The organism is Priestia sp. 10L35, assembly GCF_056395685.1.
The window spans coordinates 1-115,343 of sequence record NZ_JBFTKA010000008.1 but is presented as its reverse complement, the minus strand read 5'-3'; the positions used below and the strand labels follow the sequence as shown (position 1 = coordinate 115,343).

At 38.2% G+C, this 115,343-nt stretch carries 112 protein-coding genes, 1 rRNA gene, 2 pseudogenes and 3 riboswitches (1 of these 118 running past the window's edge); of the genes and pseudogenes, 79 read left to right on the top strand and 36 right to left on the bottom strand.

From position 1 onward, the window contains the following. On the top strand, positions 1-118 hold the final stretch of the coding sequence (locus AC1DEF_RS23890) for a MerR family transcriptional regulator (RefSeq protein WP_097824738.1). It extends 704 nt beyond the left edge of the window; 118 of the gene's 822 nt are visible here — the last part of the coding sequence; the start codon falls outside the window, past its left edge; the stop codon is at positions 116-118. Between the two features lie 67 nt (positions 119-185). Beyond that, positions 186-1,406 carry a multidrug effflux MFS transporter gene (locus AC1DEF_RS23885; protein ID WP_097824739.1) on the top strand — a complete coding sequence of 407 codons (1,221 nt, stop codon included), beginning with the start codon at positions 186-188 and terminating at the stop codon, positions 1,404-1,406. 40 nt (positions 1,407-1,446) lie between these two features. On the opposite strand, the gene AC1DEF_RS23880 is transcribed toward AC1DEF_RS23885, so the two are convergent. Beyond that, entirely contained in the window at positions 1,447-2,241 is a 795-nt protein-coding gene (locus tag AC1DEF_RS23880) for a hypothetical protein (RefSeq protein ID WP_477727568.1), read from the bottom strand. 214 nt (positions 2,242-2,455) lie between these two features. Between AC1DEF_RS23880 and AC1DEF_RS23875 the strand changes: the two genes are divergently transcribed. From AC1DEF_RS23875 to AC1DEF_RS23845, 7 genes are all read left to right on the top strand, one after another. Further along, positions 2,456-2,977 carry a M15 family metallopeptidase gene (locus AC1DEF_RS23875; RefSeq protein ID WP_097824741.1) on the top strand — a complete coding sequence of 174 codons (522 nt, stop codon included), beginning with the start codon at positions 2,456-2,458 and terminating at the stop codon, positions 2,975-2,977. A gap of 477 nt (positions 2,978-3,454) precedes the next feature. Beyond that, positions 3,455-4,183: an amino acid ABC transporter ATP-binding protein gene (locus AC1DEF_RS23870; RefSeq protein WP_043975780.1), complete on the top strand. Its 729-nt coding sequence runs from the start codon at positions 3,455-3,457 to the stop codon at positions 4,181-4,183. Between the two features lie 21 nt (positions 4,184-4,204). Then, a complete protein-coding gene (locus AC1DEF_RS23865) occupies positions 4,205-5,020 on the top strand; it encodes a transporter substrate-binding domain-containing protein (RefSeq protein ID WP_013055073.1) in 816 nt (271 codons plus the stop codon). A gap of 74 nt (positions 5,021-5,094) precedes the next feature. After that, positions 5,095-5,733 (top strand): amino acid ABC transporter permease, encoded by a 639-nt coding sequence (locus AC1DEF_RS23860; RefSeq protein ID WP_016762799.1) that lies wholly within the window; start codon positions 5,095-5,097, stop codon positions 5,731-5,733. 14 nt (positions 5,734-5,747) lie between these two features. Further along, positions 5,748-6,398: an amino acid ABC transporter permease gene (locus AC1DEF_RS23855; RefSeq protein WP_013081471.1), complete on the top strand. Its 651-nt coding sequence runs from the start codon at positions 5,748-5,750 to the stop codon at positions 6,396-6,398. Between the two features lie 223 nt (positions 6,399-6,621). Beyond that, positions 6,622-7,977, top strand: coding sequence for an amino acid permease (locus AC1DEF_RS23850; protein WP_013055076.1), 1,356 nt, complete (start codon positions 6,622-6,624; stop codon positions 7,975-7,977). 128 nt (positions 7,978-8,105) lie between these two features. After that, positions 8,106-9,383, top strand: coding sequence for a DUF445 domain-containing protein (locus AC1DEF_RS23845; RefSeq protein WP_097824742.1), 1,278 nt, complete (start codon positions 8,106-8,108; stop codon positions 9,381-9,383). 38 nt (positions 9,384-9,421) lie between these two features. Here AC1DEF_RS23845 and AC1DEF_RS23840 read toward each other — a convergent pair whose 3' ends face one another. The 6 genes from AC1DEF_RS23840 to AC1DEF_RS23815 form a co-directional block, all read right to left on the bottom strand. Next, a complete protein-coding gene (locus tag AC1DEF_RS23840) occupies positions 9,422-9,961 on the bottom strand; it encodes a PepSY domain-containing protein (protein ID WP_097824743.1) in 540 nt (179 codons plus the stop codon). A 133-nt stretch (positions 9,962-10,094) separates the two neighbouring features. Then, positions 10,095-10,670 carry a PepSY domain-containing protein gene (locus AC1DEF_RS23835; RefSeq protein WP_097824744.1) on the bottom strand — a complete coding sequence of 192 codons (576 nt, stop codon included), beginning with the start codon at positions 10,668-10,670 and terminating at the stop codon, positions 10,095-10,097. Between the two features lie 72 nt (positions 10,671-10,742). Next, positions 10,743-12,089, bottom strand: coding sequence for a HAMP domain-containing sensor histidine kinase (locus tag AC1DEF_RS23830; RefSeq protein ID WP_097824745.1), 1,347 nt, complete (start codon positions 12,087-12,089; stop codon positions 10,743-10,745). Positions 12,090-12,092: 3 nt separating this feature from the next. Next, complete coding sequence (locus tag AC1DEF_RS23825; protein WP_271995252.1) at positions 12,093-12,824, bottom strand: response regulator transcription factor; 732 nt, start codon at positions 12,822-12,824, stop codon at positions 12,093-12,095. A gap of 42 nt (positions 12,825-12,866) precedes the next feature. After that, the gene (locus AC1DEF_RS23820) at positions 12,867-14,528 is read right to left on the bottom strand and encodes a sensor histidine kinase (RefSeq protein ID WP_477727567.1); all 1,662 of its coding nucleotides are present in this window, start codon (positions 14,526-14,528) and stop codon (positions 12,867-12,869) included. A gap of 89 nt (positions 14,529-14,617) precedes the next feature. Next, positions 14,618-15,343 carry a response regulator transcription factor gene (locus tag AC1DEF_RS23815; RefSeq protein WP_097824747.1) on the bottom strand — a complete coding sequence of 242 codons (726 nt, stop codon included), beginning with the start codon at positions 15,341-15,343 and terminating at the stop codon, positions 14,618-14,620. Between the two features lie 170 nt (positions 15,344-15,513). Here AC1DEF_RS23815 and AC1DEF_RS23810 point away from each other — a divergent pair, with 170 nt between their 5' ends. From AC1DEF_RS23810 to AC1DEF_RS23780, 7 genes are all read left to right on the top strand, one after another. Next, positions 15,514-16,728, top strand: coding sequence for a DUF418 domain-containing protein (locus AC1DEF_RS23810; protein ID WP_097824748.1), 1,215 nt, complete (start codon positions 15,514-15,516; stop codon positions 16,726-16,728). Between the two features lie 35 nt (positions 16,729-16,763). Then, the gene (locus AC1DEF_RS23805) at positions 16,764-17,447 is read left to right on the top strand and encodes an ABC transporter permease (RefSeq protein WP_097824749.1); all 684 of its coding nucleotides are present in this window, start codon (positions 16,764-16,766) and stop codon (positions 17,445-17,447) included. Position 17,448: 1 nt separating this feature from the next. Next, entirely contained in the window at positions 17,449-18,381 is a 933-nt protein-coding gene (locus AC1DEF_RS23800; RefSeq protein ID WP_043975756.1) for an ABC transporter ATP-binding protein, read from the top strand. A gap of 146 nt (positions 18,382-18,527) precedes the next feature. Continuing rightward, positions 18,528-19,121 carry an undecaprenyl-diphosphatase gene (locus AC1DEF_RS23795; protein WP_043975754.1) on the top strand — a complete coding sequence of 198 codons (594 nt, stop codon included), beginning with the start codon at positions 18,528-18,530 and terminating at the stop codon, positions 19,119-19,121. A 152-nt stretch (positions 19,122-19,273) separates the two neighbouring features. Next, entirely contained in the window at positions 19,274-19,693 is a 420-nt protein-coding gene (locus AC1DEF_RS23790) for an organic hydroperoxide resistance protein (RefSeq protein ID WP_013055083.1), read from the top strand. Positions 19,694-19,798: 105 nt separating this feature from the next. Then, positions 19,799-19,981: riboswitch (cobalamin riboswitch) on the top strand. Positions 19,982-20,114: 133 nt separating this feature from the next. Further along, positions 20,115-20,912, top strand: a complete 798-nt coding sequence (locus AC1DEF_RS23785; protein ID WP_013055084.1) for a HoxN/HupN/NixA family nickel/cobalt transporter — start codon at positions 20,115-20,117, stop codon at positions 20,910-20,912. Between the two features lie 229 nt (positions 20,913-21,141). Continuing rightward, positions 21,142-22,305 carry a M20 family metallopeptidase gene (locus AC1DEF_RS23780; protein ID WP_043975748.1) on the top strand — a complete coding sequence of 388 codons (1,164 nt, stop codon included), beginning with the start codon at positions 21,142-21,144 and terminating at the stop codon, positions 22,303-22,305. Between the two features lie 69 nt (positions 22,306-22,374). On the opposite strand, the gene AC1DEF_RS23775 is transcribed toward AC1DEF_RS23780, so the two are convergent. After that, positions 22,375-22,797, bottom strand: a complete 423-nt coding sequence (locus AC1DEF_RS23775) for a DoxX family protein (RefSeq protein WP_016762814.1) — start codon at positions 22,795-22,797, stop codon at positions 22,375-22,377. A gap of 305 nt (positions 22,798-23,102) precedes the next feature. On the opposite strand from AC1DEF_RS23775, the gene AC1DEF_RS23770 reads away from it, so the two are divergent. Beyond that, positions 23,103-23,627, top strand: a complete 525-nt coding sequence (locus AC1DEF_RS23770; protein WP_013055087.1) for a type 1 glutamine amidotransferase domain-containing protein — start codon at positions 23,103-23,105, stop codon at positions 23,625-23,627. Here AC1DEF_RS23770 and AC1DEF_RS23765 read toward each other — a convergent pair. Then, on the bottom strand, positions 23,554-23,913 hold the full coding sequence (locus AC1DEF_RS23765) for a hypothetical protein (protein ID WP_255255783.1): 360 nt from the start codon (positions 23,911-23,913) through the stop codon (positions 23,554-23,556). The two genes, AC1DEF_RS23770 and AC1DEF_RS23765, sit on opposite strands and share 74 nt — an antisense overlap. 346 nt (positions 23,914-24,259) lie before the next feature. On the opposite strand from AC1DEF_RS23765, the gene AC1DEF_RS23760 reads away from it, so the two are divergent. Continuing rightward, positions 24,260-24,748 carry a DinB family protein gene (locus tag AC1DEF_RS23760; protein WP_013081487.1) on the top strand — a complete coding sequence of 163 codons (489 nt, stop codon included), beginning with the start codon at positions 24,260-24,262 and terminating at the stop codon, positions 24,746-24,748. Positions 24,749-24,774: 26 nt separating this feature from the next. Here the strand turns inward: AC1DEF_RS23760 and AC1DEF_RS23755 are convergent, their stop codons facing one another. After that, a complete protein-coding gene (locus AC1DEF_RS23755) occupies positions 24,775-25,527 on the bottom strand; it encodes a lipase family protein (protein ID WP_013081488.1) in 753 nt (250 codons plus the stop codon). 253 nt (positions 25,528-25,780) lie between these two features. Between AC1DEF_RS23755 and AC1DEF_RS23750 the strand changes: the two genes are divergently transcribed. Continuing rightward, positions 25,781-27,235, top strand: coding sequence for an alanine/glycine:cation symporter family protein (locus AC1DEF_RS23750; protein WP_097824750.1), 1,455 nt, complete (start codon positions 25,781-25,783; stop codon positions 27,233-27,235). A 32-nt stretch (positions 27,236-27,267) separates the two neighbouring features. Here AC1DEF_RS23750 and AC1DEF_RS23745 read toward each other — a convergent pair whose 3' ends face one another. Continuing rightward, positions 27,268-28,323, bottom strand: a complete 1,056-nt coding sequence (locus AC1DEF_RS23745) for an aromatic acid exporter family protein (RefSeq protein ID WP_097824751.1) — start codon at positions 28,321-28,323, stop codon at positions 27,268-27,270. Between the two features lie 143 nt (positions 28,324-28,466). Between AC1DEF_RS23745 and AC1DEF_RS23740 the strand changes: the two genes are divergently transcribed. Continuing rightward, the gene (locus AC1DEF_RS23740; protein ID WP_097824752.1) at positions 28,467-29,633 is read left to right on the top strand and encodes a M20 family metallopeptidase; all 1,167 of its coding nucleotides are present in this window, start codon (positions 28,467-28,469) and stop codon (positions 29,631-29,633) included. 54 nt (positions 29,634-29,687) lie between these two features. Here AC1DEF_RS23740 and AC1DEF_RS23735 read toward each other — a convergent pair whose 3' ends face one another. Beyond that, positions 29,688-30,143, bottom strand: coding sequence for a ferritin-like domain-containing protein (locus AC1DEF_RS23735; protein WP_016762818.1), 456 nt, complete (start codon positions 30,141-30,143; stop codon positions 29,688-29,690). Between the two features lie 151 nt (positions 30,144-30,294). On the opposite strand from AC1DEF_RS23735, the gene corA reads away from it, so the two are divergent. From corA to AC1DEF_RS23720, 3 genes and pseudogenes are all read left to right on the top strand, one after another. Continuing rightward, the gene (gene corA, locus AC1DEF_RS23730; protein ID WP_013055095.1) at positions 30,295-31,260 is read left to right on the top strand and encodes a magnesium/cobalt transporter CorA; all 966 of its coding nucleotides are present in this window, start codon (positions 30,295-30,297) and stop codon (positions 31,258-31,260) included. Positions 31,261-31,414: 154 nt separating this feature from the next. Beyond that, positions 31,415-33,001: a DcuS/MalK family sensor histidine kinase gene (gene dcuS, locus AC1DEF_RS23725; RefSeq protein ID WP_097824786.1), complete on the top strand. Its 1,587-nt coding sequence runs from the start codon at positions 31,415-31,417 to the stop codon at positions 32,999-33,001. Then, positions 32,961-33,326 (top strand): annotated as a pseudogene (locus AC1DEF_RS23720) (response regulator); the annotation flags it as partial. The gene dcuS and the pseudogene AC1DEF_RS23720, both read left to right, overlap by 41 nt. 241 nt (positions 33,327-33,567) lie before the next feature. On the opposite strand, the gene AC1DEF_RS23715 reads toward AC1DEF_RS23720, so the two are convergent. After that, positions 33,568-33,663, bottom strand: coding sequence for a hypothetical protein (locus AC1DEF_RS23715; RefSeq protein ID WP_377560525.1), 96 nt, complete (start codon positions 33,661-33,663; stop codon positions 33,568-33,570). A 196-nt stretch (positions 33,664-33,859) separates the two neighbouring features. Here AC1DEF_RS23715 and AC1DEF_RS23710 point away from each other — a divergent pair, with 196 nt between their 5' ends. The 13 genes from AC1DEF_RS23710 (at position 33,860) to essA (ending at position 50,466) form a co-directional block, all read left to right on the top strand. Then, on the top strand, positions 33,860-34,519 hold the full coding sequence (locus AC1DEF_RS23710; RefSeq protein ID WP_097824753.1) for a cobalamin B12-binding domain-containing protein: 660 nt from the start codon (positions 33,860-33,862) through the stop codon (positions 34,517-34,519). Further along, positions 34,506-35,258 (top strand): STAS domain-containing protein, encoded by a 753-nt coding sequence (locus tag AC1DEF_RS23705; RefSeq protein WP_097824754.1) that lies wholly within the window; start codon positions 34,506-34,508, stop codon positions 35,256-35,258. Before AC1DEF_RS23710 ends, AC1DEF_RS23705 begins: the two co-directional genes overlap by 14 nt. An 80-nt stretch (positions 35,259-35,338) precedes the next feature. Further along, positions 35,339-36,646, top strand: a complete 1,308-nt coding sequence (locus AC1DEF_RS23700) for an ATP-binding protein (RefSeq protein WP_230184708.1) — start codon at positions 35,339-35,341, stop codon at positions 36,644-36,646. Positions 36,647-37,011: 365 nt separating this feature from the next. After that, positions 37,012-38,217, top strand: a complete 1,206-nt coding sequence (locus AC1DEF_RS23695) for a DEAD/DEAH box helicase (protein ID WP_057245273.1) — start codon at positions 37,012-37,014, stop codon at positions 38,215-38,217. A 252-nt stretch (positions 38,218-38,469) separates the two neighbouring features. Beyond that, positions 38,470-38,787 (top strand): hypothetical protein, encoded by a 318-nt coding sequence (locus AC1DEF_RS23690; RefSeq protein ID WP_013055102.1) that lies wholly within the window; start codon positions 38,470-38,472, stop codon positions 38,785-38,787. A 109-nt stretch (positions 38,788-38,896) separates the two neighbouring features. Continuing rightward, a complete protein-coding gene (locus AC1DEF_RS23685) occupies positions 38,897-39,496 on the top strand; it encodes a WXG100 family type VII secretion target (protein WP_097824755.1) in 600 nt (199 codons plus the stop codon). 61 nt (positions 39,497-39,557) lie between these two features. Continuing rightward, entirely contained in the window at positions 39,558-39,950 is a 393-nt protein-coding gene (locus AC1DEF_RS23680; protein ID WP_097824756.1) for an SseB family protein, read from the top strand. Positions 39,951-40,324: 374 nt separating this feature from the next. Beyond that, positions 40,325-40,618: a WXG100 family type VII secretion target gene (locus AC1DEF_RS23675; RefSeq protein WP_013055105.1), complete on the top strand. Its 294-nt coding sequence runs from the start codon at positions 40,325-40,327 to the stop codon at positions 40,616-40,618. Positions 40,619-40,711: 93 nt separating this feature from the next. Next, positions 40,712-40,951: an ESX secretion system protein YukD gene (gene yukD, locus AC1DEF_RS23670; protein ID WP_013055106.1), complete on the top strand. Its 240-nt coding sequence runs from the start codon at positions 40,712-40,714 to the stop codon at positions 40,949-40,951. A 14-nt stretch (positions 40,952-40,965) separates the two neighbouring features. After that, positions 40,966-42,270 (top strand): type VII secretion protein EssB, encoded by a 1,305-nt coding sequence (gene essB, locus AC1DEF_RS23665; protein ID WP_097824757.1) that lies wholly within the window; start codon positions 40,966-40,968, stop codon positions 42,268-42,270. A 12-nt stretch (positions 42,271-42,282) separates the two neighbouring features. Continuing rightward, positions 42,283-46,761: a type VII secretion protein EssC gene (essC, locus tag AC1DEF_RS23660; RefSeq protein ID WP_097824758.1), complete on the top strand. Its 4,479-nt coding sequence runs from the start codon at positions 42,283-42,285 to the stop codon at positions 46,759-46,761. After that, entirely contained in the window at positions 46,758-49,991 is a 3,234-nt protein-coding gene (gene esaA / locus AC1DEF_RS23655; protein WP_477727566.1) for a type VII secretion protein EsaA, read from the top strand. Before essC ends, esaA begins: the two co-directional genes overlap by 4 nt. Further along, complete coding sequence (gene essA, locus AC1DEF_RS23650) at positions 49,969-50,466, top strand: type VII secretion protein EssA (protein WP_097824760.1); 498 nt, start codon at positions 49,969-49,971, stop codon at positions 50,464-50,466. Before esaA ends, essA begins: the two co-directional genes overlap by 23 nt. 50 nt (positions 50,467-50,516) lie before the next feature. Here essA and AC1DEF_RS23645 read toward each other — a convergent pair whose 3' ends face one another. Continuing rightward, the gene (locus tag AC1DEF_RS23645) at positions 50,517-50,993 is read right to left on the bottom strand and encodes a hypothetical protein (RefSeq protein WP_097824761.1); all 477 of its coding nucleotides are present in this window, start codon (positions 50,991-50,993) and stop codon (positions 50,517-50,519) included. A 287-nt stretch (positions 50,994-51,280) separates the two neighbouring features. On the opposite strand from AC1DEF_RS23645, the gene AC1DEF_RS23640 reads away from it, so the two are divergent. Together AC1DEF_RS23640 and AC1DEF_RS23635 are read left to right on the top strand one after the other, a co-directional pair. Further along, on the top strand, positions 51,281-52,435 hold the full coding sequence (locus AC1DEF_RS23640; protein ID WP_097824762.1) for an endonuclease: 1,155 nt from the start codon (positions 51,281-51,283) through the stop codon (positions 52,433-52,435). A gap of 105 nt (positions 52,436-52,540) precedes the next feature. Continuing rightward, on the top strand, positions 52,541-54,178 hold the full coding sequence (locus AC1DEF_RS23635; RefSeq protein ID WP_097824763.1) for a family 14 glycosylhydrolase: 1,638 nt from the start codon (positions 52,541-52,543) through the stop codon (positions 54,176-54,178). A gap of 49 nt (positions 54,179-54,227) precedes the next feature. Here the strand turns inward: AC1DEF_RS23635 and msrA are convergent, their stop codons facing one another. After that, entirely contained in the window at positions 54,228-54,743 is a 516-nt protein-coding gene (msrA, locus tag AC1DEF_RS23630) for a peptide-methionine (S)-S-oxide reductase MsrA (RefSeq protein ID WP_097824764.1), read from the bottom strand. A 368-nt stretch (positions 54,744-55,111) separates the two neighbouring features. Here msrA and AC1DEF_RS23625 point away from each other — a divergent pair, with 368 nt between their 5' ends. After that, on the top strand, positions 55,112-56,449 hold the full coding sequence (locus AC1DEF_RS23625; protein ID WP_097824765.1) for an ATP-binding protein: 1,338 nt from the start codon (positions 55,112-55,114) through the stop codon (positions 56,447-56,449). 163 nt (positions 56,450-56,612) lie between these two features. After that, the gene (locus AC1DEF_RS23620) at positions 56,613-57,509 is read left to right on the top strand and encodes an amidase (protein WP_097824766.1); all 897 of its coding nucleotides are present in this window, start codon (positions 56,613-56,615) and stop codon (positions 57,507-57,509) included. Positions 57,510-57,702: 193 nt separating this feature from the next. Here the strand turns inward: AC1DEF_RS23620 and AC1DEF_RS23615 are convergent, their stop codons facing one another. Next, positions 57,703-59,259 (bottom strand): ABC-F family ATP-binding cassette domain-containing protein, encoded by a 1,557-nt coding sequence (locus AC1DEF_RS23615; RefSeq protein ID WP_013055117.1) that lies wholly within the window; start codon positions 59,257-59,259, stop codon positions 57,703-57,705. Between the two features lie 261 nt (positions 59,260-59,520). On the opposite strand from AC1DEF_RS23615, the gene AC1DEF_RS23610 reads away from it, so the two are divergent. Continuing rightward, positions 59,521-60,453 (top strand): D-2-hydroxyacid dehydrogenase, encoded by a 933-nt coding sequence (locus AC1DEF_RS23610; RefSeq protein WP_097824767.1) that lies wholly within the window; start codon positions 59,521-59,523, stop codon positions 60,451-60,453. Between the two features lie 99 nt (positions 60,454-60,552). Then, complete coding sequence (locus tag AC1DEF_RS23605) at positions 60,553-61,638, top strand: nitric oxide synthase oxygenase (RefSeq protein ID WP_043975699.1); 1,086 nt, start codon at positions 60,553-60,555, stop codon at positions 61,636-61,638. A gap of 48 nt (positions 61,639-61,686) precedes the next feature. Here the strand turns inward: AC1DEF_RS23605 and AC1DEF_RS23600 are convergent, their stop codons facing one another. Next, positions 61,687-61,818 (bottom strand): YflJ family protein, encoded by a 132-nt coding sequence (locus AC1DEF_RS23600; RefSeq protein WP_016762840.1) that lies wholly within the window; start codon positions 61,816-61,818, stop codon positions 61,687-61,689. Positions 61,819-61,991: 173 nt separating this feature from the next. Beyond that, entirely contained in the window at positions 61,992-62,441 is a 450-nt protein-coding gene (locus tag AC1DEF_RS23595; protein ID WP_028410145.1) for an Rrf2 family transcriptional regulator, read from the bottom strand. Positions 62,442-62,657: 216 nt separating this feature from the next. Here AC1DEF_RS23595 and hmpA point away from each other — a divergent pair, with 216 nt between their 5' ends. From hmpA to AC1DEF_RS23575, 4 genes are all read left to right on the top strand, one after another. Continuing rightward, entirely contained in the window at positions 62,658-63,839 is a 1,182-nt protein-coding gene (hmpA, locus tag AC1DEF_RS23590) for an NO-inducible flavohemoprotein (protein WP_097824768.1), read from the top strand. A gap of 72 nt (positions 63,840-63,911) precedes the next feature. Continuing rightward, on the top strand, positions 63,912-65,201 hold the full coding sequence (locus tag AC1DEF_RS23585; RefSeq protein ID WP_097824769.1) for a lysine N(6)-hydroxylase/L-ornithine N(5)-oxygenase family protein: 1,290 nt from the start codon (positions 63,912-63,914) through the stop codon (positions 65,199-65,201). 143 nt (positions 65,202-65,344) lie between these two features. Further along, positions 65,345-65,857, top strand: coding sequence for a type 1 glutamine amidotransferase domain-containing protein (locus AC1DEF_RS23580; protein ID WP_013081517.1), 513 nt, complete (start codon positions 65,345-65,347; stop codon positions 65,855-65,857). Positions 65,858-66,216: 359 nt separating this feature from the next. Beyond that, positions 66,217-66,963: a CAP domain-containing protein gene (locus AC1DEF_RS23575; RefSeq protein ID WP_013055125.1), complete on the top strand. Its 747-nt coding sequence runs from the start codon at positions 66,217-66,219 to the stop codon at positions 66,961-66,963. 238 nt (positions 66,964-67,201) lie between these two features. On the opposite strand, the gene ade is transcribed toward AC1DEF_RS23575, so the two are convergent. Both ade and AC1DEF_RS23565 read right to left on the bottom strand, forming a co-directional pair. Then, complete coding sequence (gene ade, locus AC1DEF_RS23570; protein ID WP_043975688.1) at positions 67,202-68,938, bottom strand: adenine deaminase; 1,737 nt, start codon at positions 68,936-68,938, stop codon at positions 67,202-67,204. Positions 68,939-69,021: 83 nt separating this feature from the next. Then, a riboswitch (purine riboswitch) is annotated at positions 69,022-69,123 on the bottom strand. Positions 69,124-69,305: 182 nt separating this feature from the next. Next, a complete protein-coding gene (locus tag AC1DEF_RS23565; RefSeq protein WP_013055127.1) occupies positions 69,306-69,533 on the bottom strand; it encodes a DUF1128 domain-containing protein in 228 nt (75 codons plus the stop codon). A 176-nt stretch (positions 69,534-69,709) separates the two neighbouring features. Between AC1DEF_RS23565 and AC1DEF_RS23560 the strand changes: the two genes are divergently transcribed. Genes AC1DEF_RS23560 through AC1DEF_RS23550 form a run of 3 tightly spaced genes read left to right on the top strand, consistent with a single transcriptional unit; the run spans position 69,710 to position 71,415 of the window. After that, a complete protein-coding gene (locus tag AC1DEF_RS23560; protein WP_043975685.1) occupies positions 69,710-70,183 on the top strand; it encodes a low molecular weight protein-tyrosine-phosphatase in 474 nt (157 codons plus the stop codon). A gap of 39 nt (positions 70,184-70,222) precedes the next feature. After that, entirely contained in the window at positions 70,223-70,561 is a 339-nt protein-coding gene (locus tag AC1DEF_RS23555) for a hypothetical protein (RefSeq protein WP_013055129.1), read from the top strand. 14 nt (positions 70,562-70,575) lie between these two features. Then, positions 70,576-71,415, top strand: a complete 840-nt coding sequence (locus AC1DEF_RS23550) for a YihY/virulence factor BrkB family protein (RefSeq protein WP_013081521.1) — start codon at positions 70,576-70,578, stop codon at positions 71,413-71,415. A gap of 229 nt (positions 71,416-71,644) precedes the next feature. Here AC1DEF_RS23550 and AC1DEF_RS23545 read toward each other — a convergent pair whose 3' ends face one another. Together AC1DEF_RS23545 and AC1DEF_RS23540 are read right to left on the bottom strand one after the other, a co-directional pair. Continuing rightward, a complete protein-coding gene (locus AC1DEF_RS23545) occupies positions 71,645-73,564 on the bottom strand; it encodes a heavy metal translocating P-type ATPase (protein ID WP_016762850.1) in 1,920 nt (639 codons plus the stop codon). Between the two features lie 224 nt (positions 73,565-73,788). Continuing rightward, positions 73,789-73,938, bottom strand: coding sequence for a BH0509 family protein (locus tag AC1DEF_RS23540; protein ID WP_013055132.1), 150 nt, complete (start codon positions 73,936-73,938; stop codon positions 73,789-73,791). 208 nt (positions 73,939-74,146) lie between these two features. Between AC1DEF_RS23540 and AC1DEF_RS23535 the strand changes: the two genes are divergently transcribed. Continuing rightward, on the top strand, positions 74,147-74,464 hold the full coding sequence (locus AC1DEF_RS23535) for an ArsR/SmtB family transcription factor (RefSeq protein ID WP_097824770.1): 318 nt from the start codon (positions 74,147-74,149) through the stop codon (positions 74,462-74,464). Between the two features lie 15 nt (positions 74,465-74,479). Beyond that, positions 74,480-75,403 carry a cation diffusion facilitator family transporter gene (locus tag AC1DEF_RS23530; protein WP_477727565.1) on the top strand — a complete coding sequence of 308 codons (924 nt, stop codon included), beginning with the start codon at positions 74,480-74,482 and terminating at the stop codon, positions 75,401-75,403. A gap of 15 nt (positions 75,404-75,418) precedes the next feature. Here AC1DEF_RS23530 and AC1DEF_RS23525 read toward each other — a convergent pair whose 3' ends face one another. After that, positions 75,419-76,603 (bottom strand): MFS transporter, encoded by a 1,185-nt coding sequence (locus tag AC1DEF_RS23525; protein ID WP_477727564.1) that lies wholly within the window; start codon positions 76,601-76,603, stop codon positions 75,419-75,421. A 375-nt stretch (positions 76,604-76,978) separates the two neighbouring features. On the opposite strand from AC1DEF_RS23525, the gene AC1DEF_RS23520 reads away from it, so the two are divergent. After that, a complete protein-coding gene (locus tag AC1DEF_RS23520) occupies positions 76,979-77,467 on the top strand; it encodes a phenolic acid decarboxylase (protein WP_043975666.1) in 489 nt (162 codons plus the stop codon). Between the two features lie 188 nt (positions 77,468-77,655). Continuing rightward, positions 77,656-78,039 (top strand): OsmC family protein, encoded by a 384-nt coding sequence (locus AC1DEF_RS23515; protein WP_097824772.1) that lies wholly within the window; start codon positions 77,656-77,658, stop codon positions 78,037-78,039. Positions 78,040-78,185: 146 nt separating this feature from the next. Here the strand turns inward: AC1DEF_RS23515 and AC1DEF_RS23510 are convergent, their stop codons facing one another. Continuing rightward, complete coding sequence (locus AC1DEF_RS23510) at positions 78,186-78,608, bottom strand: pyridoxamine 5'-phosphate oxidase family protein (RefSeq protein WP_097824773.1); 423 nt, start codon at positions 78,606-78,608, stop codon at positions 78,186-78,188. 200 nt (positions 78,609-78,808) lie between these two features. On the opposite strand from AC1DEF_RS23510, the gene cax reads away from it, so the two are divergent. Further along, positions 78,809-79,864, top strand: coding sequence for a calcium/proton exchanger (cax, locus tag AC1DEF_RS23505; RefSeq protein ID WP_097824774.1), 1,056 nt, complete (start codon positions 78,809-78,811; stop codon positions 79,862-79,864). A 178-nt stretch (positions 79,865-80,042) separates the two neighbouring features. Beyond that, a complete protein-coding gene (locus AC1DEF_RS23500) occupies positions 80,043-80,843 on the top strand; it encodes a YfkD famly protein (protein WP_013081530.1) in 801 nt (266 codons plus the stop codon). Positions 80,844-80,879: 36 nt separating this feature from the next. Here the strand turns inward: AC1DEF_RS23500 and yfkAB are convergent, their stop codons facing one another. Further along, a complete protein-coding gene (gene yfkAB / locus AC1DEF_RS23495; RefSeq protein WP_097824775.1) occupies positions 80,880-81,998 on the bottom strand; it encodes a radical SAM/CxCxxxxC motif protein YfkAB in 1,119 nt (372 codons plus the stop codon). Positions 81,999-82,201: 203 nt separating this feature from the next. On the opposite strand from yfkAB, the gene AC1DEF_RS23490 reads away from it, so the two are divergent. From AC1DEF_RS23490 to AC1DEF_RS23460, 7 genes and pseudogenes are all read left to right on the top strand, one after another. After that, the gene (locus tag AC1DEF_RS23490; protein ID WP_013081532.1) at positions 82,202-82,387 is read left to right on the top strand and encodes an SE1561 family protein; all 186 of its coding nucleotides are present in this window, start codon (positions 82,202-82,204) and stop codon (positions 82,385-82,387) included. 163 nt (positions 82,388-82,550) lie between these two features. Next, complete coding sequence (locus AC1DEF_RS23485) at positions 82,551-84,092, top strand: fumarate hydratase (protein ID WP_097824776.1); 1,542 nt, start codon at positions 82,551-82,553, stop codon at positions 84,090-84,092. Between the two features lie 94 nt (positions 84,093-84,186). Beyond that, positions 84,187-84,996, top strand: a complete 810-nt coding sequence (pdaA, locus tag AC1DEF_RS23480; protein WP_097824777.1) for a delta-lactam-biosynthetic de-N-acetylase — start codon at positions 84,187-84,189, stop codon at positions 84,994-84,996. Between the two features lie 162 nt (positions 84,997-85,158). Then, a complete protein-coding gene (gene rlmD, locus AC1DEF_RS23475; RefSeq protein ID WP_318331422.1) occupies positions 85,159-86,544 on the top strand; it encodes a 23S rRNA (uracil(1939)-C(5))-methyltransferase RlmD in 1,386 nt (461 codons plus the stop codon). Between the two features lie 339 nt (positions 86,545-86,883). Further along, a pseudogene (locus AC1DEF_RS23470) lies at positions 86,884-88,234 on the top strand (FAD-binding oxidoreductase). A gap of 199 nt (positions 88,235-88,433) precedes the next feature. Next, a riboswitch (glycine riboswitch) is annotated at positions 88,434-88,514 on the top strand. Between the two features lie 158 nt (positions 88,515-88,672). Further along, positions 88,673-90,025, top strand: a complete 1,353-nt coding sequence (locus AC1DEF_RS23465) for an amino acid permease (protein WP_162215194.1) — start codon at positions 88,673-88,675, stop codon at positions 90,023-90,025. A gap of 332 nt (positions 90,026-90,357) precedes the next feature. Further along, positions 90,358-92,499, top strand: a complete 2,142-nt coding sequence (locus AC1DEF_RS23460) for a PAS domain-containing sensor histidine kinase (protein ID WP_043977864.1) — start codon at positions 90,358-90,360, stop codon at positions 92,497-92,499. Between the two features lie 425 nt (positions 92,500-92,924). Here the strand turns inward: AC1DEF_RS23460 and AC1DEF_RS23455 are convergent, their stop codons facing one another. The 4 genes from AC1DEF_RS23455 to AC1DEF_RS23440 all read right to left on the bottom strand — a co-directional run bounded on the left by AC1DEF_RS23455 (position 92,925) and on the right by AC1DEF_RS23440 (position 96,051). Next, positions 92,925-93,041, bottom strand: coding sequence for a YfhE family protein (locus AC1DEF_RS23455; protein ID WP_013055148.1), 117 nt, complete (start codon positions 93,039-93,041; stop codon positions 92,925-92,927). 102 nt (positions 93,042-93,143) lie between these two features. Further along, positions 93,144-93,704 (bottom strand): GNAT family N-acetyltransferase, encoded by a 561-nt coding sequence (locus AC1DEF_RS23450; protein ID WP_013055149.1) that lies wholly within the window; start codon positions 93,702-93,704, stop codon positions 93,144-93,146. 255 nt (positions 93,705-93,959) lie between these two features. Beyond that, positions 93,960-95,087, bottom strand: a complete 1,128-nt coding sequence (locus AC1DEF_RS23445) for an amidohydrolase (protein WP_318331424.1) — start codon at positions 95,085-95,087, stop codon at positions 93,960-93,962. Between the two features lie 61 nt (positions 95,088-95,148). Next, entirely contained in the window at positions 95,149-96,051 is a 903-nt protein-coding gene (locus AC1DEF_RS23440; RefSeq protein ID WP_050688500.1) for a TIGR01777 family oxidoreductase, read from the bottom strand. A 97-nt stretch (positions 96,052-96,148) separates the two neighbouring features. Here AC1DEF_RS23440 and recX point away from each other — a divergent pair, with 97 nt between their 5' ends. After that, positions 96,149-96,958 carry a recombination regulator RecX gene (gene recX, locus AC1DEF_RS23435; protein ID WP_028410123.1) on the top strand — a complete coding sequence of 270 codons (810 nt, stop codon included), beginning with the start codon at positions 96,149-96,151 and terminating at the stop codon, positions 96,956-96,958. 279 nt (positions 96,959-97,237) lie between these two features. Here recX and AC1DEF_RS23430 read toward each other — a convergent pair whose 3' ends face one another. Continuing rightward, a complete protein-coding gene (locus AC1DEF_RS23430) occupies positions 97,238-97,891 on the bottom strand; it encodes an SDR family NAD(P)-dependent oxidoreductase (protein WP_043977869.1) in 654 nt (217 codons plus the stop codon). A gap of 82 nt (positions 97,892-97,973) precedes the next feature. On the opposite strand from AC1DEF_RS23430, the gene AC1DEF_RS23425 reads away from it, so the two are divergent. After that, positions 97,974-98,288: a YfhH family protein gene (locus AC1DEF_RS23425; protein WP_013055154.1), complete on the top strand. Its 315-nt coding sequence runs from the start codon at positions 97,974-97,976 to the stop codon at positions 98,286-98,288. A 78-nt stretch (positions 98,289-98,366) separates the two neighbouring features. On the opposite strand, the gene AC1DEF_RS23420 is transcribed toward AC1DEF_RS23425, so the two are convergent. Further along, on the bottom strand, positions 98,367-98,522 hold the full coding sequence (locus AC1DEF_RS23420; RefSeq protein ID WP_016762865.1) for a small, acid-soluble spore protein K: 156 nt from the start codon (positions 98,520-98,522) through the stop codon (positions 98,367-98,369). A 135-nt stretch (positions 98,523-98,657) separates the two neighbouring features. Here AC1DEF_RS23420 and AC1DEF_RS23415 point away from each other — a divergent pair, with 135 nt between their 5' ends. Next, the gene (locus AC1DEF_RS23415; RefSeq protein WP_013055156.1) at positions 98,658-98,927 is read left to right on the top strand and encodes a YfhJ family protein; all 270 of its coding nucleotides are present in this window, start codon (positions 98,658-98,660) and stop codon (positions 98,925-98,927) included. Positions 98,928-98,990: 63 nt separating this feature from the next. Here the strand turns inward: AC1DEF_RS23415 and AC1DEF_RS23410 are convergent, their stop codons facing one another. After that, positions 98,991-99,971, bottom strand: coding sequence for a metal-dependent hydrolase (locus AC1DEF_RS23410; RefSeq protein ID WP_074682687.1), 981 nt, complete (start codon positions 99,969-99,971; stop codon positions 98,991-98,993). Positions 99,972-100,210: 239 nt separating this feature from the next. Between AC1DEF_RS23410 and mutY the strand changes: the two genes are divergently transcribed. Beyond that, positions 100,211-101,305 carry an A/G-specific adenine glycosylase gene (mutY, locus tag AC1DEF_RS23405; protein ID WP_097824781.1) on the top strand — a complete coding sequence of 365 codons (1,095 nt, stop codon included), beginning with the start codon at positions 100,211-100,213 and terminating at the stop codon, positions 101,303-101,305. 34 nt (positions 101,306-101,339) lie between these two features. Here the strand turns inward: mutY and AC1DEF_RS23400 are convergent, their stop codons facing one another. Then, positions 101,340-101,564: a hypothetical protein gene (locus AC1DEF_RS23400; protein WP_014461827.1), complete on the bottom strand. Its 225-nt coding sequence runs from the start codon at positions 101,562-101,564 to the stop codon at positions 101,340-101,342. A 116-nt stretch (positions 101,565-101,680) separates the two neighbouring features. On the opposite strand from AC1DEF_RS23400, the gene fabL reads away from it, so the two are divergent. From fabL to AC1DEF_RS23375, 5 genes are all read left to right on the top strand, one after another. Then, positions 101,681-102,430, top strand: a complete 750-nt coding sequence (gene fabL, locus AC1DEF_RS23395; protein WP_013055160.1) for an enoyl-[acyl-carrier-protein] reductase FabL — start codon at positions 101,681-101,683, stop codon at positions 102,428-102,430. 97 nt (positions 102,431-102,527) lie between these two features. Further along, positions 102,528-102,821 (top strand): gamma-type small acid-soluble spore protein, encoded by a 294-nt coding sequence (locus AC1DEF_RS23390; protein WP_013081547.1) that lies wholly within the window; start codon positions 102,528-102,530, stop codon positions 102,819-102,821. A gap of 189 nt (positions 102,822-103,010) precedes the next feature. Continuing rightward, entirely contained in the window at positions 103,011-103,271 is a 261-nt protein-coding gene (locus AC1DEF_RS23385; protein ID WP_097824782.1) for a YgaB family protein, read from the top strand. Positions 103,272-103,466: 195 nt separating this feature from the next. After that, the gene (gene ntdP, locus AC1DEF_RS23380) at positions 103,467-104,003 is read left to right on the top strand and encodes a nucleoside tri-diphosphate phosphatase (protein WP_013055163.1); all 537 of its coding nucleotides are present in this window, start codon (positions 103,467-103,469) and stop codon (positions 104,001-104,003) included. Positions 104,004-104,172: 169 nt separating this feature from the next. Further along, on the top strand, positions 104,173-105,924 hold the full coding sequence (locus AC1DEF_RS23375; RefSeq protein WP_097824783.1) for an ABC transporter ATP-binding protein: 1,752 nt from the start codon (positions 104,173-104,175) through the stop codon (positions 105,922-105,924). Between the two features lie 35 nt (positions 105,925-105,959). Here the strand turns inward: AC1DEF_RS23375 and AC1DEF_RS23370 are convergent, their stop codons facing one another. Then, on the bottom strand, positions 105,960-107,048 hold the full coding sequence (locus AC1DEF_RS23370) for an FUSC family protein (protein WP_013081550.1): 1,089 nt from the start codon (positions 107,046-107,048) through the stop codon (positions 105,960-105,962). Positions 107,049-107,597: 549 nt separating this feature from the next. Then, the gene (locus AC1DEF_RS23365) at positions 107,598-108,896 is read right to left on the bottom strand and encodes a glutamate-1-semialdehyde 2,1-aminomutase (protein ID WP_097824785.1); all 1,299 of its coding nucleotides are present in this window, start codon (positions 108,894-108,896) and stop codon (positions 107,598-107,600) included. A gap of 202 nt (positions 108,897-109,098) precedes the next feature. Here AC1DEF_RS23365 and AC1DEF_RS23360 point away from each other — a divergent pair, with 202 nt between their 5' ends. From AC1DEF_RS23360 to perR, 6 genes are all read left to right on the top strand, one after another. Continuing rightward, entirely contained in the window at positions 109,099-110,112 is a 1,014-nt protein-coding gene (locus AC1DEF_RS23360; RefSeq protein ID WP_043977883.1) for an ABC transporter ATP-binding protein, read from the top strand. Continuing rightward, the gene (locus tag AC1DEF_RS23355; RefSeq protein ID WP_043977886.1) at positions 110,105-110,896 is read left to right on the top strand and encodes an ABC transporter permease; all 792 of its coding nucleotides are present in this window, start codon (positions 110,105-110,107) and stop codon (positions 110,894-110,896) included. The genes AC1DEF_RS23360 and AC1DEF_RS23355 overlap by 8 nt, the downstream gene beginning before the upstream one ends. 9 nt (positions 110,897-110,905) lie before the next feature. Continuing rightward, positions 110,906-111,691: an ABC transporter permease gene (locus AC1DEF_RS23350; protein WP_097824787.1), complete on the top strand. Its 786-nt coding sequence runs from the start codon at positions 110,906-110,908 to the stop codon at positions 111,689-111,691. A gap of 89 nt (positions 111,692-111,780) precedes the next feature. Then, positions 111,781-112,176 (top strand): ion channel, encoded by a 396-nt coding sequence (locus AC1DEF_RS23345; protein ID WP_223260285.1) that lies wholly within the window; start codon positions 111,781-111,783, stop codon positions 112,174-112,176. Between the two features lie 69 nt (positions 112,177-112,245). After that, complete coding sequence (gene bcp, locus AC1DEF_RS23340; RefSeq protein WP_043977888.1) at positions 112,246-112,716, top strand: thioredoxin-dependent thiol peroxidase; 471 nt, start codon at positions 112,246-112,248, stop codon at positions 112,714-112,716. Between the two features lie 254 nt (positions 112,717-112,970). Further along, complete coding sequence (perR, locus tag AC1DEF_RS23335; protein WP_013055172.1) at positions 112,971-113,405, top strand: peroxide-responsive transcriptional repressor PerR; 435 nt, start codon at positions 112,971-112,973, stop codon at positions 113,403-113,405. 22 nt (positions 113,406-113,427) lie between these two features. Here the strand turns inward: perR and AC1DEF_RS23330 are convergent, their stop codons facing one another. After that, the gene (locus tag AC1DEF_RS23330; protein WP_013055173.1) at positions 113,428-113,787 is read right to left on the bottom strand and encodes a YgzB family protein; all 360 of its coding nucleotides are present in this window, start codon (positions 113,785-113,787) and stop codon (positions 113,428-113,430) included. A 222-nt stretch (positions 113,788-114,009) separates the two neighbouring features. Between AC1DEF_RS23330 and AC1DEF_RS23325 the strand changes: the two genes are divergently transcribed. Next, positions 114,010-114,876 carry a nucleotidyltransferase-like protein gene (locus AC1DEF_RS23325; RefSeq protein WP_013055174.1) on the top strand — a complete coding sequence of 289 codons (867 nt, stop codon included), beginning with the start codon at positions 114,010-114,012 and terminating at the stop codon, positions 114,874-114,876. Between the two features lie 344 nt (positions 114,877-115,220). Beyond that, positions 115,221-115,343: ribosomal RNA gene (locus tag AC1DEF_RS23320) — 16S ribosomal RNA — on the top strand; the annotation flags it as partial.

Below are 115,343 nucleotides of genomic sequence, written 5' to 3'. Positions count from 1 at the left end.
TAAAGCAGAAGGATACAAAGCAGAAGGTCCTTTCTTAATTCGGCGGATTGTAGATTCCTTTATTTCACATCATGAAGAAGAGCGGCTGACGGAAATTCAAATTCGAATTACGTCTTGACTATCCAGTAGCTGGAGGGTTTAAGATGAGACTATTGTAGAACTGCTGAAGGGAGAGACAACAATAGATGAATCAGCAAAGTATTTCCCAAGGAATGTCTTTAAGCCGAGGAAATCGCATTTTATTTATTTTAATTTTGGGTTCACTGAGCGCATTTGGACCGTTATCAATCGATATGTATTTGCCAGCGCTGCCGACGCTTGCGAAAGAATTGCATACTTCAGCTTCTTTAGCGCAGGTCAGTCTGACAGCTTGCTTATTGGGCTTAGCATTTGGGCAAGTGGTCGTGGGGCCATTCAGTGATATTCGCGGAAGGAAAAAGCCGCTTGTAGCAGCATTAATCACCTATGCAGCTGCATCTGTTTTATGCGTGTTTGCACCGTCTATTTGGATTTTTATCGTTTTGCGATTTATTCAAGGTATGGCAGGAGCAGCAGGAATGGTTATTTCAAGAGCGAGCGTGCGGGACTTGTTTTCAGGTTCGGATTTAACAAAGTTTTTCTCTATGCTTATGCTTGTAAATGGGTTAGCTCCTATTTTGGCTCCGGTTGCTGGCGGACAGCTGCTGACGGTTATGTCGTGGCGCGGAGTCTTTGGTGTGCTAGCAGTGATTGGTGCACTAATGTTTTTTGCCGTTTTATTTTGTTTAAAAGAAACGCTTCCGCTCGAACGACGTAAAGAAGGCGGATTAACAGAAGTACTGAGTACGTTTGGTTTATTGCTAAAAGATGGTGTCTTTGTGGGATATGCGCTGGCGCAAGGTTTTATTATGAGTGCAATGTTTGCTTATATTTCAGGTTCTACATTTGTCCTTCAAGACATTTATGGCCTGTCTCCGCAGATGTTCAGCTTTGTTTTTGCGATTAACGGTTTTGGACTCATTATAGCTACTCAAGTGACAGGACGTTTAGCGGGTAAAATAAAAGAAGCTACTCTTCTTATGTATGGATTGCTTCAAGCAGCCGTTGGAAGCGTGCTTTTAGTGGCCGTGATTGCTACTCACATGTCCGTTATTTTGGTCTGCATCTTGCTTTTCTTTGTAGTATCGAGCGTAGGAATTGTGAACACAACCGTTTTTTCACTCGCTATGGAAAATCAAGCTTCGAACGCGGGAAGTGCTTCAGCGCTTCTAGGGTTGCTTCCGTTCTTGCTCGGAGCAGCCGTAGCTCCTCTTGTTGGTCTTGGAGGAGGGCAAAATGCTCTGCCGATGGGCATTGTGATTATGGTTTGTGATTTATTAGCATTAGGTGTGTACATGACGTTAGTGAGAAGGAAAACTGCATCATAAAAAAGCTACTTGGCTTTCAACAGCCAAGTAGCTTTTTAAATTATTGAGCTTTGTGCTCGTGATTTTCAAACGGCATTGTAACGCCAAGCTTTTGAATTTCTTTTTTTGCATTTTCCAAAATGCTTTCAGCTTTCGCTTTTGTTTCAGCATCTACCCCGCTTAGAAAATCTTTCTTTTTAGCAGGGAAATTCACACCAAGTTCTTTTAATTTGGCTTCCGCTTGTTCCTTAGTCAGCGTGCCGTCGCGAAGCTGATCCATAATAGCTTTCGCTTTTTTCTTTGTAGCCGCATCTAAATTGTTAAAAGGACCGCCTTTATGTTCAGGAAAATTTACGCCAAGTTCTTCTAATTTGGCTTCCGCTTGTTCCTTAGTCAGCGTGCCATCGCGGAGCTGATCCATAATAGCTTTCGCTTTTTTCTTTGTAGCCGCATCTAAATTGTTAAAAGGACCGCCTTTATGTTCAGGAAAATTTACGCCAAGTTCTTCTAATTTGGCTTCCGCTTGTTCCTTAGTCAGCGTGCCGTCGCGGAGCTGATCCATAATAGCTTTTACTTTTTTCTTTGTAGCCGCATCTAGATTGCTGAAGGGGCCGTCTTTGTGCTGAGGCAAGTTTATGCCGAGTTTCTGTAATTTTTCCTGTGCTTTTTTCATAATATCATCAACTTTTTGTTGTGTTGCATCATCCATATTTGTTGTACTGCCATTTGTTCGCTCTACAACTGTTGAAGAGCTTGTTTCATCTTTGCTTGCTGCAAATGCCGTGGAATTTGCAGCTGCCATAACTCCTAGTGTTAAACCGCTTGCCATGATATAACCGAATAGTTTCTTTTTCATGCTGTTGTCACTCCTTAAAAGTTATAGGGGTGTGGTACAGAGCTGTCCACAATTGTTAATGTAACCACCAATAGTGAAAAAATGGTGAAAATAGATAAAAAACGAAAAAATATAGACGTTTGTTGAACACTACAGCTTTTCTATTGGATAACAAAATGAAATTCGATATGATTTTATCTAAACAGCAGCAAAAAAGAATGGAGACTTTATATAGATGAACATTCTTAAAAAATTGGGAATAGCTTTGATAGTTGCGATAGCGGTAAGCCTCGTATTTTTGTTTCGCGATGAGTTAAAGCCTGGTCCAACGCTAGAAGATTTTTCAGGAGCAACTGAGTTGCATCCTGTCGTAGAAGAAAAGAAAAATAAACTTGTTCAACAAGCAAGTGACCAAGGAATCTCAATTGTCATTACGGAAGGTTTCCGTTCAAAAGAAGAACAAGATAAGCTTTATGCAAAAGGCAGGACGGAAGAAGGTAATATTGTGACCTACTCAAAGGGCGGCCAGTCTTATCACAATTACGGATTAGCTATTGATTTTGCTATTCAGTTAAAAGACGGACAAGTTATTTGGGACATGGAATATGACGGTAATAATAACAATCAGTCTGATTGGATGGAGGTTGTAGATATCGCGAAAAATTTAGGATTCGAATGGGGAGGAGATTGGCAAGGTTTTAAAGACTATCCGCATTTTCAAATGAGTCCGGAAAATATAAAAGACCACACACGCTAATAAAGCGTGTGTTTTTTTAGAGGGATAATACAATTTCACTATATCTATGTCAGAACCTCTAACACGAATAGAAGCTTGTAGTTTCTTTTTTTATTAATTTACCGGTAAGGTAATTATATATATTAATATAGTAAAAATATAGACGGATAATTAGAAAGATGGGTAGTTAGAGAGAACTGCCCCATAAAAATGAAAGACAATTCGTATAAAGATATGCGTTAACTAATATAATCTACTGATTAAGCTTATACAAGTACCTTCAGCCTAGCGAACGTATGCTTACATATCGGCAAATGCCAACAAAGCCTTTTATTTTTCTAGCATATTTTATTTGAAGATAGTTCATTTTGATTACAAAAAAGAGATAATTTGTCAACTGTTGACTTTGCTTTAAGGGTAAGAATATAATTTTTAACATATTTTAAATATTTTAAAAATTTAAATATTTATTGTTGTTCGCAGATTAGGAGGGGGAAAATGATTGTTTTTGACGGAGTGAATAAATATTACGGTGATTTTCACGTATTAAAAGATATCAATTTAACAATTGAAAAGGGTGAGGTTGTCGTCGTAATTGGACCTTCGGGTTCAGGTAAAAGTACGATGCTGCGATGCATAAATTATTTAGAAACAATATCTAACGGACAGTTAACGGTAAATAATATATTGGTCGCAGATAAAAAAACAAATATTAATAAACTGCGCCGCAATATAGGTATGGTGTTTCAGCATTTTTATTTATATCCGCATAAAACAGTTTTAGAAAATATCACTTTAGCACCTATGAAAGTATTGGGACAGTCGTCAGAAGAAGCTAAGAAGACAGCCCTATACTATTTAAATAAAGTCGGAATCGGTGAAAAAGCTAACGCCTACCCGTCCCAGCTGTCAGGCGGCCAGCAGCAGCGTGTAGCTATTGCAAGGGGACTTGCGATGAAACCAGAAATTATGCTTTTTGATGAGCCTACCTCTGCTCTTGATCCAGAAATGATTGGAGAAGTGCTGGATGTCATGAAAACATTGGCTAAAGAAGGAATGACCATGGTAGTTGTAACTCATGAAATGGGGTTTGCGAAAGAAGTAGCGGACCGCATTGTATTTATGGATCAAGGAAAAATCTTAGAAGAGGCAACTCCGGCTGAGTTTTACGAAAACCCGCAAGAAGAAAGGGCACGTTTATTTCTTAGCCGTATTTTAAATCATTAATTGTTTAATAGGGGGAGTAATATGAAGAAATCAAAAACGTTTTTAAAGGCAGCTGTGCTTTCATTAGCAGCGGCTATGATGTTAGCAGCTTGTGGAGGGAAAAGTGAAGAAACGAGTGGATCATCAGCTAAAAAAGATGCGCTCACTGAAATCAAAGACCGAGGGAAAATCGTTATTGGAGTTAAAAATGATACGCGTTTGTTTGGCTTAAAGAATCCAAAGACGGGTGAAGTAGAAGGTTTTGATGTTGATATTTCTAAGCAGCTGGCTAAAGAGATTTTAGGCGATGAAAACAAGGTGGAATTTAAAGAAGTTACGTCCAAAACAAGGGTTCCTCTTCTTCAAAAAGGAGATATTGACGCTGTTGTTGCGACAATGACTATTACAGACGAACGTAAAAAAGAAGTAGATTTTACGGATGTATATTTCCAAGCCGGACAGTCTCTTCTTGTGAAAAAAGGCAGTAAAATTAAAAGCGTTGATGATTTAAAGAAAGGTACTAAAGTGTTGGCTGTTAAAGGATCAACCTCAGCTATTAATATTCGTGAAAAAGCACCAGAGACAACGGTATTAGAGTTTGAAAACTATGCAGAAGCATTTACAGCTTTAAAATCTAAGCAAGGAGATGCTTTAACAACTGATGATGCGATTCTTTATGGAATGGCTGATGAAGATCCTTCTTATGAATTGGTAGGAAAGCCGTTCACAGAAGAGCCTTATGGCATTGCTGTGAAAAAAGGAAACAAAGAGCTGGTAGATGCATTAAACGATGCGCTTAAAAAGATAAAAGACTCTGGAAAATATGATGAAATTCACGACAAGTGGATCAAACAATAAGCGTACAGTTTTCTTTTCTCAGGATGAGCAGCATTATGCTCATCCTGCTTGTTTAGTTGAAAGGAGGAAGAAAATTGTTGGATTTTTCAATTCTGACGAACAATATGGATCTTTATTTAGAAGGTTTTAAGTACACCATTATCGCCAGTCTGATTGCTTTAGTGGCCAGTTTTGTACTTGGTACAATCATTGCGGTAATGCGAATAGCCCCTCTCAAAATAGTAAATGTAATTGGTACGGTCTATGTAGAGTTCATTCGAAATATTCCCCTTGTGGTTATCGTCTTTTTTATTTTTATTGTGGCGGGAATCAGCGGTACAGCGGCCGGAGTGCTGGGACTAACTATTTATACGGCAGCTTTTATAGCCGAAGCCATACGAGCGGGAATTATGGCAGTTCCAAAAGGGCAGCTTGAAGCGGCACGTTCATCTGGCCTCACGTACGGTCAGGCGATGCGGTTCATTGTATTGCCTCAAGCCATTAAAATCGTCATTCCTCCTCTTGGGAATCAATTCATTAATTTAGTCAAAAACTCATCGGTGTTAGGGATTGTTGCTGGTTTTGATTTAATGTATCAGGCAGATCTTGTTTCCTCTCAAACTTACGTAGTGTTTGATGTGTATATTTTTGTGGCTCTGTTCTATTTAGTTCTAACGATTCCGTTAAGCTTAGGAGTTGGTTATCTTGAGAAACGTCTTGGTAAAACAAGCTGAAAGGAGTGAAAGTGATGGATTTTATGGGTGCTTATTCTCCTGATCACCTTTCCTTCTTAATGGAAGGATTTTGGGTCACTTTAAAAGTAGCATTCATTTCGATTGTATTAAGTTTTCTTATTGGAAGTATAGTAGGTATTTTAAGGTATGCCCGCATTCCAGTTCTGTCTCATGTACTTGCTTTTATCGTAGAAATTATCCGGAATTTGCCGCTGCTTTTAATCATCTTTTTTACATACTTTGCTTTACCTGAAATCGGAATTGATATGGAAATTACGTCAGCAGCGATTGTGGCCCTTACTGTATTTGAATCTGCTATGATTTCAGAGATTATCCGAAGCGGATTAAAATCAATTGAAAAAGGACAAATCGAAGCGGCGCGATCATCAGGTTTAAACTATTATCAAACGCTTCGTTTCGTTGTGCTGCCCCAAGCTTTGCGGAGAATGGTGCCTCCTTTAGTTAGTCAATTTATTTCCTTATTAAAAGATACGTCGCTTGCAGTAGTGATCGCACTTCCTGATTTGCTGCATAACGCTCAAATCATTTACGGACAGAAACAAAGCTACGTAGTCCCAATGTTTTTGATCATCGCGATGATGTATTTTATTGTAAACTATGCTTTATCTATCATTGCAAGAAGACTAGAAGTCAAAAGGGTGTAGATACTCTTTTGACTTTATTTTTGGAAAATAAATAACATTGACAATGTATTGATTCAACGCATAAAATGACTAAAGTAACAGTGGTAAAATCAGATCATTTTCATTCATCATAGAGAAGAAAAACAGTGTTGGTTCACCCCCTACTGAATATCCGGTAGGGGTTTTTGCGCAAGAAGTGATTTGGTTAAACTAACACGTAAAATGAACAGAAGGGACGGGCATCATGGAAAAACAAGATCAAAATTTAAAAAAAGGTCTGTTGCCTCGTCATGTGCAGCTCATTGCGCTTGCCGGTATGATTGGGACAGGCATTTTTAAAGGCAGTGCTGATACGCTAGGTATTGCAGGACCAAGTGTTGTACTGGCGTATTTATTTGGCGGTCTTATCTTATTTATTGTAATGACAGCATTGGCGGAGATGGCAATTGTCTATCCGAATATGAACGTACAAAATTTAGTGCATAAGGCATTCGGTACGCAAACCTCTTTTATTGTAGGGTGGCTGTACTGGGTGAACTGGATTGTCGTGACAGTTGTTGAACTGCTTGCGGGAGGAAGCTTTTTGAAGTTTTGGTTCCCTTCTGTACCTCTTTGGCTCTTAAGCTTTCTCTGTGCAGTGCTAATTGTAGGGATGAATTTATTTCAAGTGAAGTATTACGGAGAAATTGAGTTTTGGTTTGCCGGTATTAAAGTAATTGCTCTTACTGCTTTTATCATTTTGGGAGCTTTCATTTTATTCGGTGTGATTCCAAGTGATGTGCAAAACCCCTGGGCAAATTATACGGCTCATGGAGGCTTTTTTCCTCACGGCATGAGCGGTGTGCTGAGTGCCTTTTTAATTGTGATGTTCTCTTACGGCGGAGCTGAATTAATTGGTGTGGCCGTAACGGAAACAAAAGATGTGAAAAACGTGTTACCGAAAGTGATCAAAGGCACAGTATGGCGAGTGATTGGCTTTTACATCTTGCCTATTTTAATTATTTGCGGCCTTATGCCCTGGAATTCTGTATCAGGACAAGACAGTCCATTTGTCCAAGTGTTTAGTATCACCGGACTGCCGGGTGCGGCTCATATTATGAACTTCGTTTTATTAACGGCCGTTTTATCAGCAGCGAATTCAGGGATGTATGCAACTTCGCGTACGCTCTATGCTATGGCTCAAAGCGGGGAAGCATCAAAGCGCTTCTTAAAAGTTTCAAAAAACGGTATTCCGATTAATGGTTTAATGATTACGGCTGTTTGTATTTTAATGGGTGTGTTTTTAGCTTATAAAACACCAGATAATGTAATTAGTTATTTAATGACCATTCCGGGCTTCACGATTATTCTTATTTGGGTAAGCATTTGTTTAGCTCAATTAAAGCTGCGTAAAGGGTATAAAGAAAAGCCGTTTTTCGCATTAAAGTGGTTTCCTTATACAACGCTTTTTGCAACAGCAGCACTGCTTGTTATTTTTGTATCGTTTATGTTTAATAAAAACAATGTGATTGGATCAAGCGTATGTGCGGTTATCTTGGTCGTACTCCTCATTTTTTCATTTATTAATAAAAGTCGAAAAGAAAAAAAGTTTGAAGTATAGCAAAAAGGCAATATACTAGAAAGACGAGGGTAAAAGCTTGTCTTTCTTTTTTTTGTGGAAGTTTCTGTATCACGTTACATATTTCTAGATGAAATGTTTAGTTAAATAAATAAAGGATGAGGACTATAATGGAATCAAATAATGTATTTACAACAAACCCAAAGAAGAAATCAAAGCACTTAGCCGTGATTTCTTTGGCGATTATGGGAGTGGGCTTCGTTGCCACAATGCCTTTTGGTGATTCAATTTGGGGTCGGTTGCTTCAAGGTGGGTTCGAAGCTGGATTAGTCGGCGGATTAGCGGATTGGTTTGCCGTTACGGCTCTTTTTCGTCACCCTTTAGGCATTCCTATTCCACACACTGCGCTGCTTCCTAAAAATAGACAGCGTATTACAAGAGGGCTAGTCTCAACGCTTGAAAACGACTGGCTGTCAAAAGAAAGTATTCAAGAAAAAGTAAAAAGAATTGCGGTTACACAGCGTTTGCTTCCGATTGTTCGAAAAGGTGTTCATTCGGAAACAATTCAACAAAAAGGAAGAGCACTGCTTGTTGATGCGATTAATCGTGTGGAAACAGAGAAAGTCGTTCCTATTATTGAAAAAGAGCTCAAATCATCGCTTTTAGCAATAGAGTTAAAGCCTATTGTGCATTCGATTGTTGGAGAAGTGGTAAAAAATCAGTATGATGAAAAAGCGCTTGATGTTCTTTTAAATAAAGGGGAGAGCTGGATTAAAAAAGAAGAAACGCAGTATCAGCTCGGAAGTATTGCTAAAAATGCGCTTGATAATATTGAGCTTGATGGTATTTTACAATTCGCTCTCAAATCATTTCAAAGCATGATTAATGAAGAGAAGCTAGGATCTATTTTGCAAAATTTATTGCTTTCTATTACAGGACGTCTTCGTAACGAAGATGATGAATACCGCCTTGCTTTGGTAAATGGAATTAGAAAAGAGCTGCAAGGCTTGGAGCAGAATGAAGAACTTCTTGAAAAATTAGAAGCATGGAAACAAAAAACGATTCATGAATTAAATGTAACGAATAAATTAACAGAAATTGTCGATAAAATGAAAGCGAAAGTGACAGCATTCATTGAAAGCCCTGAATTTATGAAAAGCTACGCCGTTCCTTACGTAGAGAGCTGGCTGAATGCTCTTGAAGAGGATGCACAGCGTCAAGAAGCAATTGATACGGCTATTCAAAAGCAAATCATGAGCTTTGTAGAAGAGAATCATTCGAAAATTGGACAGCTTGTTCAAGAAAACTTAGATAAATTAGATGATGAAACACTTGTGGATATGATGGAAAACAATGTCGGAAAAGATTTGCAGTGGATTCGAGTGAACGGAGCTCTATGTGGATTCTTGATTGGTATTGTATTAACGGTTATTAAATTAGCGGTATAAAAAAAGAAGCACGCTCCTTTTGGAGTGTGCTTTTTCTATTAATCATCTAGTTCTACACTGATCACGCCGCCGTTTTTAGCATCTACTGAAACAGTTGCTTCACGTTTATCGGCTGTGTCAATTTCAATTTCATATACTAAACGGTTGTTTTCTTGATCTAGATCCGTTTCATTGACCGTTCCTTTAGCACTCTTTAAAGCTGTTTTTATCGCTTGATCTAATGAAATAGCAGGGGAAACGTTTTGAAGTTTCTCTTCTTTCTCATCTTCATCGTCTTTTTGCTCTTCATCAAATTCAATGATTTTACCGCTGCTGCTGTCAATGTCTACATCGTATTCTTTATTACCTTTTATGATGTCTATTTCATATTGTTTAACGCCGTCATCTATGGCTAATTGGATATTTGTAATGTCGCCGCCGTCTGTTTTTTGAAGGGCAATGTCTTTTGCCTTTGCTTCTTCAATCGTTGTGGTTTGCTTCTTATCATTGCTTTTGGACTGGTCTGTCATTGCATATGCGCTTGCACCTAATCCACCGACTAGTACTGCACTGGCTAAAACGGTTGTAATAACTTTCATATGTTATGGCCTCCTCGATTTGTTGTTAAGACTATCTTAGCCAATGAACTTTAAAGGAAAAGAAGAAGAAGTTTAAAATTTTCTTAGAAATAAATAAAAATGGATAAAAAAAGCACAGCTTTCCGCTGTACTTTTAATCATCGTCATTTTCATAGGTGATGGAATCTACATGTCCGGAGTAAGCATTGATCATCACTTTAGCTTCTCTTGTTTTAGACTGATCAATTTCGACTTCGTAGAAGGTTTGGCCTTCTTCCTCTTCTATTTCAACTGAGGAAAACGTTCCTTTTACTTTTTGTAAAGCAATGTCTCTTGCTTGTTCCATTGAAATGAGAGGCTCGTCGGATGTAAGAGAAACTGGTGGCTGCTCGCTCTTTTTTTGCTCTTCTTCTATATTATTTTTAGTTTGAGTAGACGTTTGTTTCTCTACTTTTTGTTTGATTAATGACTGGACTTCTCCATTTTCTCCATTTACTGTGATGTGGTATGGAATATCATTTTTAAGCAAAGTGATTCGATAAATCGGTTCATCATCTTTTTGGGAAAAGCTTGCATTTTCAATAGTGCCGCCATATTTTTGCTGAATCATACTGCTGACGTCCGATTCCGATAAAATTGTATCAGGCCGATTCACTGCTTTTGCTATTCCGTAAAAGCTAGCTGAACCAACAGCAAGAAAAATAAGTATAAAAAGCACCGTTTTCTTCATACATTCACCTCCAGTATCTTAAAAAGTAGTATAGCAGGTGATTCTTAAAAATCTCTAAGAAAAGGCGAGAAATCAAAGAGGAAAGGAAACCGTTACTGATGTCCCTTTTCCTTCTTGGCTGTTAATCTCAATACGCCCGCTATGAGCTTCTACAATCTTTCGAGCAATGGATAATCCAAGTCCAGAACCACCGGTTTCTCGATTTCTTGCTTTATCTACGCGAAAAAAGCGTTCGTACACGTTGGATAAGTCTTCTTTTGGAATGCCAATTCCTTGATCTGTGACCGTAATCATAAAGCTTTCGCTTCTTGTTATGGTTACCTCTACCGCTTTTTCACTATATTTAATAGCATTATCTAAGAGGATGTACAGCAGCTGCTTTAAGCGTTTTTCATCCGCTGTTACGACGGGATGATCCGTTTTTATATTTAAATAAATGGTTCGTTCAAAAGCTTGTTCTAGATGCTTGATTGTTTGGTTACAGACGGCCGCCGCATCTACGTGTTCCATGTGAAGCTCCCGCTGCGACTCATCTTTCGCAAGCACCAGCATTTGAGACGTAAGCTGTTTCATGCGTAAAGACTCAGAGTGAATGGCTTCGATGGCTTCTTCTAAAATATCAGGCCGCTTCATTCCCCATCGTTTTAGCATATTGGCATAGCTTTCTACAACGGTCAGGGGTGTTTTTAATTCATGAGAAGCATCGGATACGAACTGCTCTTGCTTTTTATAGTTTTCCTCTAATAAATCCATCATATTATTGAAGGTGTTGGCCATTTGATCTAACTCATCTTTAGAAGGAGAAGAGAGGTCAATTTTTTTGAATGTACGAGACACTTGAATTTCTTCCATAGTATGAATAAGAGATTTGATAGGCCGCAAAATAATTTTACTTAAAAGCCGTCCAGCAAATATAGTTGGAATTAATATAACAAGAGAGGCAATGAGCAAGATAAATTTTAATGTCTGCAGAGATTGTTCCACATCTGCCAGTTGTTCCGTGACTTCCAAAGAAACAACTTCACCGTTCGTCCAAATGACAGGGGTGTGTGAAATCGCGTATAGATGGCCGTCATCTTCTTTGATGCTTGTTTGTTCATTTGAATAATAGGAATAAGGTAAGTCCTGAAGCTCTTTCGTTTGATCCGTAACGGATACAACTAAAGGACTGCCGGATTTGGGTAAAATACGAATCATTCCGTTAGGAGGCAAATAGGCACGAAGCAAGTTGGCTTGTTTAACCGTCGCACTCGTTTGCTTTAGCCCATTTGTTACATTGCTTGTTTCTGCTTGCAAACGTTCAATTGCGTTGTCTTCCATGGTCTTCGTGAAAATGAAGTAAATCGAACTGTTTGCAATTACTAGCAGAATAAAAAGCAGCGCAGTTGATGTAAGAATAATCTTTGTTTGTAGTTTCATAAGCTACTCCTTCAGCATGTAGCCAACGCCGCGCACTGTTTGAATGTAAGGAGTTGAAAATGAAGCATCAATCTTTTTACGTAAATAACGAATGTATACGTATACAATATTTGTGTCTCCGTAATAATCAAATCCCCAAACGTTTGTAAGAAGCTGTTCAAAGCTCAGCACTTGATTTTTGTTTTGAAGCATATAGACAAGTAAATCATATTCTTTAGGAGTCAGCTCAATAGCTTCATTTTCACGCGTAACTTCTCGCGTTTTTTCGTTAACGACTAAATTGCCTAGTTGAAGAGTGGCTGTTTCTTGTTCAGCAGTCGATGTTGATGCAGGATGGCGAAGCCATACGCGAATGCGTGCAAAAAGCTCTTCAATTTGAAAAGGCTTTGTAATGTAGTCGTTTGCTCCTAAATCCAGTCCGCTTACCTTATCAGGAAGGGCGTCTCGAGCTGTTAATAAGATAACGGGCGTTTGATCATCATTTGCTCGAATGCGACGAAGTACTTCGAGTCCGCTCAGTTCAGGAAGCATCACATCTAAAAGCAGCAAATCCCAATCGTGTTCTTGAAACTCTGCTAATCCTTCTGTTCCCGTGTAAGCCATGCCCGTTTCGTACCCTTCATGTTCAAGCTCGAGCTGAATTAAACGAGCAATTTTGCGCTCATCTTCTACAATTAAAATTCTGCCTTTACTCAACAAAAATTCCCCCTTGTGTCTATGTATAGTTGCGTACATTATAGCACGGAGAGATTGGAGGTGTATAAAAACAGCCGGAGGTTAGTCCGGCTGCTGATCTGCTGAAAGAGGAAGGTGCAAGATAATGGCAGTGCCTTCGTGAAGAGTAGATCTTACTTCGATATGGCCTTTATGAAGTTCACAAATAGCTTTTGCGATGCTCATGCCAAGTCCAGCACCTTCTGTTTTTTCCGTTGTATTTGTGCCGCGGTAATAGCGGTCAAATAAATTTTTCTGTGTTTCTTCATCCATTCCAATTCCATCATCTTGAATCGTAATCAAGACGCGGTCAATTTTTATCGCGGTCGAAATTGTAATGGTAGTGTTCTTAGGGTTATGTTTAATAGCATTAAAAATTAAATTATCAAGCATTCGTTCAAACCAGCGCGGGTCAGCTTGAGTAAAAGGTTGAAGATGAGCGGGCACATAAGAGAAGTGAACATTTTCAATGGTTCTATCGTTAACGAATTTTAAAACAATATGCTGAAGTAGTTGATGAACGTCCACTTTTTTTGTTTCTAAAACAACCACGTTATTTTTAAGCTTAAAGGCTAGTGAAAAATCCTCTACAAGCTCCACCATGTATTCACTTTTATCACGGAGTGTTTGGCCAATTTCTTTTAACTCTTCTTCGTTCCAATTGTAATGGCCGCTTTCAAGCATATGCCCATATCCTTGAATCGTCGAAAGAGGTGTGCGCAAATCATGTGATATTCCCGTCATCCATTCTTCGCGAGTAGTTTCTAGCTGCTTTCGTTCTTTTTCAGCTAAGCTAAGCTGCTCCGCCATCTCATAAAAAGCTGTGATTACTTCTGAATACAGACGATATTGAAAGCGTACTTTTCCATTCTTCCGAAAGACGCGCTTCCGCTCTTTTTCTGTTAGCACCTCTGAATAGTTTCCGCTTCCCATGCGCCCGAGCCAGCTGGTGAAGAGAAGTAAGGGGCCGCCGTAGCGAAAAGCGTTCCAGATGGAGAAAGCGATGGTGGCTATAAGAACGGAAACAGCCACGATGATGGAGATCATCCAAGCTTTTCGAATAATAGATTCATCGGTTATACTGTGGTAATTATTAGGAGTGTAAAAAACCCATGAAATTTTCTTCTTTGGATCATGGAATACAGTAGCTGTTGAATCATATTTATCTTGTTCAATTTTTCGGGAAATAATTTCTAAAGGATCGTAACGTGTTTTTTCTTTAGACATTCTAATTGAAGCTAAGATATCACCTTTCTCATTTAAAATTTGAAGCGAAGCATCTTTTTCTTTTAACGCCTTTTTGATAAGAGGGATATCGCTTTTGGGAGGCACACTTTGTTTATTGTATTCAGCATACAAAGCATATAGCTGGTCTTTTAAATCACTTTTATAGCCCAAAATATAATAAGTAGGTGTAGTCAAAAAGGTATCAAGTTCTGTTACTACATTATAGCCTTTAAATTTTTTGGTTTTATCCATTTCTAATAACTCTGAAAGACCGTAGTGCTTAGGTAAGTCTTTTGGGGAGTTAATTTCTCCAATTACTTTTCCTTGTTTGTTCAGTACTTGGTACCATAGTCCTTCTTGTTTAAGTTGTTTTGCTAAATCATCTGAAACGGTTGCTTTTCCACCTTCAACTGTTGTACCCCCCGTTAACACGCTAAGTGATCCAGAGGGTAAGTCTCTTTTTATATCTTGCTTTGAAAGGTAATAAGCTAGAAACATTAAAGCGCAAAAAAGAACGCAGCAAACACATGCAATAATCGCAATAAACTGAAATGAAAAATGAAAGGTCAACCTTCTTTTAATGGATTTCATAGCGCTTTTCCGTTCACTAATTTATACCCAAGCCCTCGTACCGTAACTAAATGTTTTGGGTTGCTAGGATTATCTTCAATTCGTTCTCGAATTCTTCGAATATGCACGGTTACTGTATTATCGTCTACAAACTGATTATATCCCCAGACGGCTTCAAGAAGCTGTGATTTAGAAAGAACAATATTCATATTTTTACAAAAGTGAAGAAGCAATAAAAACACTTGTGCGGGGCAAGAAACCGTTTGACCGTCCACAATGAGTTCTCCTGCCGATTCATCTACAGTAAAACGATCAAACTCATAGCGATTTGACGATTGTGGTTCCGTTCTTATAGAAGTTCCTTCAGTCAGCGCTTGCTTTCTGCGCAGTCGTGCTTTAATTCGTGCCGCAATTTCTAAAGGATTAAACGGCTTAGTTACGTAGTCGTCTCCTCCCATGGCGAAACCCGTTAGTACGTCCAGGTCGGATACTTTGGCTGTTATGAATAAAATATACGCGTTTGAGAGCTCACGAATTTTAGGACAGATATCAAATCCGCTTTGATCGGGAAGCATTACGTCCAACAAAATAATATCAATTGTTTGATTATGTAAAACATTCAGCGCTTCTTGAGCGGTGTGAGCTTTATAAATTTGGTTGAATCCTTCTTTTTTTAATACTGTCTCCAGCATTTTGACGATGGCAATTTCATCATCAACTAGCAATATAGACGCATCTTCCAACGTAAATCACCTCTGTTTCATTTCATACGTATTCGATTTTAGCATAAGAACATTACGAAAAGATTAACAAAATTGGAAAATGTTAAGGAAAAGATAATCTCCTGGTTATTTTCTTGAAAACTTCATTTCATATACTAAATGTACAGACACATAGTAAAGGAGTTAAAAGGATGAGTAATGATTTTAGGCGGGTTAAAGTAATTGATAGTATGAGAGGATTCAGCTTGTTTGGTATTTTACTAGCGAATATGCTGATTTTTCAATATGGCATTTACGGAAAGGATATGATTCATCTCTTCTCGCTATCACCAAGTGATTCAGCAGCCTATGTCTTTTTAAAAGTCGCGGTAGAGGAAAGTTTTATGCCGATTTTCACCTTTTTATTTGGCTATTCAATGGTGAAGATGAAAGAAAGTTTAGAAAGAAGGAAGCTAGGCGTAAAAAGGCATTTCTTTCGCCGTTTTCTTCTACTTCTAGGGTTTGGCTTACTGCATGGAGTGTTTTTATGGGAAGGAGATATTCTTACGTTTTACGGAATGATGGGAGTATTTTTACTACTTTTCTTTTTAAAGCGTAAAGCCAAAACAATTTTGGTGTGGGCATCGATTTTGCTGCTCCTTACAGGAGCAGCCGGATACGGTTCATTAAACGATAATATGTATCTTCTTAGCGATAAACAAACGCTTACGACATATGTAAAAGATACGATTCATGTGTATGGAAGTGGAACTTATGAACAAATTAAAGACCACCGCAACAATGTTGATCCGATGAATATAGCAGGATATAAATTTGCTTTTGCCTTCTTGTTTACGCCATTTATAATGGGCGCTTTGTTTTTATTTGGTATGTATGCAGGAAAGAAAAAGTGGTTTTACGATGTTTCAGCTAATCAAAAACAGTATGGCCGTTGGGCAGCCGCGCTGATTCCGCTTGGCTTGCTGTTAAAAGGGACTATGTACGTATGGCCAGATGCGAATTGGGCTGGTTCTACACATATGTTAGGTGGAAGTCTTCTATCTCTTGGTTATATTGCAGGCTTTGCTTGGTTATATGCGAAATACGAGAAGTCATTTTTGATAAAGGCTTTTGAAAGTGTAGGCAGGATATCGCTTAGTAATTATTTAATGCAAACGGTCATATGCACGACGATTTTTTACGGTTACGGATTAGGTTATTTCGGAAAGCTCGGCATGATTGCAGGGATTTTTGTCTGCATAGGTATTTACGGAATTCAGCTTATCAGCAGCTATATGTACGTGCAAAAATTTCAAACTGGACCGGTGGAAAAGCTACTGCGTATATGGACAAATTTTTCTTGGAGTGGAAAGCCCAAAGAAAAAAAAGCCTTACCGGCGGAAGTAAATCATCCTTTTGTTGGATGATAGCAGTCAAACTTATTTAAAAGGAGATTTTAAAAATGTGGGCTATTAGTGTAAAAGAGTTTCAAAGCTTATTTAAAAGTATTAAATCAATTATCGTTATCTTAATCGTATGCGGTGCTTCCTATGGAATAGCCCATATAGTTAGTCAACTTGGAGGTCAACTGACGAGTGCACAGATTCAAGATGGAGCCAACGGGGGAATTTTGGCGATGCTTCTCGGGTTCGGACCTTTATTTATTTCAAGTCTTTCTCATAATGTTATTAATCAAGAAATTAAAACAAGAACAGCAAGGTTTTTAGTTACCAAAACATCAAGAGAGCGTATTGTACTAGGGAAATTCTTAGGTATTTGCTGTTTCTGGCTTGTTTGTATCTCTATTTCATTTCTACTGATTGTGTTTATTTCGCATCATTTTTCTTTTTATATATTTTTAGAGTGCCTGCTATTCACCGTTTGTATCATTTCATTTGTTTTAATGCTTTCAGCTTTAATGCCAAGCCCAACTCATACTATGTTTTTATCAATTATTTTATCGTTTGTTCTACCGGTACTGAGCGTGTGGAGCATATTTTCATCAAAAGCGTACATTGCATGGTTTAAGTATGTGACACCCTACTACTATTTAAAGCTGGAGAAAGGGTATCTAACAGTTCTTCTTATTTTTGCAGCACTTTGTTTATGTACGGCACTTTGGAGTTTTAAAAGGAGAGAAGTATAATATGTATGCTATTGAAACAAGTAAATTAACTAAAAAATATGGATCTAAAACAGTTGTTAACGGTATTAATTTACAGGTACCACAAGGGGAAATTTACGGATTTTTAGGAAGAAACGGAGCAGGAAAGTCTACATTTATTAATATGCTTACCGGCGTTTCATTTCCTTCAGCAGGAGAATTTACGCTGCTGGGACAGAGTGATATTGATTTAGAGCTTCAGAAGAAAATAGGTGTGCTTCCTGACTATGCTAACTTTTATGATGAGATGACAGCGCTCAATCATTTGCGCTATTTTTTAAAGATAAACGGCCATCGTTTTTCGAAAGAACACTGTAGTATTGTACTGAAGAAAGTAGGATTAGAAGGACATGAGCATCAGAAAGTTGGAAAGTTTTCATTTGGAATGAAAAAGAAGTTAGGAATTGCTCAAGCAATTGTAGCAGACCCAGATCTTATCTTTTTAGATGAACCAACTTCTGGAGTAGATGTTGAATCTGCTCTTCACATTCATGAACTAATAAGAGAACTCCAAAATCAAGGCAAGACAATTTTTATGACGTCTCATAATTTAAATGAAGTTGAGAAGATTTGTACACGTGTAGCGATTATGAAAAATGGGGTCATTTTAATAGAAGGTACAATGGAAGAGCTGCGCTTTCAATATCAAGCGAAAAAAACGGTGATGATTAAACATGATCCCTACCCAAGCAGTCATAAAGAATATATTCAACAGTTTTTCCGTACGTTGAGTCCCGAAGTTGAATACCATCACATGTACACAAAAGTGATGCTTCAAAAAGAAAGAAATATTCCTCTTATTATTCGCGAATTGATTCAATGCGGCATCGACATTTATCAAGTTCACGTCGAAGAACCTTCTTTAGAGGAAATCTTTTTGCAAAAAAATATTGTGGATCACTCACAGGTGAGTTAATGGGCGAAAGTCCGTTGGTTTACTACTCAGTCTGAATACATTATTTATAAATACCAGTTAGGAAGCTTCTGACAAAAATATGTTCATTTTCTCAAGAAACTGATAAGATAGCTAATGACATTTAAAAATAAGAAAGGATTTCGATTATGTTATCAGCTATTAATTCAGTAGATTATACCATCTTCCACGCGGTGAATCAGTATGCCTCACACGTAAAGCCTCTAGATTCGCTGATGGTATTCTTTGCAGATTATGCCCAGTATGTACTTATCGTTTTACTCGGCTTGTTTTTACTTATTAATAAAAACGGCAGCCGTGTTGTAGCATTTCAAGCTTTGTGTGCTTGTGCCACAGGAGTCATTATCAATAAAGTGATTAGTTTATTTGCTTATCGAGATCGTCCGTTTATCTCTCACCACGTGAATCAGCTTGTTGATCACGCCGCAAATTCTTCATTTCCAAGCGATCATGCTACATCTGCATTAGTTATCACTTTTACCATTTGGCTGCATTTCAAACGTTCAGGACGCATGTGGGTTGTCATGGGCGTACTCATTGCCTTTTCACGCGTATGGGTTGGCGTTCATTATCCATTCGATGTGTTAACAGGAGCCGTTTTAGGCTGCGTGCTGGCGCTGTTTATTCATTATGTTATTTTTAATACGAAACTGATGAGGTCCATTACCAACTTGTCTATTTTTCGAAAATCAGCTTATGACGAACAGTCTCAATATTATTAAGAAAAAGTCGCAAATACGCGGCTTTTTTTATTGGGAAATTTTTAATGTATTTAATACTTGTTTTTTAAAATTAAATTGTGTACAATTAAATCACAGAAACGACAAATAAAAAACTTTTAATAAAATTAATGAAAAAGAGGAGAGGTTTATACATGAAAGCTTTATATGAAACAACAGTCGTTAACACAGGTGGAAGAACAGGAGAAGTTCACTCTTTAGATAACATCTTTAACTTAGACGTTGCAACACCTCCAGCGCTTGGTGGAGAAGCAACAACAGCAACAAACCCAGAGCAGCTGTTTGCAGCTGGATACAGTGCTTGTTTCAACAGCGCGTTAGAATTTATGTTGAAAAAACATAACGTAGAAATCAAAAGCAGTGAAGTAAAAGCTACTGTTCAGCTGCTTCCTGATAAAGCTGATCAAGGAGTGAAAATTGGAGTAGCGCTTGAAGCACATATCGAAGGCTTAGATTTAGAAACAGCGAAAAAATATGTAGACCTAGCTCATTCATACTGTCCGTATTCAAAAGCAATCAGCGGCAACGTAGACGTAACGGTAGAAGTAGTTTAATTGCTTTAAAAAGCCCTGCTAAGCATGTAAAGCTTAGCAGGGCTTTTTTATTTGAATTTTCTCTATTCATTTGTAAGCGGTACTAGTATAATGAGGAAGAAAATGAATCATTCGCACAGTTTAGGTGCTCTTACATAGCGTAAGAGGTAACAGGGAATCGAGTGCAAATCTCGAGCGGTCCAGCCACTGTAAGCAGGGAGTTTTCTATCTTATCGTCACTCAAAATGGGGAAGGCGGTAGAAAATGATGATCTCAAGCCAGGAGACCTACCTATTCTGTACACTTGACTCTTCTAGGAAAGAGGCGGTGTATCAAGGTACGCAGTGAGCAATTGCTGTTTATTTTCATATGCCGACACGTCCTCAATTTCTATAGAATTGAGGCTTTTTTACGTTTTATTTTAAAAAAAGGAGTGTAGGAAATGGAAGGTTTATCAGTTTTTTTACTTGTCTTTTTATTAGGAATCAGGCACGGATTGGATGCAGATCACTTAGCTTTTATTGATGGCCAGACCCGATATAATTGGAGAATGGGCAGCCGTTTTGCCCCGTGGGTTGGAACGCTGTTTTCACTAGGTCATGGAGGAATGGTGGCCGTCACGGCCGGGGTGCTGGGCGTGGTGATGAAGAATTTTACGTTTCCATCATATTTTGATCATTTTGCATCTTGGGTATCCATTATCTCTCTCTTTCTGATTGGAACATTAAACACATATCATTTGCTTCGAACTAAAAATAAAGAAGAAGAGTTTCAGCTGAGCGGATTAAAAGGGAAGTTTATTCCGAAAATCGCAAAAGGAACAACGAATCCTTTTTTAATTATTCTTGTAGGGGCATTGTTCGCTTTAGCAGCCGAAACGGTCAGTCAAACGGCCGTGTGGTCTCTAGCTGTAGGGAACGCAGGCAAGTATACGCCACTTTTGTTGGGACTAGTGTTTATGTTTGGCATGATGCTTACAGATACAATCGATTCGATGATTGTACATAAAATGGTGAATGAATCGAGTAAATTTGGACAATCTGCTTCCCGCTTGATGGGCTGGGTTATTGTTGTCCTCGCGTATGGTGTGTCGTTCTATTTAGCATTCACTTTCTTTAACCCATGGGCCGAAGTAAACTTTGAAATGGTTGGCGTTATTCTGTTTATTTTTTTAGTGTCTATGTTTGTTTTTGTGAGTGTGAAGTCAAAAGGGAAAAATATTAAAATAAATGTCAATTAGTCAAACGAAAGCTTTAATCTGTTGAAGATTGAAGCTTTTTTGTATGAATTTGTTGAAGTTTATGGCTATTTTCGGTCGGTTATGAATAAGTTAAAGTATTATCTGTATTTAAAGGATGGAAAATTGTCTGAAAACCATTATAATTAAGGATAATTTAAGGTCGTTATGTGAAACGTAGAACATAGTTATACGTAAAATAAATAAAAGCATTTAATGCAAGCAGCAGGGGTTGTTTGGAGGAGGAATTGATTTGAGTCAGGTAATGGTAGAACAAAGCGTGTTTAGTTATTTAAAAGAACACGAACAAGATATGCTTGAAGATTTAATTGGATTTGTGAAAAAAGAATCACCGTCCTACAGTAAAGAGTTAGTAGATCAGTGTGGAATGTATTTAACGCAGCTGTTTCAAAAGCGGTTAGGGGTAGGGTACGAAATCATAGAAGAAAAAGAAGTAGGAAACCACTTGAAATTTACGATTGGAGAAGGAGAAAAGCAGCTTTTAATTATCGGTCATTTTGACACGGTATGGGAAAAGGGGAGGCTGAGTCTAAGAACGGAGGGAAACAAGCTGTATGGTCCGGGAATTTTAGACATGAAAGGCGGCATTGTACAATCTATATGGGCGATTAAAGCGATTCAAGAGCTTGGCTTATCGCTCGATAAAAAAATTGTGTTTTTCTGTAATTCGGATGAAGAGATTGGGTCAATTTCTTCTAAAAAATACATTGAAGAAGAAGCACAAAGAAGTGAAGCAGTGCTAGTAGCGGAACCAGCGGTGGCGGGTTCAGGTGCGTTAAAAACGTCACGCAAAGGAGCGGGGATTTTCACCGTAAAAGTATGGGGACGAGCAGCACACGCGGGTAATCACCACAAAGAAGGAATCAATGCGATTGAAGAGCTGGCGCGCCAAGTGATTTTCTTGCAGGGCTTAACAGATTATGAAAAAGGTACAACGGTGAACGTTGGGACATTTACGGGAGGCAGCGGTACAAATGTAGTGCCGGAATATGCAGAAGCGCACGTGGATTTACGTGTTTCTACAGAAGAAGAAGCAAAACGCATGACGGATATTATTTTGAATTTAACACCCATTTTAAAAGGGATTAAGCTCGAAGTAACGGGAGGCATGAATCGTCCTCCGATGGTCAAGTCTAAACAAACGGAAGAGCTATTTGAATGCGCTCAGTCAATCGCGGCGAAACTGGGTATGAAATTGGAAGAAGCAGCTGTGGGCGGCGGAAGTGATGGCAATTTTACAGCGGCCATTGGAGTTCCCACGCTGGATGGATTAGGAGCATGCGGAAAAGGAATACATGCAGAATATGAACATATTCAAATTGATACGTTGTCCGAGCGTTCTTCTTTATTTGCGAATTTGCTGCTGCAAATATAAAAAAAGCCCGCCTCAAACGGCGGGAACTAATTTTAAAGCTTATATTGGGAGAGTATAAGCTTTCTTTTTTTATTTACTGCTTTCTTCTTGAAGAGAAAAGGCAGTTTCTTTCTTTTTGAATACCACTGCATCAAGAGCAAGGAACTGGCTTCCTGCAAGAAATAAGTGAGCAGACATGGCAATTAAGGCAATATCAAATTCAAACCCGCCAACAAATCCGCTTTTAAGCTTGGCTGTAAAAATGGCGCCAAGCATAACTGCCACAAATAAAGCAGATACGACTCTTGTTGCTAGGCCAAGAATAATAAGAATCCCACCTACAAGTTCAATGGTTGCAACAATATATGCCATGAAACCAGGGATTCCTAAGCTATCGAAGAACCCTACTGTATTTTCAATCCCGCCTTGCCATTTTTGAAAGCCGTGTACTAAAAATGTAAAACCTAATACTAAACGAATAATAAGTGAACCAATTTCGACGTTTTTATTCACTTTACTTCCTCCTTTAAGTGTATTTGAAAAACACTACATTATGTAGTGTTAAAGCCCGAAAAAAGAAATGTAGCAATTAAATCAGAAAGTCTTTCTTATTTGGATAATTTTATAACATTATGAACATCACACTACACATTGTAGTGTGATGTTTGTCCTTAGTCAAGTGGAAATATAAAATTAGACCATTTGGCATACAAAAATTTTCTGAAGATCACTTGAAAAATCCTTTAATTATGTACAAGTTAGTCCCTTATTTTCAATCTTATTCTCCAACATGCTATACTGATGGCGGAGGTGTTACGATGCGTTTAGAAAATAAAAGAGTTATTGCGCTTGTTAGTGCAGACTTTGAAGATCTAGAACTATGGTATCCAGTGATGCGTCTTCGAGAAGAAGGAGCAGAAGTACATTTAGTTGGAGAAAAAGCAAACGAAACGTACATGGGGAAATACGGTGTTCCAGCCGTATCGGACTACGCGTTTAAAGATGTTGATCCAGCTGAATATGATGCTATTTTAGTACCTGGGGGCTGGGCGCCGGATAAACTGCGCCGCTATCCTGAAGTAATTGAAATGGTTCGTCATATGGATGAACAGCAAAAGCCAATCGGCCAAATCTGCCATGCAGGATGGGTATTAATTTCTGCAAAAATCTTAGATGGCCGAAACGTAACAAGTACGCCAGGAATCAAAGATGATATGGAAAATGCGGGAGCTATTTGGCATGATGAAGCAGTCGTAATCGACGGCCACATTATTTCAAGCCGCCGTCCGCCAGACCTTCCTCCTTATGCAAAAGCATTTGCTGATGTACTAGCAGAGCAATAAGAAAAAAAGCCGAAACCACATTGGTTTCGGCTTTTTTATAAGATCCGCTAAAAAAGAAATGATAAAGTAAATAAAAAGTATCATTAAAAAAGCGAGCAGATGCATCTGCTCGCTTTTGTTCGTGTTTCTTATCAGTAACTTGCTTTTGCAAGTGTAAAAACAAAATGATTACTTTCTTTATAAAATCCATGATTACGGTTTTTGTATGTTTCGTTGTTGTTAGGGCACAATTAGCATTGATTGTGCTTGCATGGATTTCATCCATTGCCGCGGTTTGTTTTTCCACATGATCGATTAACCTAAACGACGCAAGCCCTACCTCTCTTGCATCCTTACGGCTCCGAAGCCGATCCAGTGTGAATAAGTTTTGTTCAAAGACATGTGTCGAATGCCAGTATTTTTACCTTGCATTGTACGATACATCCTTTCAAGTTACTTTCACTATGTCCAGCTCTTAAAGAAAAGCCAGAAATCTAAATATAACACCTCAGTTGATCTATGTCAAATAGAAAATGTGATTTTTTCACGTGAAACAATTGCAGCTAAAACATGGTTAAATAAAGGGATATCTTTTTTATATGGAAGAGTTTTTTGATACGATAAGTTAGAGGAATCCTAGAGGAGGATGAAAAATGAATAAAAATGAACAGTTTCGAAATGATGTATTGAGAAGTGTAGAATCATTAACATATGAACAATTAAATCAACAGCCAGCATCTAATACATGGAGCGTTATGCAAGTATTAGAACATTTATATTTGATGGAGCGCATGATTGTTTCACGTGTAAAGGATCAGTTAGAAAACGGTGTGGATCAGCCAACTGAAGATAAGCCGTTTCATTTAGCGGTAGACCGTTCGCGAAAAGTAGATGCACCGGCTCAAGTTACGCCTTCTAATGAAAAGCAGACATTAGAAGAGATGAAGAGTAAGCTGGCAGAATCAAGAGCAGCTTTAATAGAGCTAGAAGAAACAGCAAGTGAAGACAAGCTAAAGCAAAAATCATTTCCACACCCTGTGTTTGGGTTAATGGATTTAAAGCAGTGGATTGATTTTATTGGCTATCATGAAAAGCGTCATCAAGAACAAATAGAAGAAATCAAAACAGCAATTGGTGCATAAAAAAAACAGGCAGTCCGCCTGTTTTTTTATTTTTGGACCAAAATAGGATAGTCCGACATCATCCAAATACCAACACTGTATGTTTGGGGATTATGATTCCCTACGGTAGAGCCTGTTTGAATCGTAAACGAGAGTTGCAGAGGATCTTGATCGTAATAAATCGTTTGCTTGGTGGAAGGGGAATAAAGGCGCTTCGGAGGGATTTTAGGAACCGTATCCGTCGTGTTAACAAAACAGCGGCTATTTGAAACAAGATTTGTGTATGTTTGAACGAATTGAGGATCACCTACTCGAGGAGCTCCGTAGTTGTACATTGTAACTTCCGGAAAAGATGCGTTTGTGGCGACATCTAAGGCATGAAGAGCAGCGAGTGCACCACCTAGGCTATGCCCCGTTATATAAAGTGGCTTGGGGGTAAGGGACTGATATGTTTCAAAAATTTCATCACGGCATGATTCGTAAACGGCTAAAAAACCTTCGTGAACGAGACCAGCTTGTTGATTGTATGGATAAGGGCGCTGCCTAATGCGAGCATCAGCAATCCAGTCTGCCTCAGATTGAGTTCCTCGAAAGGCAATTACGATAGAGTCATCAGATTCTAAAATAAAACCAAACCATTCTTGCACCCCTACGGCAGAAGCTTTAAACGATTTAATAAGCCGGTAGCCTTCAGGTACATCAAATGTGCCTCCCTGTGCGTATTGCTTATAAGCTAAGACGCACGCATAAAGAAGGTCTAGAGCTAAAGGGCGATAAAATAAAGGCTCTATTCTCATCATTGTTTTTCACACCTTCTAATAGAAAATAACTTCTATAGCCTATGTGTTCCTGAGAAGAAAGGTGCAGATACCTCTCTTTTGAAAGCGATAGTTACGGAATGTAAACGGTTTATTGTTGGATGTTTTGAGGATTTTACAAGTTTTTTTGTATATTTTAACTAAAAATTAGTTTTAATTTAGAGTTTTATTGTTAAAATTTATAATTTAACTTATAATTTAAAATAGTCTGAATGTAAAATAAGGGGGTTATCGTTTGGAGCAATTTGTAACGAGTTTGAATAATGTGCTATGGAGCACGCCTGTTATTTATGGGTGTCTTGCGATTGGTCTGTTTTTCTCAATTTTAACGAGGTTTTTGCAGGTGAGACACTTAAAAGACATGATTATGCTGATGTTTCAAGGTAAAAGTTCAGAAGCAGGAGTTTCTTCCTTCCAAGCCCTGTCTCTAGCGCTGTCGGGACGAGTCGGAACAGGAAACATTGCTGGAGTTGCGACAGCTATCGCGTTTGGAGGTCCAGGGGCTGTATTTTGGATGTGGGCTGTTGCTTTTATTGGTGCTTCTAGTGCATTCATCGAATCAACACTTGCTCAAATTTATAAAGTTAAACAAGATGGCCAATATCGAGGTGGTCCAGCGTACTACATTGAAAAAGGAACAGGTATGAAATGGTATGGCATTTTATTTGCTATTGCAGCACTTGTTGCGATGAGTATCTTAATGCCGGGTGTTCAGTCTAACTCCATCGCGCTTGGAATCGACAACGCATTTGGCGTTAGTCCAACGGTTACAGCAGTAGGATTAGTTATTATTCTTGCTTTTATTATCTTTGGAGGCGTTAAGCGTATTGCAGGAGTGGCCCAATTCGTTGTACCTTTTATGGCACTTGGGTATATTATTTTAGCTCTTATTATTATTGCCATGAACATTTCCGAGTTGCCGGGAGTTATCGCTCTTATTTTTAAAAGTGCTTTTGCATTAGATTCTGCTTTTGGAGGAATTGTTGGTTTAGCTGTTTCTTGGGGAGTTAAGCGAGGCATCTATTCAAACGAAGCAGGACAAGGTACAGGACCTCACGCAGCAGCTGCAGCAGAAGTTTCACATCCGGCGAAACAAGGTCTTGTACAAGCTTTTTCGGTTTATATTGATACACTGTTCGTTTGTTCAGCAACAGCGTTTATGATTTTATTCACAGGCATGTACAACACGGAAGGACCAGGCGGTTCATTTATTATTTCAAATTTACCGGGTGTAGAAGCAGGACCTGGATTTACACAAGCTGCTATTGAAACAGTGTTGCCGGGGTTCGGAGCTGGGTTCGTGGCAGTGGCTCTATTTTTCTTCGCGTTTACAACGATTATGGCTTATTATTACATTGCTGAAACAAATATTGCTTATCTAACTCGCGGAAAGAACGGAAAGTGGGCTATGTTTGCATTAAAGCTTGTCCTTCTAGGAGCTACGTTCTACGGGGCAGTTAAACAAGCATCACTAGCTTGGGCGTTAGGTGATGCGGGACTTGGTATCATGGTATGGCTAAATTTAATTGCTATCTTAATTTTAGCTAAGCCTGCGTTAGTTGCATTAAAAGACTATGAAGCTCAGAAAAAACAAGGGGTAGACCCTGTGTTTGATCCCGTTAAGCTAGGAATTAAAAATGCAGACTACTGGGAGAAAGAATATAAGAAAGATGAGTCACAAGTTTCGTAAACAAAAAAATCCTCACATATGTGAGGATTTTTTTATGAAGAAAGCGAGACAGATGAGTTATTTAAGTTATATCGATCCTTCAAACAATGAATACGGTGTAGTTCTTCAAGCAGATGGTGAATTGCAAGCAGTTCGTACAGCATTGTTGTTTCTGTTGAAAAAGGCTGATCCCCTCTGTTTTCTTCCTGCTTATGTGCCCAAAACCTTTGTTTTAAAGTCAAAACAAGCGTTTGATGATGCAAAGAGCTTTTATATTGTTCATTTTGTAAGACGTTATGAAAGGAAGTGAATGTATCCCATATTACTTGATGTCTTGCACTTTGCAGCTGATGAGCAGGCAAGTAAATTAAATTACCAATATGGTAGACAAGCTGCCTCATAAGAGAAAGTTTCTTATATTCATAGTGGAATTTTCTCATAGCTGTACGAGTGAAATGATGAAACTTCCATTCTTTTCGCTGATACTCACAAAGCGTCTCAATTTTTTCAATTTCAGCGGAAAGCTGCTGAAATTGAAGCTTTGTTTGTTTATGACAAGCATGTACTTGGGAAAGTTCGCTTCCTCTTTGCTGTAAAACGCTGCTCATTTGTTTTGAGAGATTTTGAATTTTCCTCGTAATAATCGGTGTATAATTAGGAGGAAGAACGATGATATTCACAAGTGAAGAAGTAAGCAGCCCAATGCTGGTGGTCGCTAAGCGAATTAAAAACGAGATGAAATAATGATCGTGCACAATCGTCAGCATAGCCACTCCTGTTAGCGTGGCAACGAGTGTTCCTGCATGCAAACGCAATTTAGAACAGGATATAATAGTAGAAACAGCAACAAGCATATAGGTAAGCGGCGTCACTCCTAATAGAAATGTGTAAAGCATGGCAAAAGCAGCTCCGATTGCTGAAGCAGGAAAGCGGATGAACGCTTTTTTAATAGAATCGGCAGCTGTTGGTTCAATCGTAACAATAGCTGTAATAACAGCGAGCATATATGGCCAGCCGATAGACTGGCAAATGAGTGCAGTCAAAAAAACGGCAATGCCTGTTTTAATAATACGACCGCCTAAAAAATTGAATTTTTTTACGTAAATCATTATGCATACCTTCTTTAAAACAGTTAGTAGTTTAATTATAAGGCATATTAAGGTGATAGGAAAACATGTCTTAAAAACTAGCTTTTAAAAAATGAATAAATATACTATAATTTGTTTAAATATTTAAAAGAGGAGTACGACTAATGAAACAATTAATAAATGAAGCAATTAATAACTTACAGGATACATTTTATGATGTAAGCAAATATATTGGGCAAAACCCTGAGCTTGGCCACGAAGAATTCAAAGCGTGCAAAGCATTAACGGATGTTTTAAAAGAACAAGGGTTCACAGTTGAAATTGGTACATGTGACTTGCCAACGGCTTTTACTGCTGTTTATGACAGTCAAAAGCCAGGTCCGTCGATTGGGTTTATGGCTGAGTACGATGCTTTGCCGGATCTCGGACATGCATGCGGCCATAACTTAATTGGAACCATGTCGATTGCAGCTGGTATTGGTCTTAGTAAAGCAGTTGCAGAAACAGGCGGTAAAGTATACGTATATGGAACGCCTGCAGAAGAAACACGAGGCGGCAAAGTAACGATGGCCGAGCAAGGCATTTTTAATCATTTAGACGTAGCTATGATGGTACATCCTTATTACTGTCACCAAAAAAGCGGACGTTCTCTTGCAATGGATGCCATTCAGTTTGAGTTCTTCGGAAAATCCGCGCACGCAGCTGCTGCTCCTCATGAAGGAATCAATGCGTTAGACGGCGTATTACAAACGTTCAACAGTATTAATGCGCTTCGCCAGCATGTGAAGCCGGATGTACGAATTCATGGAGTGATTACAGAGGGAGGCAAAGCGGCCAACGTTGTGCCTGATTATGCAGTAGCGCAATTTTATGTTCGTGCTTCAACTCGTGCATATGTAGATGAAGTGACAGAGAAGGTGAAGGCATGTGCCAACGGCGCTGCTCTAGCCACGGGAACAAAATTAAAAATCTCAAACTATGAGTTTTCTTATGATGATATGCAAACGAATCAAACATTATCCGATGTCTATACAAATAATCTCATCTCATTAGGCGTAAGTGAACAAAGCATTACAGAAGACCAAGGCGATCATGGATCTTTAGATATGGGGAATGTAAGCCAAGTTGTTCCGGCTATTCATCCGTATATTCAAATTTGTGATGATTATTTTGTTTGTCATACGCACGAATTTAGAGAAGCAGCTTTAAGTGAGCAAGGAAGAGAAGCAATGATACTCGGGGCACAAACAATGGCATTAACAGGGTATGACGTATTAACAAATCAAGCGTTGCTCCAAAAAATCAAAGAAGAATTTAATGCTACCAAGTAAGAGGTAATGATAAAACCATACCAAATAATACGCTTGCCACTGCAAGCGTATTATTTAGTATGAGAAGTGGGACTGAATGGTTCGGAAAATTTGACCGTGGCGCTGTTCATCGCTCGCAGCTCGAACAATGCGGCTTTGAATTCGAGCATTAGTGATTCTTCTAGCGATTGATTGATAAAATGGAACGGTTTCTACTTCATCTTTAATGGATTCAGAGACCCCTTCTTGAAAAGTATTTGGCAGTTTTATGTTTAATGAAATTTGTGGGTAGCTGCCTGATAAATCATAATAGGCTTTAGAAAACCAGTCAAAGTGTTTAATTTCATCCTGCCGAATACCTAATATAGCTTGTTGAACCTGATTATTAGGAGCCAGTTCTGCTAAGCGTGTATAGTAGTGAATAGCGGAAAACTCGTCGTTTACAGCTTTGTTTATATCTCTTAGAAGCTGTTCGTCTAGCCTTGTATCATCTTCCCAATATTCTTCGTGCCGGGAGTAAAATTCATACATATGGATATACCTCCTCACCGTTTTGTTCTCTTGTCGTCACCATCATCGTATGTATAGACGAGAAAAGACGTACATTAAAAGAAAAAAGTTTAACAAAATGGTAAAAAGGGTATGTGCAGAGAATAGTATCAAAAAAGACAGAGGTTATCTTATGATTAAAATTGTAGCTAAAACCAAAGAAGGAGCTATTAAAGAAATAGAAATGAATGAGATTCGTTCAAGCCATGACTTTCAATGGTATTGGGTTGATTTTTACAATCCCACCGAGGAAGAAAAAAAGCAGCTTGAACAATTTAATTTTCATCCTTTAGCAGTTGAGGACTGTTTAAATCAAGGTCAGCGGGCTAAATTTGAGTTGTATGATGAGCATTATTTTTTAGTCTATTATGCCCTTCATAAAGAAGAGCTTGAGCACTTAGAAGTATCTGCGTTTGTAGGGGATAACTTTTTAGTCACTTACCATATGGATAAGCTAACGAGCGTGGCTAGGGTTTGGGAGCTTATCAAAAAAGACCCTGAGGCTACCGAAGATGGAACATGGGATATCATGTATGAACTTTTAGATCATACCGTTGACGAATACTTCCCCGTGCTTTATAAATTTGAAGATCACATAGACGACATTGAAGACAATGCAAAAGACGAACCTATGGATGAATTAATGAGGCAGCTTTATGACATCCGAAGTGATTTGTCACGAATGCGCCGCATTTTAAACCCTATGAGAGATTTAATGTATCGTATTATGTCAACTAATGCGTTAAAAGCAAAAGAGCAGGTTCGCTATTTTAATGATATTTATGACCACCTATTAAATATGATTGAAATTATGCAAGCAAGCAGGGATTTGTCAAATGACATCCGAGAAAGCTTTATGTCCATTAACTCGGATCGTATGAATTCAATCATGTTTACGCTAACGCTTATGTCAGCTATTTTCTTACCGTTGACGTTTATTGCTGGCCTCTATGGCATGAACTTTTCATATATGCCGGAACTGACGGGGAAATATAATTATTTTATTGTACTTGGCATTATGATTGGGCTTGTAGGCGTAATGGTCTTTGCCTTTTATAAAATGGGATGGTTTAAATATCGAAAAGGACCGAAACTATAAAGTAGATTGTTAACCTTCCTGTATAAATGTTAATCAACTCAGTAAAAATGAAATTAAATAAGCGAAGATCTTATCTGACTCTAGATAAGATCTTTTTCTTGTGCTATAAACAAGAAAAGCAGGGAAGCGAGGGAAGAATGTGAAACACGGAAGAATGGGTCTGCGAAGCATCACGGTGCTGCTTGTATGCATGGTGGTGATTCTATCGCTATTGTTAACGGATTTATTAGTTAGCAGTTCAATTGGAAAAAATATTCGGGATCAACAGGCTGAAAAAGCTCGGACTATTGCTACGATTATTTCAGAATCAACGAACGTGCAAGAAGGACTAGAGACAAAAACACCTCAGTCAATTCAAGAATTCACTAAACGAATTCGTAAAAAATCAAGCGTCTTGTTTATCGTTGTTATGGATATGAATGGAATTCGGCAATCTCATCCAGATCCTAAAAAAATAGGAAAGAGGTTTGCCGGAGGCGATGAGCAAAAATCATTGCACGGGAAATCTTATGTATCTGTATCAAAAGGAACGCTCGATAAATCTCTGCGCGCTTTTGCACCTATTTATAATGAAAAAAATCAACAAATTGGCGCAGTAGCTGTGGGGATTTCTTTGAATAATGTAAATGAAGCAATTAGAGATGGGCATCGGCGAATTGTTTTAGGTTCATTAATTGGTTTACTTGTAGGCATTCTTGGTGCTATTTTATTAGCGAATTACATAAAGAAAATTTTATTTGGCTTGGAACCTTCTGAAATTGCTAAAATTCTAGAAGAGAGAAGTACCATGCTGCAGTCGGTTCGTGAAGGAGTGATAGCTGTTGATAAAGAAGGTAATATTACACTTGCTAATCGTTCTGCACGCCGCTTATTTGTTAAAGCAGGGTTAGCGCCAGAGCCAATCGGTTTGTCTATTCGAGAATATATGCCCACCTCCAGGCTGGACGACGTTTTGTCTACGGGGGAATCTCATTACGATGAAGAGCAATTCATAAATGGAGTAGCCATTGTGGTTAACAGGGTTCCACTAGTAGTAAACGAAGAGATTGTAGGGGCACTTTCTACGTTTCGGGATAAAACAGAAGTTAACATCTTAGCAGAACAGCTAACAGGTGTTAAAATGTATGTGGAAGCGCTTCGAGCACAATCGCATGAATTTATGAATAAACTTCATGTGATTTTAGGAATGGTGCAGATGAATTATTATGATGAGCTAAAAACGTATATTCATCAGCTTGTTAATCACCGTGTCGATGAATCTAGTTCAGTGACTAAATCTATTAAAGATCATGCGTTGGCAGGGTTCCTCATGGGCAAAATGAGTTATGCTAGAGAGGAAAGTGTAGAACTGACGTTTTCCGCTGATGAAGTTATTCCAGAACCTTCAGATCCACACGTTACTCATCATCTCATTACCATTATTGGGAATTTAATTGATAATGCAATTGATTCAGTTTGTCATCAAGCCTCTAAAAAAGTGTCCGTTATGCTTGTTTATAAAAACAATAAACTTACGATTCAAGTCACGGATACAGGCTGCGGCATTCCTTCCGATACAATGAATCAGATTTTCAAGAAAGGTTTTTCTACAAAAGGCACGAGCAGAGGGTTTGGACTGCATTTAGTGAAGCAAACGATTGATGAACTAGGTGGCCAAATCGTCATTGACTCATTTATAAATAGCGGTACCACATTCTATATTGATATTCCGTACGAAACAAGGAGAGATCAAGTTGATTAAAGTATTAATTGTTGAAGATGACCCAATGGTTGCTCAGTTTAATCAAAAGTACATTGAAGAGATAGAGGGGTTTACAGTGGTCGCTGTTGCTCATTCGGGTCATGAAGCCTTGGTGAAGGTAAATGAATATCAAGTTGATTTAGTGCTGCTTGATGTCTTTATGCCTGGGCAAAATGGTTTGAAAGTTTTACAAGAGATTCGAACAAAACAAGAGGAAATAGATGTCATTTTTATCACCGCTGCTTCGGATGCCCAAACGATTCAGCAAGCTCTACGCTACGGAGCAATTGATTATTTGATTAAGCCTTTTACATTTGAACGCTTTTATCAAGCACTTTCGGCTTACAAACAAACATTTCGTACGTTAAAACAGCAACCTCAGCTTAACCAACAGGAATTAGACGGGCTGCTGTCTAATAAAAAAATAAAAGAAGCTCGGGTAGAGCCGTTGCCTAAGGGTTTAACGACAGGAACATTAGAAGTTATCGTAGAAGCCATTGAGCATCTTAAAGATCACCCTTTTTCGACTGATGATGTAGCTGAAAAAACGGGAATTTCAAGAGTATCTATTCGGAAATATTTAAAATTTCTAACAGATATAGGTCTTCTTGGGGAAAGAATGACTTACGGCACAATAGGACGACCTGTGTATGCGTACTTATACAATGAACAAAACCGTCACTTGCTGCATCACTACCTCGTTGACTTTGAAAAATAAAGAGATTGACCTGTTAGAGACGTCCGGTGCTATTTTGTCAGTGTGAGAATATTTTACTGTAGAGTGCGGGTGAGTTAAGTGGTATGGTTGATAATAACAAAGGAAAAAACAAGTCGTTTGACTGAAAAAGAGGTGGTTTCTTGATTGAAAGCATAGAACGCTTGACTGAATTACTGTTATCAGGGAATCAAGATGAAGCTTGGAATATTGTGTGGAAAAAAAGACAGCAGGGTTTCGATACATTTTATATTTTTCAGCAATTCATTTCAGTGTCGATGGCTCAAATCGGTATGATGTGGGAAGAAGATGAAATTTCAGTGGCTGATGAACATTTAGCTACTACTACCTGTGACTATGTTTTGTCACGCTATCAATTGTGTATAGAACAAGAAGTTATTAAAAATGAAAAAAAAGGTCTGTTTTTGTGTATAGAAAATGAACAGCATTTTTTAGGTTTAAAAATGATTTCCATTCTCTTTGAAGAGCACGGCTGGCAGACGAAACTTTTAGGAGCAGATTCTCCGCTTTTACATGCAACGCACACTGTTGAACAATGGAAACCTGATTTAGTAGGAATCTCGTTCAGTTTAACTCATCATATAGAAAAAGCAAACGAATATATAGAAGGATTACAAAAGACAAAACATCAGCCGCTTATTTTAGTTGGAGGTCGAGTAGTTTCAAGCTATAAGTTTCCTCTTGCTCAAACAAATCAAGTTCGGTTTATTGCACAGTTAGAGGAGTTGAAAGAGTTTTTTCATTATCAATCGATTAGGGGGATTAAGGTTGTCGACTATTAAACATGCTCCGCTTCCTGTTTTTATTATGGATGAGGAAATGAATATTCTAGCGCAATCTGATGAAGCAGCCGCTTTATTTGGAGAGGTTCAACATTTTTTAGAAATTGTTGACGAAGATAGTCAGATCAAAGCTAGAAAACGATTAGGGCAGAAGAAAAAAATAAAAACAGAATTAGTCATGCATTCGCACAAAGCTAAGATGTCTCTTTATACCGTGAATTGCAAATGGGAGCAAGATAAGGCGCATGTGATATGTGTAGAGGAAGATTCTCAAATTAGAATTCTTTCAGAAAAAATCCAACAACATACAGCGCGTTTATCTGAAACAGACTTAGAACTGCTGCTGCAAAAAGAACGATTAGAAAAAGCAATGAACCGAGTTATAGAACTGTCGGGACCGTTTATTCATTTATCGAACAACATGGTGCTTATACCTCTGTTTGGCGATTTATTTGAGGAAGTCATCATGAAAAATGAACATCGGCTGCTCAGACAAATAGATGAGGAAACGGTTGATCGAGTTATCATTGACTTTAATGGAATAGGTCAAATTGATGAACGAGGTGTTGCAGCCCTAGAACATTTAATATGGGAATTTCAGCTAATGGGTGTACAGATTTATTTAACAGGTGTGACACCCGATCATAGTCAATGGCTTCACCAGTATCATTTTCAAGCAAATGTAAAATCTATTAGTAACTTAGGTCAGGCCATTCATCAATTTTTTACAACGGCATGAAATGGCTACAAAAAGTGAACACTTCATATAAAGACAATAAGACAGGGGATCAATATTGATAAACAGGTGATTAAAATTTGGTGAAACACGCGCGTAAAGTAGCTTTAAGAATTTCAATTATATATATCATTATTGGCGCTGTATGGATCTTGATATCTGATAATATATCTAGAACATTAGCGCAAGGTCGTTTTGAAGTATATATTTTTTTTCAACAATACAAAGGTTGGCTTTTTATTTTAGCTACGGGGATTATTTTGTATGGGTTGGTATATAGGAGAGCTTATAAACTAGTGGAGTCCCAGCAAGAGCTCGTAGTGAAAGAACACGAACTTCAAACGAGCAATCAGCACTATCAATCTTTATTCAAACATAATCCCGATGGCGTTTTTGAAATAAGTAAAACGGGTGAAGTTCTTCTTGCTAATCCAGAAGGTGAAGGAATCGTTGGATACTCCAGTGAAGAATTACGAAAAATGAAACCTTCAGCTCTTATCGCAGCTGAAGAGTTTGATATGTGTAAAGAGTATTTTAAAGAAGTGCTGAATGGCAAAGGTGCTAAGTTCGAAATGAATGTGATCAATAGAAAGCGAGAAAGACGGCTGCTTAGGTGTTCTTTGCTTCCCATCATCGTTCATAAGCAGGTAGTAGGTGTATTTATGATTGCACGTGATATTACTACATACCGTCAAGATGAAGAGCTTATGATAACCTCGGAAAAAATGTCCGTTATTGGACAAATGGCAGGTGCCGTCGCACATGAAATTAGAAACCCGCTTACTTCTTTAAAAGGCTTTGTACAGGTTATGCAAGCCTCTAAGGAAACAAATGACACATATTTAGATATTATGATGTCTGAAATCGACCGCATCAACTTAATCTCCAGTGAAATGCTCATTCTTGGAAAAAAGCAGCATGTATCTTTTGAAAAGACCAATTTATGCGAGATTTTAAAACAAGTTATTACGCTAATGGAAGCGCAGGCCAATTTAAATAATGTTTCTATTTTATTGAAAGAAACAGCCAAAAGGCCTATTTATGTTTCGGCTGATGCAAATCAATTGAAACAAGTGTTCATCAACGTGATCAAAAACGGTGTAGAAGCTATTATGGAGAAAGGTCATATTACAATAACAGTTGAAGAAAAAGGTACACGAGCATTGATTCACTTTGAAGACAATGGAATCGGAATGAGTCAAGAGAGGATTGAACAAGTAGGAACGCCGTTTTATTCTACAAAAGAAGCTGGCACTGGCTTAGGGCTGGCCGTATGTTACAAAATCATGGAGCGTCATCAAGGTACCATGCATTTTAAAAGCGGTAAAGGAAAAGGGACAACGGTTATTATTGATATGCCAATTATAGAACGAAACAGCCGCCTCTCGTAGCTCAGAGAGGCGGCTGTTTTCTTGAAAAAGAGGAAGTAAGCAGCTGAGCCCTTTGCGTCTGAATCCATATAGGACATAAAACCTCCTTCTTATACAAGTTTTCGTCCATAATAAAGAGGATCATATTGTTTTCTATAGAAGCAATAGTGTATCATAGTTGAAGCTATGTTTATTGATGTAGAAAAGTTAAGGTAACAACCGATTTTTCTACTGACGGATTGACAGGGTCCCTTGGGATAAGAAAGGTTTATTTATAAATAGAAATTAAGGTCAGTATTAACGCACATGGCCACTGATACATTCGTTTAATTGAAATGAAAAAAATCGTTTATAATATCGAGAAAAGCATGGAAAAGGAGATAGATATGAGTCAGTTTATAGAGACTTTACAGCCTTTTTTACAAGAGGCGTGGAAAAAAGCAGGGTTCAATGAGCCTACTGCCATTCAAACGAAAGCTATTTCAGAGATTTTAGCTAATAAAGATGTAATAGGAGAATCCCCAACGGGAACAGGAAAGACGCTGGCATATCTGTTGCCTGTCTTACATCGCATTCAGCCGGGACCATCTCATATTCAAGCTGTTATTTTAGCATCTTCCCATGAATTGGTTATGCAAATTCACGGTGAAATTCAAACTTGGTCGCAGGGAAGCGGTATTTCAAGCGCTGCGTTTATTGGCGGAGCAAATATGAAACGGCAATTAGAAAAACTCAAAAAACGTCCCAATATCATTGTTGGTACCCCAGGACGTTTGAACGAGCTAATTAAAATGAAGAAATTAAAGATGCACGAAGTCAAAACAATTGTGATTGATGAAGCGGATCAATTGTTTGTACCTGAGCATGTTCAAACGGTTCAACAGATTGTAAAAATGGCGTTAAGTGATCGTCAAATCCTAGTCTTCTCAGCTACTGTATCAGAACGTACCAAATCGCTAGCGAAAGATATGATGAACCACCCTCTTGAAATAGAGGTAGGAAGAGATGAACTTCCAGCTTCGAAGGTAGAGCATGTATACATCAAAAGTGAAGCTAGAGATAAAGTGGACGTGCTTAGAAAACTAGTTCGTCAAGAACAAATGAAAGCTTTAGCCTTTTTTAAAGGGATTGATACTCTCATCGAGTTTGAAGAAAAATTAACATTTAAGCGTGTAGAAGCAGGCTCTTTACACAGTGAAACGAAAAAAGAAGATCGTGCTACGACGATTAAAGGGTTTCGAAAAGGAGATTTCCCTGTCTTATTAGCAACAGATGTCGCAGCTAGAGGATTAGACATTAAGGGATTGACGCATGTAATTCACATCGATGTTCCTCAAGATGCAGATCAATACGTACATCGCTCAGGTAGAACAGGCAGATCGGGAGCAGAAGGTACAGTCATTTCTCTTGTGACTGAACGAGAAGAGCGAAATTTAAAACAAATCGCACGTGAACTTCAACTTTCATTAGCGAAAAAAGAGCTTTATATGGGCGAAATCGTCGACGAAGGAACAAAAGAGCAGTCCCGTACAGCTAAGAAACCTTCAAAAAAGCCATTTAACAAGAAAAAGAAACAAAAAGGTCGAATGTAAACTAGGTATTCTGCCTTTTTACAACAGCAGTGTCACAACCTAAAAAGCAACGTCTACTGCTTTATTACAGCAGCCTGGCGTTGTTTATTTTCTCTATTTTCCCTGTATAAATAAGTAAAAAAAGAGAAATGTAGATATTTTTTCCTAGGTATGAAAATAGTTTGAATGATGGATTTTGTTTTTTGTAACCTTATTTTAACATTACTTTAAGAGACTTCTAATAAAAGAGGAAGAAGGACGTGGGGACATTTTATGGATGCAATTGATGATCTCTTTGACGACATAGAGCGAAGAAGAAAAAGTAAAGAATATAGTCGAGATGCAGATCAATTAGAATCATATTTACATGAAGTTCAACGTATCATGGAATTTCTTGAAGAGGGTATCTATCTGTTTCAAAATTCGCACCAACAATATGCGTCAGATTGGTCAGGGCGTTCTAAGAGCTCATATGAGGATATTTATAATGATATTACGCAATCTACTTTTCATCTGTACGACGTAAGGGATGAATTGTTTCAAACTTTACGCTTAGAAATTTCACGATTAAGAGAGTTAGCATCGGCGTAATAAATAACATTATCGGCTCACTCCTTTAGAAAGTGAGTCTTTCCGTATAGGCTTAAAAAATGTTTGGATGATGACTGAAGGCTTACAAGAGATAGGGGGACGGACATACATGGAGATAAAAGTAAATCCAGAGGTGCTGCAGACATTTGCAGAGCGAATTCAGCAGTCTCATTCACAGACGGCTGATGCACTTCAAAAACTAAGCTGGGAAGCTACAAATCTACATTTCTTGTCTGTTGCAGATATTGATAAAGTGCTGGACTTGCAGGAAGAGTTACAGCATATGATTCGCAAACTTGATTCGCTAACGGAAAATGCACATTTATTAGTAAAAGACACTGCAGAACAAATGAGAAAAGCAGATGGAGAGCTAGAAGGCTCTTCAGGCTGGACGGAGTTTTGGTCGAGCGTATGGAGCGATGGGAGCGCCCATTCACAAGATACGTGGAATGACATAAAGAACTTAAAAGAATGGAATACGTATGACAATATGCATAGAACGATTGAAAAACCTTTAGGTACTCTTAATGTTATGTGGAATTCGCTTTCTATGTCTTGGGAAGAAAAAGTAGTGAAAGGTTCTACATGCAGTCGAACGGAATTTTTTACTTATGGCGTTATTCAAATGGGGTTGGGCATTTTAAGTCAGGAGATGAATCCTTCAAACATTATGTTTAGTGACAGCACAGAGGAAGTGAAGAGAGAATGAATGAAGTATATGATGGCGCTGGAAGTGAAATGGTACAGTTCCTTACAGGATTGTCTCGGAAATGAAATATACATTTAATTTATTAGAAAAATCGTTAATTGAAGCAATGAAAGATAATAAGAAAATTGCTCAATTTTATAAAACTTTAATGAATAGCAATTTATGGCTAGTTGTTAGTTCAGAGCATGGAGCATCAGATATATTAATTGCAGAGCACTACGTCCAGACGATGAAAAGCGCAGCGTGCCGATATTTACCTGTTTTTTCGTCAAAATATCCTATCGAACAGATGCTAAAAGATGAAAAGACCGTATGCGTATCATTTAAGGATATGCTGCCTGTATTAAATGAAGAAATAGCGATATTACTTAATCCTGACACGCCTCTCTCAAAATTATTCATCCCCGAAGAAATAAGGATGTTAAAAGAAGATCAAAACTATTTTAAGCAGTAGCCAAAGCAATAACAAGCGCATGTGCTTGTTCCAAGCATGTCTGAATCTTAAATAAATAGAAGATATAATATATAGGCAGGGCCTTAAATAGGCTGCTGCTTTTTTGTTACTAGTAAATAGTTCTATAGATAATGCACAGAAATGTAATTTAATGGTCTTATAGTTTTTATTTTCTTTTAAATAGGTACCTATAGATCAGATGGAAAAGGTTTAAATGAGAACAAAATCTTGGCTTTTTAGGTTTTATTTGCATTTTTTAGGGGTATTTGTAGATACATATTCTCATTTTTGGAGGCTTTTGCAAGTAACCTTTGACCTTATCACTAGAGTTTCTTACAATAATAGTAAATATATAAACCGAAGGAGAGATATGTATGTCAGGAATTATTCGCGTAACACCAGCAGAGCTTCGCGACATGGCAGGTCGCTATACTAACGAAAGCGGTCAAGTTCAAGAATTAGTAAGCCGTCTTGATACAATGAAAAATCAACTTCAAGACATGTGGGAAGGTGCTTCAAGCGAAGCGTTTGCTGCTCAATACGAAGAATTAAAGCCTTCTTTCGTTGAAATGTCTAACCTACTTACAAAGATTGCTAAGCAATTAGATGACTCTGCAAATGTTCTTGAAGATACAGATAACCAAATCGCTAGCCAAATCCGCGGTTAACTTCATCTAATAATCTAAGTGAAGTAATAAAAGGAGCGCCCCATTCTCAAAAGATGAAGGCGCTTTTTCTATGTTTTGAGGTGATGAAACCCTATGTATATAGAAGTAACAGTAGACTTAAAGCACTATACAGGTGATCGGTTCGATTTGCGACTATCAAACTATCATTCACTCAAAAAAGTAGTCGAGATCGTTTGGCAAGCTAAAAAGATTACTCAATCACCAAAGGACGGTGCGTGGATACGTGTTTCAAATAAAAATCTTATTTTCTCGGGAAATGAGACGATGATTAACTGCGGAATTACCACAGGTGATTGTATCGAAATTCTCTAAAGGAGTCTATTAGAATGTCAGAGAAGAAACCGACTTACTTAGAAGAACAGCTCGAAGCTGTAATGACACGTCATAATAATGAATATACATTTGTTTTTCAAAAAGAAAAGATTCGACTTAATCGTTCTGTTGAAATTGAAATGTTAAAGGATGTAAACACGGCTTTTCAAAAAGAAATCATGATGAGCGATGATGAACTTAAAATAACAATTAAGCCTACCTCTGAATTTCAACCTTTTACTGCATTAAGAGGAAAAGAAGAACAGCAAAAGTGGCTGTTTGCAGATCAGCTTATCAAAAAGGTAAAGCAGCATTCTTTTTCAAGGCTGCATTTGTTGATTTGTCCAGAAAATATCGTTTTTGATAAAAGTTTAAGTCCGGCTTTTTTACATTATGGAGTGAAAGAAAGTTTACCTCCTTATGAGTCTAACGAGGAACAAAGCTTTCAAGAGTTAAAGGCTACGATAGCAGCGGCCGTTGACTCATCGCATACATTTGAACAGTATTTTAAGTTATATGAGACCTTGCAATTAAAAGAAGAAGCTAAAAAAATAATGCATATCAGCAATGAGGAAGAGTTGAGTCAATTTGTTCAGCATAAGCTAACCCAAATTGAAAAGCATCAAAAGACACTCGTTCAACTTCCTCAAAAGCGCTGGACCATTTTTAAGTTTTCATCTGTGGGTATACTTGTATTATTAATTCCAGCTCTTATTTATACTTTTTACTCTTACTTTTTTGCTCAGCCGAAACAAGAAGCATTTGTAGAAAGCAACGAATACTTTCTTGAAAAAAACTACAGCAAAGTAGTCGACACACTTGAAGATTACGATATTCAAAGCATGCCTAAAATTGTGCAATACGAAATAGCAACTTCCTATCTTGTTAATGAAAAGTTAGGAGAGGAGCAAAAAGCAAATGCTTTAAAGACTATTACGCTTCAGTCAGATCCTCAGTATTTTGCCTATTGGTTTTACATTGGCCGAGGAGACAACAAAAAAGCGCTAGAAGTCAGCAGGTTGTTAGAAGAACGTTCGTTAATTATCTATGCACTAATGAAATACGAAGGTCAGCTAAAGACAGACAACGATTTAGCGGCTGATAAAAAGCAAGAGGAGCTTGATAAAGTAGCGAATGAACTTGAAGAATTTAAGAAAGAAAATGATCAGCAAGAAGCGAAAGCAGCCAAGCAGCAAGAAGAGAAACAAGCTGAGGAGGCACAGGCGGCCAAGCAGCAGAAAGAAGAACAGAAAGCTGCAGAAGCCGAGAAAAAGAAACAAGAAGAGCAGAAAAAACAGCAGGAAGATCAATCGAAGTAGGGAGGTAGTTGTATGAATATGCTTTGGATAGTTAGTGGGCAAACGTATCAGCAGCTGCCTATAGATTTTAAAACCTTTCGCCAAGCAACGGTTGGAAACGCTCAGCATCAAACTTTTACGTTTTCCTATCCGTTTGAGAAAGGGCAAATGACGCTGTCATCTGAAAAGAACGGCCGGCTCTTGATTTCCTACGGACAAGAAAGGATAGCAGAGCTATCTGTTTCTGAGTCGTTTGTATGGCGAGAACAAGGACATGCTTTAACCTTTGTCCTTACAGAGACGGCTGTTAAAGAAGCTGTCTATTATATTGATTACGGATCAGAAGTCTCGTTTTCCACAAGTGATGAAGCAGCTGATGTGTATCAGCAGAAAGAAAAGTGTGTAATAGAGCCAAAAGAAGGATTTTACTTATCAAAGATAAACGGGAAGTGGAAGGTCTTTTATAACCAAGAACCGCTTTATCTTAACGGACACCGACTAGAAGAGAATATGAACCTTCAGCCCGGAGATCTTATTTTATGGTCTTCTATGACGATTCAATTGATCGAAAAAGATTTGCTGAAGATTCAAAGCTACTATGATTATGCATCTAAGCTTCCAGCTACGGCACAACCTATTTCTGAAATGAAAAAGAAGTATCCTGTTTATAGACGGACACCGCGGATGATATATGATTTGCCTAATGATAAGGTGAGCTTGTCCTTTCCGTCTCAAGACAATGATGAAAATAACCGAAGCTTATGGCTTACTATTTTACCGCCATTAGTCATGCTTTTAGTCATGGGTACGGTCTCGATTATTCAGCCTAGGGGAATTTTTATTATTATATCTGTCATGATGTTTACGACCACGCTGATTGTATCCACCGTTCAATACTTCAAAGATAAAAAACAGCGCAAGAAGCGGCAGGAGCGTCGTCGTCGAATCTATACAAAGTATCTAGAAAACAAGCGCGAGGAATTACAAGAACTAGTATCAGTTCAACGAGATGTATTATCTTATCATTTTCCGACGTTTGAACGAATGAAATATTTAACAGAACAGATTTCTGATCGAATTTGGGAACGAACTGTAGAAAGCAGTGATTTTTTACAGGTGCGTCTTGGAACAGGAACAGTTCCTGGAAGCTACCAAATTTCTTTGAATAGCGGAGATATGGCTAATCGAGAAATTGATGATTTGCTTGAGCAGTCTCAGCATATGGAAAAGGTTTATCGAGAAGTCAAAAATGCCCCTGTTACCGCTCATTTAGGTTTAGGCTCTATCGGTCTTGTAGGAAAGATGAAAACGGTGAAGAATGAACTGCATCAGCTTGTAGGACAGCTGGCATTTTCCCACAGTTATCATGACGTAAGATTCGTATTCATTTTTGATGAAGAAGAATATAAAGAGTGGGAATGGATGAAATGGCTTCCTCATTTTCAGCTTCCGCATTCTTTTGCGAAAGGTTTCATCTATAATGAACAAACGAGAGATCAGCTTTTATCTTCTATTTATGAAATACTGAGGGAACGCGATTTAGATGAAGCAAAAGGAGAAGGGGTTTTCTTGCCTCACTTTGTTTTTATTATTACGAATCAGCAGTTAATTGCAGATCACGTTATCTTAGAGTATTTAGAAGGATATCACCCTCACCTTGGGTTCTCTGCGATATTTGCGGCAGAAACAAAGGAAAGCTTAACGGAGCATGTTCACACACTTGTTCGTTATATTAACGAATCCGAGGGGGATATATTAATTCAAAAGCAAAAAGCTGTGAATATTCCATTTCAGCTAGATAAACACATGCTGGATTATAATGAAAGATTTGCAAGGATGCTGCGGACATTGGATCACCAAGTTGGCATGACCAACTCAATTCCAAACAGCGTTTCATTCTTAGAATTATTTAAAGCAAGAGAAATTGGTGAGTTGGATATTGTGCAAAGGTGGCACAGCAATGAATCAGCTAAGTCGCTAGCAGTTCCGATTGGTTTAAAAGGAAAAGAAGATATTGTTGAACTAAATCTTCACGAAAAAGCTCACGGCCCTCATGGATTACTTGCAGGTACGACGGGGTCAGGGAAAAGTGAATTTTTACAAACGTACATTCTTTCTCTAGCGGTGAATTTCCACCCCCATGAAGTCGCGTTTTTATTGATTGACTATAAGGGCGGAGGAATGGCTCAGCCGTTTAAAAACATGCCTCACCTGCTTGGAACCATTACAAACATTGAAGGAAGCAAGAATTTTAGTACAAGAGCCTTAGCTTCTATTAAAAGTGAATTAAAGCGACGCCAGCGCTTGTTTGATAGATATGAAGTCAATCACATTAATGATTATACAGATTTATATAAGCAAGGTATGGCAGAAGAACCTCTGCCTCATTTATTCTTAATCTCGGATGAATTTGCCGAGTTAAAAAGTGAAGAACCAGAATTCATTCGCGAATTAGTCAGCGCGGCGCGCATTGGACGTAGTCTAGGCGTTCATTTAATTTTAGCAACGCAAAAGCCAGGCGGTGTTATTGACGATCAAATTTGGAGTAATGCACGCTTTAAAGTAGCTTTAAAAGTCCAAGATGCCGCTGACAGTAAAGAAATCTTAAAAAATGCGGACGCTGCTTCTATTACGGTGACGGGTCGAGGCTATCTGCAGGTTGGAAATAATGAAGTGTATGAACTGTTTCAGTCAGCTTGGAGCGGCGCGCCGTACATGGAAGATACGTATGGGGCTGAAGATGAAGTAGCCATTGTAACAGATCTCGGGTTGATTCCTTTATCTGATGTATCTACTCAGCAGACGTCATCTAAACAAGCGGAAGCAGAAATTGATGTTGTGGTGCAAAAAATCGAACAAACGCAGCAGGAATTAGGTATCAAAAAATTAAATAGTCCATGGCTGCCGCCTCTTAAAGAAAGATTGCTTCGCAGTGAGTACATAGAGAAGCGAGACAGGGTATTCCCAATTGGCTTGATTGATGAACCGGAAAAGCAAAGCCAAACGGTATATAACTATCAGCTGATGGACGATGGAAACATTGGTATATTTGGTTCGTCAGGATACGGTAAATCGTTTACAGTCATGATGTTGCTTCTTAGTCTAGCTGAAAGACAGAGCCCGGAGCAGCTTCATTATTACATTTTTGACTTTGGAAACGGCACGCTGCTGCCGCTTCGTCAGCTGCCTCATACGGCGGATTATTTCTTAATGGATCAAATGCGTAAAATTGAAAAATTCATGGCGATTATCAAACAAGAAATCGCAAGGCGAAAGCAGTTATTTCAACAGCAGGAAGTTAGCAATATCAAAATGTATAATGCTCTAAGTTCAGAAGAGCTTCCTCTAATTTTTATCACGATTGATAATTTTGATCTTGTCAAAGAAGAAATGCAAGATCTAGAAATGCAGTTCACACAGCTCGTGCGTGACGGCCAGTCTTTAGGAATTTATATGATCTTTACCGCGACGCGCGTGAATTCTATTCGTCAGTCACTTATGAATAACTTGAAAACGAAAGTTGTTCATTATTTAATGGATCATTCAGAAGCGTATTCTATTTTGGGACGTACGCCGTATGCGCTAGAGTCTATTCCAGGCCGGGCTATTATCAAAACGGATCAACCTTATTTTGCGCAGCTGTTTTTACCTGCGGAAGGAAAAGATGATTTTGAAATTTTTGATGCAGTTAAGCTGCACATTCAACGATTAAAGAATCAATATGCTGATGCTATTCTTCCGGAGCCTGTACCAATGCTGTCATCGAAACTTGTACTTGCCGAGTTTATGACGGACAGAAGAGTTATTCGGGAAAAAGGAGTCATTCCTCTTGGATTAGATGAAGAGTTTGTTCGACCGGTGCATATGAACTTTACGAAAAATAAGCATTGCATCGTCATGGGGCAGACGCAAAAAGGAAAGACAAATGTAGTGAAGGTCATACTGCAAACAGCGCTTGAACAAGGCGTGAAGCAAATCGGATTATTTGATTCGGTTGACCGTGGTTTATCAAGCTATGCAGCTGAAGATGAAGTTGTTTACATGGAAACAAAAGAACAGATTATCGACTGGCTTGATTTAACTGAAGAACGATTGCAGCGACGTGAAAATAAGTATTTAGAAGCAGTGCAGGCAGGAACGGTACACAGTCTTTCATTTGCCCCGATCATGCTTGTAGTAGACGGATTTGTACGATTCCAGCAAAACTTAGACAGCGTCCTGCAGGATCGTATTACAAAATTGATGAAAAATTATAGTCACCTGGGCTTTAACTTGATTGTTGCAGGGAACAACAATGAGTTTTCAAAAGGATTTGACGCGTTAACAACAGAAGTGAAGCAAATTAGCCAAGCCGTGTTGCTGATGAAGAAAACGGAGCAAAGCTTATTTACACTTCCTTATGATCGAAAAGAAGCCGACGTTAATCCTGGCTTCGGTTATTATATTAAAAGTGGAAAAGAAACAAGAATTCAAATCCCGCTATGTGTAAGTGAAAGGAAGATCTTAACATGACCGAACAGCGTAAGTATACACTTAAAGTCATATTAGCTGTTGTTTTAATTTTGGCTCTTCCTTCTTTCTTTTTCCAGTATATTGGAGACAACCCGCTGCAAGTCACAGAAAACTCAACAAGAACGATTGCGGTTGTTAACGAAGATAATGGAGTAAAAGAAAATAGTGAAAAAGCGATAGAATTTGGAGGAAAAGTGACGCCTCTTTTACAGGAGGGGTCGGATTATCAATGGACCGTGCTTGGACGAAGCGCAGCTACAAGCGGTTTACAGAATGGGAAATATGATGCGGTTATCTATATTCCCTCGACTTTCTCACAAAATATTTTATCGTATCAGGAAAAAAAGCCAGAAAAAGCTACTTTGGAATACAAAGTTCAAAGTCAGCTTAACGCAGTTAATAAGGAAAAAGTAGTAGGGGAATTAGAAGATGCTACTACAAAGGTTAATAATGAAATGTCCTCTTTGTACTGGAGTTATGTATCACAGGAAGTGGATAAGGTACGTGGACAGTTCGATAAAATTCTAAATAAAGAAATCGCCTTTCAAAAAACAATGGTCGCTTTTTATAAACCGAATTCAAAAGATTTAGCGGGTGAATTAAATGATCAAAAGAAAATTCTTCAGCAAATCCAAGATAATGTAAATAAAGCAGAAAAAGGTTCTAGTGACAGACAAGGCGACGTAGAACAGGTTGAAAAGAATTTAAACAGCTTCATTGAATATGTGAATCAATATCAAACATATCAAGAAACACAGAAGCAAATGCTTGAAAAAACGCAGGCTCAAAGCGTCGCTGCGATTCAAGAAGGGTTGTCTTCTCTTGAATCTAATCAGCCAAGATCCAAGCAAAATTTTAATGAGCAGGCCAATCAAGTATTCAGCGGATTGTCTTCCATCCAACAGCAGCTGGATGAAAATCAAAAAGCCGTTGGAGAACTTGGAGATCAACAAGCGGATAACGTCAGTGAACAAGAAAAAGCTCTGCAAGACTTGAATGGCCAAATAGTCAATTCATACAAACAGCAGTCTGAGCAAACAACGCTAAATCAAATTGAAAATAAGCTAAAGCCGCTTCGTGCGCAGCTAGAGACAGCTTCATCAAGTGATGGTGGCGGAGGCTCAACGGATCCAGGAGAAGACGACGGAACTCAGCCAGATCCAAATCAAGGCGGAGAGACGCCAGCGGATCCAGGGGAAGATAACGGAACTCAGCCAGATCCAAATCAAGGCGGAGAGACGCCAGCGGATCCAGGGGAAGATAACGGAACTCAGCCAGATCCAAATCAAGGCGGAGAAACGCCCACGGATCCTGGAGAAAATGATGGAACTCAGCCAGATTCCGGTCAAGGCGAAGGAACGTCAGAACCAATTAAAGTGGATTTATCTCAGCAAACAGCAAAGCTTGATGATATATCAAAAGGGCTTGAAGACGTAGAACAGCAGCTCCAAGGAATGGTGAACGAAACACCTGAAGCGCCTGAAGCACCTGAGACATCTGAGGGAACGGAAACGCCTGAAACACCGGACACATCGGATGCATCAGGTACATCCAATGCTGTGAAAAGTGCGCTTGAAAAAGTGGCTAATCTGAAAACACAGGTACAAGCAGTCAAAGATGAGCTGCAAAATGTAACCGTTCAGCCGGAAGCTTCAGGAGAAAATACGGATGCGCTGAAGCAGAAAATTGCAAGTTTGGAAGCAGACGTTAAGTCTTTGACAGCACAGAAAAACAAAGCAGAGAAAGACTTAGAAGAAGCAACCAAGTCGTCGAGCAGTCAAATTGCTAAGCTTCAAGAAGAAAATGAACGATTAAAAAAAGAGAATGAAAAGTTGAAAGAAGACGGCAAAAAGCCTTCTAAAGGTAGTGTGAATGTAGACAATCTCATTACGATGATTAAAAACAAAGAAGATAAAATCTTATCTTCTCCAAACCTTTCAGCTTCTCGCAAGGAAAAGCTGAGCAATACATTCTCAGGTAAGATTAAAAGCAGCAGTGCAGAAGATATGCTAAAGTACTACGGTGATTTATCGCAGTATGATTTGACTTTAGCTCAAGTAGGAAATACAGACATACAGAACAGCGTCCTTAACAATGACTCTATTAAAGGAAGTTTGCAGCAGGCGTTAGCTGGCACCGTCTCTTCTCAAGACGCGCGTAAGCAAATCCAACAAAACTTGTCTCTAACAAAAGAAGAGTTAGCACAGTTCCAAAGTTCAGTGCAAGATTTTGCGGATCAATATGGACAAACAGTTGATGCTGAACAAGCATCTATTATGGAAGAGCTATCAGCTATTCAAGAAAAAGCAAATGCAATGAATCAAGAGCTTCAATCTAGCGCAGGTGAAGATCAAGCATTAGAAAAGAAAGAAGCTCCGGACGTAACGGGCTTAATGACGCTACAGCAAAGCATGGGTCAAGAGTTGAAGGGAATGAACGAACTCATTTCATCTTTAGGTGAAAGACATGCTAATGTTGTCACATACACAGATGAATTGCAGAAGCGTGTAAATGAAGTCCAGGATAAAGCTGACACGCTTAACAGCAAGTGGGCCCAAAACGTGGATTCAACGAAGTTGGTTCGCGGCCAGGTATACCGTTTGTTAAATAATACATTAGTAGATGGACAGAATAATGATTACGTTTATCATTATTTAGCGAATCCTCTTCAAGTAAGCGGTGAAGTGCCGGCTGAAAAAGTAAAAGAGGTTCCACCGGTTGTCATTCTGGTTATTATCTTAATCAGCAGCTTACTAATTGGCTATTTCAGTCAATACTACCGACATGCACCTATGCTTGTAAAAGGTACGCTGTTTGGGTTATTGAATTTGATTGTAGGGTTAATGGTAAGTATCTTTAGCCTTAATATTTATTCGTTATCGGGAGACCGGGCAATGGAATGGTCAATCTTTACGATCGTCTTATTGCTTGCTTCATCTACACTCGTACGTATTGCTTTCTTATTAGGAAGCTTCGCTGGATGGGTGACGACAGTAGGGTTGATTTTATTTTATATTACCCCGCTTCTTAACTTATCTATGCCAAACTTTAATTACGAAGATCCAGTATCTAAAGTATATATGTCAATTCAATATGATATGCAGTCTCTGTTTGGACAGGCGCTTATTGTATTACTGGGAATGACTGCTGTGTTAAGTGTTCTACCATCTATTATTCGTGCTTTAAAGACGACTAAAGAGGTTGAAAATGATGAAACCTATAGTGCTTAATAAGAAGATTGGAAGTATTGTTCTTATTTTTTCACTTCTTTGTTTCCCTATAGCAGCAGCGGCTGAAGCTGATGACGGAAACGTTGAAGAGATTAAACCAAATGTATATAAGGATGATCCGATTAACTTGGACCCCGAATCTTTGCTAGAAAATAAAAAAGAAGTAGGAAATATTCCGGAGGAAATAAAGGATCTTACATTTGAAAAAGAGGAAGATGCAGAGAAAGAGAGCTTAAAAGAAAGTCTTTTTGCGAACGCATCAGCTGAAGATAATACGATTTCTGCGAAAGCAAAAGAATATAACTTGTTTTCTTCTAAAAACACTTCCTACAAGAAAGATCGAACAGAACAAACTGCTTCTGAAAAGTCATCAGACCTACAATGGTTTTATTTATTATTGATTGGTGCGGGGGTTGTTGTATTATTTGCGGTTTTAATACCGCGCATTAGCCCTCAGTCTTCTGTAAAAAAATGAAAAAACCTCGCTGTTAATCAACAGCGAGGTTTTTTCGTATAGACGCAAGCTTATAGGCGGCGGAAGCCTTCTTCAAACAAATAATCTTCTGCTTCTTCGTAAGATAGAAATGCTGCCTCTAAATTCAAGCCAGAATAAATATTCCACAGGTCATCTTCATGAACAAGTAAAAGCGTTGCATTGTCTGGGCCGTTCCAGCGCTGTTCATTTCCATTCCCTACAATAGCTTCTTCTCTAGCTGTATCAGGAAGGGTAGACAAAGATTCAATAGAAGCTTCAATAATTGAGCGAAGCTCTTCTTCAGTATAATCACGGATATTCACAAGACCTTTGTCATTTGTTTCATATCCTTTTAAAAACCCTGCATATACAAATCCATTTCCGTTAGGATGCAGATGATGCACAACAACCGTTTTATCGTACACGCTTTCTTCATAATGAAAATTCACGCGTCCTAAAGATACATCTTTTCGATGCAGCTCTGGAAACGATGAAATAATAGCTAATTTTTCGTCAAAACTAAGCATAGACAATCCTCATTTCTATTTAAATCATTTCATTTTCTGAAATGGTATAAGCTCTTTTACGATTCGGTTGATTATACCATATATAAAGAAAGACACATAATGCTTTTTCCAATGTAGACTTTTAAAAATATAACCCTTCGCATAAAGTGGCCGTCACTGTAAAGAAGAATACAGCTTTTTCACTATAAAACTTAACAAAAAAGAGGCAGGGAATTCACAGTGAAAAAATAATATAAAGAGGTGGAAGAAAACTAGTTTTCAAACTTATCATAAGGAGGAATAAAAAAGTGAAATTATACGCTCTGTGTAAAAAAACATGGGCAATGTCCCTGCTTGTTTTTGCTCTTTTAGTGAGCTTAACTCCTGTTAGTCAAGCAGCCGCATTTTTATCTGTTGCACAAGCTCTTGAGAATCAAAACAACAGTGTACAAACGGTTAAAGGATATGTAGTAGGTCAACCTACAGGCACATCTACAGTTATTACGAGCAATTACCCAAACGATTATGCATTTGCTCTTGCTGACAGTTCAAATGAAACCAATACAGACAAGATGGTGTACGTTCAAATTCCTTCAAATTTGCGAAGTACATTTGGACTTCAAAGTCACTCGGAGTTAAAAGGGAAAAGTCTTACTGTTACGGGCACACTCACTCCTTATTTTTCACACCCAGGAATAAAATCAGTTACTTCTATCAGTAAAGAAACAGGAGGAACTGATCCGACTCCAGATCCCACAGAGCCAACCGTTCCAGTAGAAGACTATTATCGTACCGCAGCTGGAAAAACAGGAAACAGCTTAAAGACAGAGCTTCATAACATTATTGATCATCACACAGAACTGTCGTATTCAGCCGTATGGGAAGCTTTAAAGAAAACGGATGAAGATCCAGCTAACGCAAATAACGTTATTTTGCTCTACACGGGGCGTTCACAGGCTAAGAGTACAAATGGAGGCGGAGTGGACGATTGGAATCGTGAGCACGTTTGGGCAAAGTCTCACGGGGATTTTGGAACAGCTATGGGACCTGGAACAGATCTTCATCACTTACGTCCAACCGATGTGTCTGTAAACAGTACGAGAGGAAACTTAGATTTTGATAACGGAGGGACGGAACATAGCGAAGCACTCGGAAATTATTTTGACAGTGATTCATGGGAACCTCGAGATGAAGTAAAAGGCGACGTGGCTCGTATGTTGTTTTATATGGCCGTGCGCTATGAAGGCGATGTAAGTGATGAGCCTGACTTAGAACTTAATAACACAGTGAATAATGGCACTGCTCCTTATCACGGGAAATTATCTGTGCTTCTTCAATGGAACGCCAAAGACCCAGTAGATGATCGAGAACGACGTAGAAATGACATTATTTATTCAGACTATCAGCATAACCGCAATCCGTTTATTGACCATCCTGAATGGGTGAATGAGATTTGGAACTAATGAAGAAGGCGTCCTTGCAGGGCGTCTTTTTTTTATAAAAGAAAAAGGAAAAAACCAAAATCCGCCGAATACCTATAGGTGATTTTGAAAAAATGGAGGGAAGATATGAAACAGCTATGTAAAAAAGGATTGGCTTTCGTTTTGATGTTCATTTTTGTTAACGCTTTCATTTTGAATCCAATTAACGGAGCGGCTGCCGTAGATGGAAAATCAATGAATTCAGGTTACAAAACCTATTTAATGGCGCCTTTAAAAAAGGTAACAGACTATACAACATGGGAAGCATTTGAGAACGATCTACGCAAAGCGAAACAAAATGGATTTTATGCAGTGACAGTAGACTTCTGGTGGGGAGATATGGAGAAAAACGGCGATCAGCAGTTCGATTTTTCCTATGCGCAGCGCTTTGCTCAAGCTGCTCGTAATGCAGGTATAAAGATCGTTCCTATTATTTCTACTCATCAGTGCGGAGGCAATGTAGGAGATGATTGTAACGTTCCGCTTCCATCTTGGGTATGGAACTTAAAAAGTGATGACAGCCTTTACTTTAAATCTGAAACGGGAACGATAAATAAAGAAACGCTAAGCCCGCTTGCAACAGACGTTATTTCTAAGCAATACGGTGAGCTCTACACGGCATTTGCGCAAGCGTTAGCACCTTATAAAGACGTGATTGCTAAAATCTATTTATCAGGAGGCCCTGCAGGTGAAATTCGTTATCCGTCCTATACAGCAGCAGACGGAACCGGCTATCCATCTAGAGGGAAATTTCAAGTGTATACGAACTTCGCCAAAAGCAAGTTTCAATCATATGCTTTGACTAAATACGGTTCACTCGCCGGCGTTAATCAAGCGTGGGGAACCAATTTAACGTCTGCATCGCAAATTTTACCGCCATCAGATGGCTATCAGTTCTTAAAAGATGGTTATTCAACAGCTTATGGAAAAGATTTCTTAGCATGGTATCAAGGAGCTTTGGAAGATCACACAAAACGTATTGGGCAGTTAGCTCATCAGGCTTTTGCTTCCACCTTTAACGTACCAATCGGTGCAAAAGTGGCGGGAATCCACTGGCAGTACAATAATCCGACTATTCCTCATGCTGCAGAAAAACCAGCTGGATACAATGATTACAATGCGCTTTTGGATGCATTTAAAACAGCTAAATTAGATATCACCTTTACATGCTTAGAAATGACGGACAGCGGGAGTTATCCGGAATATTCTATGCCAAAGACGCTCGTACGCCAGGTAGCGGGTATTGCGAATGCAAAAGGAGTTGTTTTAAACGGGGAAAATGCTTTAACTATAGGCAGTGAAGATCAATATAAAAAAGCAGCTGAAATGGCCTTTAACTATAATTTTGCAGGATTTACTTTGCTTCGTTTCTACGATGTTATTAACAATGATACGCTGATGGGGCAATTTAAAAATACGTTGGGCGTTACACCACTTGCGCAAACGGTTGTAGTAAAAAATGCGCCAACTGCATTAGGAGAAACGGTTTATATTGTTGGAGACAGAGCTGAGCTAGGTCAGTGGGGTACGTCCATTTATCCAATTAAATTAACATATAATTCATCTACAGCTGATTGGAGAGGCACCGTCTATTTTCCTACGAGTCAAAATGTTCAATTTAAAGCAATTGTGAAGAGAGCTGATGGATCGTTAAAAGCATGGCAGCCTTCGCAGCAATATTGGAGCGTGCCGTCAACAACAACGACTTATACAGATAATTGGTAAAACAAAACCGCATAGCGTTTGCTATGCGGCTTTGTTTTGAACACAAGAATTATTTCCAGTTCGTTTGAATAAATTCATCTCGACCAGACTTAGCGCGGTCTTCTTTATAATGCTTTGGATTTTTCTTGTGAAAATCTTGGTGATACTCTTCGGCTTCATAAAACGTAGAGGCAGGAAGAATGCTTGTTACGATGGGTTTTTTAAAACGTCCGCTTTCTGCGACCTCTAGCTTCGTCTCTTCAGCTGCTTGTTTTTGGTTGTCGTTATGGTAAAAAATTGCTGTTCGATATTGCGAGCCGCGATCTTGAAATTGACCTCCGTCATCTGTTGGATCAATTTGCGGCCAATAAAGATCTAATAAACGTTTATACGGAAACACTTCGGGGTCAAATGTGATTTGAACCACTTCGTAGTAACCGCTTGTTCCAGATTTTACTTGCACATAAGTAGGGTTATCCACAGTTCCCCCCATATATCCTGATACAATGCCGTGAATACCTTCTAGCTCTTCAAAAGGTGTAACCATACACCAGAAACATCCACCTGCAAATGTAGCTTTTTCCATACGTAATCCCTCACTTAATCCGTTGTTATGAAGGGTATTATAACAAATTTATATTGAAACAGCTAGAAAAGGGTTTGTAGTCTGTGTAAAAGCTGTGGATAAAGGTGAATATCCACAGCTTTTACACAATAAACTCGACTGTTTTGAAGATTGAAAAATGAAGGAGAGAATAAAGAAAAAATGATAGAATAGATAAGATGTATATATCGTTTTAGAAGAAATTGCACAACAGAAGTACAATCTACGGACTGGACTTTGGGGTGCTGATGGCATCTAGATAAATAAAGTTAGTACGTTAGTAACAAGAGGTAAGAAACAGCATATTCGCGCTGTTAAATAAATATACAAAGATAATAGGAGAGTTGAATATGTTACAAGATAATCTCATCCTAGAGCACTATGGATTAAACGAATTAAATTTTGATACGATCAAAAGCTATCGGGATCGGTTTGCTGAAGTAAAACCAGCTCATCCTTGGAATGCGCTTGAAACAAAGGAGTTTTTATACAAAGTAGGAGCTTGGGGAAAGGTTAGAGATACCCATAAAGAAGGAGTCACACTCGCAGGCCTGCTTTTATTCAGTGAAGAACGGATTATCACAGAAGTTTTACCACAATACTTTTTAGAATACCGGGAAAGTAAAGGGAACGAAGAATGGACAGAGCGCTTTACCTCTCAAGACGGGACGTGGTCAGGAAATATTTTTGATTTTTATTTTCATATTCATGAAATTGTTCGTAATAGCGAACCTCAGCCGTCAATCGCTTCCTCTTTAACAGAAGTTTTGATTAATATGCTTATTCATGCAGATTATAATGGCGAGGGCGGCGTTATTTTAGAAAAGCAACCTTCTCATTACGTTTTTTCTAATCCAGGCCTTTTGTTAGTACCTACAGATTCAGTTTTTAGCAATATCGTTAGTCAGCTTCGAAACCCAAATATCGTTAAGCTATTCAGTTTACTAGGGCTATGTGAACGTTCGGGCTCTGGTTTGAAAAAAGTAAAGCAAAATTGGAGCCTGCATCATTATAAAACGCCAGCTATTGATCAAGATGTTTCTATGCATCGTACAGTGGTCACGTTATCTTTGTCCACTCAAGAAAGACAGGTAAGTTCTTCTGAAAAAGACACTTACAATACGTCCATAACCGATTCGGGAAATAATTTTAAGGATGTCGAAAAATATCAAAATACACCTGAAAACAATGTCGAAATCGACTCCTATAATAAAAATAAGTACTCCTATAATAAAGGATTAATAGAGGAATTTAAGTCATACAATAACGATGTTAACTCCTTTAATAAGGAAGATAACTACTATAATAACGAGAGTAACTTATATAATAACGATGTTAACTCCTATAATAATAACTATAACTCCTATAATAATGATCAAGAAGAAGATTCTTCTAATTTGGTAAATGTAGAGAATATTGATACGAAGCTATGGGATATTGCAGCGTTGGCTCGTGAAAAAAAACGGCTTTCGCCGAATCAGATGGAACATATTATTCTTGAGTTATGTAAAGAAAAACCGCTCATGCTTAAAGAGTTTGCTTATTTACTAGAAAGAACGCCGGATGGAGTACGTAATAATTATTTAACAAAGCTATTACGAAAAGGACAATTACAGTTGAAATATCCAAATCAGCCAAACCATCCAAAACAGGCATATTTATTTAATAAGAAAGATATAGAGAAATAAATCAAGCAACCGATAGAACATATAGAGATTCAGCTGCAAAAAATTGATAAGGAGGAGTTTGCTAAAAGCTATAGATTTAAGGGGGAAATTCACCATAAAGTTGTGCCAAGCTGTCAGACTCTCTTTATATGAGTTCTGGCTCGTATAAAGGAGGAAAAAGAGTGTGAAAAGCAAGTGCGTTCTTATTTTTCTGGTGGTTGTATGGCTGTTTAATATGGGGAAAGGAATAGGATGTGGATCAAAGGTGAATGCAGAGATAAATATACCGCTGTCGACGTGGGTGTGGGATACAAAGAAATGGATGCTGAATCAAGAAGCTATCCTCGAAAAGCTTCAAGAAAAAAAGGTGACAAACGTTTATTTACAAATTGATACTCATCTTTCACCTTCCGTATATCGGCATTTTATCCAACAAGCACAAGCCCAGGGCATAAGTGTTTACGCACTTGACGGCGCTCCTTATTGGATAGGGCCTTCTGGTATAGAAGAGCAGGAAGCATTTTTTAATTGGATAACAGCTTACCAAGCACAAGCAGACGAGCCACAGCAATTTTCAGGGGTTCATTTGGATGTAGAGCCTTATTTGTATAAAAGTTGGGAAAATAATCGAGCGAAAAGTATTCTGCAGTATCAATATGTTATTTCTCAAGCCGCTGTACAGTCTCATGAGTTACACTTGCCGCTTGCTGTAGATATCCCGTTTTGGTTTGACGAAGTTCCATTCAAAAATAGCAATGGTTCCGGTTCGCTGGGGCGGTGGATTATTCAGTACGCTGATGAAGTCACAATTATGGCGTACCGGAACCACGCAGATAAAGAAAACGGTATTGCTGAAATAACAGAAAATGAACGCAAGTGGGGATGTGTACTATCCACTCCGATTGAAATAGGGGTAGAAACGATGGCTTCAGATGAAGGAGAATACATTTCTTTTTCTGCTAAAGGAGAAGAAAAGATGATGCAAGAGCTGGGTATGTTGCTTACAAAGTGTCAAGCTGAAAATCCTCCAAGCAGTATAGCTGTTCATTATTTTGATAGCTGGCTTCAGATGAAGCCATGACAACGAAAAGACCGCTGCATCACTGCAGCGGCCCTTTTGGGTTTAGGGAGTATAGATACAATATAGCCATTTTCTTAAAGGACTATACATAAAAAAAGTAACCATTTAAAAAATGGCTACTCACACAAAGGGGGGGAACTTAATCTTATCATTCCCACTTTTTCTAAAAGATATGCCTCTTTTAACCCGTTTTTTAAAATAATTTAGTCGTCCAAGATTCGCAGTTCCACACGTCTGTGACAACATCTTGATAAAATTCAGGTTCGTGGCAAATAATTAAGATACTTCCTTTGTATTCTTTTAAAGCTCGTTTTAATTCATCTTTCGCATCTACATCTAAGTGGTTTGTAGGCTCATCCAGTACAAGAATGTTGGTTTCATTGTTAATTAGCTTACATAGACGAACTTTTGCTTTTTCTCCACCGCTTAGAACTTCTACTTTACTTTCAATATGTTTTGTTGTTAAGCCGCATTTAGCTAAAGCTGCACGAATCTCGTATTGGGTAAAGTGAGGAAACTCATTCCATACTTCTTCAATACACGTATTGTAATTAGCCGTTTTGATTTCTTGTTCAAAATAGCCAATATGCTGGTAATCTCCTTTTTCTACAGAGCCTGAAATCGGTTTGATTTCTCCTAAAATACTTTTTAAAAGAGTTGTTTTCCCGATTCCATTTGCTCCTACAAGGGCAATCTTTTGACCTCGCTCCATTTTTAAATTCAGTGGCTTAGAAAGCGGCTCTTCGTATCCAATGACTAAATCAGATGTTTCAAAAATTAATTTGCTTGAAGTACGAGCACCCTTAAAGTTAAACTCTGGTTTTGGACGCTCCTGAGCTAGTTCAATTACCTCCATTTTATCGAGCTTTTTTTGACGGGACATGGCCATATTTCGTGTCGACACACGGGCTTTGTTTCTCGCTACGAAATCTTTTAAATCTGCCATTTCTTGCTGTTGTTTTTTATAAGCTGCTTCAAGCTGCTGTTTTTTCATCTCATATACTTTCATAAAATCGTCGTAGTCTCCTACATAGCGATTTAACTCTTGGTTTTCCATATGATAAATTAAATTGATCACGCTATTTAAAAATGGAAGATCGTGAGAAATTAAAATAAAGGCATTTTCATATTCTTGCAAGTAGCGTCGCAGCCACTCAATATGCTGTTCATCCAAGTAGTTTGTAGGCTCATCCAGTAAAAGAATTTCTGGTTTTTCAAGCAGCAGTTTGGCTAATAATACTTTTGTACGCTGTCCGCCGCTTAAATCCTGTACATCGCGATCTAAGCCGATATCTTCTAATCCTAATCCGCGTGCAATTTCTTCGACTTTCGCATCGATAACATAAAAGTCATTGTTTGTTAAGAGGTCTTGAAGCGTACCGACTTCTTCTAATAGTTTTTCGAGTTCTTCTGGTGATACCTCCGCCATTTTCTCGTAGAGGCCATTCATTTGAGCTTCTAAATCAAATAAGTATTGAAAAGCACTTTTTAGTACATCACGAATAGAAAGGCCGCGCTCTAATGCTGTGTGCTGATCTAAATAGCCAACGCGCACTTTTTTAGACCATTCTACTTTTCCAGCATCCGGTTCTAGCTTGCCTGTAATGATGTTCATAAATGTTGATTTACCTTCGCCGTTTGCTCCAATTAAGCCGACGTGTTCACCTTTTAACAATCGAAATGATACATCGTTAAAAATCGCACGGTCACCAAAACCATGGCTTAGATTTTTTACGTTTAATACACTCATGCTGACACACCTTTTCTTTTAAAATATCTATCGTACGTTTCGTTATAAACAAATTGATTCATAACGATTATAGCGAACTTATATACATAAATCCATATGAGTTTTCCAGCCTTGAAAGTCATATAAAATTCACTCGCGTCTTCCTTTCACTTCATTCATACTATATATATCAATGTAGAAAATCCTTCATGACGAAGGGACGGTTATATCGAATCATTCAAATAGAGTATACAAAAGAATAAAAAGGCAGGGGGAAAAGAAATGAACATTCATACGATACTAGTGGCAGGAAGAATGCATAAAGAGCTGGAGGAGATAATCAAACAAAAGCAGCTGTCTCAGACGTTTCGATTTATGGAAGAGCAAGACGTTACAATTGAAGATTTAAACTGGGCTGACGCGCTTTTATCCTTCGGTCCAACGAATTGCTTTGAAGATCATAGCCTTAAATGGGTTCATTCTCTCGGCGCAGGAGTCGATCGGTTCTTAGAAAGCGGTAATTGGAAAAAGAGTGTGATGTTAACACGTACGGTTTGTTCATTCGGTCAGCGAATCAGTGAATATTGTCTTAGCTATATGCTAGCTGAACTTCAGCACCACGCACAGTTTCAGCAACAGCAAAAACAAAAGCAGTGGAAAGTGGTAGAGCCTAAGCAGCTTTCTACTCAAACGGTCATAATTTACGGAACAGGTGAAATCGGCGGGCGTCTTGCAGCCGTTTTAAAATCTTTTGGTGTACGAGTAATAGGTGTATCTAAAAGTGGAAATGAAAAGCCATCATTTGATCAAGTGGTCTCGATTTCGAAGGAAAAAGAATTGCTAAAAGAAGCCGAATGGATTATTAGTACAATGCCGCTAACACATGAAACAAAAAGCTACTTTGATCCCAAATGGATGAATGTAGTTGAAAATGCATACTTTATAAATGTTGGACGAGGAGCAACTGTAGATGAAAATGCGTTAGTAGAGGCTATTGAGCAAAAACGTATTCGAAAAGCATACATAGACGTGTTTGAGCATGAGCCGTTAACGAAAGAATCTTCTTGGTGGGATCATTCAAACATCATCATAACACCTCATATTTCAGCGGTGACTACGGCTGAAGAAGCTGTTGAGTGCTTTGTTGAAACGCTGCAAAAAGTTGAGCAAGGCGAATTGCCTTCTAACTTGGTTAATATTGAAAGAGGCTATTAAAGCATTATGATGCGCGTTTCCGCTATGAGAATGGTATACTGAAACTTGCTTTTCTTGAACGAAAAGAATGAAATCTGTTCTTCTAGGGGGGAACAAACGTTGAAGCAAGAAGAATTATTTGAACAAGCACGTGTATTTATAGAGACGTGTTACGCTGAACTTGAAAAAAGCGAAGCGGATAAAAACAAGCGGTTAAAAGAAATCCATCAGCAAATTATGTCACTCGGACATTATGATCATACATTTGAAGAGTTAGAGCACGGAGCTCGTATGGCTTGGAGAAACAGCAATAAATGTATTGGACGATTATTTTGGCAATCGCTCAATGTATTTGATAAGCGAGATGCGAACACAGTTGAAGAGGTAAGAGACGCCCTTTTTCACCATATTGAATATGCAACAAATGACGGGAAAATCCGGCCTACTATTACGGTGTTTAAACCGAAAATGAAAGCAAAAGAGCCGGTTAGAATATGGAATCATCAGCTAATCCGCTATGCGGGATATGAGACGGAATATGGTATGGTAGGAGATCCTGATTCTATTGCGTTTACGGAGGTTTGCCAAAATTTAGGATGGGAAGGTGAGAGAACTCACTTTGATGTTCTTCCTCTTGTACTGCAAGTTAATGAAGAGTCACCTCGATGTTTTGAGATTCCAAAACATTTAGTGAAAGAAGTAGCTATTACGCATCCAGAACTTCCTGAATTTGAAGACTTACAGTTAAAATGGTACGCTGTCCCGATGATTTCAGATATGAAGCTAGAAATTGGAGGGATTGATTACGTCGCGGCACCATTTAATGGATGGTACATGGGGACTGAGATTGGGGCGCGAAATTTAGCGGATACGTATCGCTATAATCAACTTCCAAAAATAGCTTCTATGATGGGATTGAACATGGATTACAACGCGACGCTTTGGAAGGATAAAGCTCTTGTTGAATTAAATGTTGCAGTGCTTTCTTCTTTTAAACGAGAAGGAGTTAGCATTGTAGACCATCACACCGCTGCTCAGCAATTTCACTTGTTTGAAGAAAGAGAGCAAAAAAATGGCCGCGAAGTGACTGGGAACTGGACGTGGCTGATTCCGCCGGTTTCGCCAGCTACCACGCATATTTTTCATAAGCCTTATAAAAATAAAGTATTATCACCAAATTATTTTTATCAAGACGCTCCTTATTAAATGAACAAAAAAGAGAGTACGCATTTGTACTCTCTTATTACACGTTAATTAATTTTTGTGTTTATCAAGCAAGTTAGCAAGTACATATGTTTTGTACTTTTCTACTTTGCGGCCTTCGTGGTTGCGAACTCCTCGTTTCTTAAGTTCCTCAACATACCAACCTTTGCTTCCTACGTGCATACTCAAACACCCTTTCGTCATTTTTTTAGGATGAACAGAATGAGGTTCATTGTCTGCTCGAATGGAGACATCTTGTCTTTCCAATACGTGCCTCATTGTAACATCTTTTATTTTATGATGAAAGGGAAAAAGGTTAAAAAAACGAGAATGATTTCAAATGAATTTTAGTTTACTCATTCCTCGTTTTTTTGAGATAGAAGGAGGAGGTTTAATTCATCTTTATTTTGAATTAGATCTTCTAGCGTATATTGATCCAATACCTTAATGAAGGCTTGCATGGCTTCATGTAAAACACTTTTTAACTTACAGACGGGGCTAATAATGCAGAAGTTTCCTTCACGGTCAAAACATTCCACGATATGAAAATCTTCTTCTGTTTGACGTACCACTTTTCCAATATTAATGTCTTTTGGAAGCTGAGCTAAACGAATACCGCCGTTTCGTCCTCGAATCGTTTCAATTAAGCCAAGTTTTCCAAGCTCGTGAATGATTTTCATAAGATGGTTTTTTGAAATATTATACGCTTCAGCAATTTCTTTTATATTGCTTAGTTTATTATTATCGCGAACGCCTAAATATAATAAAACTCGCAGTGAGTAATCTGTATATTGTGTGAGCCTCATCTTTTTACCTCTTCTCTTATCAGCAGCTGATATATCTATAATAGCATGTCTATATCTAAGAAATACAGAAAGAATGCTCTCATTTTTGACGAGGCGAATTTGTGAACATTTCTTTAAATATGTATATAAAATATATCTTTTTAAGTTGGATATGAGTATCATAAAGATGTATTAAAAATATATCTTTTAAAAATGAATCTTTCGGAGGCGAAAGTTATGAAACAAACAACTATTTCTATTGTAAAAAGTACAGTTCCTGTTTTAGAACAGCATGGTCAAGCAATTACCACTCGTTTTTATGAGATGCTTTTTGAACAGTATCCTTCTTTAAAAAATGTATTCAACCAAACAAATCAAAAAACAGGCCGTCAGCAAATGGCGTTAGCTAATACAGTTTATGCCGCTGCGCAGTATATCGATCGGCTTGAAACGCTGCTTCCAGTTGTAAAGCAAATCGCTCATAAACACCGCAGTATCGGCGTAAAAGCAGAGCACTATCCAATTGTCGGAGAGTTCTTATTAAAAGCAATTAAAGATGTTTTAAAAGAAGCTGCGACCGATGAGATTATGGAAGCTTGGAAAGAAGCATACGGTGCCATTGCGGACGTGTTCATAAGTGTGGAGCAAGAATTATATGAAGAAGCCGAAGAAAAAGGATGGAAAGATTATAAAAAACTAATGGTTCATAAAAAAGTAAAAGAAGCAGAAGACGTGTACTCGTTTTATTTAGTATCACCTGATCAAAAAGCGTTGCCTGCTTTTCTGCCAGGTCAGTATGTGAGTGTACGAATTCCTGGTCAAGAGTATTTATCTATTCGTCAGTACAGCTTATCAGGCTATCCAAGTCAACCATATTATAAAATTACGGTGAAAAAAGAAAAGCAAATGGAAGACGGGGTCGTGTCAACTTATTTACATGACCAATTGAAAGAAGGAGACTTGCTTGAAGTCAGCGTTCCAGCAGGAGATTTTGTCTTAAAAGAAAATAATAAATCAGTATTTATCAGCGGAGGTGTAGGAATTACTCCAATGATGTCAATGCTGCATCAAGCACTGGAAAACAATCAAGAAGTAACATTTATTCACAGTGCTAAAAATGAGCAGTTTCATGCAATGAAACAAGACCTTCAATCGTTGTCAGAGACATATACGTTTGAACAACACGTTTTCTATAGTCAAGCGCAAACAGACCAGCATGATGAACATATAACGTATGGTCGCTTAACTAAAAAAGAGCTAGCTAAATATGCCGGCGATAAACACGCATATTATTATGTTTGTGGATCTTCTTCATTTACGCAAATGGTGTTAGAAGGCCTAGCTGAAATGGGTATTTCCCAAGAAAATATCATGTATGAATCGTTTGGCCCGAAAATGAGTATGACTCCTTCCGCATAAATGTATGGAAAAAGGGTAAAAAGCTAACAGTAGACAATACTGTTAGCTTTTTTTATGAAAGGGAGTTTAAAGATGACAAATAAGCAGTATGACATGGTGGGAATAGGAATAGGACCTTTTAATTTAGGCTTAGCGGCCCTTGCTGAGCCTCTTGATGAAATTGATGCCGTCTTCTTTGATAAAGAAGAGAAATTTGAATGGCATCCGGGCATGTTAATTGACGGCACGGACTTGCAGATTCCGTTTCTAGCAGACTTAGTTACATTTGCGGATCCAACAAGCCCCTATTCTTTTCTAAATTATATTCACAAGCAAAAACGCTTGTATCCGTTTTTTTTCTTTAATCGTTTTGACATTCCGCGTCAAGAATACAACGAGTACGCAAAATGGGTAGCGGAGCAGCTATCTTCCTGCCACTTTTCTTCAAAAGTTGTGGACGTGATACCGAAAAATGAAGAAGAGTATTATGAAGTAAAGGTAGAAACACCTGATGGAATTCAAACGGTAAATGCTAAACACGTTGTAATGGGAACAGGAAGCATTCCACTTGTACCTCCGGCTTTTGAAGAAAAGCTTAATGAGCATATTTTACACAGCAGCGGCTATTTACATAAAAAAGAAGAGATTCAAAAAGGAAAGCATGTAACGATCGTTGGTTCAGGGCAAAGTGCTGCAGAGATTTTTCTTGATTTACTAGAAGAACAGACTGAACATCATTACCACCTTACATGGTTTACAAGATCCTCTAATTTTTTTCAGCTTGATCAATCCAAGCTTGCTCAAGAGTTATTTTCGCCAGACTATGTAGATTACTTTCATTCGCTGCCTTTTGAGGAACGTACAAGCACGGTAGAAGATTTAAATCCTTTACGTCACGGAATTGAATCTTCTACCTTAACGAAAATCTATGATTTACTTTATCATCGTTCACTTAAAGGAAAAGTACCCGTTACGATTCAAGCTTCGACTGAAGTAAGTGATATTCATAAAAAAGGAAATGGATATGAGCTGGAGTGCAAACAATTAAAGACTGAACGCTCTTTTCAATACGAAGCGGATCGTTTGATATTGTCCACGGGCTATAAGCCAAAAATTTCGCCGTTCATCGAACGAATAAAAGATGATATCGAATGGGAAGATGACAAGCGTTTTAAAGTCACAAAAGATTACCGGCTTGTCTTTAAACAACCTCGTAACCACCACTTTTTTACGTTAACCAATATTGAACATTCACATGGATCTGGCGCAACAAATCTTGGTTTATCCGTTCAGCGCAATCAGCGTATTCTGAACGTGATTGCAGGGAGAGACGTGTATCCAGTTCCAGAAGAGACGACGTTCCAGACATTTAATTTGTTTTGAATTTCTTCTTTATAAAAATCTTCAATGTGGTTTTTGATTATTGTAGAAAAGTTTTTTATCCATAAACTATGTTTAAAAGAATAGTGTACGGGTATTTTATTTATAGAACATTAGTACACAAATCAATTAAGGAGTTGCTTAGAATGAGTAAGAAAATTGCAGTACTAGTAACAGATTTATTTGAAGATGTGGAATATACAGATCCAGCCAAAGCCTTTGAAGAAGAAGGCCATACGCTAACAAAAATCGATGTTAAAACAGGTGAAGTAACAGGTAAACAAGGCGAAACAACATTAACAATTGATAAAGCAATTGCGGATGTAAAACCAGAAGATTTTGACGCATTGTTTTTACCGGGAGGTTTCTCACCAGATATCTTACGTGCAGACGATCAAGTCGTAGCTTTCACAAAATCATTTATGGATGAAGGCAAACCGGTTATGGCTATCTGTCATGGACCACAGCTGCTAATCAATGCTGAAACATTAAAAGGACGTGACGTAACTGGTTTCAAATCAATTGCTATTGATTTGAAAAATGCAGGTGCAAACTTCCATGACAAAGAAGTGGTGGTATGCGGTAATCAACTAGTTACAAGCCGTACACCAGACGATATGGAAGCATTCGTACGTGAATCAGTAAATGTCTTAAAGTAAGTAAATAATATTAGTAAAACTTTCTGTAAAAGGCGATAAAAGGGTGGTTTACCACTCTGCTGTCGCCTTTTTTGTATGTAACGATTTTGACGAGGAAATTACAGTTATATTACTGCATTGGATGAAGCGGTTTCTAAAAGAATATGAAAACCTTTTACTATCAATAGATAGAAGCCACGTAACACAATCGAAATATTTTTTACATAAATAAAAGTATAATTTTGGTAGCTTAAAAGACGTTGCGAGTTTCATAGTTTTCATGCAACAATGAGGGTGCATCACGAGATTGGCTTGCTACAAGCTTAGATGCGTTGCGGTTTTACAAAAAAACTTTATTATCACATAGGAGGATTTCAAACATGAAGAAAAGGTTTCGTATTGCCACTGTCGCAGGTGCCGTATCATTAGGATTACTAACAGCAGGACAAGCAAATGCAGCAGCTCCTGATTGCAACACTCCAAAACAAATTAACATTAAAGATGCTCAAGCAGCACAAAATATAAATGTAGATGAGCTATTAAAGAAATTTAACGCTCAAGGACAATCTGCTCAAGCAGCAGCTCCACAACAAGAAACACAAGCACCAGAGCAAGCTGAAGCAGCTCCACAGGAACAAGCACAAGCACCAGAGCAAAGTGAAGAAGCAAAAGCTCCAGAGCAAACACAGCAAAACACAAAAGCTCAACAATCAGAAAATACTGATAAAGCAGAACAAACAAAAGATGCTAGTCAATTCGAACAAAAGGTCGTAGATTTAGTGAACCAAGAGCGTGAAAAACAAGGTTTAAAACCTCTAACACTTAACAAAAAATTAAGTGACGTTGCACGCACTAAATCAAAAGATATGATGGACAAAGGGTACTTTGACCACAATTCACCAACATATGGTTCACCATTTGATATGATGAAACAATTCGGCATTGAATATACAACTGCAGGTGAAAACATTGCAAAAGGTCAGCAATCTCCTGAAGATGTAATGAATGCTTGGATGAATAGTGACGGTCACCGCAAAAACATTCTAAACCCTGATTTCACTGAAATTGGTGTTGGATACGTAAAAGGTGATACTACGTACTGGACTCAACAATTTATCGGTAAGTAATACAAAAAGAGCAGGATATACCTGCTCTTTTTTGCGTTTTTAGCTGTCCAATTTGGGTATAGTAAAGTAAGAACACGTAAAGGAGTGCCTTAAATTGGGACGTATATTAAAAAAAATTCTAGTCGCTGTTTTTCCTATCCTTTTAAAAGAAGGATATCGTCATTATAAAAATCGTAAAACTCGAACTACGCCGTCTAAAGGATATAAATAAAAAGGACTCAAAAGAGTCCTTTTTATTTTATGCTTGAACGGTGATATGCTTAAATTCTTTTACGTTAAATAATCCTTTGTCGGTTAATTTTAGACATGGGATAACAGGCAAGCTTAAGAAAGATAATGTCAGCAGCGGGTTGAATTTCTGTGAAATATCAAGCTCATGAAGAGCCCCGTGAAGCTGTTTAAGTAAGCTGTTTACTTCATTGTAAGGGTGAGGTGACATTAATCCTCCAATGGAAAGAGGGAGGGAGCCAATCACTTCATTGCCTTTTACAATAACAATACCTCCGCCGATTTCTTCAATTGCCGCAATTGCTTTTGCTAAATCTTCATCATTTGTTCCTACGGCTACGATATTATGTGAATCATGAGCAATCGTGGTAGCAATCGCTCCGTCTTTTAACTGAAAACCTTTTACAATCCCAAGACCAATATTCCCTGTTAGATGATGACGCTCAACAACAGCCATTTTTAGCTGATCGTTTTCTACAGAAGACTGAAATTCGTTTTGCTTCACTTGAACTTCTTCTACAATATGATTTGTAATCAGGCTGTTTGGATTAATTTCAATAATATTAGCGCGATTGTGCTGAAGTGGTATCGTAAGTTTTTTAATGGAAAACTCTTTGAGATGAACAGAATTCATTAGTTCTGTTGGAAGATCAATTTGTTCTTCTTGAACAGAAAGCATCTCTCCATTTTCAGCAATAAGCTCTCCGTTTTGATAGACATGTGCTGCAGATATATCGGTTAAGTCGTCTAATAGAATAAAATCCGCTTTGTAACCAGGAGCAACCGCACCTCTATCTTTTAACCCGTAGCATTCAGCGGCATTTAACGAAGCCATTTGAATCGCAATTAGCGGATCCAGCCCGAGTTCAATAGCAAAACGAACATTGTAATCAATAGAACCTTCCGTTAATAAATCATCTAGGTGTTTGTCATCGGTACAGAATAAAAATCTGCGCGCGTTACGTTCATTTACAGCAGGTAATAGTTGTTTCAAATCTTTAGCAACAGAACCTTGGCGGATCAGAACATACATCCCGCGCTGAATACGCTCAATTGCTTCTTCTGCTGTTACGCATTCATGATCTGTTGAAATATCAGCGGTACGATAAATATTAACGCCCGTAGCATCTAGCCCTGAGCCGTGCCCATCAATTACGCCGTTTGCATCGTTAGCTGCTTGTAATTTATCGAGCATATCGTCATCGCCATCTCGCACAGCAGGGAAATCCATCACTTCTGCTAATCCAAGCACGCGAGGGTGAGAGAAAAATGGCGCTAAGTCAGCTGCTTTTAAGACGGCTCCAGAGCTTTCAAAAGGAGTTGCCGGGACGCTTGAAGGTAAGTTCACAAATACGTCTAAAGGAATGGAATCCGAGTTTTGAAGCATAAACTCAATGCCAGATTTCCCTGAAACATTCGCAATTTCATGAGGGTCCGTTACGACAGTTGTGACGCCTCTAGGTACAAGAAGTTTTGAGAACTCTTTAGGTGTAACCATTGATGATTCAATGTGAACGTGTCCATCAATGAATGTAGGAGAAATGTATTTTCCTTTTGCATCCACGACGTTATTCCCATCGTATTGACCTATTCCAACAATCACTCCATCAGCAATCGCAATATCGGCTTCAATGATGGAAAGCGTAAAGACATCGATAATTTTCCCGTTTTTCACTACAAGATCTGCAGGTATTTTTTTATTGGCAACAGCAAGCTGTTTTTTTAAGGTTGTTTTTGTATTTGACATGAATGTGACTCCTCTCATTGTATAACTAAATAACAATGAAGGACTATGTAAGGGAGAACATAAAGAAGAATAAAAATGCAGTATGAATGATGTTCAACCCTCGTAGTCCAACTATTTACGGTAGTTCGGTAGAAACTCTTGGACCCTATTTCCAAGACTATACGAGCTTTAGGTATTTCGATACATTCTATAGACAAATAATAAAAACGTCAATTCCTAATAAAAAAGAAAGATTTTTGGGAATATTTCATCTATGTGTATGTAAACGATTTAACTCTTATTTGCTCGCTAAAAGGCGCAGCATTCATGTATAGAAAAAAATGTAGAAAAAACCGTCAATGGCTATTAGTCATTGACGGAGTTGTCATTAAGCTTGTTTACGCAGTGTACCTAATTCTTCCGCGATCGCTTGCATTTCACTTGGGCTAAAAGAATCTTTTCTCATTACCATATCGTATAAGTACTTTAAGTCTTCATACATTTCTTCGTCAAAAGCTTCAGCTTTAATTGCTCCGATATTTAGCATGCGCAGTTTTTCACTAATACTATCGACCATATGTTTAATATTCTCTGGAGATTTTACTGATAAATCCACTTTGTTCATCCTTCCAGTTGCGTTTTTTTTATTGTAACATGTTTTTATCGTGTGAACACTTTTATGTCAGGTTCTTATCCACAGAAGAGTGGAAACGATATAAATAAAAGAAAACTATTTTTTAGTTTAAAAATGATTGTATATAATGTTTGTAATAAGGGAAAGGAGTCGAGACTATGATTAACGTATTATTCGTTTGTTTGGGAAATATTTGTCGTTCACCCATGGCAGAAGCGGTCTTTAAAGATATGGTGAAGAAAAAAGGGCTAGAAGGACAAATTCACGTAGATTCTGCAGGCACAGGAGGCTGGCACAAAGGCAATCCTCCTCATGAAGGAACGCAATCTATTTTAACGAGAAACAACATTGATTTTAAAGGGCAAACAGCAAGACAAGTGATTCAAGAGGATATAGCTAAATTCCATTATATTATTGGAATGGATGTCGAAAATGTAGGAAACCTGAGAAGGATGGCTGGACATACTAAAACAGGTTATATTGCAAGGCTTTTGGATTTTGTGCCCGATTTACATATTGAAGATGTGCCTGATCCTTATTTTACGGGAAATTTTGACGAAGTATATGACTTAGTTCAAGAAGGATGCAAGGCTCTTTTAGACGAAATTATAGAGAAGCATTTCTCGGAATAAGCGATACTTAAAAAATAAAAAGCGGAGGAGAAACGACAAATGGGTAAACGAAATAAGCTAGTAGAAGGTATTGTCATTGGAGCAATTATAGGAGGAGCTGTTTCTTTATTTGATAAAGAAACAAGAAGCTCTGTCATTCAAGGAAGTAAAAAACTGAAAGACAAAACAACAACTCTTATTCAGCACCCTGAACTTGTAACGGATACTGTCAAAGAGAAATATGAAACCATCCGTACGACCATCGAGCAAGTTTCTGAAGACGTATCATTTGTAGCAGGAAAAGTAGAAAAGTTAAAAGAAACAACACCTCAGGTGATGGAAATTGTAAACGATACAAAAGAAGCATTTGTGGAGAAATATGGTGATGAACAAAAATAAATAAGGAGGCACATATGGCTGGAATGTACATAAATAACATCGTAAGGTTTGGCAAAGAACTGATGGGCCGCATTCATCGAGATGAGCTGCCCAGTTTATCAGCTGAATTGGCTTATTATCTGCTGCTCTCGCTATTTCCTTTTTTAATTTTCTTAATTACGCTGATTGGATTTTTGCCATTAGAATCAACAGACCTGCTTGACTTGGTCGAAAATGTAGCGCCACAGCAAACGCTGCACATGATTGAAAGCAACGTTTCCCATATCATTGGTTCTCATAATGAAAAGCTATTATCCTTTGGTATCATTGCCACGATGTGGTCTGCTTCAAATGGAATTAATGCGATCGTAAGAGCATTTAACCGAGCATATCACGTACAAGAAAATCGGCCTTTTTTAGTGGCGAGAGGTATGGCAGTTCTCCTTACTTTTGCGATGATATTTGTTATTATTGTAGCGCTTTTACTTCCTGTTTTCGGTCATATGATTGGCCTTTATTTATCGTCTACGTTTGGGTTTTCAGAAACTTTTCTCGCTTTATGGTCTGCTTCCCGCTGGATTATCAGCGGCCTCATTTTGTTTACTGTTTTTACGGGGTTATATTACTTTGCTCCTAATAAAAAACTGCTGATTCGAAATGTTGTAAAAGGAGCGGCTTTTGCTACGGTCGGATGGACAGTGGTATCGATGCTGTTTGCATATTACGTAAATCATTTCAATAACTATACAGCTACATATGGAAGCTTGGGCGGAATTATTATCCTGCTTATTTGGCTGTACCTATCGGGCATGATTATCGTTATTGGAGGAGAAATCAACGCTATTTTCTACGACCGTCGAGTCAAATCTTCATAGTCACAAATTGGGATGAAATCATTCGCAAGATATGAGCATACTAACAAAGTGAAAGGGAGGTTTTACATCATGACAAAGCATACAAAAAAAGACGGAAGCAATACAAAGCAAAATAAAAAGAGCCAGCCAAAGCATAAAACAAGCAACAGCCAAAATGGACAAAACGGTTACCATTAAGGCATTGATTTCCATAATAAAAAGCCTAACAAATACGTTAGGCTTTTTTGCGTTAAGATTTTAGCAAGCGAAGGCCGTTTAAGATAACTAAAATGGTGCTGCCTTCGTGACCTATAACACCAAATGGCATATCAAGCACTTGGAAAAAATTCGAACAAATTAATAAAAAGATGACGGCAATAGAAAAAATAACGTTTTGCTTCACAATTGAGTTCATTCGTCTGGAAAGAGCTACTGCATCCGAAATTTTTGATAGATCATTTTTCATTAAAACGATATCGGCTGTTTCAAGTGCCACATCCGTTCCTTCTCCCATGGCTACTCCAACGTTAGCAGTAGCAAGAGCAGGTGCATCGTTAATGCCATCTCCCACCATTGAAACGGTAGGGAATTTTTCTTTTAACGCTTTAATTTTATCTACTTTCGCTTCAGGCAAACATTCTGCAATGTATTCATCGACTGCACACTCTTTTGAAATAGCTTCGGCTGTTTTTTCGCTGTCTCCTGTAATCATGACGGTATGAATGCCCTGCTCTTTAAGAGATTTAACAGCGTCTACAGCTTCTGTTCGTACAACGTCTTTTAGCGCAAGCAATCCCACAATACCATGCTGGTCTTTTGCGTACACAATCGTTTTTCCTTCACTGGCAAGTGTAGATGAAATCCCATTTTCAAATTCAGCTGCATCTTCTTTACCTACAAAATCTGCTTTTCCTATTTTCCACGTATCTCCTTGAAGAGACCCAATGACACCATATCCGGGAACGTCTTCAAGCGAATCTGGCTGAACAAGCGTCAATTCCTGCTTATTTTTCACAAAGTCAACAATAGATTGAGCAAGCGGATGATTGGACTGACGTTCAATTGATGCGATTTTAACAAGAAATTCCTGTTCGTTTATATCAGAACGGACAATGACATTTGTTACTTCTGGCTTTCCTTTTGTTAACGTTCCTGTTTTATCAAACGCAATTGCGCTTAAATGGCTTAACCTTTCCAAATGCACGCCGCCTTTGAACAAAATTCCTTTTTTTGCTCCGTTTGAAATAGCAGACAGCGAAGCAGGGGTGATAGATGCAACCAGAGCGCAAGGAGACGCTACAACTAAGAGAATCATTGCACGGTAAAATGTCTCGGTCCAGCTCCATCCAAGCACATAGTGTGGGAGAAATAGCATAACTGCCACAACCGATAGAACAATTTTTACGTATGTGCCTTCAAATCGTTCAATAAACAATTGAGAAGGAGACTTTTCACTTTGAGCCGTTTGAACAAGTTGAATGATCTTTTGAAACAGCGTCTCAGCACTTGGCTTTGTCATTTTAATGGTAATGGCGCCTTTCACATTCACCGTGCCCGCGAATACTTCATCATCGAGCTGTTTTAGTACAGGAACAGATTCCCCTGTAATAGCAGCCTGATCAATCGTTGTTTGACCTGAGACAACAATCCCATCGGATGGCACTCGTTCACCCGGCTTAACTAACAGCAAGTCACCGATTTGTAAATCCGAAATGGATACAATTTCTTCTTGATCTCCAATCAGACGCGTTGCTTCTTGCGGCTGTAAATTCATCAAGGCGCTAATTTCTCGGTTGCTTTTATTCATGGTGTACGTTTCTAATGCACCGCTTAATGCAAAAATGAAAATAAGCATAGCACCTTCTGTCCAGTAGCCAATTACAGCCGCTCCAATGGCTGCAATAATCATTAACATTTCGACATTCAATTCTTTATTTTCAATCGTTTCTTCAATGCCTTCTTTTGCTTTAGCAAATCCGCCTATCACGTAAGCTAATACAAAGAGCGTAATAGATACAGCAGTATCCTGCTGTTTTGACAGCAGCCAGCCGGCTAAAATCAGCACGCCGCTTAACAGTGCAGCAATGAGTTCACCATGTGTTTTTAATACGTTGACAGCAGAAGATGTTTGAGGCGTTTGTTCTTGTTTTTTAGGTAACGCATTTTCCATACAAATCCTCCTTGAACGATAATTGAGAAGAATAATCACAATCATTACCCCTAAAAAAACACGAAAGCTGCCATCTCAGCGATAGCAGCACATTTTTTCAGTTCTTCTCTTTTAAATTGGGATATTTAGTATAGTATAGCACGGAACAAGCAAGGAGGTAACGACTAACGCCTAAAAAATAAAAACAGAATGCAGCTGGACGTCTGCATTCTGTAAAAAACGTACTACATATCTAAATGTTCTTCATAATATTTATAAGCGGAAGTGTAAATGTGCTCGATATCGGCATCCGTCATGTACATTAAGGTTTCACGGTCAATCCCCTTCATCGTTTCAATAAATGTAATCATGTTTTTGCGTTCTTGTCTGCTCATTTATTATTCTCCTCTCCATCTGTTTTAATACAGTTTATTATATTTAATTGTATTATATAACAGAAAAAGTATTTTGTGTGGATTTTTTTAAAAAATAGGCAAAAAAATTTAAAAAGACGTAAATAATTGACTATATAGAAAAAGGTGTTTTATAATTTATATATGAACATATGCTCATATACTTGCATATAATGAACGGAGAGATGTTATGAAAAAAGATGAACATTCGTTTTTATCGCCTCAAACAGTAGAAGAAGCGTCAAGAATACTAAAAGCTATTTCAGATCCTACGAGAATGAAAATTCTTTATTTGCTATTTCAAGAAGAGTGTTCAGTCGGTCATATGGTTGAAGTGCTTGGTGTTTCACAATCAGCTATTTCACATCAGTTAACTCACTTGCGTCATTTACGTTTAGTAAAATATCGCCGTGAAGGGAATACGTATTTCTATACGTACGATGATGAACACGTTGTTGGAATACTGCATCAAGTAATTCAGCACGTAGAATGCTCACATAACGAATAAAAGGAGGGGCTTTACATGAGTCATGATCATCACCACCATCATGGTCACCATCACCATTTTGATACACAGCGTGAAGGCAACAAAAAAGGTCTGTTAATTGCACTCATTATCACCGCCGGTATTATGGTTCTTGAGTTTGTTGGAGGGCTTTTTACAAATAGTTTAGCGTTATTATCCGATAGCGGACACATGCTTTCTGATACAAGCTCACTTGCTCTTAGCCTTGTAGCGATATGGTTTGCTAACCGAGCTGCATCGGATAAAAAAACGTACGGTTATTATCGTTTTGAAATATTAGCGGCTCTTTTTAACGGAGTGGCACTGTTTGTAATAGCAGGATTTATCATCTATGAAGCCTATCAGCGCGTATTAGAGCCGCAGTCTGTAGCAAGCGGCAGCATGATGCTGATTGCTACTGTTGGTTTACTCGCTAATTTAATCAGCGCATGGTCACTTATGAGACAAGGCGATGTAAAAGGAAATGTAAATTTACGCAGCGCTTACTTGCACGTACTGGGAGATGCTTTAGGATCTATTGGAGCTATTGTAGCTGGACTTCTTATGATGCTGTTTGGATGGTATATTGCTGATCCGATTATTTCTGTAGTTGTGTCTGTATTAATTTTAAAAAGTGCTTGGGCCGTGCTTGCCTATAGCATTCATATTTTGATGGAAGGCTCTCCTGAAGGGGTAGATCACAGTGAAATAAAAAACCTTCTTGAAAACATTGAAGGAGTCAAAGATGTGCATGATTTACACATTTGGACGATTACTTCAGGACTGGACTCATTGAGCTGTCATATGCGCGTAGAAGATGAAAAAGATTGTCAGCAAATTTTGCAAAAAGCCATTGATTTAGTACATGATCACTGCGGCATTGAGCATACCACGATACAAATTGAAAAATCAGCTCTTCAGCATCGAACGCTAAAAGTTTAAAGAACGAGCGAGAACCTATAGGTTCTCGCTCGTTTTTTGTTGCATAGGCATCTTTTGTCCGAATACAAAAAGAATAATAAAAATAAAGCCAAGCATCCCGCTAATAATATTAAAAAAGCTGATATGGTGAAAGAACTGAATAAACGTTCCACCTATGTAAGGGCCGGCAAGGCTTCCGATACTAAAAGCAATGCCGCATAGTAAATTACCTGTAGGCAGTAGACGAGCAGGAATCAAATCCGTCATATAGCTGATTCCTAAACTAAACGTCGAGCCTACAACCATGCCAGCTATAAATAAACAAGCTACTAATGGAATAGCGGTCTCTTCCAAGAGACTTGCTGTAAAAAACGTAACGGCTCCAATGGATAAAATCCATCCTAATACCAATTTCCGTCCAAATTTATCGCTCAGTATTCCGAGAGGAAGCTGAAATACAATAGCTCCAACTGCAAAGGAAGTCAGCAGCAGTGAAATAAACTCTACTTGCAAACCAATTCGTAAGCCATATACAGGAAAGCTTCCGTTCAGTGATGATTCTAAAAATCCATATCCAAAAGGCGGCAAAAAAGCAATCCAAGCATACTTAGCCGCCTTAGAAAATCGCTTAGCCGTTTCTTTTAACGAATTAACCTCCACTTCCTGTAGGGGAAATTCATTTTTTATCAAAAATAAAAACACCCATGTTATGAGGCAAAGAGCTGAAGAAATCATAAAAGGAAGCGCTTGGTTAATTTTAATTAACGGCGTCATTAAAGGGCCAACAGCAAAACCAATACCGAAAAAAAGCCCGTACAATGAAATGTTGCGACCTCGTTTATCAGCAGGTGAAGACGATGTAATCCACGTTTGAGTACCAAAGTGCAGCGCGTGATCTCCTATTCCAATAAATAAACGGAGCACAAACCAAAAAACAACAGATTTCCACAGGGGAAACAAAGCTAAAGATACAATAACTAAAAGTCCCCCTGCTGCGATAATTGGTTTATATCCGTATCTGCGAAGCGGCCCTTCCATGAAAGGAGAAATAAATAAAATACCTAGATACAATCCAGTTGCGTTTAATCCGTTTATAGTAGAAGAAAGACCATCTTTCTCAAAAATAATAGCGATTAAAGGCAGCAGCATACCTTGGCTGAATCCAGAAATGGCGACAAGGCTAACTAAAATCCAGAAACGTTGTTTATGAGTAGCACTCACAGCATTCAACCTCTTTTTATCTATATTTTGTCAATCCAACTGTTTAATCGTACAAGGAAAACGCTTTATTGACAAGGATGTAGACGTGCTGTGCTATTAATTTGACATCTTTTTATAAGGAAAGTAGAATAAAATATGTAAATAGTTACATGTTTTAATTTACAATTAAAAGGCGATCGCTAGAATATAAACAGTGCTTAAGAAAATAGCGACATTCACAATCAATGTCGGTACAACGAGTGTCATTGGTCATACAGGAAGTGCAAAATATAAACGCTTACACAACTGCGTTTTTCTAGGCACTGCTGTGAGACACTTAGATCGCGTTGTGTCAGACATATACGAAGTGTTATAAATCAAAGGAGCGATATAAAAATGGAAAAATTTATTGGGAATCATATGATTTACACATACGAAAACGGATGGGAATATGAAATTTATATCAAAAACGAAAATACAATCGATTACCGTATTCATAGCGGAATGGTGGCAGGACGATGGGTTCGCGACCAGAAAGTTGATATTGTGAAATTAACAGAAGGTGTATATAAAGTATCGTGGACTGAACCGACTGGAACAGATGTATCTTTGAACTTTATGCCTGATGAAAAACGGATGCACGGCATTATTTTCTTCCCAAAATGGGTACATGAACATCCTGAAATTACCGTGTGCTATCAAAATGATCATCTTGATTTAATGCATGAATCCCGTGAAAAATACGAAACATATCCTAAATACGTTGTACCCGAATTTGCTGACATTACATTTATCAAAAATGTCGGAGCGAATAATGAGGAAGTTATCGCTCAAGCGCCTTACGAAGGAATGACAAATGATATTCGCGCAGGAAAATTAATTTAACACAGAGTCATAAAAAGACTGAGACAAAAGTATTTTAGCTGAAGGAAGATCCGAACGATGAATCGAGATTCTTGATGGAGAATCAAATTCGTTCGGATCTTTTTATGGTGATGGTGTAACAAGTATCCGTATTGAGAGTAGTTGGTTATATAAAAAGCGGTTTATAATGAAGTAAAGGAGTGAAGGAAATGGAATTTAACATGAAAAAAGAGGCGGGATTTACAACAAATCTTCCTTATGGAGAGCTACATATCGCCGGAGATGAAGAGTATGGCTTTCGTCCGTATCAGCTAATGGTATCGTCCATTGCTGTTTGCAGCGGAGGCGTGTTAAGAAAGATTCTAGAGAAAAAAAGAATTGCTTTTTCTGATTTATGCATCCAAGCTGGCGTGACGCGAAATGATGAAAAAGCGGGGCGAATCGAAAAAATTCATTTGCACTATATCATTACAGGAGAAGAGCTTCCATTAGACAAAATTGAAAAATCAATTGAGCTAGCACGAAAAAATTGTTCAATGCTACAGTCGGTTATTGACAGTATTGAAGTGACAGAAACCTTCGAAATTAAATGAGGTTGGGACAAAAGTATTTTAGCTGAAGAAGTTCCGAACGATGAATCAAACTCGTTCGGATTTTTTATGGTGTTGTTACAAGCGGTTCAGCTCTTTGCTCCCATTTGTTCGTCTTTAGATGGAATGGACTTAGCTACGTCTCAATCTCATATTTCCTTCGGTTTGCTGCCGGCTTTATCAAAATAGCGGATGCGTTCAGGAGTCAGCTGAAGAAGCAAATAATTTGGATCATCTGGACTTTTAATCCACTCTTTTAACTTTTTATTCCAAAATTTCTTTTTTAACTCTTCGTTTGTTTCTACATTTACTTTGGCTTCTACCTCTACATACGGATCACTCCAACCTTGCCCATCATAGCCTAACAAAATATGAACGTAAGGGTTTTTTTCTAGTTCTTCGACTTTATGGGTATCTTTATTGGTGGCGGTGTAGAGCACAAGATCTTCATGAAAAAACATCATAAAGCGTGAATACGGCTTTCCATCTTGAATTGTAGCTAACGTTCCAATTGTATAGTCATCTAGTACGGATAAAATTTGATTTTTCACATCATTATTGCTATTGCTCATTTTTTCACTCCTTATTATATCTTTTTACCCTTGGTAGTTTGGCTGATTTTTAACTATCTTAATCAAAAATCAATTAAGGGTTTATCATTTATAAAAATAGGTTAAAAATACTAACATTGACGGTGAGTCTATACAAATTCCATTAATTTGATATGATTGATTTTGTTGTCAAAAAATGAATAAGGTAGGTGTACATATCGATGATCAATCGGATTTTTCTTATGGCGGTTATTCTTGGGGTGCCGCTATCTGTTATTGGGCACATGATGCACTGGTCAGATGTTCTTATGTTTATTATTTACTGTTTAACAATCATTGCCCTCGCAGCTTTTATGGGGAGAGCAACAGAGAGTTTAGCTGTTGTAGCTGGTCCTCGAATAGGCGGACTATTAAACGCTACGTTTGGTAACGCTGTAGAATTAATTATTTCTATTTTTGCTCTAAAAGAAGGTCTTACAGCGGTGGTGCTTGCATCGTTAACCGGTTCTGTATTAGGAAATCTTCTTCTTGTAGGCGGTCTTTCATTCTTCATTGGGGGATTAAAATTTAAGCGTCAAGAATTTAATGTCTATGATGCAAGACATAATTCTGGATTATTGATCTTTGCCGTTATCGTTGCGTTTGTTATTCCTGAAGTGTTTGCTAGTGAAATGGACGAAGCGAAGACCATGTCCCTGAGTGTCGGAATCTCCATTATTCTCATCATCTTGTACTTAGCGGCGTTATTTTTTAAGCTGGTAACGCACCGAGGAGTGTATCAGCATAAAAGTGAAGAAGTGGAAGAACATGAGGAGCCAGAATGGTCAATGTGGAAAGCGATTACTGTTCTCTTTTTGTCTACGTTAGCTGTAGCTTACGTATCCGAAAGCTTGGTTAGCACAATCGAAATTGTATCGGAAAGTTTTGGGTGGAGTGAGCTGTTCATCGGGGTCATCATTGTAGCGATTGTTGGAAACGCAGCAGAGCACGCTTCGGCTATTATTATGGCCGTTAAAAACCGCATGGGTGTAGCTGTTGAAATTGCTGTTGGATCGACTTTACAAGTCGCGATGTTTGTAGCACCGATATTAGTGTTAGTTTCGCTGATGTTCGAAAACCAAATGTCTCTTGTCTTTACTTGGCCTGAGTTGATTGCGATGGTAACGGCCGTATTTTTAACTATTGCTATTTCTAATGACGGAGATACAAACTGGTTCGAAGGTGCAACTCTTTTAGGTGCTTATATTATTATGGGAATTGGTTTTTATCTTATTTAAAAAAGAAGAGGCTGGGACAAACCTGTTTTAGTTGAAGGAAGAATCCGAACGATTAATCGTTCGGATTCTTTTTGTGTAAGTGAATAGAAGAATTTCCCTTTTGGTATTCAGGATAAAACAGGAGATGTTTGAAAAAACTATGGTTGCATTCATTAACGATGTTGAAAGGAGTTTCTAGATGTTACGTAAATTGCTTTTATTTGTGTTTACCATCATTATTTCATTTTCATGTTCAACGAAGATCGCCATTGCGAAAACAGCTCAGCCTACCATCAACGTGCCTTCTTCAGCTTTAAATATTTCAAAAGAAAATACGTATCCAAATGCTAGTCAAGATACGCCATATTTGCAGCCGAGTGAGTTTACAAAAGAGCTCATTGAAACATCAAATGTAAAAATTGAAAACCCTGATTTAATTCGTATATTAAATGAATCAAACATTTCTAAAACTCCATGGGCAATTGGTTTTAGAGCAACCGTCTTTTTAGGACAGTGGCCATTAAATTACGAATCAACAGAAACAAACGTTAACTGGCAACACCAGCGAATCAATACAAATCATTATGATAACAGAGCAGGAAAAACTCAGTACAAAATGATGTACAGTCAGGAAAATCAAAGTCATGTAAAAGGCGGATTAACAGCAAAAGTGCCTCAGCCTGATCATGTGAAACAAATGATGCTAATTGAAGCAGCTAAAAAAACAAAGCTCACTTTATCATTTCAAACGTTTGTAGGTGCCGGAACGAAAAAAGACCAGGTCTATAACGTAGCTCCTAAAAAAGTAGGTTATCTGTATGCGTATACGCCTGCTGTAAGTGAAAAGGGAAAAGTAACATATGGAGAAGTGTATGTTACAGTAAAAGGCAGCAAGCGCTCAATTGTGGTGAGAAATGTAACGTCTCAAGGAATTGGAGCATGGATTCCAGTACAAGATTATGTTTCCTTAAGCTTTGGGGCTTATGACCAGCCGAGATAACAAAAAAGAGATTCCTACGATGGAATCTCTTTTTTGTTATTTTGTAATGCTCGCTTGGAGTTTGCTAAAATCAGTATCTTGATAATAGCTGTTTTTTACCAAAATATTAGGTCCTAAACAAGACACTGCTGAACAATGACAGCTAAGCTCTTTAGAAATCGTGCTTTGCTGCCACATATCAAAAGCGTCTGTAAGCTTTGTATCTTGAATGTTGCCAAGAGGAGGCGTATCACCAAAATCCGTTACGATAATATCTCCGTCGAAAATATTTACATTTAGGCGAGAGCGCCCGTCTGGATCGTTTCGAACGGTTACATTTTTACTGCTATACAAGCGCTGTAAAAGCGATAAGTCTTCCTCATTATTACTGCATGCATAAAACGGCAGCGTGCCGAATAGCATCCACACATTTTTATCTCGAATATCAAGAAGGTGATGAATAGCTTTACGCATTTCAGGAAGAGATAACGTTTCTAGAGTGCTAGCAAAGTCACTTGGATACATAGGGTGTACTTCGTGACGCTGACAAAGCATTTCATCAACAATTTGACGATGAATCTTTTCCATGTGAGGAAGCGTACGTTTATTTAACATCGTTTCAGCTGATACGGTTACACCCGCTTTTACAAGCGCGCGGCTGTTTTCAATCATACGGTCAAAATATTTGGCGCGCTGCTCATAAGTAGGCTTTCGCTCCATCATTGCAAAGCCAGCTTCCACAAAATCGTCCATCGTTCCCCAGTTGTGAGAAATATGTAAAACATCTAAATAAGGAATGATTTGTTCGTAACGTGCAAGATCTAATGTTAAATTTGAATTAATCTGTGTACGGACACCTCGTTCATGTGCATACTTTAATAAAGGCACCACATAATTTTTCACAGAAGATAGAGACATCATCGGCTCTCCGCCCGTAATGCTTAAAGCTCGAAGAGTTGGGATTTCATCGAGACGTTTTAAAATTAAATCAAGCGGCAGTGCGTTTGGGTCTTTTGGCTGCAGCGTATATCCAACTGCGCAGTGCTCACATCGCATATTACAAAGCGTCGTTGTGGTAAATTCAACGTTTGTAAGCGTCGGTTTGCCATATTGTTTCATATCTAAATACGCTTCCCACGGATCGAACTCCGGGGTAATTCGTTGTAAAGTGGCCATAAAAAAACTCCTTTTATTTTTCCGTAAAGTGAAATGATGATGAAAACATCTCACGGTCCGTCCTGCTAGACTAAATTATACGTCTCATTCAAAACGGACACCAGTGACTATTATGGATTTTATTGCTTTTAGTTGTCAAATATGAAAGTATTCGTTAGGATATAAGGAAATACGAATGAAAAGCTATATCAGGAGGGTTTAAAATGGGAAACGCCGTTCGAGATAAAGATTCACAAGTACGTTATTTAAAAGATCGTTTAAATATGTTTGTACACGTATTAGACTCTATGGAGCCTGAAAACACAGACCTAGAAGACATTGACCGTTTGATTACGATGATTGATGACCTCGAAGCAAAATGTGAGCAGTTTAAAAAAGATAAAGAATGAACAAAGAAAAAAGCGCTAGAAAAACTAGCGCTTTTTTGCTTGAAGTGGAAATCCTCCTATAAAGGTCTTTCGAAACAATTTTTGAAGGAGTATAATAAATTTTGAAAGTTGTACGACAGATAGATAAATACATACATTAGCGGGATATGGGAGGAATTAAGTGATGATTGAAGCTTTAAAACAAAGCATGTACGATTTAATTGTTGAAACATCTACAAAATTGCCAAAAGACGTTCGACGTGCTATCGCAAAGGCAAAAGCGCGTGAAAATGCAGGAACGCGTGCAGCAATGTCTTTAGCGACCATTACCAATAATATTAAGATGGCGGATGATAATTTATCGCCAATTTGTCAAGATACGGGTATGCCAACATTTAAAATTAAAACCCCTGTAGGAGTGAATCAGCTTCAAATTAAAGAAGCGATTTATTGGGCAATTGAAGAAGCAACAAAGCACGGAAAGCTTCGCCCTAACTCCGTAGATTCGTTAACGGGAGAAAACAGCGGTAATAATTTAGGCGGCGGCACGCCGGTTATTAAGTTTGAGCAGTGGGAAAATGACTATATTGATGCGCGTCTTATTCTAAAAGGCGGCGGCTGTGAAAATAAAAACATTCAGTACAGCCTGCCTTGTGAAGTAGAAGGTTTAGGTAGAGCTGGCCGTGATTTAGACGGCATTCGTAAATGTGTGATGCACTCTGTGTATCAAGCACAAGGTCAAGGCTGTAGTGCCGGCGTCATTGGTGTTGGAATCGGTGGCGACCGTACAACAGGCTATGAATTAGCAAAAGAGCAGCTGTTCCGAAACTTAGATGACGCAAATCCAAATGCTCAGCTGAAAGAATTAGAAGAGTATGTAATGGAAAATGCTAATAAGTTAGGAATCGGCACGATGGGTTTTGGCGGAGAAACGACATTACTTGGCTGTAAAGTCGGCGTAATCAATCGTATTCCTGCTAGCTTCTATGTGTCAGTTGCGTATAATTGCTGGGCTTACCGCCGCTTAGGTATTAAAATCAACGCCGATACAGGAAGTGTTCAAGAGTGGCTGTATCAAGAAGGCGAAGAAGTAGATTTTAATAAAAATGCAGGCGCCGAAGAGAAGCAAAATGCGGATGAAACAAAAGAAGTTGTATTACAAGCACCTATTACAGAAGAGCAAATTCGTGAATTAAAAGTTGGCGACGTGGTGCGCATCAACGGTATGATGTATACAGGACGCGACGCTATCCATAAACATTTAACAGATCACGATGCACCAATTAATTTAAATGGACAAATCATTTATCACTGTGGTCCGGTTATGTTAAAGGACGAAGACGAAAAATGGCACGTAACCGCTGCAGGACCAACAACAAGTATCCGTGAAGAACCTTACCAAGGGGATATTATGAAGAAATTTGGTATCCGCGCGGTTATCGGTAAAGGCGGTATGGGTCCTAAAACGCTTGCTGCTCTTCAAGAGCATGGCGGTGTATACTTAAATGCGATCGGAGGAGCTGCACAGTACTATGCTGATTGTATCAAGAGCGTAGAAGGCGTTGATTTGATGCAGTTTGGTATTCCTGAAGCAATGTGGCATTTAAAAGTAGAAGGCTTTACAGCTGTAGTGACGATGGATTCACATGGAAACAGCTTGCATGCAGATGTAGATAAGTCTTCATTTGAAAAGCTTGAGCAATTTAAAGAACCGGTATTTAAATAAACATACATCAAAAGCGTATGGTAAAAAGTAACGTTCATGAACGAGAAAATTGAGTGGATACTAAGCGTAAAATGACTTCCGAAAGGAGCTTCTTATGCGCCGGTTCACCTTTTTTCTCGTTTTTTTATTCGTGATGTCAATAGGCATAGCATCTGTTGAAGCACAAATGTATCCAAACAATCCGATCAGCTGGGGATTTCAAAAAAGTAAAAATCACAAGCCCGCATCCGCAGGTACAGCTTATGAACAAATTCTTGCTAAGTATGATGCTTTTTACCTCGGAGATACAAATAAAAAAAATATTTACTTAACGTTTGATAATGGTTATGAAAATGGTTATACACCGCAGGTATTAGACGTGCTCAAAAAAAGAAAGGTTCCTGCCACATTCTTTGTAACAGGACACTATTTAAGAGAAGAGCCTAAGCTTATTAAACGAATGGTAAAAGAAGGGCATATTGTCGGGAATCATTCATGGCATCACCCTGACTTAACTCAAGTGGATGACGCACGTTTTAAAGAGGAATTGCAAAAAGTAAAAGATGAATACAAGAATATTACTGGTCGTGATGAAATGAAATACCTTCGCTCACCTAGAGGGGTATTTAGTGAACGAACGCTAGCTCTTTCAAAGCAAGAGGGCTATACGAATGTATTTTGGTCACTTGCATTCGTTGACTGGAAAGTGAATGAACAAAAAGGCTGGCGCTACTCATACGACAATATGATGGCTCAAATACATCCAGGTGCGATCATGCTTTTGCATACCGTTTCAAAGGATAACGCAGATGCGTTAGATCAAGCGATTGTGGATTTGAAAAAGCAGGGCTATACATTTAAAAGTATTGATGATTTAATGAACGAACGCAAACAAATGAAGAAAAGTCCTTCTAAAACGAAATAAAGATAAAAACCGATGGGAATGTTTCTCCTGTCGGTTTTTTGCTGTTGAAGTGTTATAATATGCGTTGATGTCTTTTTTAAAGCGATACGGTCTACTAGGTTTTTAGCAGATAAAGACCGTTAATAACTATATAAAGAATTTAAACTAATCGGAGTTGGTCTCATGAATAAACCAAAAACTGAAATGAAAGTTCAAAAAGGACAAACGTTTCCGTTGACGATAAAAAGACTCGGTATTAATGGAGAAGGCGTAGGATATTTTAAGCGCCAAGTCGTCTTCGTGCCGGGAGCATTACCAAATGAAGAAGTGGTTGTAGAAGCAACAAATGTCCAGCATAAGTTTGCGGAAGGGAAAATCAAGCGAATTCGCAAAAAATCTCCTCATCGCGTAGATGCGCCCTGTCCTATTTATGAACAGTGCGGAGGCTGTCAGCTTCAGCACTTATCCTATGAAGGTCAGCTAGAATCTAAGCGTGATATTGTTCTGCAAGCGTTCGAACGTCACAGTTCATTAAAAAAAGTAGAGGGAAAAACACGCCAAACAATTGGCATGGAAAATCCTTGGGGCTATCGTAATAAATCACAATTCCAAGTAGGTATGGATAAACAAAAAGTCATCGCTGGTTTGTATGGACTGAACTCTCATCGACTGATTGACATTGAAAACTGTCCTATTCAGCATGGAGCCACGAATCATGTGACAAAAGAAATAAAACGAATTTTACAAGATCTTCAAATTCCTATCTACAATGAACGCAAACGCCGTGGTATTGTACGTACCATCGTATCTCGAGTAGGATTTGAAACGGGTGAAGTGCAAATTGTCTTGATTACGGCTAAACAAGAAATTCCGAAAAAAGAGCTGCTGATTAAAGAAATTCAGCGCCGCCTACCGGAAGTGAAATCACTCGTACAAAACGTAAACGGTCAAAAAACATCGCTTATTTTTGGAGACGAAACGTTTACACTTGCTGGAAAGTCGGTGATTCAAGAAACGTTAGGAGATATCTCGTTCGAACTTTCAGCGCGTGCATTCTTCCAGTTGAATCCTCTTCAAACCGTGAAGCTATACGACGAAGTAAAAAAAGCAGCTGCGCTAACAGGCAGTGAAAAAATTGTAGATGCTTACTGCGGAGTAGGGACAATTGGCTTATGGCTTGCTAAAGATGCCAAAGAAATTCGCGGAATGGATACGATTGAAGAATCGATTGCAGACGCAAGAAAAAATGCCCAAGATCATGGGTTTGAGCATGCTACGTACGTAACGGGTCCGGCTGAGAAATGGATGCCGCAGTGGGTAAAAGAAGGCTGGAAGCCAGACGTTATCGTCGTTGATCCGCCGCGAACAGGCTGTGATGACAAGCTTCTAAAAACGATTTTACAAGTGAAGCCAAAGAAAGTGGTTTACGTTTCTTGTAATCCATCCACATTAGCCAAAGATGTGCAGCAACTGTCGAAGGCTTATCATGTTGATTACATTCAGCCTGTTGATATGTTCCCTCATACGGCGCATGTGGAGAATGTGGTGAGTTTGACGTTAAAGAAATGAATAGAAAAAGAGTAAAGGGCAGATTTGATTCTGCTCTTTTTTCTTTGAGCTGTACTCTTATTAATGGAGAAAGTTGTTAAAATTCCACATCTGTTCTTTTAGTGTAAAAAATATCTTAGTATATTGAGATGAAATTCTCATAAAGTCTAGTCTTGGAAAGTGTTACATCGCTAAAGAGAGATTACATAAGAGGGTTAATGCCTTTAAGAAAAACTATAATGACGTCTTTTATACAAATAATAAACGCAAACTCTATCCCAAAACCCAAACCTTTAACCACATCGATAATACTATAGTAATAAAACTACTAAAAAGTATGTATAAAGGAGCAGAGGTCAGATGGACTCAATGTTTTTAAAAGGACTTACGGGAGAAGTGATAACGCCAAAAGACCCCCTTTATGAGGAGGCTCGTCAGGAATGGAATCGCGCTGTTAGTAAATTTCCGCTTGTGATTGTGTACTGTGAAAAAAACAGGATGTTGTGAATGCGATCCACTGGGCGCACAAGCATCGTGTTGAGATTCGCATTCGATCTGGCGGTCATCATTACGAAGGCTATTCTACGGGTGACTGTGTGTTAGTCATTGATATTAGTCGGTTAAATACGTTGAAACTAGATAAAAAACGGAACATTTTAAAGATGGAAGCAGGAGCGAAAAATACGGAAGTGTATGATTTCATCGGTTCGAACGGATATGTGTTTCCAGGAGGAACATGTCCGACTGTTGGAGTATCTGGCTTTACGCTTGGTGGAGGCTGGGGACTTTCGAGCAGGCTTTATGGATTAGGCTGTGACAGCTTGATAGAGCTAGAGTTAGTCAATTATGAAGGAAAGCTCATCAAAGCAAACAAATCGTGTAACGCTGATCTTTTTTGGGCATGCCGCGGTGCCGGTGGCGGTAACTTTGGCGTTGTAATAAGCATGACGTTTCAGCTTCCAAAGCCAACGAACAGCTCTGTTACGCTCGTTCGCTTCTTTTATGTAGGTACTACGAAGGCAAAGCAGACACAAGTGATGAATATATGGCAAAACTGGCTGCCTGAACTGGACAAACGTATGACGCTAGTTGCAAGCATTTTATAATGCAGAAGTAGAAGGGTTAGGCATATTTGCAAACGGCTTCTTTTACGGCTCCCCAGAAAGAGCTCGGGAGATTTTACAGCCTTTTGCAGAATGTAGAAGGGTTTCGAGTAGAGCTGGAATCATTATCTTTTCTTGAAGCGGTAAAAAAAATAGAGGCAACCTATCCTCAGTCTGAAAAATTTAAGTCAACGGGAAGATTTGTGCACAGAAGCTATTCACGTGGTGAGCTTGAAAATCTTACAGATCTCATACAGCGTCCGGCAGAAGGGTCCGTTTATGCCGCGATTTCTTTTTATGCACTAGGAGGAGAAATCCGCAGTGTTGGTAAAAGTGAAACGGCTTTTTTCTACAGAAACGCCAGATATATTATGGGGTTTCAGTCTGTATGGACAGAAGATGCATTTGCAAGAGCAAACAGAGATTGGCTTCGCAAGCGATTTGAATATATTAAAAGTATTACGATAGGCTCCTATGTGAATTTCCCTATCAGTAACCTTAGAAACTACGAGCATGAGTATTTTGGAGACAACGCAGAGAGATTAGAAAGAGTGAACAAAAAGTACGATCCGTTTAATGTGTTCAGGTTCGCGCAAGGACTCAGGTAGCGTGAGGAAAAGAATACTAAGTTGACGATTGAAAATGTTCGATTACCTTTTTTCGAAGAAGGTAAATAAATGAAAGTAATCTTTCCTGTTGACAAAGTATCCAACTGGTATTAGAATAAACAACTATTCGACAGTCATTCTATTGATTGAAAAATTTAATACGTAGAAAGCTATGATTGCTATGGATCACACTATAGCAGGAGCAGCTTCTGGAGAGATCGCGATAGTTTCGCGACGCCGAAGGGTTCACAATCTCAGGCAAAAGGACAGAAGAGTACCGGATATTTATTTGGCATGTTACTAATTGGTAGCATGTACCTTAATATTTGTTATTCTTATGACCATGAGATTGGAGCGCATCCAATCTCTTTTTTTATTGGACTTTATTTGTAGTCCGCACGATCGCATCAAAGGTTTTATTGTTAGGAGGAGTTAGAGTTGGAACAACGAGAATTAAAGAGGGATTTATCCAATCGTCATGTTCAGCTAATTGCGATTGGGGGAACCATTGGTACGGGCTTGTTTTTAGGTTCTGGTAAAGCAATACAGCTTGCAGGTCCCTCTATCATCTTTGCTTATTTAATTGTTGGTATTGCGCTTTTTTTTGTGATGAGAGCGCTAGGAGAACTACTGCTGTCTAAAGCAGGTTATCAATCGTTAACTGATATTGCTGAAGAGTATCTTGGACCATGGGCGTCATTTGTAACGGGATGGACCTACTGGTTTTGCTGGATTATGACAGCTATGGCTGATGTGATTGCAGTTGGCGTATATGTGAAATATTGGTTCAATATTCCTCAGTGGATTCCGGCACTTATTTGTGTAATCATTTTATTAGGTCTTAACTTATTAACCGTAAAATTATTTGGAGAATTAGAGTTTTGGTTTGCTTTAATAAAGGTTATTACGATTCTTGCATTAATTATTATTGGCGTTATTTTGCTGGTAATGGGATTTAAAACAGATGCGGGATCTGTTACTGTTCAAAACCTTTGGAATCATGGAGGGCTGTTTCCAAATGGGGTTTCAGGTTTCTTACTTTCATTCCAAATGGTTATATTTGCATACGTCGGGGTTGAATTGGTAGGGGTATCGGCAGCAGAAACATCAAACCCCCAAAAAAATATTCCATCGGCCATTAATAAAATTCCGCTGCGAATCTTATTTTTCTATGTTGGAGCGCTTATCGTTCTGTTGTTTATTAACCCGTGGATGGAATTAAATGCAGCAGAAAGCCCATTTGTTAAAACCTTTAGTTTAGTCGGAATTCCGCTTGCTGCTGGAATTATTAATTTTGTTGTACTAACTTCAGCCGCTTCTGCCTGTAATAGCGGAATGTTTTCAACAAGCCGTATCTTATATAATTTAAGTAAAAATGACCAAGGGCCATCTAAGTTTGCAAAACTGAACAAAAACCACGTACCAAGCAACGGATTGTTTGTATCTACTCTGGTCATCTCAGCGGGAGCTCTTTTAAGCAAGCTTATACCAGACCAAGCTTTCGGCATCGTCACGACCATTAGCGCTATTTGTTTTATTTGGGTGTGGAGTATCATTCTCATTTGCCATCTAAGGTATAAAAAGACGCGTCCGCAGCTGCATGCAGCATCAGCATTCAAAGCACCGTTAACACCATTCATAAACTATGTTGTGTTAGCTTTGTTTGCGGTGATTCTTGTTATTATGCTGTTTTCTGACGCGACGCGCCCAGCCTTATTGTTGACGCCCGTTTGGTTTATTCTCTTATTTATTTTTTACTGGACTAGAAGGAAAAAGAAAATAAATCTTTAAAGGCTAGAAAATCAGCAGGGAACAAACATGATTTTTTATAAAAGAATATAGTAAATTTCTGACCTCATTACTCCGTGATGAGGTCTTTTTAGTGGAGAATAAATAATTGATTTCTCCTGCATGAATAAAATGCAGGAAGCAAAGTTTATAGAAGAAAACTAAAAATTTGTTCTAACAGAAAACACAGTGAGAAAGCTCGTAGTTTTCTGATAGGAATGTAGAACAAATTGCTTTTCTTCTGTGTCTAAAGATGGAATTCCGTCATTTATATGGAAAAGTTTTCATTTTGCAGTACAATGGAGGTAGACTTCATTAGATTAAGGTGAACAAACATGAAATGGTTTAAATCTCATACGTTTTGGAAAATCTTCACGATTAATGTGCTTCTTATTTGTACCGTACTGACGCTAATGTTTATTGTTTCAAGAGTGATGCTGCCTAATATTTCTCAAGATCAATATCGGCAGGTAACTGATAAAACCGTCAAGAGAATGAAAGAGCAAATTAACGTCGTCATTAAAGATATTTGGAGCCTAGGCGACGAGGTACAGCAAGATCCTATTTTTTTATCGGATGATGAACAAGAAATAGACAAAGAATTGCAGAAAATAGTTAATATTTCACCGTATATCGATAGCGGAACCATTTTTAATGTAAAAGGGTATGTTGAGCATTATTACCCGAATGATTTAAAAAATATGAAACATGTGAACTTAAGTAAAAGAAAATATTTTCAAGAAGCGCTGCGAACCAAAAAAATATATTTAAGCGATGTTGTTTCAGCAGATACAAAGCACTACATTGTGGTGATGGCGATTCCTATTTTGGATGGGCAGCAAAATGTAAAAAAGGTCGTAAATTTAGCGCTGCGAATTGAAGAAAATAAAAGTTTTCAATCCATCTTTCAAACGTTCGATATAGGAGAGAACGGCTATACATTTATTGTAGACCGCAATGGTAGAATTATTTCCCACCCAGAGAAACAGAGAATCGGTGAAAATGCTAAGAAAAACGAAATCGTTCAGAAAACGATGAATCATAAATCAGGATATCAGCGCGTTGTGAACACCGAAGGTAAGTATTTCTTTGCGTCTTTCGAATATATTCCTGTTTTGGATTGGGGAATTGTCGCTGAATTACCCGTTGAAGAAATTTACAGGCCTTATGAAATGTTTGAAAAAACGCTTTGGATCGTTTCAGGCGTTACGATTTTACTGCTTTCTTTTTTTACTGCGTTATATGCAAGGCAAATTGTGAATCCAATTCATAAACTATATGAATTGGCGGGACAAGTAGCGCGCGGGAATTTTAATCAAAAAATTCCGGAACGAGAAATTGAGCGGGGCGAAATCGGTATTTTATCTAAACAGTTTAATGAAATGATTAGCTATATACGCCATTCTAAAGCGAATTTACAGCAAAAAGAAAATCAGCTGCAGGAACAAAAAACGTTTTTAAGACAAGTTATTGACATTAATCCAAGCTATATTTATGCTATCAATCAAAAAAGGGAATTCATTCTCGTTAATGAATCTTTTGCAATGCTCTTAGGTGAAAAATCTGATGACTTAATTGGACAATCAATTGATAAATATCAGTTCAACCTTCAATCAGATCTTTTATATAAAGGGGCGTTTTCAAACTGTACCCAAAAAGGAATGGTATTAGAAGAACAGTTTAAAGATTCGAAAGGAAACCGGCGCTGGGTCGAAACAGCAAAACTTCCTATCATGAATGAAAAACAGGAAGTGATTCAAATGCTGTGTGTATCGACGGATATTACGGAGCGTAAAAAGGCAGAAGAGAAGCTTAGAACTTCTGAGAAGCTAGCCGTGGTAGGAGAACTTGCAGCTGGAGTGGCTCATGAAATCAAAAATCCTTTAACTTCTTTAAAAGGTTTTGTTCACTTATTAAAAGAACAACATCCTAAAGATGCTTTGTATATAGATATCATGGAAACTGAATTAGAACGAATGAATGGAATCGTAGAAGAATTTTTGATGTTAGGAAAACCTCAGGTAATGAAGGTTGAATCTTTGAATATGCAAGCGCTTGTTCAAGAAGTGTGCTCACTTCTTGAACCTGAAGCAGTAGAAAAGGAAGTAGCTTTCATATTTGAAAGAGACGACCAGTTACCAAAGGTGTATGGAGATAAAAATCAGTTAAAACAAGTATTCATTAATATTATTAAAAATTCTATCGAAGCAATGCCTGAAGGAGGAGCTATTCATATTACGATTAAAGTAAAAGAAAACCACCTTTGGCTGCAGCTTGCTGATGAAGGACAAGGTATTCCTCCTGAACGGTTAGCGAAGATAGGTGAGCCTTTTTATAGTACAAAAGAAAAAGGTACAGGTTTAGGACTGATGGTCAGCTATCGGATTATTAAAGCTCATCACGCTCAGATGACGTTTTCTAGTCAGTTAGATAAAGGAACAAGTGTGGATATATTGTTTCCAATCATAAAAAAGTAGGGGAAGTTTCCCCTACTTTTTATTATTATACTTATAATATATCGAAAGCCTTAATGGTACTAAAATCAATGAAAGTACTAAAGAAGATATCCACAGGTTAACAAGAAGTTAACTGCTGAATTATATAGGATATTCACAACTTTATCCACACTATTCACATTTTTTCAGAAAATTTACATAAAAATTACCCACTGTTATTTCAAGTTGTGAAAGCGGTAATATGCATATTCAGTAAAGTTATACACATTATCCACATAATTGTGGGTAAACTTTGTGGATATAGTAGAGTTGTAAAAAAACTTCAATAACATCTATAAAATCTTCGTATTATTATGTCTACATAATATAAAAACGTCCTTCCGATACAAACTGTACAGAAAGGACGTTGAGATGATCAAGCGTTGGATAGAGATGTTTTGCCTCACTTATTTTTTCGTGTAGCCGCCTGCACGGTCTGCTTTTTTAAACTCGCGGCCGTAATAGATTTCTTGAGCGCTACTTAACGTATTTTTTGCGTTTTCTTTTCGTTTTTTTTCAGACATAAAAAAACCTCCAATTAACGTTTTTCGATCATGCTACTTATTTTTTCCAGAATCTCTCGTTTTTAATCATAAAAAAAAGCTCTCCGTTACACGGAGAGACTCTTACGCTTCTTTAAGCTGGTGATCTTCTTGAACGTCTTGTTCGTGACGCAAGTAGTATAATGTATACAAGTCTTTTGGAATTTCGTATAAATCATATACGTCTTCATGTTGATTAATTTCATCGTATAAAGCTTTGTGTGTTTCATTCGCAAGTACTGCATAAGGCAGTTTTTCTGCAGCCTTAATAGACCTAATATTAATTTTGCGAATTCGCATAAAAATTCGTTCTATATTTAACTCAAAGAACAGTTCATTAAAGAACGCTTCTTTTGCAATTTGATTATATCCTTTTCCATGAAACGGTTTGCCAAGCCAAGTGCCTAAAAAGCCAGCTTGGTCCTGTACATCAAATAAATTAATGGTGCCGATAGGGTTACCCCATTCGTCTAAAATCGTGCGAGAAATAATTTCTCCATGATCTTCTGCTTCCATCGTTTGTTTAGTCACAAATAAAAATTCTTCATAGGAATGGGCTTTATGACGAACAAAAGGGAAGACATCAGGATGTACCATGAGTTCGTATAGAGATTGACAGTCATTTAGGTCACGTTTTTTTAACATAACTTTTCCCTCCTGATCGAGGGTATATACAGACTCCAATCAAGTCCCCACCCTCGAAATTTTTTAATAATTAAAAAAATTTCGGGGTGGGAATCGAACCCACTAGAACCAGTTACCTGGTGGCGCACCATTTGCCTTCCCATTACAAGTCAACAAACATAAAAAGTCAACGTGTGATGTTTATGCTTTTGTGAAATTCACATGCTTCTAAACGTATCATACTAAAAAAAATTAAAAAAGAAAATAGGTAAAATGTTAATTTTTTTTAAATAATATTTTACCATTTATCATGGTGAAAATAGGCTTTGCTAAGTAGTGAAAAGGATGATGGCTCCATAGCACCAAATCAGCGTCTTTTCCTGCTTCGATACTGCCGATTCGCTGATCAATACGAAGATTTCGAGCAGCAGCAATCGTGATGCCTTCTAATGCTTTTTGTTCTTCGAGCCCTTCACGTACGGCAATGGATGCACAAATATTTAAGTACTGAATGGGCGTATAAGGGTGGTCTGTTGTAATGGAAACTTCTACTCCTTCATTGCAGAGAGCTTGATAGGTTTTCCACGTTTTATTCTTCAGTTCAACCTTTGAGCGCCGTGTTAAAGTTGGTCCCACGCTTACTTTTAAGTTTCTTCCACCTAGCTCTTTAGCAATTAAGTGACCTTCTGTACAGTGTTCAATACGAACGTCTAAATTAAATTCATCTGCTAAGCGCAGAGCTGATAGAATATCATCGGCTCGGTGAGCATGAATTCGAACGGGAATCTCTCTATTCAGCGCTTGAATGAGTGGTTTAATTCGCAAATCATCTTTATTGTCACTGCTTTTTGCATGATAAAAGGCTTCTCTCAGCATCCCCATAATACCCATTCGTGTAATGGATTCTTTATTGCCATGGCTGTGGATTCGTTTTGGATTTTCTCCTAGCGCAATCTTAAGTCCAGCTGTCTCTTGAATCAACATTTGAGAAATACTTGTTCCGGCTGTTTTAATAACGGATGTTGTGCCTCCGATCACATTTGCACTTCCAGGCATAATGTGTACAGACGTAATACCCGCTTCAATGGCATCTTTAAACCCAGGATCTAAAGGATGTACGCTGTCAAAAGCTCGGATATGGGGAGTCATAGGCTCGATTGTTTCGTTAGCATCATTTCCGGCCCAGCCGGTTCCTTCATCATATAGTCCTAGATGTGTATGAACATCAATAAATCCAGGGAATAAATAGCGCTGTTTGCAGTCAATGACTTCTACTTGAAGAGGAGGCTGCAAGTTTGGCCCAATCAAAACAATTTTTCCATCTTGAATGAGCACATCATTATTATAAATAGGTTTTGACGTAATAGGATAGAGCGTTGCATTTTTCAAGAGAATGGTTTTCATAAAGGATGCTCCTATCTATCGGCAGCTTAGTCACCTGTTTTAGGTAAATATCAGAAAATAACTAGAGTAAATCTCGCAATGCATCTTCTAATACAGTATATGTAAAAATGTAATTCTGTTGAATCAATTTTTCAGGTAAAACACGCTGTCCTTTCAAAATAATCATACTCATTTCTCCCATCAGCAGCTGAAGGCCAAAGCTAGGTACGGGCATCCAGTGAGGACGATTTAACACTTTTCCAATCGTCTTTCCAAACTCTTTCATTTGAACGGGGTTTGGGGCAGTTACATTAACAGGTCCTTCTATTTGTTCGGTATGAATACAATAATCAATAATTTTGACGACGTCTTGAAGATGCACCCAAGACATCCACTGCTCTCCCGAACCAACTGTCCCTCCTGCAAATAATTTATAAGGAAGGGCGGTAGAAGGGAGTGCCCCGCCATCTTTGCCTAATATAACGCCGAACCTTGTTAAAACAGTACGAATATTGAGTTCCATCGCTTTTAGCGCTTCATTTTCCCATTTTTTTACCGTTTCAGCTAAAAAGTCTGTGCCGATGGATGGAGAAGCTTCTGTGAACGTTTCTGTAGTCGATGTCCCGTAATAACCAACCGCACTTGCATTTACATACAGGGACGGTTTTTCGGGTAAGGCAGCCATAATACGAAGGATTTCTTGAGTAGAAGAAAGGCGACTTTCCACAATGGCTTTTTTGCGCTCGTCCGTCCAGCGGCCGCTGTTAAGTGAAACGCCAGCTAAATTGATAAAAACGTCTGCTCCTTCTACATGCTCTTCAGGTTGGCTGTTTTCTTGCATCCACTCTACATATTTAAGTTTCGGATCTCTTGCAGCTTTATCTGCATTGCGTGTTAAAATATATACATAATGTTTTTGTGTTAAAAAATGTTTTGTTAAAGCTTTACCTACGAATCCAGTTCCTCCAGCAATAACAATTTTCATACGAACTTCCTCCTTTGTTGAGATAAATAAAAATGTGTATGATACGTTTGGCGGTTCTTCAGCCATTAATTTAATAAGAAATATGAGGTGAAGGTGTATGCCTGTTGTCACAAAGATCACAACGCAAAAGAATAGCGGTGAACGTTATAATGTGTATTTAGATTATGGTAAAGGTGAAGAGTTTGGCTTTGGTGTTGACGAAAATGTCCTCATAAAATATGACTTGAAAAAAGGTCGTGAGCTTGATGAATTTGAATTAACGGAAATTCAGTACGCAGATGATGAGAAAAAAGCTTATAATTTAGCAATCACTTACTTATCTTATCGAATGCGCTCTGAAAAAGAGGTACATGATTATTTAAAGAAAAAAGAAATTAACTCTACTATTATTCAACAAGTTATTCAGAAATTAGTCAGCCACCGTTATTTAAATGATGAAGAGTTTGCAAAAGCATTCGTGTTAACTCAAATGAACACGACATCAAAAGGACCAAATGTGATTCAAAGAGAATTAAAAGAAAAGGGAATTTCTGATTCCATTATTACCCTTAGTTTATGTGAATACCCCGAAGAACAGCAAATTCAAACTGCTGTGAAATTAATTGAAAAGTTAAAAGGAAAATATAAAAAATTATCTCAAGTAATGATGAAACAAAAAATGGAACAAGCATTGGCAGTGAAGGGCTATTCATTTTCTATTATTCAAGAAGCATTTCAGCGCACCAATACAGAAAAAGAAAGCGATGAGGCATGGGAAGCTCTGCAATACCAAGGAATGAAAGCTCATCGTCGTTTTTCAAAGTATGAAGGCTGGGAATATCAGCAAAAAATGAAGCAGGCTCTTTATAGAAAAGGATTCTCTATTGACCAAATTCAATCATTTCTAGATTCCATTGAAGAGGAATAAAGGCGGGACAAAAGTATGTTAGTTGAAGAGAAATCCGAACGATGAATCGAGATTCTTGATGGAGAATCCAACTCGTTCGGATTTTTTATTGTGATGGTAAACGTAAACTTCATGTATTTAGCTGCTTCTAGCGGTTGATTGGAGGGCAAGACGAAGACTCCTGCGGAAAGCGAAGTCCTGCACGGAAATCAACCGCCGTGTCATAAGCAATTCCTATAAGATCATTTATACAAGGTGTTTATCTTTAGATTAGATTGATACAGTTATGTTTCAATCTTTTTAAAACAAAATATCTTCCAAGTCATTCTGCTGTTTATAAATAATCTCAGCAATTTCGGAAGCCGAGCGCAATCGGCTTTTATCTTTAATGTGATTGTTATGATCCCAAAAAGGAGTATTCATGCCTCCCATGTAAGCTGCAATCACATGAAGGTTGGTATCTTGATACTCCACTTTTAAACTTTCTGTAAATCCCCTTACGCCAAACTTACTTGCTACATAGACGCTTTCATTAGCTTTCCCGCGAAGTCCTGCAGTTGAAATGATATTCATAACTTTAGGTTCAGGTCTCGTCAAGAGATGAGGCATAAGCGCTTGTGTTAAAAAAATAGTTCCTTTTACATTTGTATCGATGACTTCATCAATGGCTTGTTTTGTATAATCGGTCAAAGGACCAAAATGTCCAATGCCTGCATTGTTGATAAGGATATCTACTGAATGGTTCATCAGCAGTTTTTCTACAGATTTTCCTACTTCTTCATATTTTGTAATATCTACAGACATCGTATATACGTTGTCTCCTAGCTCATGCTGCGCCTCTTTTAATTTATGGTGATTGCGTCCAGCTAGAATGACGTTGTAGTCTTTTGCGTAAAATTTAGCGAGTTCTTTTCCAAGACCCGTCGCGCCGCCCGTGATTAGCACTGTTTTCATTCCCAAAACTCCCTTTTCATAGTCTCCCTTTAGTTATACCTTTTGTTATAATAAAATGAAAGCAAACAAGGGGGAAAACAGCATGTCTGAAAAACGTTACAGCGATATGACGACGTATGAACTTCAACAAGAAATTGGGTCTCTTCAAGAAAAAGCACGAAAAGCTGAACAGCTTGGCATGGTCAATGAGTATGCAGTATTAGAAAGAAAAGTAACAATGGCTAGGTCATATTTATTGGATCCCGAAACGTTTAAAGCAGGGGAAGTATATGAAATTCAAGGAGATCCGGGTTCATATTTTAAAATTGATTATATGAACGGAGTTTTTGCGTGGGGATTTAGGCTTGGCTCACCGCAAAACGAAGAGGCACTGCCTATTTCCATGTTGAAAAAATAAAGGGATGAACAAGCAGCACGAAGTGTGCTGCTTGTTTGATTTCTATATTCACTCTATTTTTAAACGTAAAGCAAGCGGTTATTCTTCGCGCTCATTAGAAGCATGCATACGTTCTTGAGGATGCGTGTTAATCGTTCCATTTGCACGTTTTGAAGCGTACTCAGCTTTTGCTCGAGGTTCGCCTTCAAGCTTAGTATGATGTTGGTTTGTAAAATCTTTTGCTTTATTGCGCATCGATACCTCTCCTTTTACAACAGAAAGCGTTGCGGTTATGATATAGTACATGAGGGAGTGAATAACTCCGCATTTATAGTGTAAGTTAAAAGTGCAAACATACTCATAAAGAATTTTGGTAATCGAGGTGTTCTTATGAACGATATATTTGAAAGATTAACGAATCAGCTCTTAAATAAAAACAGTTCGCTCTCATATGCTCAAGCACGCACGTGGGTCGAGCTTTTCTGGGAAGATTTTGAGTCATCTTACGCAAAAGCCGGATATGATTATAAAGGGAAAGAAGCGACGGAAAAGGTTGTTACGATGTATATCAACAGCTACGGAGACAAACTTCATGAAATCGCGGTTAAAAACCCTAAATATCAGCATTTATTAAATAACGATGACTATTTAAAACATTAAATAAAAACGAACCGTCTTGAGCAGACGGTTCGTTTTTGGGTTTCATATTTGTTCTTGTTATGATTAGTGCGGGAGATAATCAAGCTTTTTACGCAATTTTTTCTCACTGAAAATCCAACCTGTGTACGAACAAATGATATTTAAATCGTAATCAAGCTGAACTACGGCTACAAATGGATAGTAGTCCTTGCTGCGGTAGCGTAAATCAATAAAGCGCACTTCAATGTGGTCGTTATATTCATCCAGTTCCCATCTATAAATAGGTGAAAATGAAAGAAAAGCAGATAAATTTTCATCTTTTTTCGCTACTTCAATTACGGCTGATTCGGGAATTGGAACTTTATCAAACGTATCATAAATAAAAATTTCTTCTCCGATTGCTCTTCCTACATGAAAATACTTTTCGGTCGTCACAGCTAAGTGCCAGTGAGTGAAACGCAGCGTAGGAGAGATATTGAGCTTGATAACATCAGGAAACTGTTTTCGAAGCTTCTTGGCAATTTGGTGGCGCATATAAAAGCGCAATCCATAGTAAAATGCCAATAACACATACAGCGTAATAAATGTTGGTCCTGGTTCTGCTCCAATAAACCAGATTAAAATCGCAAGTACGTGAGCTGAGAAAATCACGTAATCAAACGTGTTGATTACGCCAAGCGCAATCCATTTATTTGTGAAAGGCCGTAAAGCTTGCGTGCCATAAGCGTTAAAGATATCAACAAAAACGTGAATAATGACGCCTGCAAAGGTCCACATCCAGAGATGCAGCAAGTTAGCTCCTGGCAGCAGAAGCGAAAGAATGAGCACGATAAGCAAAGGCCATAAAATAACAGCCGGAATAGAATGTGTAATTCCACGGTGATTGCGGATATACTGTGCATTGTTTCGCAACTTTAAAACAGTGTCTAAATCAGGTGCTAATGACCCGGCCATTACGCCAATCATTACAGCATCCATTGTGGCTGTATTCGCAGATACAGTGGGGTCTAATGTTGCAAGGCCGCCTAAAGCGATTCCCATTGCAATGTGTGTACCAGTATCCAGAGCGAACTCCTCCTTTGTAAAATGACAATCTTAGATTATCCTAATTCAGCATGGAAGCTGGATTTAGGGCGAAAAATCTCGCTTTATTACTAACGCAGCAAATTAGCTGTTTTTATTCATTATTTGAACAATTCATTTTACTATTCATATTTGTAGTTGTTATAAGGTTATCATAAAGTTACTAAGATTCAAAAAGCAACACATTGTATATGTATAGTTAATACCTCGGAGGCTATGACGTGAAACAAAGTAAAGATATTGTACAAAATTTCGATATTCGAGCATTTCAAGATGACTTAATCTCTTGGTTTGAGCAGGAACAGCGCATTCTACCTTGGCGTCAAGATCAGGACCCTTATAAAGTGTGGGTATCTGAAATTATGCTTCAACAAACGAGAGTAGATACGGTCATTCCGTATTTTAATAATTTTATTAGCAAATTTCCCACTATTAAAGATTTAGCTTATGCGAATGAAGATGATGTGTTAAAAGCGTGGGAAGGATTAGGCTATTATTCCCGTGCCCGTAATTTACAAACCGCCGTTCGAGAAGTTCACGAACAATACGGGGGAGAAGTTCCAAATACGCCAGCAGAAATCTCTAAACTAAAAGGAGTAGGCCCTTATACAACAGGAGCCATTTTAAGTATTGCATACGGAGTGCCGCAGCCTGCTGTAGATGGAAATGTCATGCGTGTGCTATCGCGCATTTTATCCGTTTGGGATGATATTGCAAAACCGAAAACAAGAAAGCTGTTTGAAGATATTGTGCATGAAATTATTTCAAAAGATAATCCTTCCTATTTCAATCAAGGCATGATGGAACTTGGTGCCATTGTCTGTACGCCAACTTCTCCTTCCTGTTTGTTATGTCCAGTTCGCGAACACTGCCGCGCGTTTGCAGAAGGAGTGCAGAATGAGCTTCCTGTCAAATCAAAGAAAAAAGCGCCGCGTGCTCTTCAGCTTGCTGCAGCGGTGATTAGAGACGAGGAAGGAAATTATCTGATTCATAAACGTCCAAGCAAAGGACTTTTAGCGAACCTATGGGAATTTCCAAATATAGAAGTCGATCTTAGTATAGCGCCAGATCATCAGCAGCTTCAGGCATTTATTCAAAATGAGTACGGAGCCGATATTAAAATTCATGCGCCGTTTACCACAATTCAGCACGTGTTTTCTCATATCGTCTGGAACATCACAGTATATGAAGCAGAGCTTGCAAGTGATATCAGTGCATTAAAAAATTTGAAAGTGGTTTCTGAAAAAGATTTAGAACAATATGCATTTCCTGTTTCCCATCAAAAAATCTTAAAAGAATATTTACTTGTTAAATAAAAGAAGCGTGGATAAACTCCGCGCTTCTTTTTATTTAATCATATGATACATGCGTGCCGTGTGTGTAATCTGCTTCGTGGCGCTGTAGCCCGCCCCGTGCTTCAATTTCTTTAATAATTTGCTGATGAATACTTTGTCCTTCAGCATTTAAATACGGCGTCATTTGCTGTAAAGAGTGATGAAAAAACGCAAGCTCGCTGTCTTTCCACTCGCTTTTAGAAATCATTGAAAGAGCCGTCATGTCTCTACCTACATACATTCTATTCACCTCGTTCATTTCATCAAGTTTTATCTATTTTCCCTATATTACTTGTTTCTTATACGATAAAATCAGTACAATGTAAAGATAATACGATACATAAGGGAGATGACATCATGTCACAAAAGGTAGCACTAGTTACGGGAAGCAGCAGAGGTATTGGTAAAGAAATTGCCTTACGTCTGGCTAAAGAAGGATACGATATTGTATTAAACTATGCACGAAGCAAAAGTGCAGCGCAGGAAGTAGCAGAAGAAATCAAAGCACTAGGCAGAGAAGCATTAGTTGTTAAAGCAAACGTAGGAAAAGTAGAAAAAATTAAAGAAATGTTTGAGCAAATTGATGAAGTATTCGGTCGCTTAGACGTATTTGTAAGTAATGCAGCGTCAGGAGTTCTACGTCCTATTATGGAATTGGAAGAAACTCACTGGAACTGGACAATGGATATTAACAGCAAAGGATATTTATTCTGTGCACAAGAAGCGGCTAAACGTATGGAAAAAGTAGGCGGAGGAAAGATTGTTACCATCAGTTCGCTTGGGTCTATTCGTTACTTAGAAAATTATACAACAGTAGGCGTGTCAAAAGCTGCTGTAGAAGCGTTGACCCGCTATTTAGCAGTGGAGCTGGCTCCAAAGAATATTGTGGTAAATGCTGTATCTGGAGGGGCTGTGGATACAGAGGCATTAAAACATTTCCCAAATCGCGATGAGCTTCTAGATGATGCACGCAAGCATACTCCAGCTGGTCGTATGGTGGAGCCAAAAGACATGGTAGATGCAGTTATGTTCTTAGTGTCCGATCAAGCAAATATGATTTGCGGTCAAACGCTTATTATTGACGGAGGGCGTTCACTTTTAATGTAAGGTAAATGTGTTTTGTGCTCGCGCCTTAAAATACTGAAAAAAGTTTGCATACCCTATTTACCTCCCGGGCATATTAATTTTCGTGGAGGTGATTACAATGGCAAAACAAACAAACAAAACAGCATCTGGTACAAGCACACAACACGTGAAACAACAAAATGCTCAAGCATCTAAAAACAACTTCGGTACTGAATTTGGTAGCGAAACAAATGTACAAGAAGTGAAACAACAAAATGCTCAAGCAGCGGCAAACAAAAGCCAAAATGCTCAAGCATCTAAAAACAACTTCGGTACTGAATTTGCTAGCGAAACAAGTGCTCAAGAAGTGAGACAACAAAACGCACAAGCTGAAGCAAAGAAAAACCAAAACTCTGGTAAATACCAAGGTTAATACCAAAAGCGAACTTAACGTCTTTCATACGGCGATGTTAAGTTCGCTTTTTCTTATATAAAAAGCAACAAAGTATGACAAAACTTCTTGAAACTTTACACAACTCGTCAAAGGAATCTGTCTCACCTAAACAGAATGTTAACAGAAGTGCCGCGTGTATGGTTAAAGCAAATAGGGAGGAGCTATCGTATGAAAAAATTTGATCAGCTAGTGACTCAACAATTGGAGACCATGGATCAACTTCTGTTTTTGCAGTCTGAGATTGAGCGCTGTCAGGAAATCGAAGGTGAACTAATAAAACTTCATGAAGAAGCAAAACTTCATTCTGTGCAAGATGAAATTAGTGAAATGAAACTAAAATTAAAAGAGATTCAATTGACGTTTGAAGCACAAACCGAAGGTATTATTCGTACATATAAAAGTGAAGGGGCTTGCTCTACACTTGCTTAATGAACATTGATGTGTCACTTCCTCTCTTTTTTAAGGCTGCCAAGCAAAGGAAAAGTAGGGGGAGTGACTTTTTTGAACTCAAGAAGGTTAGCACATTTGTGTTAAAATGAGAGAGAAACCGTTATAATAAACATAAGACAAATGGAGACGTTATATGAATTTTTTTAAGTGCTAAAATGAAAGTAGGTATTGGAGATGGGAATTCCGGTGGAAGGAGAAACAATTCAAATACACAGCTACAAGCATAATGGACATATTCATCGCGTATGGGATCGGACAACCGTATTAAAAGCAACCAATAACTTAGTGATTGGAGGAAATGATCGTACGGTCGTTACAGAATCAGATGGACGAACATGGGTCACAAGAGAGCCTGCAATTTGTTATTTTCATGCTCAGCAGTGGTTTAACGTCATTGGGATGATCCGTGAAGATGGAATCTATTATTACTGCAATATCAGTTCGCCGTTCATTTATGATGACAATGAAGCGCTCAAATATATTGATTATGATTTAGATATCAAAGTCTATCCAGATATGACATACACCCTTCTTGATGAAGATGAATATGAGAAGCATCGAAAAGAAATGAATTATCCAGAAGTGATTGACCGTATTTTACATAATCACGTCGAGGAGTTAAAAGGTTGGATTCGACAGCGAAAAGGCCCGTTTGCTCCAGATTTCATTGACATTTGGTATGAGCGTTTTTTAACATATCGGCATTCTTGATGAATGATCTAGAGAACATTATGTTAGGCCGTCTAAAGCTGACTGTTTGATATAATGTTCTTTTTGGCGTTATGCTCACCATCTTTTAGAAGAGATAAAAGCACTAAAAAATCAACGCGTGTACATATACTAAGAAAGCTTGCCCTCATAGATAGAAAGGGGAGATTTTATGGGAAGTATAAGACGCTACATGAAGTTTGTACAGCCATACAAATGGCAAATTGTCGGCACTGTATTAATTGGTATTATTAAATTTGCTATTCCTTTATTGATTCCGCTGCTTTTGAAATATGTTTTGGACGATATCGTAAATGGACATGGCATGTCCTCCTCTGAAAAAGTTCATAAAATGGTGACGATTATGGGGATTTCGTTTGTTGTATTTTTAGTGTTAAGACCTCCCATTGAATATTACAGGCAGTATTATGCTCAGTGGGTATCGAGCAAAGTACTATATGATATACGGGATCAGCTGTTTAGCCATATTCAAAAGCTTAGCTTACGTTATTATGCAAATACGCGAGCGGGTGAAGTGATTTCACGAGTCATTAATGATGTAGAGCAAACAAAAAACTTTGTTATCACAGGTTTAATGAACGTATGGCTTGATATGATGACGATTGTAATAGCCATTGTGATTATGTTTACGATGAATGTACCTTTAACACTGGTGTCGATTATTTTGCTGCCGGTTTATGCGTTCTCTGTAAAATATTTTTACAGTCGTCTTCGCCATTTAACAAGAGTCCGTTCGCAGGCTTTAGCGGAAGTGCAGGGGCATTTACATGAAAGGGTTCAAGGGATCTCTGTTATTCGCAGCTTTGCTATTGAGCCTCATGAACAGAAGCAATTTGATAAGCAAAATTCAAATTTTCTACAAAAAGCAATCAATCATACGAATTGGAATGCAAAAACATTTGCAGTAGTGAATACCATTACCGATTTGGCACCTTTAATCGTGATTACATTTGCTGGATATCAAGTCATCACAGAAAGTCTTAGCGTAGGAACGATGGTAGCATTTGTGGCCTATATTGACCGCTTGTATAATCCGCTTCGCCGCTTGGTCAATTCATCGACTACGCTCACGCAGTCTGTTGCATCTATGGACCGGGTGTTTGAGTTCATTGATGAAGAATACGATATTACAGACAAGAAAGATGCAAAAGAATGTACTGAGCTTCATGGAAAGGTGCAGTTTGAGCACGTTTCATTTGCTTATGAAGAAGAAGAAAAACCTGTGATTCATGATATTAATTTAGATGTAGAAAAAGGAAAATCCGTTGCGTTTGTTGGAATGAGCGGAGGAGGGAAATCCACGCTTATCAGCTTAATTCCGCGCTTTTATGATGTGACAGAGGGTAAAATTCTCATTGATAACATTGATATCAAAACCTATAAAGTACGCAGCCTGCGAGATAAGATTGGAATCGTCCTGCAGGATACGGTGTTGTTTAGTGACACGGTTAAAAACAATATACTGCTTGGAAAGCCAGGAGCGACAGATGAAGAAGTAATTGCTGCGGCAAAAGCCGCAAATGCCCACGATTTTATTATGAATTTGCCCGAAGGATATGATACAAAAGTGGGAGAGCGGGGAATGAAGCTATCAGGGGGACAGAAACAGCGTATTTCCATTTCGCGCGTATTTTTAAAAAATCCAGCTATTCTTATTTTTGATGAAGCCACTTCAGCTCTAGATTTGGAAAGTGAGCACTATATTCAAGAAGCATTAGCTGAACTAGCAAAAGACCGTACGACTTTCATTGTAGCCCATCGTTTATCTACAATTACTCATGTTGATGAAATTGTACTTTTAGAAAATGGAAGGGTAGTCGAACGAGGTTCTCATGAGGAGTTAATTAAGAAAAAAGGTCATTACTATCAGCTCTTTAACGTTCAGCAGCTTGATACAATTTAAAAACACCACCTATTGTCTAACAATAGGTGGTGTTTTTAATCTTCTTGTCGCTGATGATTAATATCAAATGAGTTAGCATCCTTGTGATAGTTTTGGAACGTATCAATCAGCTTATCAAGATGCTCTAACTCTTCACTATACTCAATGATGACAGAAATTAAAGGGAAGATATGATAAATAACCTTATTCTCTTCATCATTATCGTATATTTTGTACTGCATAAATTTATCGATTAAAGCTCGTTTTCCAACGCAGGCTTCGTTTGGTACAGTAGTGGTTGGCTGTACGCGTAATTTCCCAATGAATTTTAATAATACTTGCTCATGATACATTAACAGGCACTCAACTTCAGATTTGATTAAATCTTGAAATTGCTGCGGCATGACTTGAAGATCATTTTCCACTCGGTGAAGTAATTTCAAGGTTGTAAGAGCTCGTGTTGTTACGGTAATCATTTGACGAAATAAAACGAGCTTGCGTGACTTAACAAAACGTTTTTTGGTTGAATAAGTGCGTTCTTCTTTGTAAAAATCAAAGATTTGATTCATTTTAGCCACATTGTCTTTCATTTTTTCAATGTCTTCTTTTAACAATGTGTGCTCAGATGCGTGATAAAGATTCATGCGAATCCATTTAATAATTTCTTCCGTTGTGCTTACAATTTTATAATACAATCTTGTTTCATACTTTGGCGGAATAAAAATAAGATTGACAATAAATGCTGAGAATACCCCAAGTAACACTGTACCAAAGCGTATAAGTGCATATTCAACGAAATTATCTCCTGGATTTTCCATGATTGCAATTACTGTCACAAGCGCAAGCCCAATTGTATTATTAATACGTAATTTTAAGTTGACTGCAATGACAACAACAGCGGTAAAACCAATAATGATGGGATGGGTACCAAAAATAAGTCCAAAACAAACTGCAGAAGCAGCTCCAATCACATTCGCCTGTATTTGCTCCAATATTGTTAAATAAGATCTGTAAATAGACGGTTGAATTGCAAAAACTGCCGCAATTGCCGCAAATATTGGAGATGGTAAACTTAGAAATTCACCTAATAACAATGAAAGTGTAATGGCAATTCCCGTTTTTAAGATGCGGGCACCAAGTTTCATGTGCGTTCGTAGTTCCTTTCTGTAAAAAAGTTTTTTCGTTATGAAGAATGTTCCCCAAAACAAATGATAAATTGCAAAAATCAATCCTTCTTTATTACATAACCTGTTGGAAATAATATAAACAATAACATACTATACAAGGTTTAAGAATGGATATCAAGAGAAAACAAGCAGAAAAATAAGGGTATTTCTCGGGATTTTTCGACAGGCTGACAAAAAGGAGATGACGCGTAAGAAATGGTTATGAAAGGTGGGAATGTTCTATAAGAAAACCCGAAGGTAAAACGAAAAAGAGGTCGAGACATAACGAAATAAATCCAATCTAAAGACGAACAAATGGGATACATGAGCTGAACCGCTTGTGACACAGCAGTTGATTTCCGCAGCAGTCTTCGACTTGCCCTTCAATCAACTGCTAGAAAGACCTATACACACAAACCCTACGTTTACCCTAACAAAAAAAACGAACCACTAATCAAACATCTTGATCAATGGTTCGTTTTTCACTTCGTCTAAAATCCTTTTATCTCAGCCTCTTTAGAATAAGAATTAACGTTCTTCACTTAATTGTTTAAATGCTTTTTCGACTGCTTCTAATGTGTCGGTAATATCTTGTTCTGTATGAGCTGTAGTAAGGAACCATGCTTCATATTTCGAAGGAGCTAAGTTGACACCTTGGTGGAGCATTAGTTTAAAGAAGCGTGCAAATAGTTCGCCGTCTGTATTTTCTGCTTGTTCATAGTTTTTGACCGTTTCTGTTGTAAAGTAGAGAGTAAGAGCGCCTTTCAATCGATTGATAGTGATCGGCATGTTATATGTACGAGCATGTTTTAAAATACCTTCTTCGAGCATCGCCCCTAGCTTATCCAACTGTTCATAAACACCTTCTTGCTTTAGTACTTCTAGGCAAGCAATCCCAGAAAGAATAGAAGCTGGGTTTCCTGCCATTGTACCTGCTTGATAAGCGGGTCCAAGCGGCGCCACTTTTTCCATGATTTCTTTTTTACCGCCGTAAGCTCCGATTGGAAGGCCGCCGCCGATGATTTTTCCAAATGCAGTGAGATCAGGTTTTACACCAAGTAAATCTTGAGCTCCACCGTACATAAAGCGAAACGCTGTAATAACTTCATCGTAAATAACAAGTGCTCCAGCTTCGTGAGTTAATTCATTAACTTGTTCTAAAAAGCCAGGTTCCGGCTCAACAATTCCGAAGTTTCCAACGATTGGTTCTACTAAAACAGCTGCAATCTGATCGCCCCATTTTTCTAATGCTTCCTTGTAAGGCTCAATGTCGTTAAAAGGAACTGTGATGACTTCGTTAGCGATACTTTTTGGTACACCAGCAGAGTCAGGAGTGCCGAGTGTAGAAGGACCAGATCCAGCTGCTACTAATACAAGGTCAGAATGGCCGTGGTAGCAACCTGCAAATTTAATAATTTTATCGCGTCCAGTATAAGCGCGTGCTACACGGATCGTTGTCATAACGGCTTCTGTTCCAGAGTTGACGAAGCGCACTTTATCTAATGCGGGCATCGCTTCTTTGAGCATTTTAGCAAATGTGACTTCATGAGCAGTTGGCGTACCGTAAAGAACACCCGTTTCAGCTGCTTTTGTAATAGCTGTCGTGATATGAGGATGAGCGTGTCCCGTAATAATAGGACCGTAAGCTGCTAAATAGTCAATATATTTATTTCCATCAACGTCCCAGAAATAAGCTCCGTTTGCCTTCTCCATTGCAATAGGCGCTCCGCCTCCTACGGCTTTATATGAACGTGAAGGGCTGTTAACGCCGCCTACAATATGCTCGAGCGCTTCAGCGTGTAATTGTTCTGATTTTGTAAATTGCATAATATGCCTCCTAATGAAAAGTTCAACTTCTTTATTCTATCAAACTTATTTGTTTCTTGAAAAACATTCGAGAACGTGTATGATAGAAATTTGTGAGCTAACTGCTAGAAAATAGTTCCTCGTCTCTTGGAGGAGTTGCTAGCAAGGGAGCTGGAAACAATAAAAGAAACCACTAATACGTCGACGTAACGGAGGGAATACAATGAAAAATGCTATTGAGGTGAATCAACTTCGGAAAGAATTTAAAGCCTATTCTAGCCGCTCTGGGCTTAAAGGGGCATTCCGGGATCTATTTACCCGTAATTATAGAGTCATGAAAGCTGTGAACGATATATCGTTTACCGTAAAACAAGGAGAAATGGTAGGGTATATAGGAGAAAACGGAGCGGGGAAATCGACCACAATCAAAATGCTGACAGGAATCTTAACTCCTACTTCAGGCGACATTACCGTAAATGGAATGAATCCTCATAAGGAAAGAGAAAAGTTTGCCCAAACGATTGGTGTTGTTTTTGGTCAACGCTCTCAGCTATGGTGGGATATTGCCGTACAAGAATCTTTTCGCCTGTTAAAAAAAGTATACAAAGTGTCAGATGAAGATTATAACGCTCATATGGAGCACGTTATTCAAACGTTAGATATTGGACCGCTGCTAGATAAGCCGGTGCGAAAGCTTTCTCTAGGTCAAAGAATGCGCTGTGAGCTGGCTGCTGCTCTTATTCATAATCCGCCGCTTCTATTTTTAGATGAACCGACGATCGGTTTAGATGTACTAGTTAAATTAAAAATCCGCCAATTTTTAAAAGAAATTAATGAGAAATATAATACGACGATTTTGCTTACGACACATGATTTAGCAGATATTGAAGCTTTATGTGAACGCGTTGTAATGCTGGATGAAGGCAGTATTATTTATGACGGATCGCTGCAAAAGCTGCGTTCGAATTGGGGAGACCTTAAACAAGTTACGTTTGAATTTGGAACCGCGCCAAATAACGAGCAGTTGAAGCTATTGACGCAAGGGATGCCTGTTAACTGGATTGAAGGTGATCAAAAATATTTGTGGACAGCGCAGCTTCAAAATAAAGGGGACTTGATGTCGCAGCTGATTGCTAAAGTGGTGGCAAAGCATGAAATCAGTGATATTAACATTGAAGAAATTTCAACGGAAGAAATTATCCGCAACATTTATGAAGAAGGTGTTGTGAATGGATAAATATATAGAGATGATACGCATTCGCTTTTTAATGATGCTGGCGTATCGGACGAATTATTACAGCGGAATATTGATTTATGCGATTAATATTGGTGCTTACTACTTTTTATGGTCCGCTATTTATGGAGGAAAAGAGAATATTCAAGGGTTATCCATTACCCAAATGACAACGTATGTAGCCGTTTCATGGATGGCAAGAGCCTTTTATTTTAATAATATTGACCGTGAAATGGCAATGGAAATTAAAGATGGCAAAGTGGCAGTAGAGTTAATTAAGCCTTATAGCTACCTTGGTATGAAAACAATGCAAGGACTGGGAGAAGGGATTTTTCGGCTGCTGTTTTTCTCAGTGCCCGGCATGATTATTGTCGCGTTTTTATTTCCAGTACAGTTCTCAGCAAATGCAGCAACATGGCTTTATTTTGGACTGTCTTTAATTTTTAGTTTCATTATTAATACACAAATTAATTTATTAACGGGTATTACGACTTTCTTTCTCTTTAACAATGATGGACTCATTCGAGCGAAGCGCGTTGTTATTGATTTGTTTTCAGGACTTCTTCTGCCCATCAGCTTCTATCCTTTCTGGGCGCAACATATTATGAGCTATTTCCCTTTTCAAGCCATTAGTTATATTCCGAGCATGATTTTCACAAATGGATTTAAAGGGCAGGAAGTAATAAATGCTCTTATCACACAAGCAGTTTGGTCAGGACTTCTATTTATCCCTATTGCATGTTTGTGGAACATAGCGAAGAAAAAAATGGTTATTCAAGGAGGGTAGTCTATGAAAATGTTTTATTTTTCGATTTTCTTTCAGTACATTAGTCAATATATGAAAACAAGGCTTCAGTACCGCACCGACATGGTAGTTGAAATCATTTCAGACTTATTGTTTCAAACAGTTAATTTGATTTTTATTTTAGTCGTATTTGGACATACTCAGTCGCTGCACGGATGGTCACGAGAGGAAATTATCTTTATTTATGGTTTCTTTTTGGTCCCTTTTGCTATTTTTTCGTCTTTCTTTAACATTTGGGATTTCAACGAGCGGTACATTGTTAAAGGGGAAATGGACCGAATTTTAACGAGGCCGATTCACAGTTTGTTTCAAGTCATTTTGGAGCGGCTGGAACTAGAATCATTGTTTGGTGGTATCACAGGGATTGCAGTAATGGCTTACGCTGCGTCTTCTTTACATCTTCATTTCCAGTGGTATGATGTTTTTATTTTTCTATTATTTATTTTAGGAGGAGCGCTTGTATACGCAGGAATTTTCATCGCCTTAGCAAGCATAGGCTTCTGGTCGGATGCCAGAACCTCTATTATGCCTACTATTTATAATATTGGAAACTACGGAAGGTATCCTGTAGATATTTATAATAATGTCATCCGGTATGTTTTAACGTGGATTCTTCCTTTTGCATTTGTAGGCGTATATCCAGCTGCTTATTTCTTAGGAAGATCAGAATGGTATGGATATGCATTTTTAACCCCAGTTATGGGAATCGTCTTTTTTGTAATCTCTATTTTCTTATGGAATACAGGTGTCAAAAAATACAGAGGAGCAGGCAATTAAACGCCTGCTCTTTTTCGTGGCTTCGGAGTAGTAATGAATGGACAAGAACGCGCGTATAGTGGTAGTAGAGTATAAATTAAAGGAGTAGAATGATGGTTATTTTTCTAATCCTCGTTATCATTGTTTTTGTAATTGGTAGTATGAAGTTTCTCTTTGAAAAAGAACTTGGAGAATTTCATTTTTTCTCAATTGGTCATTTCTTTGTCTTGTTTTATTCATATATTACAGTTTTATTGGGATTTAGCCTTATTTATACAGTATGTGAGATGGGGAGTATTCCAGTATTAAGCGGAGGGTTTGAACATGAAGGTCATTATTTCTATACCCTGTTTAACAGTATGTATTTCAGCGCAGCGACGTTATTTTCAGTAGGCTACGGAGATATGTATCCGGTTGGAATTGGGAAATTATTTGCAACTTTTGAAGCGTTTATCGGCTATATTATGCCTGCAATCTTTGTGATGCGGACTGTTACCCGTACTTAAACTTGTCATCTTATCTAATATTGGGTACGCTATTCAAAGAAAATGAAAAGCGTAAAGGAGAAGATAAATATGACAGCTGTAGTTGGAGAAAAAGCACCCGATTTTGTATTGATGTCTACAAATGGAGAGCAAGTATCACTAGCGTCGATGAAAGGCAAAAACGTTGTGCTGTATTTTTATCCGAAAGATATGACGCCAGGCTGCACAACAGAAGCCTGTGATTTCAGAGATCAGCATGAAAATTTTGAAGAGCTAGATGCGGTGATTCTAGGAGTGAGCCCGGATCCAATCGACAAACACCATAAGTTTATTGATAAGCACGGCCTTCCATTCTTACTTTTAGCTGACGAAGATCACAGCGTAGCTGAAGAGTATGGAGTATGGACACTGAAAAAAAACTTTGGAAAAGAATATATGGGCATTGAACGCTCCACTTTTATCATTGATAAAGAAGGAATGCTCGTAAAAGAATATCGCAAGGTTCGAGTGAAAGGGCATGTGGAAGAAGCTTTATCATTTATTAAAGAAAAAATGGCATAAAAACAGGCAGATAACTAGAGCAGTTTTAGTCTTTGAACATACAATATCAGTGTAGGGCATACCTCCTCAGATGTTAATATATTTAAAAGTGTGGATTGAATTCCACACTTCTTTTTTTGCATAAAATATATGAAAAATTTCTACTTGTTACATAAAATAGGAATAGGCATCAAGTTGACAAAACGTGGGTAAAACATGTAGACTAATTATAAGAATTATAAAGTAATAATACTTACAGAAGAGGGGTGCATGACGTGTCAAATCATTTACAAGAAGCCCTTGAAACGTTAAAAGGTACTGGCGTTCGTATTACACCACAACGTCATGCTATTTTAGAGTATTTAATCAATTCAATGACACATCCAACAGCAGATGATATTTATAAAGCGCTGGAAGGTAAGTTTCCAAATATGAGTGTAGCGACCGTTTACAATAATTTAAGAGTATTTCGCGAAGTAGGTATTGTAAAGGAACTAACATACGGTGATGCATCAAGCCGGTTTGATTATGTTACAACAGAGCATTACCATGTGATTTGCGAAAGCTGCGGAAAAATTGTGGATTTTCATTATCCTGGTTTAGACGAAGTAGAAAAGCTGGCTGCTCATATTACTGACTTTGATATTAGTCACCACCGAATGGAAATTTACGGAACGTGTCCTGATTGTACGGCTAAAAAAGCGCATTAATAAGCTGATAGTAGTGATACTATCAGCTTTCTTTTTGTTTTTTTCTATTATACTTTTCGTCGAATTGTTTTCCTTCAAGAGACTGGTCAAGCGTAAGCGGCTCGTTGCAATACATACACATATCTACGCGCCCTAGCATTTTGGTTTGCTTTTGACATGTAGGGCAGGTTACTTGAACCGCTTTTGTAGAAAGCATGCCAATCCAGAAATAAACGCCGGTACTAGCTACGATGCACAGCAAACCCAAAAGCATAAAAATAGTCATTAGCCAGACTGAAGACCGAAAGAAAATTCCCCCATACATAACAATGAAACCAACAAAGATCAGACTGAGTGCAAACGTGCGAATCTTGTTAATTTTATTTGAATACTTTATCCCCATCAGTATCCCCCCTGTTACCAATATATCATAGAGTGAGACAATGAATGATGATAAAAATTGAATCTTCGGAAAATTATCGTTGGTTTTTGAGCTTTCTGAATGATTTCCATAATTCTGAGTGGGATATCCGTTATACATCGTATATAATAAAAAAAGAAATCTTAGTCCATAGCCTTTAAAATTTTGAAAAATATTTGTTTATTACAGTTAGGAGAGCTCAAAATGGAAGATGTTTTACGGCCAATATATCAAGAAAGAGCTAGCAATAAAGACACACTAGGTATTTTACTGATTGAAAAAAAGAAATCAGAATCTCCAGTGACGGATAATTTGGATGCTATCTTATTTATTGTGACCAAAACTACAGAAACTTCTCTTTTTATTAAACAATACGAATATGAAAATGAGCGTGCGGCACTTTATATGGCTTCTGAACAGCAAATGAGTGAATGGATTATGAATGGGACGAACCGCCGTATTATTGATTGGATCTTAAATGGTAAAGTGCTATTTGATCGAAACGAATATATGGAAAACTTAAAGAAACGCTTAATTGATTTTCCTAGAGAAGATCGGACAAAGAGAATAGGTGTCGAGTTTGCTAAGTTGATTCGCCGATTTAAAGAAGGAAAAGACTTTTATGCGTCTAATCATTATTTAGATGCATTCAATCATGTCATTCATGCTCTTCATCATTTAGCACGACTGTCTGTGTTGGAAAATGGATTTCATCCAGAAGTGACAGTATGGAACCAAGTGAAAAAAATAGAACCTGAAATTCATCGTCTTTACGAAGAGCTAATTATTAGCCAAGAAGAGGTTAGCAAGCGTTTAGAGCTGCTTTTCTTAGCGAGTGAATTTCTAGTAAATAAAAAAACTGAATTGGGTGCCAAGCATCTTGTTCATATTATGAAAAGTGAAAAGCAGGAATGGACGTTTAATGAACTGGTTCATCATCCCGAAATACGCCCTTATGCTATTGATTTAGGAATACTTCTTGAGTTTTTAATTGAAAAAGATATCATTATGGTAAAAAAAGTAGAAACCAAAGGAAAGAGTTTGTACCATAGACACTATGTGGCGAAATGATAGAGAGGATAAAGGGTATCTGATACGGTGCGGTTATGACGTGTAGATACCCTGACATATGACTTTATAGCCTGGATAAAAGGTTTTTCTAAAAAAACACGATTTATTTTAAAAAATCTATTGACGCTTTAAAATATCCGTGGTAAATTTATATACGTCGCCGATGAGCGATACTAAATTTATCAAAAACTTGAAAAAACTTCTTAAAAAAGTTGTTGACAAGAAAGAGATAAACTGGTAAGATTAAAAAGTCGCTTAAGAGCGGCGGTTGAACTTTGAAAACTGAACAAAGCGACAAACGTCAACGTTAAATTTTATTTTTTTAATTGAGCAAGTCAAACATTTCTTCGGAGAGTTTGATCCTGGCTCAGGATGAACGCTGGCGGCGTGCCTAATACATGCAAGTCGAGCGAACTGATTAGAAGCTTGCTTCTATGACGTTAGCGGCGGACGGGTGAGTAACACGT

Excerpts from the sequence above, each read along its gene's own strand:
- AC1DEF_RS23575 (WP_013055125.1), top strand. The coding sequence starts at position 66,217 with ATGAAGAAAAGGTTTCGTATTGCCACTGTCGCAGGTGCCGTATCATTA.
- AC1DEF_RS23850 (WP_013055076.1), top strand. The coding sequence starts at position 6,622 with ATGGAAAAACAAGATCAAAATTTAAAAAAAGGTCTGTTGCCTCGTCAT.
- AC1DEF_RS23545 (WP_016762850.1), bottom strand. The coding sequence starts at position 73,564 with ATGGAAAATGCGTTACCTAAAAAACAAGAACAAACGCCTCAAACATCT.
- AC1DEF_RS23830 (WP_097824745.1), bottom strand. The coding sequence starts at position 12,089 with ATGAAACTACAAACAAAGATTATTCTTACATCAACTGCGCTGCTTTTT.
- AC1DEF_RS23755 (WP_013081488.1), bottom strand. The coding sequence starts at position 25,527 with ATGATGAGAATAGAGCCTTTATTTTATCGCCCTTTAGCTCTAGACCTT.
- hmpA (WP_097824768.1), top strand. The coding sequence starts at position 62,658 with ATGAAACAAACAACTATTTCTATTGTAAAAAGTACAGTTCCTGTTTTA.
- AC1DEF_RS23490 (WP_013081532.1), top strand. The coding sequence starts at position 82,202 with ATGGGAAACGCCGTTCGAGATAAAGATTCACAAGTACGTTATTTAAAA.
- msrA (WP_097824764.1), bottom strand. The coding sequence starts at position 54,743 with ATGGAAAAAGCTACATTTGCAGGTGGATGTTTCTGGTGTATGGTTACA.
- AC1DEF_RS23885 (WP_097824739.1), top strand. The coding sequence starts at position 186 with ATGAATCAGCAAAGTATTTCCCAAGGAATGTCTTTAAGCCGAGGAAAT.
- AC1DEF_RS23365 (WP_097824785.1), bottom strand. The coding sequence starts at position 108,896 with ATGCAATTTACAAAATCAGAACAATTACACGCTGAAGCGCTCGAGCAT.
- AC1DEF_RS23625 (WP_097824765.1), top strand. The coding sequence starts at position 55,112 with ATGTTACAAGATAATCTCATCCTAGAGCACTATGGATTAAACGAATTA.
- AC1DEF_RS23360 (WP_043977883.1), top strand. The coding sequence starts at position 109,099 with ATGAAAAATGCTATTGAGGTGAATCAACTTCGGAAAGAATTTAAAGCC.
- AC1DEF_RS23450 (WP_013055149.1), bottom strand. The coding sequence starts at position 93,704 with ATGTTAAAAAAACGTGACCTAAATGACTGTCAATCTCTATACGAACTC.
- AC1DEF_RS23695 (WP_057245273.1), top strand. The coding sequence starts at position 37,012 with ATGAGTCAGTTTATAGAGACTTTACAGCCTTTTTTACAAGAGGCGTGG.
- fabL (WP_013055160.1), top strand. The coding sequence starts at position 101,681 with ATGTCACAAAAGGTAGCACTAGTTACGGGAAGCAGCAGAGGTATTGGT.
- AC1DEF_RS23390 (WP_013081547.1), top strand. The coding sequence starts at position 102,528 with ATGGCAAAACAAACAAACAAAACAGCATCTGGTACAAGCACACAACAC.
- essA (WP_097824760.1), top strand. The coding sequence starts at position 49,969 with ATGATGAAACCTATAGTGCTTAATAAGAAGATTGGAAGTATTGTTCTT.
- yukD (WP_013055106.1), top strand. The coding sequence starts at position 40,712 with ATGTATATAGAAGTAACAGTAGACTTAAAGCACTATACAGGTGATCGG.
- AC1DEF_RS23855 (WP_013081471.1), top strand. The coding sequence starts at position 5,748 with ATGGATTTTATGGGTGCTTATTCTCCTGATCACCTTTCCTTCTTAATG.
- AC1DEF_RS23425 (WP_013055154.1), top strand. The coding sequence starts at position 97,974 with ATGTCTGAAAAACGTTACAGCGATATGACGACGTATGAACTTCAACAA.
- cax (WP_097824774.1), top strand. The coding sequence starts at position 78,809 with ATGATCAATCGGATTTTTCTTATGGCGGTTATTCTTGGGGTGCCGCTA.
- dcuS (WP_097824786.1), top strand. The coding sequence starts at position 31,415 with ATGGGTCTGCGAAGCATCACGGTGCTGCTTGTATGCATGGTGGTGATT.
- AC1DEF_RS23820 (WP_477727567.1), bottom strand. The coding sequence starts at position 14,528 with ATGTTTCTAGCTTATTACCTTTCAAAGCAAGATATAAAAAGAGACTTA.
- AC1DEF_RS23350 (WP_097824787.1), top strand. The coding sequence starts at position 110,906 with ATGTTTTATTTTTCGATTTTCTTTCAGTACATTAGTCAATATATGAAA.
- AC1DEF_RS23685 (WP_097824755.1), top strand. The coding sequence starts at position 38,897 with ATGGAGATAAAAGTAAATCCAGAGGTGCTGCAGACATTTGCAGAGCGA.
- AC1DEF_RS23790 (WP_013055083.1), top strand. The coding sequence starts at position 19,274 with ATGAAAGCTTTATATGAAACAACAGTCGTTAACACAGGTGGAAGAACA.
- ade (WP_043975688.1), bottom strand. The coding sequence starts at position 68,938 with ATGTCAAATACAAAAACAACCTTAAAAAAACAGCTTGCTGTTGCCAAT.
- AC1DEF_RS23580 (WP_013081517.1), top strand. The coding sequence starts at position 65,345 with ATGAGTAAGAAAATTGCAGTACTAGTAACAGATTTATTTGAAGATGTG.
- esaA (WP_477727566.1), top strand. The coding sequence starts at position 46,758 with ATGACCGAACAGCGTAAGTATACACTTAAAGTCATATTAGCTGTTGTT.
- AC1DEF_RS23455 (WP_013055148.1), bottom strand. The coding sequence starts at position 93,041 with ATGTCTGAAAAAAAACGAAAAGAAAACGCAAAAAATACGTTAAGTAGC.
- AC1DEF_RS23515 (WP_097824772.1), top strand. The coding sequence starts at position 77,656 with ATGGAATTTAACATGAAAAAAGAGGCGGGATTTACAACAAATCTTCCT.
- AC1DEF_RS23635 (WP_097824763.1), top strand. The coding sequence starts at position 52,541 with ATGAAACAGCTATGTAAAAAAGGATTGGCTTTCGTTTTGATGTTCATT.
- AC1DEF_RS23375 (WP_097824783.1), top strand. The coding sequence starts at position 104,173 with ATGGGAAGTATAAGACGCTACATGAAGTTTGTACAGCCATACAAATGG.
- AC1DEF_RS23530 (WP_477727565.1), top strand. The coding sequence starts at position 74,480 with ATGAGTCATGATCATCACCACCATCATGGTCACCATCACCATTTTGAT.
- AC1DEF_RS23400 (WP_014461827.1), bottom strand. The coding sequence starts at position 101,564 with ATGTATGTAGGTAGAGACATGACGGCTCTTTCAATGATTTCTAAAAGC.
- AC1DEF_RS23500 (WP_013081530.1), top strand. The coding sequence starts at position 80,043 with ATGTTACGTAAATTGCTTTTATTTGTGTTTACCATCATTATTTCATTT.
- recX (WP_028410123.1), top strand. The coding sequence starts at position 96,149 with ATGCCTGTTGTCACAAAGATCACAACGCAAAAGAATAGCGGTGAACGT.
- corA (WP_013055095.1), top strand. The coding sequence starts at position 30,295 with ATGATTAAAATTGTAGCTAAAACCAAAGAAGGAGCTATTAAAGAAATA.
- AC1DEF_RS23595 (WP_028410145.1), bottom strand. The coding sequence starts at position 62,441 with ATGAGGCTCACACAATATACAGATTACTCACTGCGAGTTTTATTATAT.
- AC1DEF_RS23805 (WP_097824749.1), top strand. The coding sequence starts at position 16,764 with ATGTGGGCTATTAGTGTAAAAGAGTTTCAAAGCTTATTTAAAAGTATT.
- AC1DEF_RS23840 (WP_097824743.1), bottom strand. The coding sequence starts at position 9,961 with ATGAAAGTTATTACAACCGTTTTAGCCAGTGCAGTACTAGTCGGTGGA.
- AC1DEF_RS23585 (WP_097824769.1), top strand. The coding sequence starts at position 63,912 with ATGACAAATAAGCAGTATGACATGGTGGGAATAGGAATAGGACCTTTT.
- AC1DEF_RS23330 (WP_013055173.1), bottom strand. The coding sequence starts at position 113,787 with ATGGGGATAAAGTATTCAAATAAAATTAACAAGATTCGCACGTTTGCA.
- AC1DEF_RS23875 (WP_097824741.1), top strand. The coding sequence starts at position 2,456 with ATGAACATTCTTAAAAAATTGGGAATAGCTTTGATAGTTGCGATAGCG.
- AC1DEF_RS23825 (WP_271995252.1), bottom strand. The coding sequence starts at position 12,824 with ATGTACGCAACTATACATAGACACAAGGGGGAATTTTTGTTGAGTAAA.
- AC1DEF_RS23675 (WP_013055105.1), top strand. The coding sequence starts at position 40,325 with ATGTCAGGAATTATTCGCGTAACACCAGCAGAGCTTCGCGACATGGCA.
- AC1DEF_RS23740 (WP_097824752.1), top strand. The coding sequence starts at position 28,467 with ATGAAACAATTAATAAATGAAGCAATTAATAACTTACAGGATACATTT.
- AC1DEF_RS23440 (WP_050688500.1), bottom strand. The coding sequence starts at position 96,051 with ATGAAAATTGTTATTGCTGGAGGAACTGGATTCGTAGGTAAAGCTTTA.
- AC1DEF_RS23355 (WP_043977886.1), top strand. The coding sequence starts at position 110,105 with ATGGATAAATATATAGAGATGATACGCATTCGCTTTTTAATGATGCTG.
- AC1DEF_RS23810 (WP_097824748.1), top strand. The coding sequence starts at position 15,514 with ATGAGTAATGATTTTAGGCGGGTTAAAGTAATTGATAGTATGAGAGGA.
- yfkAB (WP_097824775.1), bottom strand. The coding sequence starts at position 81,998 with ATGGCCACTTTACAACGAATTACCCCGGAGTTCGATCCGTGGGAAGCG.
- AC1DEF_RS23325 (WP_013055174.1), top strand. The coding sequence starts at position 114,010 with ATGGAAGATGTTTTACGGCCAATATATCAAGAAAGAGCTAGCAATAAA.
- rlmD (WP_318331422.1), top strand. The coding sequence starts at position 85,159 with ATGAATAAACCAAAAACTGAAATGAAAGTTCAAAAAGGACAAACGTTT.
- essC (WP_097824758.1), top strand. The coding sequence starts at position 42,283 with ATGAATATGCTTTGGATAGTTAGTGGGCAAACGTATCAGCAGCTGCCT.
- AC1DEF_RS23370 (WP_013081550.1), bottom strand. The coding sequence starts at position 107,048 with ATGAAACTTGGTGCCCGCATCTTAAAAACGGGAATTGCCATTACACTT.
- AC1DEF_RS23880 (WP_477727568.1), bottom strand. The coding sequence starts at position 2,241 with ATGAAAAAGAAACTATTCGGTTATATCATGGCAAGCGGTTTAACACTA.
- AC1DEF_RS23540 (WP_013055132.1), bottom strand. The coding sequence starts at position 73,938 with ATGAGCAGACAAGAACGCAAAAACATGATTACATTTATTGAAACGATG.
- AC1DEF_RS23460 (WP_043977864.1), top strand. The coding sequence starts at position 90,358 with ATGAAATGGTTTAAATCTCATACGTTTTGGAAAATCTTCACGATTAAT.
- AC1DEF_RS23420 (WP_016762865.1), bottom strand. The coding sequence starts at position 98,522 with ATGCGCAATAAAGCAAAAGATTTTACAAACCAACATCATACTAAGCTT.
- AC1DEF_RS23445 (WP_318331424.1), bottom strand. The coding sequence starts at position 95,087 with ATGAAAACCATTCTCTTGAAAAATGCAACGCTCTATCCTATTACGTCA.
- AC1DEF_RS23835 (WP_097824744.1), bottom strand. The coding sequence starts at position 10,670 with ATGAAGAAAACGGTGCTTTTTATACTTATTTTTCTTGCTGTTGGTTCA.
- AC1DEF_RS23385 (WP_097824782.1), top strand. The coding sequence starts at position 103,011 with ATGAAAAAATTTGATCAGCTAGTGACTCAACAATTGGAGACCATGGAT.
- AC1DEF_RS23430 (WP_043977869.1), bottom strand. The coding sequence starts at position 97,891 with ATGAAAACAGTGCTAATCACGGGCGGCGCGACGGGTCTTGGAAAAGAA.
- AC1DEF_RS23345 (WP_223260285.1), top strand. The coding sequence starts at position 111,781 with ATGATGGTTATTTTTCTAATCCTCGTTATCATTGTTTTTGTAATTGGT.
- AC1DEF_RS23555 (WP_013055129.1), top strand. The coding sequence starts at position 70,223 with ATGGGTAAACGAAATAAGCTAGTAGAAGGTATTGTCATTGGAGCAATT.
- AC1DEF_RS23610 (WP_097824767.1), top strand. The coding sequence starts at position 59,521 with ATGAACATTCATACGATACTAGTGGCAGGAAGAATGCATAAAGAGCTG.
- pdaA (WP_097824777.1), top strand. The coding sequence starts at position 84,187 with ATGCGCCGGTTCACCTTTTTTCTCGTTTTTTTATTCGTGATGTCAATA.
- AC1DEF_RS23560 (WP_043975685.1), top strand. The coding sequence starts at position 69,710 with ATGATTAACGTATTATTCGTTTGTTTGGGAAATATTTGTCGTTCACCC.
- AC1DEF_RS23680 (WP_097824756.1), top strand. The coding sequence starts at position 39,558 with ATGAAATATACATTTAATTTATTAGAAAAATCGTTAATTGAAGCAATG.
- AC1DEF_RS23485 (WP_097824776.1), top strand. The coding sequence starts at position 82,551 with ATGATTGAAGCTTTAAAACAAAGCATGTACGATTTAATTGTTGAAACA.
- AC1DEF_RS23520 (WP_043975666.1), top strand. The coding sequence starts at position 76,979 with ATGGAAAAATTTATTGGGAATCATATGATTTACACATACGAAAACGGA.
- AC1DEF_RS23785 (WP_013055084.1), top strand. The coding sequence starts at position 20,115 with ATGGAAGGTTTATCAGTTTTTTTACTTGTCTTTTTATTAGGAATCAGG.
- AC1DEF_RS23510 (WP_097824773.1), bottom strand. The coding sequence starts at position 78,608 with ATGAGCAATAGCAATAATGATGTGAAAAATCAAATTTTATCCGTACTA.
- AC1DEF_RS23865 (WP_013055073.1), top strand. The coding sequence starts at position 4,205 with ATGAAGAAATCAAAAACGTTTTTAAAGGCAGCTGTGCTTTCATTAGCA.
- AC1DEF_RS23760 (WP_013081487.1), top strand. The coding sequence starts at position 24,260 with ATGAATAAAAATGAACAGTTTCGAAATGATGTATTGAGAAGTGTAGAA.
- AC1DEF_RS23745 (WP_097824751.1), bottom strand. The coding sequence starts at position 28,323 with ATGATTTACGTAAAAAAATTCAATTTTTTAGGCGGTCGTATTATTAAA.
- bcp (WP_043977888.1), top strand. The coding sequence starts at position 112,246 with ATGACAGCTGTAGTTGGAGAAAAAGCACCCGATTTTGTATTGATGTCT.
- AC1DEF_RS23870 (WP_043975780.1), top strand. The coding sequence starts at position 3,455 with ATGATTGTTTTTGACGGAGTGAATAAATATTACGGTGATTTTCACGTA.
- AC1DEF_RS23845 (WP_097824742.1), top strand. The coding sequence starts at position 8,106 with ATGGAATCAAATAATGTATTTACAACAAACCCAAAGAAGAAATCAAAG.
- AC1DEF_RS23795 (WP_043975754.1), top strand. The coding sequence starts at position 18,528 with ATGTTATCAGCTATTAATTCAGTAGATTATACCATCTTCCACGCGGTG.
- AC1DEF_RS23735 (WP_016762818.1), bottom strand. The coding sequence starts at position 30,143 with ATGTATGAATTTTACTCCCGGCACGAAGAATATTGGGAAGATGATACA.
- essB (WP_097824757.1), top strand. The coding sequence starts at position 40,966 with ATGTCAGAGAAGAAACCGACTTACTTAGAAGAACAGCTCGAAGCTGTA.
- AC1DEF_RS23600 (WP_016762840.1), bottom strand. The coding sequence starts at position 61,818 with ATGCACGTAGGAAGCAAAGGTTGGTATGTTGAGGAACTTAAGAAACGA.
- AC1DEF_RS23800 (WP_043975756.1), top strand. The coding sequence starts at position 17,449 with ATGTATGCTATTGAAACAAGTAAATTAACTAAAAAATATGGATCTAAA.
- AC1DEF_RS23690 (WP_013055102.1), top strand. The coding sequence starts at position 38,470 with ATGGATGCAATTGATGATCTCTTTGACGACATAGAGCGAAGAAGAAAA.
- AC1DEF_RS23645 (WP_097824761.1), bottom strand. The coding sequence starts at position 50,993 with ATGCTTAGTTTTGACGAAAAATTAGCTATTATTTCATCGTTTCCAGAG.
- AC1DEF_RS23415 (WP_013055156.1), top strand. The coding sequence starts at position 98,658 with ATGAACGATATATTTGAAAGATTAACGAATCAGCTCTTAAATAAAAAC.
- AC1DEF_RS23535 (WP_097824770.1), top strand. The coding sequence starts at position 74,147 with ATGAAAAAAGATGAACATTCGTTTTTATCGCCTCAAACAGTAGAAGAA.
- ntdP (WP_013055163.1), top strand. The coding sequence starts at position 103,467 with ATGGGAATTCCGGTGGAAGGAGAAACAATTCAAATACACAGCTACAAG.
- AC1DEF_RS23550 (WP_013081521.1), top strand. The coding sequence starts at position 70,576 with ATGGCTGGAATGTACATAAATAACATCGTAAGGTTTGGCAAAGAACTG.
- AC1DEF_RS23770 (WP_013055087.1), top strand. The coding sequence starts at position 23,103 with ATGCGTTTAGAAAATAAAAGAGTTATTGCGCTTGTTAGTGCAGACTTT.
- AC1DEF_RS23615 (WP_013055117.1), bottom strand. The coding sequence starts at position 59,259 with ATGAGTGTATTAAACGTAAAAAATCTAAGCCATGGTTTTGGTGACCGT.